Raw genomic sequence first — 115,343 nt, forward strand, 5'->3', positions numbered from 1 at the left:
GCCTTCTGCAGCATGGGGCTCTCGCCGGGTGTGCTGCGCTTCACCTCGGCTATCGACGAAACGATTGTCTATGGCCTGCAGGCACACGAAACCGAGAACATTTTCGTTTCCTCAGCTTATTTTTCCTCCTTGCGCTCCCGCAACAACGGCGCCTTTCTCGAGCGCTATCACACCACTTACGGTGACAATCCACCTCCGGCCAATGCCTTCGGCCAGTCCTGCTATGAAGGCATTTATTCTCTCGCAGCCATGGTGGAAGAGGCTGGAAGTTTCGACGCTCGTCTCCTCAAACGTGTTTTTGGACGAACACTTCTGCAAAAGACCGCGCGCGGCAATGAAGCGAAACCGATTGTCGGCAGCCGCCATCCCGTGCACCTGGCGCGCATCGACGGTTATGATTTCTCAATTTTGACATAGTCATAAAAATTACTTGATTTTGCAAATATTGCATATTTAAGTATCCCCATTGCGATCGAACCAAGGGGAACCAAAACCATGATCCTGTCCCGCCGCCGCTTTCTGCACCAGTCCGTGCTGGCCTCCGCAAGCCTGCTCGCCGCTCCCGCCGTGCTGCGCCAGGGTGCGTTTGCGGCAGATGATCCAGTCCTCGTCGGGAGCTTGCATGACCAGTCGGGCGCGCTCGCCGCATCCGGCGTGCCCATGGTTTACGCGCTCAATCTGGCGATCGACGAGATCAACGCTGCGGGCGGCCTGCTTGGTCGACCGCTCAAGGTCATTCATTATGACACGCAGTCGAACATCCAGATGTATTCGCAGTATGCCCAGCAGCTGGCGCTGAAGGATAAGGTCGCCGTGGTCCATGGTGGCATCACCTCGGCCTCGCGAGAGGCGGTTCGCCCGACCTTCGACCGGTTCAAGGTTCTCTATTTCTACAACGTGCTCTACGAGGGCGGCGTCTGCGACCGGAACACGTTCTGCACCGGCACAACGCCGGCGCAGACCGTCGAGAAGCTGGTGCCTTTTGCGATGGGCAAGTCGGGCAAAAAGGCCTACATCATCGCCGCCGACTACAATTACGGCCAGATCACCGCCAAATGGATGACGAAATATGTCAAGGACAATGGCGGCGATGTCCTGTCGATCGATTTCTTCCCGCTCGACGTCACCAATTTTGGCCCGACCATCTCCAAGATTCAGGCGGCCAAGCCCGATCTGGTGCTGTCGGCGCTCGTGGGAGGCAACCACACTGCCTTTTATCGCCAGTGGACTTCGGCGGGCATGAAGGGCCAGATCCCAATCGCCTCGACCACATTCGGCCTCGTCAACGAACCATCGACCCTTGATGCCGCCGAAAGCGAGAACATCCTCGGCGCCTATGGCTACTTCGAGGAGCTCGACACGCCGGCGAGCAAGAGCTTCGTGGAGAAGATCAAAAAAGCGCATCCCGACACGCCCTATATCAGCGAGCTCGCGGCAGCGACGTATGAGGGCGTCTATCTCTGGGCCGAAGGCGTGAAGAAGGCTGGCAGCCTCGATCGCATGGCAGTGATCGAGGCGCTTGAATCCGGTCTTTCCTATGAGGGTCCCAGCGGCAAGGTCACGCTCGACAAGGCGACCCATCACACGACGCGCAATGCTTTCCTTGCCGAGGTCAAGAGCACTAAATGGTCGGTGCTGGAGAGCTACCCCGATGTACTGCCGGCCGATACGGCCAGCGTCTGCGATCTCGTGAAGAATCCGAGGGACGTCAAGCAATACGTCATCAATCTCTAACGGTCCCGCCGCGGCGACGCGCGACAGCGCTCCGCCGTATCCCCGCTTACGCGCAGGAGAAGAAAAAGGATCGAAATGGACATCTACGTTATATTGCTGCTCGACGTCATCAATGGTGCGTCGTCGCTTTTTCTGATTTGCCTCGGGCTGGCGATCATTTTCGGCATGATGAAGATCATCAACCTCGCCCATGGCGAGTTCATCATGCTCGGCGCCTACGCGACCGTGATCTCGGCCAATAACGGCGTCAATATCTGGATCGCCATGCTGGTCGTCGCGCCGCTTTTCGTCGGCCTTGTCGGATTGGTCATCGAGCGATGCCTGATCCGCTTCCTCTACGGACGGCTCGTCGATTCGATGCTGGCGACCTGGGGACTGAGTTTGCTGATCATTGGCATCGTCACGACCATTTTCGGCAACACGATCCAGGGCGTTCCTACGCCACTCGGCGGCTTTTCCATCGGCGCCTACCGGTCGAGCTATTATACGCTCTTCCTCCTCCTCATGGCCGTTCTGATGATGGCGGCGATCTATGTCGTCATGCGCTATACGCGGCTCGGCCTGATCGCGCGGGCGACGATGCAGAATCCCGGCATGGCGAACACGCTCGGCGTCAACCCCTCCACGGTCTATATGGGCACGTTCGCGGCAGGTGCGGCGGTTACCGGCCTGGCCGGCGGCCTGCTCGCCCCGGTCTCGGGCATTACGCCGGTCATGGGCGGCGCTTATGTCGCGAAAGCCTTCATCACCGTCGTGGGCGGCGGGGCCGCCATTCTTTCGGGCACGCTTTCGTCAGCCAGCCTGTTCGGTGCGCTCAATCAGGTCGGCGCCTACCTGACCACACCCGTCTTCGGCGAGGTGATCGTCTTCACCGCCGCCATCATTCTCATTCGCCTCCTGCCGCAAGGCATTTCCGGGCGGTTTTTCAAGGGGAACCTCTAATGACCCAGCGGCTAGCCCTTTTCACCCAGGCGCTTGCGGTCGTCGTTGCCGCCGTGGCAATCGCCATCGCACCGGGGATGATCGAAATCTTCACGCTGATGCAAATCACGCTGTTTGCCTCGATGGCGGTGCTGTCGCTCAGCCTCGCCTTCATCTGGGGGTTTGGCGGAATCCTGTCCTTCGGACAGACTGCATTCTTTGGCCTTGGTGGCTACGCCTATGCGGTGGCCGCTATCAATTTCCAGGATTCGACCCAGGCGATCATGCTGGCTGTCATCGTGCCGGCACTGTTTTCGGCAATCCTCGGCTACTTCGCCTTCTATGGCCGCATCTCGGATGTGTATCTCGGCGTCATTACGCTGACAGTGACGCTCATCCTCTTCAACGTCATCAACTCCACGTCCGGCGACGAATACCGGATCGGCGAGGCGATGCTCGGCGGCTTCAACGGTATTCCGGCCGTACCGACCTTCAATATGCCGTTCGATCCGGAGAGCCCGCTTTCGCCCGAACAATCCTGGTGGGCGACGGCGGGAACCCTGCTCCTCGTCTATCTCGGCCTGCGCGCACTGCTCGCCAGCCCGTTCGGCCGGGTGATCGTCGCCGTGCGCGAAAACGAGGTCCGCGCCTCGCTGCTCGGCTATGATCCGCGCGTCGTCAAACTCATGACCTTCATTCTCGGTGGGGCGATCGCCGGGTTGGCAGGAGCGCTGTACGTCAACTGGGGCGCCTTCGTCGGGCCGACGATATTCAGCCTGTCGCTGTCGGCGGAAATCATCATCTGGATCACCGTCGGCGGTCTTGGGACGCTGCTCGGCCCGATCATCGGCTGCATCCTGATCGAATATATCGTCGCCGGTATCGGTTCACAGCAGACCTTGAATTCCAACCTCGTCCTCGGCTCCGTTCTCGTCTTCTTCGTACTGCTCATCCCGAAGGGCATCGTTCCGACGATCCGCGACATCGCGACCGGTCTTCTGGCTCGCATCGGCCGCGGGCATGGCGATGCTACGCCGGCCACCATGCCGCAAACCGCAGGAGTGAAATGACATGGCCGAACTCACGCCCCTGCTCAGGACGGAACATCTGACGATGCGCTTCGGCGGCGTCGTCGCCAATGACGACATCAACTTCACCCTGCAGGAAATGGAGCTTCGTTGCCTGATCGGCCCGAACGGGGCCGGCAAGAGCACGTTCTTCAAGTCGCTCACTGGTCAGCAGACTCCAACCTCCGGCACGATCGCGTTTCGCGGTCTGCCGATCACCGGCCGCCTGCCGCATGAGATCGCCCGCATGGGGATCGGCATCAAAACGCAGGTTCCCAATGTCTTCAACGGCCTTACGGTCAGGGAGAACATCTGGCTCTCCGCCCGCCGCAAGACGACGTCGCAGAGCCTGTCCGCCGCCGTCCGCGGCGTGCTCGACCTCATCCGGTTGACGCCGCAGGCCGACCGCACCGTAGCGACGCTGTCGCACGGGCAGCGGCAGTGGGTGGAGATCGGCATGGTGCTGGCCGCCGAGCCGCACCTCATCCTGCTCGACGAACCGGCGGCCGGCATGACCGATGAGGAAACGCTGCTGACTGCCGACATCATCCGCGACATCAACCTGTCGCGTGCGATCGTCGTCGTCGAGCACGACATGGCCTTCATCCGCCTGATCGCCAAGACGGTAACCGTGTTCCACCAAGGCCGGGTGCTGATCGAGGACACGGTCGACAAGGTGCTGGCCGACCAGCGGGTACGCGACGTCTATCTCGGAAAGAAGGTGGCGGCATGACCAGGCTTCTGGGCGTCAGCGGCCTGCGCTCCGGCTACGGGCGGATTCCGATCCTCACCGGCATCGACATGGCGATGGAAGCGGGCGAATATCTTGGCATTCTGGGCCATAACGGCATGGGCAAGACGACGCTCATGAAAACGATGATGGGCCATTTGCCAGCGACCGCCGGAAGCATCCTGTTCGAAGGGCGGGACATCACCGCGATGAAGCCCTACGAGCGTTCACGGCTCGGCATGGGGCTCGTGCCGCAGGGCCGGGAGATATTCCCCGAACTCAGCGTGCATGAAAACCTACGCATGGGCCTGGCGGCAGCGGCGAACGAAGACCGCGGCGTCATCGATGCAGTGCTCGAGGACTTTCCGCGACTGGTACGGCTTCTCGATCGGCGGGGTGGGGCGCTTTCCGGCGGGGAGCAACAGCTCCTGGCGCTGGCGCGCTGCCTCTGCACAAAGCCCCGCCTGATCCTACTCGATGAACCGACGGAGGGTATCCAGCCCTCGATCATCGAAGAAATCATCGACACGCTCCTGGCGCTGAAGACGCGTTGGAAGCTTTCGCTGATCGTCGTCGAGCAGAATCTCGAATTCATTACATCACTTTCCGATCGCATCCTCCACATCCAGAAGGGCCGCATGACCGGCGAACTGGATCGGGATGCAGTCCTCGCCGGAGAAGTCGGAATGATGGCCTGACCTAGCACCGCACGGCCGGCGCCCCGGCGCCCGCCACTCCCTGACATCCCTGTTTCAACTGCGCTTGTCTCAACAAGAAAGGATGACCTATGTCCATTACACGCCCAACAGCCGCCGACGTTGCCGACCTGGCCGCCGACCTGCATATGAACATGTCGCTCGACGAGGCCGCCGAATATCTCGGCCTCATGGGCGGCATGTTCGATGCCTACGACATTATCGACGAATTGCCGAACCCGCTGCCGCCGGTGAAATATCCGCGCACGCCCGGCGCCAAGCCGGCAACGGTCGACAACAAATACGGCGCATGGGCCATCAAGACCGAGGTGAAGGGCGCCGCGGAGGGGAAGCTCGCCGGCAAAACGATCGCGCTCAAGGATAATGTGGCGCTCGCCGGCGTACCGATGATGAACGGCTCGACCACGCTCGAAGGTTTCGTGCCGGCGGCCGATGCGACCATCGTCACCCGCATCCTCGATGCCGGCGGCACGATCGTCGGCAAGGCGGTCTGTGAGCATTTTTGCCTTTCGGGCGGCAGCCACACCTCCAACCCCGCGCCGGTGCACAATCCGAACCGGCTCGGCTATTCGGCCGGCGGCTCGTCCTCGGGCAGCGCGGCGCTGGTGGCTGCCGGCGAGGTCGACATGGCGATCGGCGGCGATCAGGGCGGCTCGATCCGTATTCCCGCCTCCTATTGCGGCATTTACGGCATGAAGGCGACGCACGGCCTCGTTCCCTATACCGGCGTCATGCCAATCGAATCGACCATCGACCATACCGGCCCGATGACGGCAAGCGTCGCCGACAATGCGCTGCTGCTGGAAGTGCTTGCCGGCGCCGATGGTCTTGATCCCCGCCAATATGCGCCGAAGGTCGCCGCTTATACCGAGGCGCTCGGCAAGGGCGTGAAGGGCATGAAGATTGGCATTCTCAAGGAAGGCTTCTCCTATGCGAACATGCAGCCGGGCGTGGCCGAAAAGGTGCGCGCCGGCGCCGAGCGCCTCGCTGCCCTCGGCGCCAATGTCTCGGAGGTCTCGATCCCCGAACACCTGACGGCGCTTGCGGCGTGGAACCCGATCACGCTCGAAGGTTTCGTGGTGCAGATGATGCATGGCAACGGCATGGGCTTCAACTGGAAGGGCCTCTACGATGTCGGCCTGCTCGACGCACATTCGAACTGGCGGCAGAAAGCCGATGATCTCTCGAAGACGCTGAAGCTGACCATGCTGGTTGGCCAATGGGGCCTCAGCCACTATCGCGGCCGCTACTACGCCAAGGCACGCAATATCGCGATCGCGGCAAAGGCTGCCTATGATGCCGTGTTCGGCGAGTACGATCTCCTGTTGATGCCGACACTGCCCTGCGTCGCCACGCCGATCCCCGGCAAGGACGCGCCGCTTGAGGAAATCATCACTCGCGCCTTCGAAATGACTGCATCGACCAGCCCGTTCGACGTCACCGGCCATCCGGCCATGTCGATCCCTTGCGGACTTTCCGAAGGTCTTCCTGTCGGTCTGATGCTGATCGGCAAGGATTACGACGAGGCGACCATCTACCGCGCCGCCAGTGCCTTCGAGGCGGAAGGTGACTGGAGAGGTTTCTGATGCAGACGATCAGCGCAATTATCCGCGTCAAGCCAGGCGAGGAAGAGGTGATGCTCGACGGCCTCCTGGCAGTCGCCGAACATGTCCGACTGAATGAGCCGCAGACGATCGGCTTCTACATCGCCCAGGGCGACGATGACCCATGCCTCTTCACCACCTACGAGCGCTTTACCGACAAGGCGGCGATGGACCTCCACAATGGTTCGGAAGCTGTGGCGAAGTTTTTCGCCATCGCCAAGCCCATTCTCGACGGACCGGTGACGCTGGTGACGGCGCTGGAGCAGTCGAGCAACACCTGAAGAGACAGCCGGCGACCGCAAGGCCGCCGGCCACCATTTGAAGACCCCCGCTGCAATAGGAGAAAGCCATGACCATCGCACCGGAAATCCGGAGTTGGCGCGACAGGGCCGAGGGGCTGAAGCTGGAGGGCCGCTTGTTTATCGACGGCGATTTCGTGCCAGCGCAATCCGGAGCCGTGTTCGAAAGCATCAACCCTGCAAACGGCGACGTTCTGGTAGAGGTGGCGCGGGGCGATGCCGCAGACGTGGATCTCGCGGTTGCCGTTGCGCTCAAAGCCTTTAAAGGGGGCGCCTGGTCGCGGATCGCGCCGCGCAAGCGGATGGCGACGCTCTATCGTTTCGCCGACCTCATCGAGGCGCATACTGAGGAATTCGCGCTCATAGATACGATGGACATGGGCAAGCCGATTTCCGAAATGCTCAACGTCGACGTTCCGCTGGCGCTCACCTGCCTGCGGTTCACCACCGAATGCATCGACAAACTGCAGGGTACGGTCGGCACGACTTCGCCCGACACCCTGTCCTATGTGCTGCGCCAGCCGCTCGGCGTCGTCGGCTGCATCGTCCGATGAACCCTGACGAAAATGAGCGGCGTAGCAAATGTCAAGCCTCCGGTTGATGACAGCGGTGCGCTCCTGCAACGATATAGTCGATCATTGCTGCTACACTTGGAGAACACTACAGGAATGAACTTGGAACATCATTTCCATAGGCAGGCGGAAATGGGTATGAGACGTATCCCCTTCTGAACCGCACGCCTCCGCCAACGACGGCTTCTTCTGCCGAACAGTTCTTTCAGCCAGGCATAACGCAGAAGAGATGCCGCGGCACACCTGGCCCTTCGGTTTTACGTAGCGCCGAGCAGCTGCTTCATGACCTTTCTCCCGAGAGTCGTCATGAGGGGCAACAAGCATATCAACACGACAGCGGTATAGGCGCCGATCGATATTCCGCTCGACACGAAGGCTCCGAAATCCCCGCTCGACATGGTCAGTGTTCGTCGGAAATGCTCCTCCAACATCGGGCCCAACACAAAGCCGAGCAGCATCGGGCCCAGTGGGAAGTTATATCGGCGTGCGACAATACCCAGAATGCCCGTTAGCACGACCAGAAGCAGGTCGGACTTGCTGAGGTCAACAGCATAGGTGCCGATGCATATGAAAAGGAGGATAACGGGGTATAGATAACTGACCGGGATTCGCAGAAGGCGCACCCAGATCCCGATGAGCGGAATGTTTAGAAGCACGAGAAGAATGTTGCCGACCCAGAAGCTCATGACCAAACCCCAGCCCACCTCGGGATGATCCATCATCAATCTGGGGCCCGGCGTGATGCCATGGGCAATCAGAAGGCTCAGGATCAGCGCCATCGAAGCGGAGCCTGGAATTCCGAGGGTCAAAGTGGGAATGAACGATGTTATGTTCGAGCAGTTTGATGCCGCCTCGGGCCCTGCCAATCCCTCCACCGCGCCCTTGCCGAAACGCGACTTGTCCTTAGCGACATTCCGCTCCACGCCGTAAGCGACCATCGTCGAAATGGTCGATCCGCTGCCCGGCAGCGGACCGAAGAAGGCGCCGATGCTCGCGCCGCGTAGGATGGGCATGATCGTCTGCTTCAATTGCGCGGTCGAGGGCAGCATGTCGCGGACGGCAAGGCGCTGCAGTGCGAACGGCTTGGCGTTGTAACTCGTGACGATTTCGGAGATGCCGAACGCCCCCATCGCCACGACCACCAAGCTTATTCCGTCTCTCAGGGAGTTGAAGCCGAAGGTGAAACGTTCGACACCCTCGTTGAGATCGATCCCCACGAGGCCGAGCAGGATGCCGATCGCAGCCATCGCGAGGCTATGGGACACCGGGCTGTCCGACATGGTCGTCGCCGCGAACATTCCCAGCACGAACAAGGCAACATATTCGGGTGAGCCTATGGCGAGGGCAGCTTCGGATATGTGCGGAGCAAGAGCGATCGTAAGGATAATGCCGATCGCCCCGCCGGCGAAAGCAGCCACGGTGGTCAGGAAAAGCGCTATTCCCGCCTGCCCTTTCTGCGCCATCGGAAAACCGTCCATGCAAATGACGGCGGCATCTGTTTCGCCGGGAACGTTCAGCAGAATGGCGGTGATCTTCCCGCCATAGGTCGTACCGTAATAAATCCCCGCGAGAAGGATCAGGGAATGTGCGGGGTCGAGGTGGAAGGTGAGCGGGAACAGAATCGATATGGCGGCAAGCGCCCCGATGCCGGGCAGGACGCCGACGACCATGCCCATCAAAACGCCAAGGGCGCAGTAGAGCACGCCTTTCAAGGATAACGCGACCGCAAGGCCCGCCAGGATATTATCGGCCATTGGTCAAACTTCCTAAAAGAAGGTGAGAATCGGAACGGACACCGACAGTGCGATGGGGAAGAGCAGGCATGTCAGCACGGCACCGAACACCGAGAGGCCAATGCTTTTTGCCCAAGACAGGCCGGAAGCACTGCGCGATGCGATGAGGACCTGGATGAATGCCGCGGGGAAAAACCCTGCCCACTCGATAAGAGCAGCGAAGGCACAAACCGATGCGACGACCAGGGTGAAGGTCTTCAGACTGATGTGCTCGGCGGACGGTGCATCCTGCCCTTCCAACGCGAGGGCAGACAGGACGCCACGCCACAGCTTCTCGCCTGTGGTCACAATCCCGAGGCCGGTCAAAAAAAGACCGACCAGCAAAGGCAGCCCCCCCGGACCGGGATTGTCGAAGCTGCCGGTCGGGAGCTTCAGCCACGTATATCCTGTGGTCAGCACGCCAATGGCCAGAATTGCGCCCGGAGGTCCGAGTGAGGACACCTGCGATGTGTTGCTCATCATCTAAAGCTTTCGATATGCGATGGAACTGTCGTGCAAAGCGACGCCGATAAAAGCGGGCCGAGTGGCCCGCTCGGCGCCGGTATTGGCAGCGCTTACTTTTTCAGGCCGATCTCGGTCGCAGTGGTCTCGAAACCCTGGATAATGGAGGCGATTTCCGTCCTGAATTCCTCGCGATCGCCGGTTTCGACAAGATAGGATGTCTCGGTCACCAGGATCTTGTTTACGTCCTCGGAGGCGAGGACGTCCGCGATGGCCGCACTCAGCACATCAACGGTCTGCGCAGGCGCTCCGGCACGCGTGATGACGCCGTAGAACTGGGTGAGATCGAAACCGGGCAGTGTTTCGGAAACAGCCGGGATGTCGGGATATCGAGGGTGCCTCTTTGCAGAGGATACAGAAAGCATATGCGCCTTGCCGTCTTCGACATATTGCTTGACCTCGTACGGGAATGCCAGGAATAGGGGCACACGACCGGAGATGAAGTCTGCATACATGTCCCCACCCCCTTTATAGTTCACCTTGATCATTTCGATGCCGGCCTGACGGTTCAGCTTTGCATACAGAAATGACTGAAGCGAAGCGGGGCCCGAGGTCGAGAACTTGATGGAGTTCGGGGCATCCTTCGCCTTGACGATCAGCTCAGGAAGCGACTTGACGCCAAGGCTGTCCCAGGCCGTTATGAAATAGGGGGTCGAGACAAGCTTGGCGACCGGCTCGGCATCCTTCACAAGATCGAAACCGAAGCTCTCCGCGCCGCGCACCGCCTGCGCTCCCAATTGGGAGTTGCTGATCGACATCACCGTGCAGCCGTCGGCCGGCGCCGACTTGAGAGCCTCGGCTGCGACCGAACCATCCGCACCTCCACGGTTTTCGACCAGTATGGTGACATCAGGGAGCTTCTTGGCAAGCCGGTCCGTTATCAGCCGGCTGACCCAGTCCTGACCGCCGCCCGCCGATGCCGGAACGATCCAGCGAAGGTTCTTGCAGGCGAGGTCCGCCGCGATAGCAGGCATGGCTGCGGTCAAGCCGATCAGCATTGGCAAAGCGTATTTAAGCGTGGTTTTCATTTTTTTATCCTTTCAAGTGAAGATTTGCGCGGGTTTCAACATCCATGGGGCCGCCAAGATTTTCACAGGACCTCGCGACCGAGCTGAAGGCTCGACCTCGGGTGTGATTGGCGATCCCGCGCAGTCAAACGGTGCGTCAACGAGGATAGAGGACCAACGATGGCACGGATGGAGGCTATGGGAGGTTCGAAGCAGCCAATGGGTTGGGCGCAAGTCGGCATAATTTATCGGCGCACGGAGACCCCATGTCCTGCGAGACGGGTAGACACCACGAAACGCAAAGGTTTTTCCGCCACATCATGCACATGCCATTTCTCTGCAAAAACCTATATTTTTATAAAGTCTATGTATTTGATATAATAAAAACGAACGAGGATTGTTCTTCTTCCGAGATCCAAGATATTGGAAACTTTTACCAATATTCCCGCTGTATCGGCAATTGAACAGCCGGTAACGACCGAACTCCCGGTTCTGATCGGAGCTCTAGCAGGAGTGGACAGATCAGCATGTCGAAGCTTCACCAAGCAAAATCGCGCAGCAGGGTGATTTACCGTCGAAACGGCGTCGACTTCCAAAAAAAACGCTGCACAAATTTCCCTCTTCGTCCACGGGTTCGCACGCCACATGATCCGGTTGCCAATCGGCGCGCGGCAGGCAAGCGATCATCATGCTCGACAACCCGGTTGATCAGGACAAGTTCACGCGTGCGTTCGCACAAAAAGTGTTGCCGGTCAGCAGAAGTTCGAGCGCGCGCCTGCGCCCCGCCAAACGCGGCAGACGCTGCTTGCCGCCAAAGGTTTGAAGACATCCCAGCCAGGACTTCAGCCTGCCATAGGTGGATTGAGCCGAGCAAAGCCTTCTTGCCGGCGATAGGGAAAGTGAGGATATGGCGCAGTCACAAGGCTGACTTGGTCCAGCAGCGCAACCTGTTCGCGTGTCAGGCTCCAGCCGACCGCGCCGAGATTCTGGCGGAGCTGCTCCTCATTGCGGGCACCGACGATGACAGAGGAGACGGTCGGGCGTTGTGTAAGCCAGTTGAGCGCGATTTGCGGGATTGTCTTGCCGGTTTCCTCCACGAGGATATCGAGCGCATCAATCACGCGATAGAGGTATTCGTCCTCGACCGGTGGGCCGAAGCTGGCGGTCTCGTGCAGGCGGCTTCCTTCGGGCAGCGGGCAACCGCGGCGGATTTTTCCGGTAAGCCGACCCCAGCCCAGTGGACTCCAGACCATGGCCCCAAGACCCTGGTCTTTGCCCAGCGGCATGAGATCCCATTCATAATCCCGCCCCACCAGCGAGTAGTAGACCTGATTTACGACATAGCGCGGCCAGCCATAACGATCGGCGACAGCAAGTGACTTCATGATCTGCCAACCGGCAACGTTCGAGACGCCAACGTGGCAGATCTTGCCGCCTCTGACGAGCATGTCGAGCGTGGACAACACCTCCTCCACCGGCGTGAACGCGTCGAAGGCGTGCAGCTGATAAATGTCGATATGATCCGTGCCGAGGCGACGTAGTGCATCCTCGACGCTGCGGATCAGGCGTGACCGCGAGGAGCCCGCATCGTTCGGCCCATCACCCATCGGCAACGCGCTCTTGGTCGAAATCAGCACCTGCTCGCGACGGCCCCTGATAGCTTCGCCGAGGACCTCTTCCGACGCACCGTCGGAATAGACGTCGGCGGTATCGAATAGGTTGACACCGGCATCGAGGCAGATGTCGACGAGGCGACGCGCCTCGGTGGGATCCGAATGACCCCAGTTGCTGAACAGTGGGCCGGAGCCGCCGAAAGTACCCGCGCCGAAGCTGAGGACCGGCACCTTCAGGCCGGATTTGCCGAGGTAGCGATATTCCATGGCTTGGTCCTTCGTCATGAGAGGATGGGTTAGCGTCCGAGAAGTTCGTCGAGGTCGACCGCCTCGGCCATCGCTCGATTGCCCGCGTCGCCGGGATGAAGGTGATCGCCGGAATCGAAGGCAGGATTGATCCGTGACTGGTCGGTCGGATCCCTCAAGACAGTGTCAAAGTCGACAACGGCGTCGAAAGCGCCGCTCGTCCTGATCCAGCGGTTTATCTCCTGCCGCAGCGTATCCTTTTCAGGTTTGTAATAATCGTCAAGCGGCGTTCCCGAGAGTGCGCCCTTGAACGGCGGCAAGGTCGCCCCGACCAGACGAATATTGTTTCCTCGTACCAGTGCTATGATCTGCTGGTAGCCGGCGATCATCTCATCGGCAGTTGGGCGCATCTGACCCGGCGCAAAGGCGGTTCCCGGCCAGGATATATCGTTGATACCAATCAGGAGGATGGCGGCTCTCACCTTCGGCTGTGCGAACACGTCCCGTTCCAGGCGCGCGGCGACATTCACGCCCATCTTGTCCCGAAGCAGCCGCCCGCCGGAGATACCCGCATTCAGAACCGCGATCCGCTGTGGCGCAAGCCGCTCGGCCAGGAAATCCGGCCAGCGGGCATCTGCGTCCAACGTGGCACCGTTTCCATCGGTGATCGAATCCCCGATGACGACGACCGCGCCGTCGTTCGGTGTATCGACCATAAGCTCGCTGAGAAAGACGCGCGCATCCGTTGTCTGCGTTGCGGTAAAGCTCTCCGCTTGTGTCTGGTTTCCTTCGCCGAACCAAGCCGTCTGGCGGCCGTCCCAATGGAACGTGGTCAGCGGCGTTTCATCGGGCAGGTACATCGAGACGGTGAGCTTTGCCAGCGCATCGACAGAGAAGAGCAGCGGATCGCTAATGGCCGGTGCGCCAGGGGTTACGACGATTTCGTCCTTGCCGCCGAAGGTAAGCTTGTGAAGCGTACCAGCTGCGACCGCATCTTTGTCGCCTTCGATTCCGACGCTGGCGCCACCGATACGCAACGGCCGGTCGCCATAGGCATTCGAGAAGACAAGCCGCATGCGCGAGCCACCGATACTGACCCGCACGACTTGCCGGAAGGTCTGATCTGTCACCGATGCGGGGATTTTCGCCGGGAGCGGAAAATCTGCGTCCCAGATCGGCTGGGGACTGGCCATCCAGGTGCTGACCCAACTCCGGTCCCCGGCAAAGGTCGCCGACGACGAGAAGGTGGTTGCGAGCGCGAAGGCGGCGGCGAGAATAGACGACCGGATTTGTCTTAGTCCGCCAGAGACATATGGAGAATGAAGGGACATTGTAAGTTCGATCCTCGCGATGTTTCGACACATCGACGATAGACCCACTGGAGACGATGACGTAGAGTGCAGCAGGGAACATAATTTATGAATTTAATTCATTATTACGATGCAGGCTGCTCGCTTGAATGAGGCGCAGAGTGTGTAAGTAAGGACCAATATTCGCCGCCCAAAGGGATATCAGCCGGAAATCCCCGCTGAAGGAACCCAGGAAACCAACGGAATACTTGACGACTTGCTCGAAAGGACCTTGTGACGTGGCAGGCCTTCACCAGAACAGATCCGGCGAAATGGAGGTATTCGTTCGCGTGGTCGAATTAGGTGGCTTCTCGCCGGCAGCGCGCGCCGAGAAAATGACACCCTCGGCGGTAAGCAAACTGATCTCCCGGCTCGAGACCCGGCTCGGAGCGCGATTGCTCAACCGCTCCACGCGACAGTTGCTGCTTACGCCGGAAGGGTGTGCCTTCTACGAGCGCGCAACTCGCATCCTTGCCGACATCGAGGACGCCGAGCATGCAGCCGGCGCCGGCGAACAGGCGATGGGCCGCGTGCGGATTAACACGAGCGCTTCCTATTTCAATCATATCCTCGCGCCCGTCCTGCCGGAATTTCTCGCGCTGCATCCGGGGGTGACGCTAGACATTACCCAGACCGACGTTGTGGTCGACCTGCTGGCCGAGCGCACCGACGTCGCGATCCGCGCCGGGCCGCTCAAAAGCTCAAGCCTCATCGCCCGCAAGCTCGGCGAGACGGCCCTCACCATCGTCGCCGCTCCGGCCTATCTGGAACGCTACGGCGAACCACGCTCCATCGCCGAGCTCGAATCCCACACGCGCCTTGGTTTCGGCTATGTGCGCGCTATCGATGGCTGGCCACTCGTTGAGAATGGAGAGACGAACGTCGTGCCGACGACCAGTCGTGTGCAGGCAAGCGACGGAGAAGCGCTGCGCCGTCTCGCCCTAGCGGGCGTCGGTCTTGCACGCCTCGCCTCTTTCACCGTGCGCGAGGACATCGCCGCAGGGCGGCTATCATCGGTTCTTGAACCGCTCAACTCCGGCGATACGGAAGCCTTCCATGCCGTCTATATCGGCCAGGGCGGCCCCCTGCCGTCGCGCGTGCGGGTCCTGATGGATTTTCTTACCGCACGCGCTCGCGTGAACTAGAGGCTCACACGAACTGGAGACACCGCCCAGACAAGGTGGTCATGTTGCTCACGACGCATTTCAGTGCTTCCGAACCGGAAGAAAGCCCGCTTGCCTCATAATATCCACATGTCGGCTGGCCGCGCGCTGCGCTGCCAGCGCACCAGTGATCAGTGTGCCTCAAGGCGGTGATGCCGCAATGGAACTGGGCAACTGGAAAGGTCCATCAGCCTTGCGGATCGGCAAACATACCCTCCCGGCCCTCACTATCGCTGACGCGTGTTGCCAAGATTGGGTTTGACTGCCGCACTCGCCGCTGAAACTTTAGCGCGGCCAGCTTCGGACGTCCGGAACAAAGGCCGCGAAGCGAGGTTCTCGCAACTACCAGCGCATGCACCTCAGATGCTTGAGGAGCTTCCGACCGCAGGATATGCCATGAATGCGACTCGCGCGGCCTATGTGAAAATACAACGCCGGTATCCGATCGGCGCCGAAATCGTCGGCGGCTGCGTATCGTTCCGGGTTTGGGCGCCGGCGCAGGAGCGCATGTCGCTCCTGCTGGAAAACGGGCGCGAGCATGCGATGCACGAGGAGCTGGATGGCTATTTCCGCCTCGATATCGACGGTCTTGCAGCTGGCAGCCTTTATCGATTCAAGTTTGATGGCAACGCCGATCCCGCCGCCGATCCCGCATCGCGTTTCCAGCCGGACGGACCTAGCGGCAATTCGATGGTGATCGATCCAAGCAGCTTTTCATGGTGCGATGACAAATGGCCGGGCATTTCCCCCCAAGGCCAGGTCCTATACGAGATCCATATCGGGACTTTCACACTGGAAGGAAGCTACGCGGCCGCGGCGGAGAAGCTCCCCTTGCTGAAAGAGAGCGGCATCACATGCTTGGAACTCATGCCGCTAAACGAATTCTGCGGTGTATTTGGATGGGGTTACGACGGGGTCTTGCCCTATGCGCCAACGCGGCTCTACGGCAAGCCGGATGACCTGCGCTCGTTCATCGATACCGCACACGGCCTAGGGATGGGCGTTATCCTCGATGTTGTCTACAACCACTTCGGGTTCGGAGACCGCTTTCAGGATTTCACGCCGGACTATTTTACCAAGCGCTATTGGAACGATTGGGGCAACGCGATCAACTTCGACGGCGACAACAGCGCCGGCGTGCGTGAATATTTCGCGAAGAATGCCGCCTACTGGATCGACGAATATCATTTCGACGGCCTGCGCCTCGATGCAACGCAAGCGCTCTACGATTCCAGCGACGAGCACATCATCGAAGTGATCGGCCGCGAGGCACGTGCAGCGGCCGGCAAAAAGTCAATCTATCTCATCGCCGAAAACGAGCCGCAGGATACGCGCCTTGTTCGCGGAGCGCAAAACCATGGCTACGGTCTCGACGCGCTTTGGAACGACGATTTCCATCATTCAGCCATGGTGGCGCTGACCGGGCGAAACGAGGCCTATTACCACGATCACCTCGGCCGGGCGCAGGAGTTCGTCTCGGCGGCCAAATACGGCTATCTTTTTCAGGGTCAGCGCTATGACTGGCAGGACGCCCCACGCGGTCAACCGGGCTTCGATCTTGCGCCAACCAATTTCGTTCACTTCCTTCAAAACCATGACCAGATCGCCAATTCGGGGTCGGGCGCACGTCTCGACAGGCTTGCGTCGCCCGCGCGCGTTCGCGCACTAACAGCCTTACTCCTTCTGGGGCCGCAAACACCGATGCTATTTCAGGGGCAGGAATTCGGCGCATCCAGCCCGTTTTATTACTTTGCAGATCAGTCCGGCACGCTGGTTGATGTTGTCCGCGAAGGTCGAGTTGAGTTCCTGAAGCAATTTCCGAGTTTGCGGGATGAGGCCTTCGGTGCGTCGATGCCCGTTCCTGCAGACGCTTCGACATTCGAATGTTGCAAGCTCAACTGGTCGGAGCGGGATACCAACGACCCTGTCGTGGCATTGCACAGGGATCTGCTCGCTCTGCGCCGCCGGACCAGCGTATTGTCGACCGGCGGGAGAGGCCCGCGTGCTGCGTTTGATGGCAGCGTACTGGACGGGTCGGCATTTCTTCTAAGGTTCTTCTCCTCCGAACCGCAGGACGAACGACTGCTTCTGATCAACCTTGGTGGAGACCTTTCAGTGGCAAGTCTGGCCGAACCGTTGTTTTCGCCACCAGCCGGCCATCAATGGTCAGTCGAATGGTCGAGCGATGAAATCATCTACGGCGGTGGTGGCCGGCGGCCACTCGATTTCCAGAGGCGATGGACGCTTGGCGCCGATAGCGCTCTGCTTCTGCGTCCCCTGCCCGCGCAACGCCGCGGCATCCCCGACCGAGAAGAACTGTCTGCCTGGCAGGGCATGATTTCAAACATGAGCCCATGAGAAAAAGCGCCGCCGACCTTCCCGTGCTCGTTTGCATTTTCGCTTGGGATCGATTGATGCCATCGGATCGCATATCGGTATGCTATATCACATTGCGGGAGCGTCCGGCTTGACGTGTTTAGCGAGACCGCATGAGTTACTGCCGCTTGCTGGCCAGCAAAACGGTGCTAAAAGAATTTTCGGAAAGTTTGACGCCGTTGTGAGCGTCCGGAAATCGGCGAGTAGAAAAGGCCCATGATGCCGGTAAGTGAAAATGCCAGAGCGGGAGACAGCCAGTCGATTTCGAAGGCGGTTGCGGTTCTCAAGGCGGTGGCTGACCGACCGGGATGCAGCCTCGGCGAAATTGCGAAGCAGACGGGAATGCCTCGTTCCACCGTGCAACGGCTCGTCAATTCGCTCAACAATGAAGGTTTGCTGACCAAGAATTTCGGGCATCAGGGCATCTATCTCGGCATGGAACTGGCGCGACTTGGCGCCCGTGTTCATCTCGACGCGCGCACGCTTCTGCGCCCCTTCATGGAAAAACTCCATGAGGAGACCGGTGACAATATCGATCTTACTGCTCTCGAACACGGCAAGGTCGTCGTCATCGATCAGATTGCGTCTAACGAGCAGATACGGGTCATTTCATTTGTCGGCAAGCAGCACCCCATCCACTGCACGGCTAATGGTAAAGCCCATCTCAGCCTGTTGAACCCTGAGGACGCCGAAAAGCTCCTTAAGGAAGGTATGACGCAATTGACCAGGAATACGATTGTGGACAGCAAGGTTCTTATGGCGCAGGTCGCGGCGTTCAGGGAGATTGGCCTCTTCATTGATCGCGAGGAATTCGGCGAGGATGCCTGCGCGATGGCGACCACTCTTCCATCGATCGGCGGACGGCAGCTAACGATTTCGATTGCTGCGCCCCGCGCCCGGTTCAATCGCAAGGAAGAACACATAAAGACAGCCCTGCTCGCGTTCCGACGCGACGTCCAGCAAACCTTCGGCACATCTATCTAGTTTCTAAGGCATTGCCGCCGTCAGGAAGGCTTGCGATCGGCCTGTCCGTTCTGCAGGTATGAAGGGCCCACAATTTTTCATCAGGGTCACAATCGACCTCATGGCGTGTCACAAGACCATCGGCTTTGGTCGACTCGCCTGCCCTCTTCAATCTCCGATCCGTGACGCTGCATTAAATCAACCGTCAAACACGAACTCTCCGCTGACGAGATCACGGAAGGCGAACGTGCAACGCGCGCTTGACAGACCGTCAACGCTCTGTTCATCTATAAGTACAGTGTATCAAATAATGATACACATGGGAGGCGCCGGGGAGGCTCCCGGTCCAGTATCTTAAAGGGAGGAACCTCATGCTACTCACGGCCAAAATTCTGCTGACCATCGCCACGCTCGGCTACAGCGCCATTCCGTCACTCTTCGATTCCAATTCCACACACGTGACCAATCCATCCTATCCTGGCCACGCGCGCTTTCACGTCGTCTGGCAGGTATCGTCGTACGTCTATATCGCAGCCCTCTCGCTCTACCTGATCTGGACCGCCGGCACGGAAACCGCACCGCTGTGGATCGCGTCGATACTGGCAGGCGCGGCATATCTCGGTTTTTGGACGGCGGTGATTTTCCGTCCCGTTTACGGCGGCAAACTTGTGAGTGAGGTCAATCCTGTGCCGCCATTTGCCTGGAATGTTTTTGGCTGGAAGTTCCAGACGGATGCCAATGTCACCCTGTTCACACCGGCATTTCTTCTCGTCATCGCCGGCATGCTCGCCATTGCCTGTGTCTGAGGTGCCGCAGCAGAGGATTTTCCCAAGACTGTGCCCCTTTGCAATCATGTGAGATCTCAGAATGTTATCGGAACACCAACGCCAAGCCGCAGCCGAAAGTCTCCTGGACGCCGAGAAGACGCGGATCGTCATCCCGCAACTTTCGAAGACTTATCCGCAGATGCAGATAGAAGACGCCTATGATGTCCAGCGGCGCTGGGCAGAAGGCCGCGTGGCCCAAGGCGCTCGCATTGTCGGCCGCAAGATCGGCCTGACCAGCAGAGCTATGCAACTCGCGTCCAAAATGACCGAACCGGACTACGGCGTCATCCTGGACGACGCCCTGTTCAAGGATGGCGCCCGCATCTCAGCCGGCGCCTTCATCAAGCCTCGTCTCGAAACCGAACTGGCTTTCGTCATGGGCGAGGATCTGGCGGGGGCGGGATGCCAGATGCATGATGTGATGCGCGCCACGGAATTCGTTTCGCCCGCACTTGAGATCATAGATTATCGCACAGCAGTGCCACGCGCGATCGTCGACACGATTGCCGACAATGCAGCTTTTGGCGCGATCGTGATGGGAGGACGCATCTTCCGGCCTTTCGACATCGATGTACGGTGGGTGGCAGCCACGCTATCCAAAAACGGCGTAATCGAGGAGTCGGGCGTCTCGGCGGCCATCATGGGCCATCCTGCCGCGGGCATTGCCTGGCTCGTCAACAAACTCGCCCCGCTCGGCGAAGGCTTGAAAAAGGGAGACATCGTGCTCGGAGGCTCCTTTACAAGGCCGGTCGATATCGAGTCCGGAGATGTCGTTTCCGCCGACTACGGCCCACTTGGGTCGATCGGCGTATCATTTGAGTGAGGGTACCAATGCCTGGGAATATCTTCAAAAGCAGACTTTATGAGGGAAGGCCCCAGTTTGGACTTTGGTGCACGCTCTCCAATTCCTTCGCCGCCGAGGTCGTGGCAGGCGCCGGATATGACTGGTTGCTGCTCGACACAGAACATTCGCCGGGCGATCCGCTGACGGTGCTGCCACAGCTCCAGGTTATCGCCGGTTACCCATCGGTGTCGTCGCTGGTGCGGCCTGCGGCCAATGACCCGGTACTCATCAAGCGTTTTCTCGATGCGGGTGCGCAGACCCTTCTCATACCCTATGTGCAGACGGCAGACGAGGCGAGAGCGGCCGTCGCCGCGACCCGTTATCCGCCGCACGGTATCCGGGGCGTGTCTGCATTGACCAGGGCGACCCGCTTTGGCCGTGAAAAAGCATACTTCGAAAACGCGCAAGTCGACATCTGCGTCATTGTTCAAATTGAAACACAGCTCGCGCTCGACAACCTCGAGAGTATCGCTGCCGTTGAGGGTGTCGACGCCTTGTTCGTCGGGCCAGCCGATCTTGCAGCTAGTCTTGGCTTTGGCGCAAACCAGATGCACCCGGACATGCGAAGCGAGGTCGTCAAAACGATCAGCCGCATCAAGGCAACTGGCAAACCGGCGGGCCTCTTGACCAGCGATGCAGTGCTTCAGAAAGCGGCATTGTCATCCGGCATAAATTTTCTCGCCGTGGGCGTCGACGCGGGTCTTCTTGCCAGATCCTCAGAAGCACTGCTCGTACAGGTGAACTCGCTCTAGAATGGGCGGCTGACAGAGCCCTGTACAGGGTCAGGACATACATTTCCGTGGTTTGCAGCCGCGAGAATTTTCGTTTCTTTTCAAAAGGAAACAGGAAATATTTCTGTAATTTAAAAGCGCCTTGAAATGGAAAAATCGTTGATGTTCCGCAATTTTCATGTTGACGCAATGATGAAAAATAATAGACTTAATTACAGATCAACACACATTAACAAGCCCACGCATTCATGTCGCGGAAGATGAATTAAACGTCCGCACTATGCGGTGACGTGCGGTTTCGCGCTGCCTGAAGAACGATTGATCACCGATACCAGTCACCCGGGGTCGCCTTCGGGGGATGGTGACTTGCTGCCAAAAAAGGGGAACACTATTATGGCCGGCACTATCAGCATGAAGAGAATTCTCGCAAGCACCTGTCTGCTTTCCGCGCTGAGCGCTGGTCATGCGCTGGCGGCCGAATGTAGCATCAGCATCGGCCGTGTCGTGCCGATAACTGGCCCACTCGCCGATGTCACAAAAGACACGCCATGGGTCGATGAAAACAAAATAAAGCCGATTAATGATGCCGGCGGCCTGAAGGTCGGCGATGAACTGTGCAAGATCAACTACAAGATCTACGACAGTAAGAGTACCGTCGCCGGCTCCGCGGATGCCGCCACGCAGGCCATCCTTCAGGACAAGGTGGATTTCCTGATTGCCCAGGGCACGCCCGATACGACGAACGCGCCATCCGATCTCTGCGAACGCAACAAAATCCCCTGTGTCGTCACCGGCGTGCCGATTGAAGCCTGGCTTCTCGGCCCGGACGGAAAGCCCAAGGAATACAAATACACGTTTGCGTTCTACTTCTCTGTTGGCGATCTGGTGAAAAACCATCTCGGGATGATCAAGGCCCTACCTGGCGGATTCAATGGCAAGATCGGCTATCTTTATCCGAACGACGCCGACGGCACGGTCTTCGCCAAGATATTCGACCCGGTCTTCAAACAGGAAGGGTGGACGCCCGTCGACCCCGGCCGCTTCCAGCAGGGACTGCCTGACTTCTCGTCGCTGATCAACCAGTTCAAACGCAATCATGTCGAGGTCGTCACCGGCGTGCTTGCCCCGCCCGACATGCAGAATTATCTGCAACAGGCTGCGCAGGCCGGCTTCAAGCCGAAAATGTACATCATCGACAAGGGAACGGGTTATCCCGAGCCGATGGCAGCACTTGGTGAAGCCGGCTATGGCCTGCTGTCGGTGAATTTCTGGTCTCCTGCCTATCCGGGCAACTCGACATATGGCGGCTATGATGGCCAGACGCTTGTTGACCGTTATGAGGAGGCCACCGGCAAGCCTTACGTCCCTCCGCTGGGCTATGATGATGCGTCCTACGACGTGCTGCTGAGTGCGATCCAGCGCGCCGGGACGAAGGACCGGGACGCCGTGCTGGCGGCACTCAAGACAACGAAGCTTGATACGGTCGATGGTCCGATTGCATTCAACAGCCAAAACTATTCGGTCCAGCCGCTTGCCGGCGCGCAATGGCGCTTCGACGAAGCAACGGGCAAGATCGTCAAGGAGACCGTCTTCAACGAGGTCTATCCTTCGGTCAAGAAAACCGGCGAGATGAAGCTCTACGAATAGGACGTCTTCGATCTGCGAAATTCCAGAGCGGAGACGCATCTATGACGAGAATTCTCGAAGTCACCAACCTGACGAAGTCCTTCGGCGCGCTCACCGTGGCGAAGGACGTCAGCTTCGATGTCGCGGAAGGTGAAGTGCTCGGCGTGATCGGTCCGAACGGAGCCGGAAAGACAACTCTTTTCGGCATGCTGTCCGGTCATATCACACCTTCGTCGGGGACGGTTCGGTTTGGCGGCAAGGACATTACCACCACACCGCCGCATCGCCGGGCTCAGTTGGGCATCGGAAGAACCTACCAGGTGCCGAAGCCTTTCGGGCAGATGACCGTGGAGCAGAACCTCCGGGTTGCCGCGACATTTGCCGGTCAGATGGACCAGCGTACCGCCGATCAATGGATCGGCGAGACGCTGGCCCTCACAGGGCTTTCCGCGCACGCCGGAGCGCTCGCTGGCGGCCTGCCGCTTCTGGTGCGCAAGCGCCACGAACTGGCCCGGGCGCTCGCCATGCGCCCGCGCCTGCTGCTGATCGACGAAGTGGCTGCGGGTCTGACCGAGGAGGAGGTCAGCGCCTTCATCACCATGGTCAAAAGCGTGCGTTCACTGGGCATCGCCGTCGTGTGGATCGAACACGTGATCCGGACCATGCTGACGGCGACCGACCGGCTGATGGTTCTGGCGGACGGCCAGATCGTCGCCGTCGGCAGTCCCGAGCAGGTCATGGCGCTGCCCGAAACCCGCCGCATCTATCTGGGAGCCTGACGATGGGCAAGCCACTATCCATTCTCTCACTTCAGGGAATCTGCGCCTACTACGGCGAGCTACAGGCTCTCTTCGACATCGATCTCGATCTGACTCAGGGCGATATCCTGGCACTTATCGGAGCAAACGGCGCTGGAAAGTCGACGCTGCTGCGCACGCTCACCGGATTGACCACGGTCGGGGGCAAGACACGGCTGACTGGACGAATGGCCTTCGAAGGCCAGCCAATCGAAAGTCTGCCACCCGAGCGGATTGTTGAAATGGGCATCGCTCTCGTGCCGGAAGGCCGAAGGCTATTTTCCCGCATGAGCGTCGAGGACAACCTTCTGTGTGGCGCCTACCTGCCGATCTGGCGGCAAGGTGCGCGCCGCAAACTGGACGAAATCTACGCATTGTTCCCCCGGCTTGCCGAAAGGCGCCGACAGATCGTGACGCAGATGTCCGGCGGCGAGCAGCAGATGGTTGCCATCGGCCGCGCGCTGATGACCTCTCCACGTCTGCTGCTGCTCGACGAAGTCTCGCTCGGTCTGTCGCCTGCCGCTGTCGAAGAGCTTTACGGCAATCTTCAACGGTTGCGCAACGAGCTCACCATCATCGTGGTCGAGCAGGATTTGCAACGGGCCATGGGCTTCGCCGGCCGTGCGGCCGTCATGTTGGAAGGCCGTGTCGTCCTTGCCAACGACATCTCAAAGCTAAGCCGTGAAGAGATCACAACCGCCTATTTCGGCGGTTCTGGCCATGCCAGCCCACAAACCAAGATGCCTGTCCAGGGAGTCCATTGACCATGACGACGGAGGATTTCTACTGGGCCTTGATCGATCTCGCCAACGGGCTGATGACCGGCGCCACGCTCGGCGGCTATTATGCGCTGATCAGCGTCGGCCTCGCGCTGACATTCGGCGTTATGAAGCTGGTGAACTTGTCGCATGGCGACTGGCTGATCGTGGCGGCCTATCTGGCGGTCGTCATTCTCGGCCTTTATCCGGTCTCACCCTTCTGGGTATTGCTCCCGCTCGTGCCAATGATGTTTGTCATCGGCTACGTCTTGCAGCGCGGTCTTCTCAACCGGGTATCAACATTCGCGGTGGAGCGGCGCGGCCTCTCGCCGATTATGGCGATGATGCTGCCGCTTCTGATCACCTTCGGCATTTCGACGGTCCTGTCGCAGGCGCTGCAGCTTGTATTCAGCACCAATGCCCAGACGATCCGCAACGACTATTCCTTCTCCGCGATCGCGCTGAGCCAAGACCTCAGCATTTCGACGCTGCGCCTGGGTTTTCTTGTTCTTGCCGCCGTGCTGATCGGGGCACTCGCCCTGTTCATCCAGCGCACACACATTGGCCGTGCGATCCGCGCGACGTCCGACGACGCCGAAATCGCAGCACTGATGGGGATGCGCACGGCGCATGTCTATGGCGTCGCCTCCGGCTTGTCCCTGATGTTTGCGGCCTTCGCCGGGTTCATGATCGGAATGTCGCGTTCGTTCCAGCCGTTTGATGGCCCTCCCTATCTGCTTACGGCCTTCGGCGTCGTCGTCATCGGGGGTCTCGGCTCGCTCGGCGGCTGCTTTCTCGGCGGTATCGTGTTGGGCATCACACAGGTCCTGGCCGGCACCTATTTTGGACCAGCCGCCCAACAGCTTGCCGGCTATCTCCTCATTCTTCTCGTACTCGCAGCGCGCCCGCAGGGGCTCTTCAAGCGATAGGAACGGTATCCATGGATCTCTCTAACCTATCCGCGATTGGCGCACCCCCTGTCACCACCAACGCCTCGAAATCCGCCCCCTGGAGAATCGGAGCACTCGTGCTGCTCGCCGCCTTGGTGATCGTTCCTTTGGTGGTGGGAACCGACAGCTATATCGTGCATCTGCTGATGACGGCCTTCATATTCGCCACTCTCGGTCACGCCTGGAACCTAATGGCCGGATATGGTGGCATGCTGTCTGTCGGGCAGCAGGTGTTTATCGGGATAGCCGGCTTCTCCGAAGCCATCCTGATTTATTATGCCGCCGCACCGCTCGTTGCTGTCTGGATTTTTGCTGGTCTCGTGCCCCTCGCCTTCGCGGCTCTTCTTGTCGCACCCATGGGTATCAGATGGCCGCTACGGCGATCGTGGGCGCTTGTCGTTTTCTTCTGTCTTGTCGCAGGATACGAGATCGCCGTGACAGTGAAGCCAGAACTCGACATTTTCGGCGATAATTTCACCCGTCGTGCATTTCTGCTGCTGTTCCTGTTCCTCGGAGGCCTGCCGCTGCTGAGGCTGCGCGGCGCCCATTTCGCGATCGCCACATGGCTGATCGCCGAGTCCGTCGCAACGATCTTCAGCGGCTGGCCGCTTGCGGGCGCTGGCGGTGGCATGCAAGTCAATGCGGATGTCGACCTGTTGACCCTCTATTATCTGGCGCTTGGCCTTGTAGCCGTCGTCACACTCGGCATTTTCCTCTGGATGCGATCCACGTTCGGACTGGCTCTGATGGCGGTGCGCGATGACGAGGACGCGGCTGCGAGCAGCGGTATCGACGTCATGCGGATCAAGATGTCGATCTTCCTGATCAGCGCTTTCGTTACTGGGCTGGCGGCCGGGCTCTATTTCATGGATGCAATGATCATAACGCCGGCATCCGGCTTCTCGATCTCGTGGTCGTCCTATGTGGTGTTCGTGGTCGTTGCCGGAGGTATGGGGACGGTCTCAGGGCCACTTATCGGCGCAATCGTCTTTGTCGTCGTCGACCGCATCCTTGGCCAGATGTCGGGCCAGGGCCAGCTCGTGCTCGGGCTCATGTCGATTGCCCTGATGCTGCTCCTGCCGCAGGGGCTCGCAGGGCTTTTCGGTCGATCCATGCGCCGACGCACCCATCTCATCCCGTTCCTACGCTCACCATCCATTTCAGGAGAAGGTCAATGACAAAACTGTTTGCCGGCTATGAAAGTCAGGCCGCGCTTGACGCCGCCTATGATGTTGAATCATCGGTGCCCGACTTCAGCGTCTATGCCCGGCAGTTCATGGCAGACAGCGCCGCCGCCGAAGCCGCCATCGCGGACAAGCAATTGGGCATTTCCTATGGCGCCACGCTGATGGAGAACCTTGATCTCTACAGGCCGTCACCCGCTCCCACGAAGGCACCCATCTTCATCTTTGTCCATGGTGGCGCCTGGAAATCGCTGACGTCGCGTGTGTTCTCAATGGTTGCACCTGGGCCGGTCGCAGCCGGCGCCTGCGTCGTCAACGTTACCTACGACCTCTGCCCGACCGTCGAAATGAGCGAGATCGTTCGCCAGGTGCGTGCCGCCGTCGCCTGGACCTACAGGAATGCCGAGTCTTTCGGAGGTGATCCGGATCGGATCGTCTTGGGCGGACACTCGGCAGGTGGTCATCTGACCGCGACCACGCTCCTGACGGACTGGTCACGCTATGGGCTGCCCGACGACATCGTGAAAGCCGGCTTTGCGATCAGCGGGCTGTTCGATTTGACCCCCCTTGCCGAAAGCTTCCTGCAGCCGGACCTCAGGCTGACCCCGATGGCGGTCCAGGAATACAGCCCGGTCTTCAATGTCCGGAGCGACCTCGCGCCTCTCGCATTGACGTGGGGCGATGCCGACCCGGAAGCCTTTGCCGGACATTCGCAGCGGCTTGAGGCGGCCTGGAAGGCCGCCGGAAACCGCGCCAGCAGCTTCATTCTACCCCAGGCCAATCACTTCGAGGTGCTGGAGGGGTTCAAGACGCCAGACGGACGAATGACGCAGGTGGTCATGGATCTGTTCGAGGGCAAGCTCCCCGATTGAGCGATCATCAGCATAGCTGGAATTCCATCAGGGACGACAAGCCGTTCAGCCGGTCGGCAATATGCCGGCCGGCCGGACCTCCTGACAGAGAGGATGCTGAACGTCATTTCTGTCCCACCTCAACCATTCGCCTTTGGGAGAACGACAATGACACAATTGTTTGCAGGCTATGAGAGTCAGGCAGCGCTTGACGCCGCCTATGACGTCGAGTCGTCGGTGCCCGACTTCACTGTCTATGCCCGGCAGTTCATGGCAGACAGCGCCGCCGCCGAAGCCGCCATCGCCGACAAGCAATTGGGCGTTTCCTACGGCCCGACGCTGATGGAGACCCTTGATCTCTACCGACCGTCACCCGCTCCCACGAAGGCGCCGATCTTCATATTTGTCCATGGCGGCTATTGGAAATCGTTGACGTCGCGCGTGTTCTCGATGGTTGCGCCTGGGCCGGTCGCAGCCGGCGCCTGCGTCGTCAACGTCACCTATGACCTCTGCCCGACCGTCGAGATCGGCGAGATCATTCGCCAGGTGCGCGCTGCCGTTGCCTGGACCTACAGAAACGCCGAATCCTTCGGAGGCGACCCGGATCGGATCGTCATCGGCGGCCATTCCGCCGGCGGTCATCTGACGGCGACCACGCTCTTGACGGACTGGTCACGCTACGGTCTGCCTGACGATACCGTTAAAGCGGGATTTTCGATCAGCGGGCTCTTCGATTTGACCCCCCTTGCCGAAAGCTTCCTGCAGCCGGACCTGAGGCTCACGTCACTATCGGTTCAGGACCATAGCCCGATGTTCAACGTTCGGAAATGCTTTGCGCCTCTCGCATTGACCTGGGGCGATGCCGACCCGGAAGCCTTCGCCGGGCAATCGCTACGCTTTGAAGCGGCGTGGAAGGCGGTTGGAAATGGCGCGAGCAGTTTCGTTTTGCCCAACGCCAATCACTTCGAGGTGCTTGAGGGGTTCAAGACCAGCGACGGGCGCATGACGCGCGTTGTAATGGATCTCTTCGAGGGGAAGCTGCCGGGATAGGGAAAACTGGACTGCTCCTCCAGCCCATGCCGACTGCGTTCGGCACGACCGGCGGCTGGCAGGGTTCCAGACCTTCGAGCGCGAGTTACATGATCAGGCAGAGGCGCCACACAATTTCGCTGTGGTCCGTCTGTCTGAAACGCCTTGCGAAGAAGCAGCGTCGGGTTGATGGCTCTCACCGGCGGCCCGGCAAGCCGCTTTCCGCAAGAAAGCGGGCAATTGCCTTGCCGATTATATGGTTGTCCAGCGGCTGGTTGAGAGACCGCTTGCCCTTCCGGACCACGTCGTCGGTGGCGATACCCTGCCGCATCTCACAGAGAGCGTACGAATAATCCCGCTCAAACTCCGGATGTGCCTGAAGTGTGAAGGTCGAACCGTTGTCGTAGAGAAGACCCGCACACGGCGTGAAAGCCGAGGACAGGACTGTGATCGCGTCGGATGGCGGAACCAACACCTGATCCTGATGGGAGCAAGCGATTGCGACCTCGGACGCATCGATCAGACCATTGTCAGGACGGACCTGATAGACATGACGCCCGAGTCCCCAGCCCTTGTCCGTTCTCTGGACAACCCCGCCAAGCGCCTGAGCGATGATCTGATGACCAAAACACACGCCGACCATAGGCAGGTTTCGGGCGTGTGCGGCACGGATCAGGTCTTCAAGAGCTTTTTTCCAGGGAATTTCGTCATAGGTTCCGAACATTGAACCCGTGATCAGCAATGCCTCGACGTCATCGATATCAGGAAGATCTTGCCCCTCAACGACGCTGATGACGGCGAATTCGATGTCCGCCCGATGGGATGCAATCATCGTCTTGAACATGTCGGGCAACGATCCGAAACGGCCGCGGAGGTTGGGCGGTACCATGCCGACTTCCAGGATCGTGAGTTTCGCCATTTTGTTTTCCTCTATTGGTGTGCCGGCATGAATATCACCGCCCGTCGAAGCAAGGTTACCGCCTCCGCATGCGAGTGCTCTTCCACATGAAAAAGCAACCCTCACGGGTTGCTTCCATGGCGAATGCATCACCCCCGCATCATCTGTAGAACCGACTTGGAGACCTCACTGGCGGGATCGTTTAGCGCCTCCACAACCTCGAAATGGTTTACTGGAAGTTCGAACCTTGCCCTGAGGCTGCCCATCCCTTCCAGTGCGTTTGCGAATTCATTGGATTGACGCTTGAACTCGGGGCTTTCGTTGGCGCCGTGAATCACGATAATATTGGATGCGACTTTATCGAGATGCCTCATCGGACTAAGCGCGGCCAACTCCGGGTCGGAAATCGTGAGGTATTTCCGTCGCGATGACAGCATGACGGGATACAGATCGTACATCCCGCTCATCGCAACACCACCCTTGATGACGTCCGCGGGCACGTCCCATGAAGACCAGTCCGTGGTCAGCAAGACGCCAGCCAGATGCCCGCCGGAGGAATGGCCCGACACGAAGATCTTGTTCGGGTCGCCCCCGAATTTTGCAATGTTCTTCGCGACCCAGGCCACAGCACGGCGACATTGATCGGCCATCTCCGGCAGGCGCACGGCCGGGATATTGTCGAAATTCAGCGCAATGTAGATACAGCCGTTTTCAACGAATGTCGGAGCGGGATGCGATGCGTCAGATCGGCTCAGCAGCCGCCAGGTCCCGCCGTGTACGAAGATCATGACCGGCAACTTTTCTGCACCGGCAGGCGCGAAGATATCGAGCATCTCTGCCTCGCGCGGGCCATATTGCTCCGTTTTTGGCACGTATCTCTCACGCACCTTGGCACTGTCCGAACTGTAACGGCCGATGACTTCCTTCGCATTCGGTGCCCAGAAGCTCTGGTCATAGGCCTTGTCAAGAGCTTCCTGAGTGTAGTCCAGGAATACCGTGTCGTTGCTGCGAGCGGCGGCGGCTGAACAGAGGAGCCCAAGTATAGATGCATTAAATGTACGGCGCTTCAATTTTATTCCCCTTTTTTTTGTTTAAGCAGGTTCATTTCTCCTTGGTCACAACCATGAAACGATTGTTGGCACCAAGCCACCAGCCCCTGCTTGCCGGCTAGGTTCTGTCCTAAAGCGAAACGGCGGTCGTCTTGACGCACGGGTGCGTTCGACGACCGAACGCCGCTGGATTTTTCACCCATTGATCGGAAAATTTATTCAGAATCAGATATTTACAAAAATAATCGACATCCGATGCATTCCGCAGGGTGCGCTGACCTAGAGGTCCAGCACAAGTTTGCGGGTTCTCGAACGCCCGACGCAGATCATCATCGTCCGGTTTGCCTCTCGCTCCTCGTCGGTGAGCACCGTATCGCGATGATCAGGAAGCCCGGCAAGCACACCCGTCTCGCAGGTGCCGCAATAGCCATCCGAGCAGGAGAAGGACAGTCCTTGGCGAACGGTGCGGGCGCACTCCAGGATGGTCTGCCCCTTCCCTACGGTGACCGTCGCCCCGGTCTTTCGGAGCTCGACTTCAAAGGCACCATCGACATCACACGCCTGTTGTGTCGCATCGTCGTCGCTCGGCGCAATATCCGCCGAAATCGAGATCTCCGCGCGGCCGAAGCGCTCCATATGCAGATGGATCGACGGGCGGCGCGCCACCTGCGCTGCCAGTGCGTCCATGAGTCCATTCGGACCGCAGGTATAGACAGCGGTTCCGTCAGGAAGGCCATCGATGAGGGCGGCAAGATCGAGGCTCGTGCCTTCGTCATCGATATGAATTCGGGCCAGATCAGGATCGGTGGGCGCGAGGCTGGCGACGGTCTCCATATAAGCCATCCGGCCGCGAGAGCGGCCAAGATAGTAGAGCTTCCACGGCTTGCCCTCCTGCTTCAACCGGGCGATCATCGGGAGAATGGGGGTAATGCCGATCCCTCCGGCGACGAAGACGTGTTGCACGGCAGGTTCCAGAGCGAAGGAGTTCTTCGGCTCGGTGGTAAGGATCGTATCGCCAGGCAGCAGTCTATCGTGAACATACTCGGAGCCGCCACGGCTCTGTGGTTCACGCAGGATCGCCAGTTCGTAGCTGCGGCCAGGATCGCCTGAGACGATCGAATAGGCGCGCGCCAATCCACCAGGAAGCGCAAGCTCGATATGCGCTCCCGGTTCCCAATCAGGAAGATCCGTCCCGGCAAGGCTCAGCTTCACGACGCCATCGGCCGCAGCCTCCTTGCTTTGCACGGTCAACCGCAGCCGGAATTTCGGCGCAACCGCGGTTTCTGGGGGCATTCTGGAAGCTGCAGCAGAGGCACTCATCATCTTATCTCACAGCAGGAACGTCATGTTGTGGTGGCTACGTGGGGCATCGAGCAGACATACGACCTTGCGGTCGATCTTGGTGATCCCGTCTTCTTCGACGAAGACATGTCCCATCCAACCGCTGAAAGTCTGGATCTCGTGACCCGCGCGCATCTCCTGAATCAGGAATTGCGAGCGGACCTTCACCTCCGATTTGTTCTCCGACGGCATCCGCACGAAGGCCGTGCTGATATGCGACGTGTAGGAGGGCGGAAGCTGCGAATAGGCAACGCCGGTACGCAGCCAGACGATGCGGTCACCCAAGCGCCGGCGATCATCAAAGGCGATCGTCACCTGACGCTGCGGATCGGACCTTACCGGATCGGGCAGATCACCGACAGCCGGAACCCAATAGACGCACTTGCGGCTGTAGAGTTGATACCATCGCTCGAAGGCACGGCGGTCGAGCAGCCAGTTTTCCTCGATGATCAGCGCCTCGTAGACATGCCGTTCCGCTTCGCTGAGCAGCGTACCCTTCCCTTCCCATTCGACCATGTCATTACGCAGCTTGGCGTAATAGGCATCGTCGATATAGGTCGAATCCAGCGTATCGCGCAGAATGTCCTCAAGCGTGAATCCGCCCTGCATCGGGTCTGTCGTGATGTTCATTTCGCCACCCATGCGTTGCCGTATTCCATTCTTTTCAGCCATTCCTGCCAGAAGACGCGCAACGGCAGCTCGTCGGAAACCGGACCGGTCAACATGCCCTTGGCGCCGATATACTCCCTGCCGGTATCGAGATGACGGCCGGTCTGGACCCAGGCGACTTCCTCAATTTCAAGGCCGGCCTGGCATTCTTCAAAGTTCGCCAGATCATCCGGCTCACCAAAGGACGGGAAATCCTCCTGCAGGCGCATGCGCAAAGAATTGACCTCATCCGGCAGGTCGTCGGCCACGAGCGCCGTTGCATACCAGTTGATATGGGTCTGGTTGACGCTCTGCGGCTCCAGCACCTGTATCTGGTTGCCAATAATCAAAAGGTTCGGGAAGATATTGAGGTTCATGCCCGAGCCCATGACGACGTCGAGCGCGGCTTCTCCCTTTTCACCCAGTCGCTCGCGAATGACGCGGGCATAGGTATCTTCACCGGGCATCGGCGCCGATTGATCCCAGTAGCGCGTGATTTCGGCACGCTGGTCGATGAATGTGCCGCCGTTTCCGGAATCGGAAACCGTCTGAAGACCATCGTCAACATTGCCGAGGGCCCATTGCATGTCGACGCCACCGCCGTAGCGATCCTTGCGCATGCGCAGCAGCGATGCGTGCGAGAAACCGGGATGATAACCGTCCGCCGCATTGTCGTAGATCAGTTTCCAGTTGCCGGCACACATGAGTTTGTGCTGTCCGCGGCGCAGTTGAAGCTCCGCACCCGGCCAGCGGTCGAGCCATTCGTCGAGCAGCGCTGCCGCCGGGCCGAGATGGATCTTCAGGTCGGGTAAGTCGTTATTGAACGTGCCGAAAATGAATCCGCGATAGCTTTCGACGCGCAGCTTACCCAGGCCGAGTTCGCTCTTGTCGAAGGAAGGCCCGTAGCCGTCCTCCATCGGCACCGCTGCAAGCTCGCCCGTATTGGTGAAGGACCAGTTATGATAGGGACAGGTGAAACGGCGGGCATTGCCCTCGTCCTGTCGACAGATCGTGGCTCCGCGGTGGGTGCAGCGGTTGAGCAGTCCGTGGAACTTGCCCTCGCGGTCCCGGGTCACGATGATGGGGCGCAGGCCGAGGCGCTTGCGCACGAAGTCGTTCGGGTTCGGCAGTTCGCTGGCATGCGCCAGGAAGGTCCAGGTACCGCCGAAGATGCGGCTCATCTCAAGATTAAAGATGCTGTGATCTGTGTAAAGGGTACGGTGAACCCGCCGGTCTTCGATCAAATGACCGAAGCCCCCTGTTGTAGTGTGAACGTTCACGTCAGTTTTCCTTTGTTGCTGCCGTATCAGTAGCGTGTGAAATACTCACGGTGCTCCCATTGGGTGACGGCGTCGGGGTCCTTCTCCCAGTCGGGTTCAGCGGCGAGGAAGCGGTTGATTTCGCTCTTCTTCATGCCGACGAGCCAATTGATGAACTGATCGCCCATCGCCGCCCTGAAGAACTGGCTGTTGTCGAGGGCGGCCGTCGCTTCCATCAGATTGGTCGGTAGCTTTGGCCGGTGCATGGCCTCATAGGGGCTGGCCTCGACTGGACCGGGATCGAGCTGCCGTTCCAAGCCATCGCAGCCGCTGAGGATTTGCGAGGCGATGTAGAGATAGGGGTTCGCACCCGGCTCGCCGATGCGGTTTTCAATATGCGAAGAACGGTGACCGGGACGGCCCTGGACGCGCACCATGGCGGCACGGTTGTCGTAGCCCCAGGTCGAACGATCCGGCGCCAGCGAATTCGGCTTGCGGCGACGGTAACCGTTGACCGTCGGCGTCGTGAATACAGACGCCTCTACGGCATGTTCGAGAAGGCCAGCGACGTAGGCCTTGCCGGTTGGGGAAAGCAGCTCGCTTGTGCCTGGAGTGGCGACGAAGGCGTTGCGAATGCCCGGCGAGGACAAGCTCTGATGCAGATGCCAACCAGACCCGACGAAGCTTGGGAAGATCGGCCGCGTCATGAAGGTGGCATGCAGGCCCATGCGGGCCATCGTCTGCTTCACCATCGAGCGGAACAGTATCATGGAATCGGCGGCCTTCAGAGGGTCCTGGACGTCAAAAGTGAATTCCAGCTGCCCCGGCCCCATCTCGTCTTCCATGGTGCGAAGCGGCAGGCCGAGCCCCAGACAGTTTTCGGCAAGGGAATCGGTGATGTCGCTGATCCGATCCTGTTGGTCTTCTGACATATAGGCAAACCCGCGCCACAGTGCCTCGACCGTCGGAGGCGTCGGCGGCACGCCGAGCCCGCCCATATGCTCTTCGCCGAGATTGTGGTCTAGGACGCGGGTAACATAGAATTCGACTTCCAGACCGGTGACGAGTTCGAAGCCGAGCGCCTTCAGCCGCGAGATCGACGACTTCAGCTGATTGCGCGCGTCAAAGGGCACAGGCTTGCCGTTGCGCAGATAGATGTCGCAAAGCACCCAGCCAACAGTCGGCGCCCAGGGCAGGACACGGAAGGTGAGCGGATCAGGCACGAGGATAGCATTCGAGAAGCCATGCATCTCATCAAGGCCGATGCCGCCGGTCTTGCCAAAGGGATTATAGGCGACGCCTTCGGCGGAATCGAAGCTGAAATAGGCACTGGTGAACTCCACGCCGTCACGCAGCGCCGACTTGAAGGCGTCGGGCAGCAGCGTCTTGGAGCGTAGCTTGGATTGCGCATCCGGCACCGAGACGCGGAAAGTCTTCAGCTTGCCGCTATCGACCAGCGCTGCAATGTCGCGCGCTGCTTCGTGCTGCTCGTCCGTCCAGAGTCCAAATTCTTCGATAAAGCCGGATAATACCGGTGCATTGTCCATAACTAAGTTCCCTCTTTTTTAAAGTTATGGAGGCATGTTCGATATTTTACATATTTCTGTCAATATGAAAAATTGCAAACGTCAAAGTTTATAACTTCCCAAGCCGGGCTGCCGAGATGCGCAGGGTTGGCCATCGACGAAACAGTTAAACCGTGATGTCAGATCATGCTGCTCTGGAGAGCCGCGTGCCGGGCTTGGACAAGCTTGATAGTGGCTGCCGTGTAACGTACCGAATCCTGCAACTTGGGTCTTCCAAACGCCTTTTTACGTGCAAAAAGGAGCGCCGCAGAGAAAAGTCCGTCGCGCGATATTCGCCGAGCTGGGCTTGTCGCAGGGCGGGCGGTCGCATACAACCAAGGCGGATAGGAGTGCGAGACAGGGTGGAATGACGGCAAAAGAAGGAGTCGGCGGAACTGTTTCACAGCGCATCAGGGTGCTTAGGGACCGCCTGCCGCCGGCTGAACTCGCCGTAGCCAATTCAATTTCAGACAACTATCCAATGGGCGGCCTGATGCCTGTCGTCCAGTTGGCAGCAAATGCAGGGACCAGCCCGCCGACAGTGGTGCGCTTCGTCAGGAAGCTCGGCTTTGAAGGCTATCCGGAGTTTCAGGAAGCCCTGCGCCAAGAAGCGCAGAACCGGCTGTTTTCGCCAGTCGGCAGCTATCCCGACAATCGCGACTTTTCGGGTGAACTTTCTGCTGTCGGGCAGGCGCAACATGTCTATCTAGAAAGCATCCGCAATACCTTCGCGTCGCTTAGTGACGCCGAAATCGCGAACGCCGTGCGGCTGCTTTGCGCTCCCGAACACGACATCGTCGTGATCGGCGGCCGATTCAGCCAAGTTCTGGCGCAGCAACTTTATCGGTACTTGTCGATCCTGCGGTCGGAAGTCCGGCTCTCGGTGCCGGATATCCATAGCCTCGTTGATCTCAGGCCCTCTACCGTCGCGGTCGTCTTCGACTTCCGCCGCTACCAGCAGACAACGATCAACTGGGGCATCGAGGCAATCAACAAGGGTACAAAGATAATTTTGGTGACGGATCAATACCTGTCCCCGCTCGCCTCGAAGGCCACGGCCTTGCTGACGGCTAGCAACAAGGGACCGGAGCCCTTCGATTCCATGACGGCCGCCTTCGCTCTAACAGAACTATTGATTTCCGAGACGGCCCGTATGCTCGGCGAGCCCGCTCGCAACCGGCTCTCCGAATTCGTCCAACGCCAAGACGACGAAGATCGTCTGATCCTCAAGTTCGAGCCTCCGGCGCGCGACTCCTAAAACGTTCTGAACAGACAGTTAAAGCGGACACGAGCGCCACCGCAGGCCTCAACGTTTCGGGCACGCCGCCACGAATGACAGCGGCCCGTTTGTTCAAGACAGCCTGGGCGAATGGAGCGCTTTCAGAGCGAACCGTTGTTCGACCGATATCGCGCGAGCCAGTGAGCATAAGGCGCCGGTAGCGTCCATGCGGGATTCTCCTTTCCAAGCGCCATTGCGAGCTGGTAGGGATAGTGCGGATTGGCCAGCATGGCGCGGGCCATCATGACCACGTCGAGCTGGTTATCCGCTATCGCCTTTTCGGCGTCGCTGGGGGCGTCGAGAAGCCACGCGGAGGCCACGGCAATACCTGTTTCCGACCGGATACGCGAAGCGAACGGAAGCAGGAACGCCGGACCCCACGGGACATTACCGACGGGAGCAGAGAAACCCATGCTCGTGCTGATAAGATCGAGGCCACCGGCCTTCAGCTGCTTTATCACTGCGATGGACTGCCCGAGCGCCTCTTCGTCCCGGCCATCGAATTCGACGATGCCGAAGCGAACGGTCAAGGGCAGGCTCTCCGGCCATACTTCGCGAATGGCAGCCAAGGTCTCGATCATAAAGCGGTTCCTGCCAGCCTGATCACCACCATAGGCATCGGTCCTCTGGTTGGAATAGGCCGAGAAGAAGCTGGAGGCCAGGAAACCATGCGCGAAGTGGAGTTCAAGCCATTCGAATCCGGCGTCCTTCGCCCGTCGTGCAGCGGATACAAAATCCGCTTTTACACGGGCAATATCTGAAACCGACATCTCTCTCGGTACTTTCGAAAGAGCGCCGCCGAAGGGTATCGCCGAAGGCGCTATAGTCTCCCAGCCGCGGGGATCGTCTGCCGGTATATGATCATCGCCTTCCCAGGGAAGGTTCACACTTGCCTTGCGGCCTGCATGTCCGATCTGGATACCCGCAACAGCACCCGCAGCTTTGATCGACGCCGCAATCTTGGCCATGCCTTCAGTCTGTTCGTCCTTCCAAAGGCCCGTGCAACCCGGCGTAATGCGCCCTTCGGGCGATACGGCAGTCGCCTCGACGATGACAAGACCGGCACCGCCGCGGGCAAGACTGGGATAGTGCGTGAAATGCCAATCGTTCACGAAACCGTCCTGCGCCTGATACTGGCACATGGGAGCGACAGCGATGCGGTTACGAAGGGTGACATCTTTCAATCTGTAGGATGAAAATAAAGCTGACATTTTGAACTTGCTCTTCTTGATAGGCCTGTGAACGGGTTTTGTGAGAGGAGAAATAGTGGCGCTGATTTGAGCGTGAAAGTGGATCAATCCCTAAATTACTGTTACTGAATTGGATAACAGTGATAATTGAGGTTGTGCTTATGGATTTCGTCCAAAAGCTTAGAGTGTTCGTGACCGTCGTTGAACATGGCAGTTTCACGAGAGCGGCAGATGCTCTCGCGATGAGCCGACCGAGCGTCACCAACAGCATCGCGGACCTCGAGCAGGAGGTAGGAGCGCGCCTCCTCCACCGTACGACCCGGCGCTCCGCCTTGACGACCGAAGGCGCACTTTTCTACGATCGCGCTACCGAAGTGCTTTCAACCGTCGGCGAGGCCCGCAATTTTTTTGGTGGAGGAAATGCACTGCCTCGTGGCCGGCTGCGTATCGATATGCCCAACTCGATTGCCAAACCTGTCATTATCCCACGTCTTCACGAGTTCTTTCAAAAGTATCCCGAAATAGAGCTTGCCTTGGGTGTCAGCGACCGACCGGTCGACTTGATCGCCGATGGCATTGATTGCGTCCTGCGCATCGGCGAAACCACGGACAGCAGCCTCATCAGCAGTGTGATCTGTCATCTTCCGGTGGTTACGGTAGCTTCTCCAGATTACATTGAAAAATACGGCACGCCGAAATCCATTCAAGGCCTCGATGGGCATCGCGGTGTGAACTACTTCGTCGGCCGGTCGCGTCGCGTACTTGACTGGCACTTCGTCGTAAATGGCGAGGACGTCGCAGTCCGGATGAAGCAGGCTATCCTCGTGAACGACGGCTACGCCTACACCACTTGTGCCCTCAACGGGATAGGTTTGGCACAGGCCCCTCGATTGATGTTTCACGAGGACTTGGTCGCCGGAAGGCTTGTGGAGGTTTTACCAGAGTTAAGTGGCAGGCCGCGTCCTGTCTACGTGATGTATCCCGCGCGACAATACCTCGCCCCGCAGGTGCGCGTCTTCGTCGACTGGGTAAAGTCGATCTTCGTAATTCCGGACACAAGATGGACAAGGGTGGGTTGAGGTGCCTGAAGCTCTTGAGGGGATTGTTTGATCCAACGGTTTGATGGTGCGATCCTTTCCTTGGAATGGAAGATCCCCTATGAGACAAGTTCGTCACGGAAGCGCCCACGGCCACGCACGCTGTCCGAGCAGCAATACAGCGATCGCAAGCTTCGCTCGCGCAAATAAGCTAGGAGTTGGGCATCAACCCCAAGACCATTGCGAAGTGGCGCAAGCGCGCAACGGTGGAGGATATGAAGACCGGTCCATCGGAACCGCGCTCGACGGTTCTCTCGGAGGCTGCGATCGTGGCTTTCAGACGCTATACGCTCCTGCAGCCATCCATCCCTCACCTGACGCGATCTGCGCTGCATCGGTGCCTGCAGCGACATGGCATATCGCGTCTGCCTGATGTGGAGGGTGACGAGCCTAAGCGGTCGAAGTTCAAGCGCAACCCCATAGGGTTCTTCCATATCGACATCGCCGAGGTTCAGACCGCTTAAGGCAAACTATATTTGTTCGCCAGTATCGACCGCACAAGCAAGTTCGCCGTGACCGAGTTCGTCGACAAGGCCGACAGGAAGAGCGCTTGGGAATTCCTTCAGCATATGCTCGAGGCCGTGCCCTACCAGGTCCATACCATTCTCACCGATAACGGCCTCCAGTTCGCAGAGCAGCCTCCCTCCAAGCGCAGATGTCCTCTCCGCTCCTCACCGTCGTTGTGAGCGATACAGGTCTTACCTTGCCAACTTGGCGAACCCCTTGGCGAGAATGGGGCCGGTCGGACGTTGGATTGGCGAACCACCTTCATCTTCGAGGGTTATCTCGTAGAGCTGTGCATCCTCGGGCGTGGGAAGTGACCACCCCTGCAACTTCGCCGAACGTGCCTGGTCAAGTACTCCGAGAGACATTGGCCCCATCTCCGCCGAAGGTAACGTCCAGACCTGCATTGTCTTATGGGCTGGCACAGCGAAATCTGTCAGTAGCCTGACATTCGCAGTGTCGTTTCCGTAATCCTCCACCACCGCCTGCACCTCACCCGCCTCGTTCATGAGCACCGCTATAACGAGTGGGTCGAGCGACCGTGTCATGCTCCACGTCAGGCCAATAGCCAGAACGACCGAGGCAGCCATTGCCGAAATGGCGGCCGCTCGCCAGCCGGAACCCTGATTGTTATTGGCTGCGGAGACAGGATTAGCCGCAACTGGAAGCGAAGGCTTCGGCCGGTCGGGCAGTCGAGAAGAAACGGCATCCCACAGGCTTGGCGATACATCCACTGGGGCGAGGCCCGTATCGAGCGGCAGGAATCGTTCGCGCGCCTCATCAACGGCCCGCCTCAAAGCCACATTGCGCTCGATCTCCGCCTCGACATATGCCCGTTCGGCTTCTTCGAGCAAGCCGAGCACATATTCGTCAGCGACTGCGGGGATATCGTTGGGCTCCAATTTCATGCCATACACTCCCGCAGTGAGGAAAGGCCCCGCCTTATCCAGGACTTGGCGGTGCCGAGCGGCAGCCGCAGCCTTCCGGCAATCTCGCCATGGGTGTATCCCCCGACATAGGCCATCAGGATGCCGCGTCGGCGTATCTCTTCAAGCCCGTTGAGGCACTCGTGCAAACGGCTGTTCCGGTCCAGCGTATGCCAAGCCGCCATGATCTCGTTCAGCTGATCGGAATCTTGCAACGCTTCCACCTGATCGTCGCCGACCAGGTCCTCGCGACGCCCGTCACGTAACAGATTGAGTGCGCGGTTTCGGACAATCGAATAAATCCAGCCCCGCGCCGAGCCGCGCCCCGGCGAATATTGATGCGAATGGGTCCAGATGCGGATAAAGCTTTCCTGCACGACTTCTTCCGCAAGCTCACGTCTTCGCAGTATCCGTTGTGCGACCGCCACCAGACGTCCGGCTTCCTGGTCGAATATCCGCTTCAGCCCGTCTCGGTCTCCGTTTGCACAATCGGCAAGCGCTGCTTCGAGGTCTGTCGACTGATCCGTCACCGAGGCCAAGCGCCTTCTCCTGATGTCTATCTTGGGCAGAGCGTTCGTCTCTGCTGTTGCCACGCCGGCATGTTCTCGTCCAGTCCAGACGCTCCGCCGGCGCGAAATTCACCTTATTGTGACAACACCTAAGATGGCGATCGGGATGCAGCATCGAAAATATTCTTCGTGGCTGCATCCGCAGGCGGTTTCTCATGTGTCTCCTGATGGAGAGCCTGCACACGGCGTACGCCGCAAGCTCTCACCCACATGAAACGCAACTGGAGAACAACATGACCCTCGCTCGCACCGCTTTTGCCGCCTCGACTGTCCTGGTCGTATCCATAACCGTCGCGCACGCCGCCCCGGTCCTCGGACTGACGGGAGAAAAGACATTGATCATGTTCGACACAGCGCAACCTGCTGTCACGAAGACAATGGAGGTCAACGGCGTCAACAAGCTCGTCGGCATCGATTTCCGCCCCGGCACAAAGACCGTAATTGGCGTGACACCGGAACATGCAATCGTATCCATCGATCTTGAGACCGGCGCGGCAACAGAAGTTGCAAAGATGGACAAGATGCTTCCCCTGACCGAAGCACCGGTGGTTGTTGATTTCAACCCCATGGCCGATCGTCTGCGCTTCATGACGGGCACCACAAATCACCGTGTTCATCCCGATACAGGCGCCGTAACCGTTGACGGTACGCTGGCTTTCGAAGACGGGGACATGCACAAGGGCGAAACCCCGAACATCGTCGCTGCCGCTTACACGAACTCCATTGGAAAGCCGGAGAAGACGGCGATGTACAATATCGACGCCACCATCGGCGCGCTTGTCCAGCAGACCAAGCCGAATGATGGCACCCTAAAAGCAATAGGAAAGCTCGACCTGAAAGAAAAGCCTGCGACCTACGCGTTCGATATCCAGGGTGAGGAAGGCGGAAAAAACACTGCCTACCTGGTAGCGAGCAAGATCCTCTATACCGTCGATCTGGAGACGGGTGCAGCAACTGAAGTCGGCGCTATCAATGGCCTCGATAACGAGGTACGCGACATCGCCGTTCTGCCTGCCATGTGATCAATCGGTGCAGTGCCTCTTTTCAAGAGCCGCTTGGTTGAACCTTAGGAATGAATCGATCGGCCGCCCATTGAGGCGGCCGATCTCATTTTACCCAAGAGTGAAGAGCCTACATCTTAGGAAGCAGAACCTTGTCGATCACGTGAATGACGCCGTTTGACTGCTTGACGTCAGCAATCGTGACATGGGCGACATTTCCATTTTCATCCGTCAGGGTTATTTTGCCCATGTCCTCCTTGGCCTTGAGAATGCAGCCGCCGACCGTTTTGACGTCGTGTGTGCCGTTGTCATCTTTGATCATCTTCTCGATGGTCGACGCCATCGCATCGGCAGCGACGACGTGGCAGGTAAGCACCTTCGTGAGTTTCTCCTTGTTCTCAGGCTTCAGCAGCGTATCGACAGTCCCCTTCGGCAAGGCTTCGAACGCCTCGTTGGTCGGTGCGAAGACGGTGAACGGGCCCTTGCCTTGAAGCGTTTCGACCAGGCCAGCGGCCTTGACGGCAGCGACAAGTGTCGTGTGGTCTTTCGAATTCATGGCATTCTCGACGATGTTCTTGTCTTCGAACATCGCGGCGCCGCCAACCTTCGGGTTCTTTGCGTACGCGCTGCCAGTTGCAATGACGAGAATGGTTACGCATGCAGCAAGACGAGTGACAAACTTGGGCATAATCTGCTCCTTTGTGCCGATGACCCAGACGCGGACCGCGTCTCCCAAGGTTCGGCTCCCGACTAAGGGACAGAACTGGTACGAGGCGGCCACAACAGAAGTTTCAAGAAATCGGCACTGCGCGTCGAAAAGTCGTCACTGCTTTCGATGCATCGACAGTCCCGTCAAGACCAGAGGGTTCTGCACGACAACCAGCAGCAAAGCGCGGTCAGAGGCTTCGAGCAGTCCCGCTAGCAACGATCGGACCCGTCGCACGACCCGTCGGTGATCCGCCAAATGGTTCCAGCGTGACGGCAAGCGTTGCTCCCTCACCAATTCGGTCGCGAAGATCAGCTGGGATGACTAGATCGCCTCCAGTATCTGCAGGGAGTATCCCAAGCGACAGCGGATCTCCCTCGCCAGGCACGAGCCAGAGCTCCAAAGATTTTTCTTCACGCGGGCCGGCTGCAACGGGCATGATTCTCATCCGACCGCTCCCCGAATCATAGGTAGCCAGCATGTTCACGGCATTGGCCGGCGCCGATAGTTCAGCAACATATTCACGATCATGAACACGCAAAAAGGCACTTCCTGACGCATAGATCAATGCGCTTGCGGCTACAACTGATGTCCCAAATGACAACCAACGCCAGAAAGGCACCGAGTTCCAAAGACCAGTCCGGACTTTTGCGACTTGCTGCTCGCCGAAAAGTCGATCTTTAATTCGGCCGAGAACGGCGTCGCTCGGCGAGACCTCGTCATAGGCGTCATTGAATGTCGACAGGTCAATTTCCCAGTGCCGGACGAGCTCGGCGAACGAACGATCCTCCGCCATGCGACGTTCGAGGGCTCGCCGCGCGTCGAGCGAGAGGAGCCCAAGAACATATTCGCCCGCGAGAATATCGTCTTTGGGGGTGGTGGCATCTTGGCTCATCGCTGCATGCACTCCCTAAGCTTCAAGAGGCTGCGGCGCAACCAAGTGCGCACCGTGTTCAAAGGCACCTTCATCTGCTCTGAGAGTTCAAGGTAGCTTAGCCCCTCAACATAGGCGCGGCGCACCGCACCAGCATGGATCGGATCGAGCTCGGCCATACACTTATCGATCCGGCGCCCCTCATCGTTAATGCCAGCCTGTGCTTCAGGACTGGGCATTGTCTCGTCCGCAAGGTCATAGGCGGCCTCGAGATCTTCTGAGACCGGTTTGCGGGCACGAATAAGGTCGATTGCGTGATTGCGAGCTATGGTGGCGAGCCACGCAGTGGGGTTGCTGGGGCCGGCCGCGAAGGTTTGCGCACGCTGCCAGATCTTGACGTAGACCTCCTGGACCGCGTCTTCAGCGTCGCCACGATTGTTCAGAATGCGCAGGCATATGCCCATCAACTTCGGGCTGGTTATTTTATAGAGCGAGAGGAACGCCGCCCGATCGCCTATCGCGACACGATTGATCAGGCCTTCGATATCGTTGCTCTGCATTGAGAATGATCCTGCCACCCGCTTCATATAGAGAGCGATCCTCGCAGAAAACAAGCACAGCTTTGACACGAACAGCTGCACAAGGCTCGATTCCTTAAATATATGGGCCGCCGGATGACGATCTGCGTAGGACATGGTTGTTTATGCCACCAAGAGTTCGGAGAAAAATGAGCCAAACCGGATATTGTCTGCACTTTACATAATGAAACCGCGTCGGCGGAACAGCAGCCTCGAAACCGCTCCACCACAGATCGACTGGTTCTTCCTAGCCCAAAGCCCAGAAACTCCTTTCCCAAAAACTGCAATCTTCAACTGACGGTCGGCGCAGGCCGACAGATAAGATGTCATAAATTCCTCGCCGCTCACTCGATTGTTAGCAAAAGACCTACGTTTGGGATTACGGGAGGTGGCGCGCGTTAGTTTCAGCAAGACCGCGCATGCTTCGATTTTTTAATGCGCGCTCGACCCGGATGAGGTTGGCCTTTTGCCGGACGGTTCGCCTCTGTCGCTGATCAAAAAGCCGCTCTGTGCGGTCTGGCGTTATCAACTCTCTCTCATTCGCGCATGCGGACCTTGCGATACATCACGGCGGGACGATTTCGCGGCATTTGGGAATGAAACAGACTTATGGAACGCACACGCGAGCCACTTGGCAACTGTATCGTGCTTTTGACGAAGCCTGGTAATCGCCAGACGTCGTACGCCCTGCAAGCTCAACCACCAGCGGAGTTTCCGCAGACATGTTGCCTGTCATCGTTCCTGTCCAAGCCGACGCCATGGCGTCCGTTGCTCATCTGACCTTCCCAACGTTCGTCGGGGCATTCTCGAAAGAGGCTTGGGCAGACGCGCCAGCTGTCCCGCTTCGGGTTGTTGCCTATCGTAGGGGCACGCCGGTCGGCCTCGCATTGGCGCTCCACCGCAAGGACTATGGGCAGGGAGAATTGTTGTCGCTGGCGGTGGACAGGGCTTTTCGCAGACAGGGAATTGGAGTGGCGATCCTGCGAGAGGTCGAAGGTCATTTGCGCGCTGCTCATATCGCTCAGATTTCTGCTCGGTTTTCAGATCGCCTGCCTGAAAGCTCGGCATTCGGCGCCACGGTAGCCAGTGCGGGTTGGAACGGGCCCGTGCCAGAACGAATCCGTATTATGGGACGAGTGGGGAATACGCTCGAGGTTTTCCGCGACAGGGAAAAACTGCTTAAGCGCGCCTTGCGAGATGGGCTTATGCTCGTCCCGTGGCGTAACTTCCCCCACGACGCCAAGTCACATATTCTCCGGACAATTGCGGAAGGGCGTGCCCCTGGATGGAGCAGTGCGGGACTTTTCTCCGATAATTTCGACCCAGATTTCTCAATGGTTCTCACCACAGGTGCCGATACGATCGTCGGTTGGGTTATCTGCCATTTCCATGCCGGCGTGCGACGATGGAGTTTTCCGGTGGGCTGGATCGCCAAGGAGTACCAGCGGCGGGGTTGGCTGCTCGTTGCCTATGCAGAGGGCGCGCGGCGCCTAGGCGAGCAGTTCGGTTCTGACTCAATCGCGGTTCTTGAAAGCACAATGGGGTTGCCAATGATGTGGCGCGTTCTCGAAGATCGGTTCGCCCCTTATGCGCAAGTGGCAGACCGTATCCTGAGCGTCGACAAAAAGCTGTAAACGTACGAGTGGGACGAAACATCAACATCGCGGGACAGAATGGTATCGGCACCATCTGGCGCTAAGTCAATGTATTACATAACAATTCAGCAACCTCAGAAAAGCGGCCAATACGGGGCAAACGCTTTTCGTTCGAAAGGGGCCAAGTTACCAACGCCAGAACCGAAAGGACTATCGAAATTGGCCAATACGATGACGGCTATTCGCAACCACATCACGGCGCAGATAACTGAACGCGCAGTATCTGACACAGCGTTCCGCGCTCTCTTGAAATCCGATCCTCACGCAGCTCTGAGAGAGATGGTGGGCGCCGATCCTGTTCCTGGCTTCAAGATCAACGTGATCGAGGAACGGGCCGGTGAAATAAATATCGTCCTACCTGCAAATATCGAGAAGGACGAACTACCGGATGAGCTGCTCGATCTTGCTTCGGGAGGGATCGGATTTAGTGCATTCGTCCTGTATGGCCCCAACGACGCTCCGCCAAAACCGCGTCGTTAACGCCAACTGAGGCGGCCTGCATCAAGGCGGGCCGCCGTGGATGTTAAACGGTCAGATTAAAGGCCTATCGCGCCGCCTCGTCGTTTCATCCCATATGCCCTCGCGCTCAAGCATGAACCGGGCTTGGCAGTAGTAAACAAAGATTGTTGTCAGAATACTCAGCAGATCTGGCCTGGCATGCGCTGCCTTGTCGAGCATGCGAATGAGCGCATATTCTGGCCTGCCACTTCGGGCCAGCCGACGCGCCAGCGCCGCGTTCATGCCTGAGAAGAATGGCATGCGCTCCTGCGGTCTATGCTCTCCACAAATGTCTACGAAAGCTGCGACACGCTCAGCAAACAGCTCGGCGGAAAAAACACGGTTCAGAAGCCAGATCATCCCGTTACGCAGAGTCTCGTCGCTCATCAAAAGCGGGCGTATGTTCGTACCGACGACCGAGGCTGCAGATTGTCTGCCATCGATCAGCCGACCGGCGGCCGCCAGTCGGGCATGAAGTGGCGTGGCATCCGGCGCCACAAGCAAACCGGGACTGACAAGTGGCAGCGGCATGGCCTGAATGAAGGCGGCCTGTCGCTCGAAGATATCCGGGCCGTCTTGGTCGAAACCGACGACAATGCCGCCAAAGGCGAGGATCCCGTGCTCGGCGATGGTCCTGATACGGCCGATCATGTCCGCATTCAGGTTTTGCCGTTTACCCGCCAGGGAAAGGCTCTCCTCGTTCGGCGTCTCGATACCGATGAAGGTCATTGCGAAGCCGCTCTCGCGCAGGAGGTTGAGGATATCTGCATCGCGCGCAATGTCGATCGAGACCTGGGTTGAAAAGGCCATGCGGTCGCCTGCGGGCCTATCGTTCCAGCACGCAAGCGCCTCCAAAAGCGATCGCGTGCGCCGGCGCATCACGGTGAGGTTGTCATCGGCGAAAAACACGGACCTGTAGCCATAGCCATGCAACAAATTAAGCTCTTCGATGACGCGCTCCGGCTCCTTCCAGCGCTGCTTGCGTCCCAGATACTGTATAACGTCGCAGAACTCGCATTCGAAGGGACAGCCGCGAGAAGTCTGAACCTGCGCCGTCATTGCGTGGCCGGGCGGATAGAGATCCCAGCGCGGCAGGGGGCCGGCCCCGATATCGGGTTTCGTTCCTCGATATTCAGGCTTGTAGCGACCGGAAGAAAGGTCGGCGAAGAGCTCTGCCGCTATCTCTTCTATCTCACCGATGACGAGGATATCCGCATAGGTCCGGACCTCTTCGGGTGAGAGCGAAGCATAGGAGCCGCCGATGATGATCTTGCGGCCACGCCTTTGAAACTCGGTGGCAAGCTCACGGAGACGCTCTCGCTGGGTGATCTTGCCGGTCAGACCGATGAATTCGGCGGATGCATCGAAATCGACAGGTTCAACACGTTCGTCACAGAGGCGGACGGCCCAGTCTGCCGGCGCAAAGGCGGCGACAGTGGGCATGGCAAGGTCAGCCATCCCCACTGCCCGTATGCCGGCCCACGCCTCAAGCACCTCAAGTCCAAAGTAGCCGGGAACGCTTTCGGCCGGGTTGATGAGATAGAGGCTAGGCATCGGAAGCGCGTGTCAACTGAACCGCGCGCCTTTCACCGAATCCTTCATTCGCGGTGGTGATACGATCCCACCGGCGACCAGGTCGAGGTCCGCATCGGACAGCTCGCCGGACGACGCCGTGTGTTGTGCAAGCGCGATTATCAATTCGTCTTCCGAGAAATCGAATCCTTCCCGCGCTGCGAGTTCCACAACAGCGGATGCCCCTTCTGCGAGCGCTGTGGCAGCCTCGCTTTCGAGGTTGGCGTCCGAACGGACCTTGTCGTAAAATTGTTCAAGCGCTGCAATGCTCATGGGTGCTTCCTTTCCTGTTGAACGACGTGGAGGATGACTGGGCGGGCGCAGTCCGCACCGCCAGAATTGTTTCGACGCGGTCGGCGACCTGCGCGAAGCGCCGGCGCGTTAGAGCGACCATGCGCGGGCGGGTAGGATCCGTGTAGTATGTCGCCACGGAGTCGCGCCCCAACAGCATGGCCTGCCGCGTGTAGCAGTGGTGATAGGCCCCGATGGTTATACCGCTGTGCCAATAGACAGGGTCGAGAAAGGCCTCGTCATAGTGAATGGAACGCTCCGCCGGTTGGGATGCGACAACCCAACCCACGACTGTGCCCTCTCGGCGGATAAGTGTACTGAAGGCTGGCGCCATGCGGTCCGTCAGAGCGAGAGGGCCAAGCATTCCGTTAGCCTCCGGCCGCAAGAGACAGGTGGACACCGCAGTCCGGTCCGCATCAGACAAGTTCATCGTGGCGTAGTCGTAGAGGTGCGGCTGCGCGAGGCGGCCAGAGATGGCACGCCATGCGCCAACCGCCTCAGCCATTGCCCCTGCCCGCCCCGTGACCAAGAGGCCGTCTTCCGCGGGTGCGCTCCAGCCGGCTCGCGCCGCGAGGGGCTCGAAGGCGGCGCGGCCGGCATTCGTTTCGCTGTAACGGGCGATCATGCTGAACGCGCCACGGCGGGCGGCTTCCTCGCTCCATGCCTGAACAAGCGCAAGGGCGATGCCGCGCCGACGCTCGGCCGGCGCAACAGCGATCGACAAAAGTTCCGCCTCTTGGGTGCCATTACAGATGCCGAGCGCAAGCCCGACCGGCCGGCCGCCGGCGATGGCGCCTACGGCGATGACGGACGGCTCCAGCGAAATGAGCAGGCGATGGTAGCGGTTAAAGGTCAAGCCGGAGAACAGGCGTGCATCGCCGGTCAGCAGAACGGTGCGGCAGACATGCATTCTCATGATCCCGCTCATCCCTTCAGCTCCGCACAACTGCCACATGCAAGCCCTTTACGCTCCAGTTTCAATTCCAGCGCCCGATAGGCGATTGCCGCAATTGGCCTGAAGCGTGTTTGTCTTCAGTCTTTACCAAAAGAAAGGGAGAGGCTTGCGAATGGGACGATATGCTCGAAGATTGGGATGCAACATGACCTGAAGCGTGTGGGCTACGCCGTGGCGCGCAACCTGTCGAGCCAGGCCTGCATCCAGTTGTCGTCGCCTGCGCCAATATCGCTCTTGAGACGGATGCCCGCCTCCGCATTGCGGATCGCCTCACTTGGCCGTAGGCCGAAGCGTTGATGGAAGGCACGGGAGAAAGCGTTCTCGCTGGCAAAACCTGTCGCATATGCAAGCTTGGCGACGGAGCCGCGCGATAAACCGACGGATGTGAGCTTGAGATAGGCGAGCTTCAGCCGGCGCTCGCGGATGTACTCGGCAATGCCGCCGATTGGCTCGAAGAGACGGTATAGCGCCGAGCGCGACAGGGCGAACTGGCGCATGAGCATATCAGCGGATAGCGCTGGATTGGTAACGTTGCGCTCGATAAAGATCTGGATCGTCTGAACGTTGATATCCATTAGCGTCGCACGCTCAGCCGCCACTGCGGCTGAAAATCCGCTGGACACGATGGCTGAAGCAACCTCTGCTGCCAGCTTACCATCGGGACCGGCGAGTTGCGGCGCCACCTTCGCCATCGTGCGCATATGCTCGCCGAGCAGCACGCCGAGGGTGGAGGAGCCATTGACGCGGGCGCCGTGCAGATCATCGATCACGCGAGGGGTCAGGCGGATCATCGAGCGTGGCAGAATGAGGCTTATAATATCCATATCCGTCGCTTGGCTTTTCATCGGACGGCTGAGATCGAAGCAAACGATATCGCCCTTAACGCCAGTGGCCACCCCGCCATCCGCGTTGTAGGCACACTCTCCCTTCAAATACAGCTGGATAAGCAAATGATCGACGCCCGTGGCGGCGACCCGTTCGCGCGAGCGCACAAAACCTTGGGCAGTCGCGGAGGACATGCCTATGAGAAAATGGCCGATATTGTAACTCGTCAGGTCAGCCCGGAAGCCTTCCAGGTTGCCTGTCGGCGGAACCGCATCAAACAGGCTCGCGACGCCTGTACGCCAGTACTCGTAATTCTCCTCACGGCTCAGCTGCGAGGACAGGATACGTTGATGTTCGATAGTCTCCGTGGTCAAGCCGCGCCTCCCCGTTCAACGCGCCACCGATGTATACCCTGTCATGCTCAATTTTTCGTATCTTGCAAGGGCAGGATTTCGCGGGAAAGCCGCTTTGCAAGCCTCACACAATTGCTGACACCACCAGCCACGCCCAGACGATCTTACAGGCGATGTGCAACGCCTGATCGGTGTGGATGGACGTAATGCCATGATTCTTCATGCTGTCGATGATGAAATGCATCATCATTTCAAGCAGGCCGATGAGAAGCGATCCGGTTGCAACTCCCGCCAGCCCGCCGTGGATGATCGCATGCGCACCGAGAAGGTGGTACCAAGGGACGCCGGAGGCCGGCGTGTTCCAGTTCTTGCCGCGCGCCATGAAGTCGTTCTGAAGCGGATAGTCTCCAAGAGCATGTCCAAAGATCAGAAGCGCGAGAAGTGTGGCGTAAGCCTCGATCATGCACCGCGCTCCGCCACGCCTGACAGCCGCGCCAAAAGATGCTCGAAGCGGGCGCCGGCAAGCGACAGCGTATCGAGAATGCCCTCGTCAAGTTCATCCTCCATCACAACGCCGGCCGAAAGGCCCGTGCGCGCATTCATGCGTTGCGTTGTGTTGCGCAAACGATCTGCCAGGAAGATGGCGAGAGCCTTGTAGAAGCGCGCGCCAAAACCTGGATTCTCGGTGAGTCGCACTTGGATGTCGCGCTTGTCGACGCCGAGGATGAGCGCGCCCGCCACCGCTTCAACCGTCGCAGAAGGCGGCGCGGAGTCGATCAGAGACATTTCTCCAACGACTTCGCCACGCCCCAGACGCGCCACCTCGCCAACACCGGAAACGCGAACGACGACCTCGCCCGCCAACACGAAGAACAACTCGCTGACCGGGATCCCCTCACAGATGAGCACAGTATCCGGTTCCGGCTGGAAGCGGCGGCCCTTTCGCACCAGCCACTCGATGTCCTCGTCGTCTAGCTGGCCAAGAATGTAGAGTACCTTTCGCATCAGTTTTCCTTCTCAAGCAGCTGTCGGCAAGCAAGTGCATGGAATACCCCACGTGCCGCCATCAAGTCATCATAGGTACCGCTTTCCACCAGTCGCCCCTTGTCCATGACAAAGATGCGGTCGACATTCATGATGGTGCTGAGCCGGTGTGCAATGACAATTCGGGTTACTGAAAGCCGCGCCAATGTATCGGTCACGACGCGCTGGGTACGGTTGTCGAGCGCGCTCGTCGCCTCATCGAGCAACAGGATATTCGGTTCGCTGACCAGCGCGCGCGCCAGAAGGATTCGCTGGCGCTGGCCGCCCGAGAGGGCGTTACCGCCATCGTTGAGCACGGTGTGCATTCCCATGGGCATAGCCTCGATGTCGGCAGCGAGTGCCACGAGCCGCGCGGCTGCCCACGCTGCTTCCAGCCCGTGACCGGACGCGCCGGCGATATTGTGATAGACAGAGCCAGGGCTGATGCGTCCGTTTTGCAACACGACGCCGATCTCTGCCCGCAACGCCGCGGGGTCGAGCCGGTCAGCGGGTCTTCCGTCGAAGAAGACAGCCCCGTCCTCCGGCATGTCAAAGCCCAGCAGCAACCGCATGATGGTGGATTTACCGCTCCCGGATTCTCCGACGATGGCAACATATTCGCCCGGTCGGATGGTAAAATTCACGTCGCGCAACACGAGTGGCGCGCCCTTGTGGTAACGGAAGTGCACGCGACTGAAGGCGATCTCGCCGGAGAGCCGACCCGGCGCCTCCCGCAGGCTGGTGGCTTCGGGCTGCGCTTTGAGCAGCGGCACCGTGCGCGAAACCAAGGGGCCGATGGCAAGCAGTTCCGAAATTGCGGTTACCGCAGCCACGAAGGCACCTGAAGCCTGTCCGAATGCAGCAGCGAAGGCGACAAACATGCCGGCCGACAGCGTTCCTGCCCCATCCGGACCACCAGTCCCATCCACCAACGCCGCGATCGCAGCCTGCGCCGTCTCGTATCGGAAGACGAGCAACAGGCAACCGAACAGGAAAAGAAGCGACATGGGCGGGAGCACTGAAAGTGCGACAGTCTGCCAACCGCTGTAGAAGCGCGCCCGCTCGAAGGCGTGCCGCTCGGGCATCGACCGCCAAACCCATTCGGCGAAAGCGCGCATCTCCGCCGCCGCTGCCCGTAACTTTGGCAGGCCGACCAGAACCTGCAGAAGAAACCCCTCGATCTTACCGTTCAGGTGCGCGCGCTCCCGCTCGTAGCGCAACTGCCGACGAGAAATCCAGCCGCATACGAGCGCCATGACTGCGAAGGGCAAGAGCGCGAATAGCGCTAGGCGCCAGTTGATGAACAGCATTGTCAAAAGGCCAGTAATCGTACCCACGAAGCCAAAAAGGCCACTGAGAGTGGAGGCCGTGAGTATCTGCCGTACCTCCTGAAGCCCAAGAGCACGCTGACCGAGATCGCCCACTGAAAATCCTTGGAAGAACCGGACGGGAAGACGCAGGAGACGCAACATGATCGCCGCTTGCAACTTCGCATCCAGCGCCGCTTCCATGCGGGCTACACTCATGGAACGCGTCAATTCGAAAAGCGACTGGCCAAGCGCGGCTGCGGTCAGCAACAACGCCACCTGCAGCAATCCCGCCCGATCGTTCATCGGTACGACGCTGTCAAAAAGGACCCCAGTGGCAACCGGAACGGCGGCCATGGCTGCAGCCGCAAGCACCGCCGTCAGAGCGATCCGCCACATATCCCTGCCGAGCCCCCGCCCCGCAAAAGTTAGCAAATCGCTAATACCGAGGCTGCGGTCCTCGAGCATCGGGTAAACCTGCAGAGCGCTGGCCTTAACTGTCATGGCGAACGCCGCGTCGACCTTGCGGTCGACCGACGTGCCGACAGCACGAAAACCACTGCCTCGCGTTGGCAGGAGCGCTAATGGGTCGCCGGCCACTGTCTGCGCCAGCATAGGAAGCCCGTCGCGCGTCCACCAGCCGTCGCCCAGCACAATGGGGCGGCCAGCAAGATTCAGTTCGGCGAGAATCGGTTCAAAGGCATTCAACTCCTTCGCTCGCCCGCGTCCAGCGTCCGGTATGCGTTCCAACTGCTCGCCGAAGGCCTCCATCACGTTTTCAACGGCAAAGAGCCACGGATTTTGTGAAGCTTGCCTGCCGCTGGCGCGCGCGTCTGCGAGTGCCTTCAATGCCTCCGAGAAACGCCGCACGGATACCTGGTCCCGGCCCTCCTGGCGATCTCCGGCCATCCGCCGCTCAGTTGCTAAAGCGTTTGTAGCCCATATGATCACAGCATGCGCAAGCAGTTCGAGCCCTCTGGCAATATCCTGAGAACGCGGCTCGCGCACGGGGCGAAGCACAGTCGTCTCTGCCGCAACCACTGCGGATGGTGCAGCGAGTGGGAAACATGCACCCTGTGGAAGATGAAAACCGCCCCACGTCAGGCCATCTGTCTCGGCCACGACGTAAGAGACCTGCCCCGCCGCTGAAGAGCAGGTCTCACCCTCTGCAAGATGAAGGCTTTCACCTTCGATCATCCTGCCCGGCCACGACCGCGCGGGGGTGACAGCAGCACTCAAATTCCGGACCCAGTCACCGGCGTGCACACTCGCCTCATCGAAACCAAGGGAACGAAAACGCGAACCAAGTCCGCCCACGGCAACGAGCATTCCCGAAGCAACAGGTGGCGTGGAGACGATCACCACGCCCGCATCCAACCGAAATAGGTGACGGCGGGCCTCTCCTTGCCGGTCGACCACAAAGATATCGGCATAACCTTCGACCAACTGATAGCCGGCAAATCCCGTATCCAATGCCAATGGGCGATTGCCGCCACCCTCTATCAGCACATCCCGGGCGAACGCCTGTGACATCAAATGGTCCCCCGCACGAGGGCGGCATATTCGCCGTCAAGCGCCATCAGTGTGTCATGATCGCCGCGCTCGACGATGCGTCCCCGATCGAGCACGATAATCTCCTCACAATCGCGGATGGTGCTCAGCCGGTGCGCGATAATCAGGCAACCGCAGCCCCGGCGGCGCAAGTTGTCATCGATCTGCTTTTCTGTGACGGGATCGAGCGCCGCGGTGGCCTCGTCGAGAACGATCAGTGAGGGGCTCGCAGCAAGCACGCGCGCCAGTTCAAGCCTCTGGCGCTGGCCGCCGGAGAAATTCAATCCCCCCTCGGCCACAGGTGCATCGAGCTGGCCGGTGCGCATGAGGACATCATCGAGTATGGCTGCGTCCGAAAGCGCTGCGACCAGAGCCGCCTCAGGAAGCGAGGCGTCCCAGAGTGTGAGATTGTCACGCACGGAGCCTTCGAAAAGGAAGATCTCCTGATCGACGTACCCGATGATACGGGACCGGGTCGCTTGAGTGAGCATCCCCGCATCAACGCCGCCGATGCGGATTTGACCTGACCAGGGCGATTGAAGACCGGCGATCATGCGCCCGATAGTCGTCTTGCCGCTGCCGGAGCCGCCGACGAGCGCGATACGCGCGCCGGGTTTCAGGGTCAACGAGAAATCTGCGATCAATGGAGGATCAAGCGGTGAATAACCGAAGCTAACGCGGTCAAGTTCGATGCGGCTGGAGGCCGGTTCCGTGGCCGTATCACCGACGGCTACAGTCTGCGCGCGCGAGATATCGGCGATCTTCACCAGATCGGCACGAATCGTCTGGATCTGGCCGGCAAGACCAATGAGGTCGAGTACGGGTGCGTTGAAGCTCTGAGCGAGCCCCTGAAAGGCGACAAGCGCGCCGATGGACAGATCACCCCGCATGACGCTCACCGCGCCGACGACAAGAACGAGAACGGCCGTTAGCGACTGGATGGAAGCGGGAATGGCATTGACCAACGTCTGGGTAAGCGCCAAGTCAGCGCGCGTGCGCAAAACACCGCTGTGGTGCCCGGCCCACTGCAGGTAGGCATGTGCCTCCATGTTTGAGGCTTTAAGCGTCTCGATGGCGCGGATTGGGCCGAACGTAGCGGCAAGAAGATTGCCAAGGCCGGAGGATAGCTTGAGGCTTTGCCTGCGTTGCACCTTTCCACCCTGATAAACGACGAGGACGTAGAGAAGTTGGGTCGCCAGGATAAAGACGGCCAGCAGCGGGCTGATCAGCCAAAGGACGACGGCGTAGGCGAGAAGGCTCGTCAGGTTGAACACCGTCGAGGCAAGCCGTCCGGACAGGAGGTCCGCAATGCGCTCGTTGGCATTGAGGCGACTGGCCATCTCGCCGGGGTGGCGTTGCGCGTAGAACTCTGCGGGCAGGCGCAACATATGCCAGAGCAGCTTGCTCGCCGGCACACTTACCTGCTTCAGTTCCAGTCGCCGGAGCCCTGCCTGTTGCAGCGCTGTCGCAAAGCCGCGCAAGACAAGTACGGCCAGCATCGCGACCGTGAAGGCCAGTAGCCAGTCGTGCTGTCGGTCGATGAGGATATTATCGATGAAGACACGTGTGAAGACCGGGACGGCGATGCCGGGGATCACCAGCGCCATCGATGTGAGGAGAACGAAGAAAACCCCCTTCCTGGAGCCCCTCAGGCGTTCCAGCATCATCGGCAGCGCGAGCGGCGGTGCGCCAGCGCTTTCGAACGTCTCAGCCGGCTCAAAGGCGAGGACAACCCCCGTGAAGGCCTCGGCGAGCTCACGAACTGTAATCGTACGGCGACCCGTGGCGGGGTCGTTGACGAAAACGCGATCGCCCCGAATGCCCTCGAGGACGATGAAATGGTTGAAGTTCCAGTGCAGGATCGCCGGCCATGGAATATCCCCAAGCCCATCCGCTTCCTTGCGAAAACCCTTGGCGACAAGCCCGAAATGACGCGCAGCCTTGAGAAGATTGCTCGCCTTCGTCCCGTCGCGCGAGACGCCGCAGGCAATACGCATGTCCTCCAGCGTCACCCAGCGGCCGTAATGAGCAAGCACGATAGCAAGACTTGCCGCGCCGCATTCCACCGCTTCGATCTGCAGGATCTGCGGCGTCGCGCGCGGACGCTTGCGCCTGGACAGAACGCCATGGGAGCGAGCGAGGCCGCTCATGCGCCGAACGCCTTGTGCAAGAGCGGCAACAAGAAAGAGGCAGGCGTGCGTCTGTCGATGGTAATCCGTGCTTTCCCTGTTGTGCCTGCGCTTAGCGCAGCCGCCGCGCCGGTGCCGCCTGACCAGCGGTAACCGCTCACTGTCGCCGCGTCACGCTCGAGGTCCACGACCACCGAAAATGGGGCACCTTCCTTGGAGAAGCGTGCCACCAAAACGTCGTTCTGCAAGGTGGCCTGCATACCTTCGCGTGTGGCCGGGAATTCGGAGACGGAAAGCACACGCCCGACCAGGGTTCCCCATTGTTCCTTCTCGAGGCCACCGAGTTCGACATTGACGAGCATGCCCGCCGCGATACGCTTGCCCTCGGCCGGCGGCACATACAGAACGAACTGCAGGCTACCCTCGCCTGAGGCTATGCTGGCGATGCGCGAGCCGGCCGGCGCATAGGCCCCGAATGGCGCCTTCCATTCGACCAGCGTCCCATCAGCCGGACTTGTAACCTTGCCAAAGAGTGAAAGCTGTAGATCGAGCTGCTTGACCTCTGCTTCGGCCAGCAGCACCTTCTGGTTTTGCTCGAACAAGCGGCGCTGGTCTTCCGACTGAGCGGCAAACTCCTCGGCGGAGATCGCCAGAAGACCCGTGCGCGCCGTCGCGATGTCGAGTGTAGCGCTCGCGAACTGTTCACGAGTTTGCTGCACGGCAAGTGCTGTCATCGCCCCGCCAGCGGCCAGCTTTTCCTGGTTGCCGACCAGCTTTTCATAAGCCGCGCGACGCTGCTCGGCAGCGCGCATCTGCGCGTCCAGCGAAGCCTTGCGCGCCTCTGCATTCGCCTGCCTCGCCTCGGCCACAGCGGCCTGCTCGCGGCGCAATGCCTCGAGCGCACCATATGCCGCTTGCGCCTGGGTCCGAGCAATTTCCAGTCGCGCCGCCGCATCGGGCTGATCAATCTTGGCGAGGACATCACCCTTGCGAACCTTCGTTCCAACGGGTGAGCCAGCCGAAGACAGCGTGCCCGATGCCATGGAAATGGCGTCCACCATCTGACCGCCGCCAGAAAACAGGATGCCCTGCCCTTCGATGCGTGTTGGAATGCGGGCCGTGAACGCCCAGATAATTGCTGTGGCGATGAGGATAAGGAGACCAGCAAGCGCCGCCCAGTAACCGGAGCCTGTTATCACGATCGCCTCATCGAGCTGCTCGGGCGAGGACAGGCGGTCGAGCGCTTCCTTACGATAGAGGCTGGATTTCTTTTCGCTCATCGCTCGTCCCTATTTCCCCTGCGCCACGAAGACGCCATCCCACCCGGCTTCCGGCGGATTGGCGGCCAACTCGGCGAGCCGCTCGGCGTACAGCGCATAAAGTCCTGAAAGTTCAGCAATTTCCATGGCACGGAGTGTTGCAAGGGCCTCGCCGGCGGCACGGAAATCCCCGGCGCGGTAGAGGTCGAGAAAGGCATCGTGCCGGCGCTTTACAGCGACGAAGTCCTCACTTTGGGCCATCACCTCATCCCCGAGGAGGGTATAGAGCCGCACGGGTGCGGCCCGTCCCTTCACCCGCACGAAATCAGCTTCGAGAAAGGCGAGGTCTGCCACCGCCTGCCGGGTAAATTCGCTGACCGCGATCGTCACGCCATAGAACTTGGTCAGGCTTTCGATCCGCGACGCCAGATTGACGCTGTCGCCAAGGGCTGAATAGCTAAAGCGATGGGCCGAGCCGAGATTGCCGACACAGGCTGCACCGCTGTTGAGACCGATACCAACACGGATCGGCACGCTGCGGGCCAGGTTCAGACGCTCTACGGCGCGTACCATGTCGAGTGCTGCTCGACATGCCTTGGATTCGTGATCAACGATGTCGAGCGGTGCATTCCAGAACGCCATGATTGCATCGCCGATATATTTGTCGATGGTCGCCTCATGGGTGAGCAGCACATCCGTAAGCGGGGTCAGCACATCGTTGATGAGACCAGTCAGCGCCTGCGGGTCCATGCCCTCTGAAAGGCTCGTGAAGCCTCGGATATCAGAGAAGAGTACGGTCAGTCGGCGCGTCTCGCCGCCGAGCTCAAGCGCCTCCGGCTCCTGCGCAAGCCGCTCTACCAAGGCGGGCGCGAGGTATCGGCCGAAGGCATTCTTGACGAACCGTTTCTCGCGATTTTCCAGCGCGAGCCTCAAAGGAGTCAGCGCGAGAAAGATGACCAGCATCGTCATAACGGTTCCGGTTGGATCGAGTAGAGTCCGCGCACGAGCGAAAGAAAGCCACGATGCAGCGAAGCACAGGCTGACGAGGCCGGCAAACAGCAGCGCGCTCGTCTGCGCCGCGCAACGACTGGCGACCCAAACGAGCACGCCGCCCATAAGAAGCGTTGCGATCAGAATCGCGCCCGGTGCCCAGTCTGGCTCCTTTAGAAAGATGCCTGCGACGATCTGATCAACAATCTCCGCGTGAATGTTGACGCCCGGCATCGAGAGGGAGACGGGAGTTGCAACTATATCGCGCAGGCCGACCGCACTGGTTCCAATGAGAACGATGCGCCCCTCCAGCATGGACAGATCTGAGTTGGCCTCCAGCAGGGTGGCGGCGCCGACAACCGGCATCCTGGCAAGCCCGGAAAAGTAGACGCGCATGCTGCCATCCGGCGCCGTTGGCACGGTGAGCTCGCCTACACGCATCGCGCTCATCCCAGGCGATCCGCCTCCTCCATCGCCGCTGGCATCATTGCTGCGAATCTGGAAGCCGGGCGCACCGAGCGCCAGCCTCAGAGTCTCCATGGCGAGCGCGGGATAGAGCCGATCACCCGAAACGGCCGCAAGCGGCATCGTGCGAATAATGTGGTCGCGGCTGTTCTCAAATGAGAAGAAGCCCGCTCCCGGTGCGACCGCGTGCAGACCGTCGAGATTTCGCACCGCACCGCGAAAATGAGGCAAATACGTCCTGGGATCGTGGCCACCGTAAGCGAAACCGGCCTTGGCCTGCGGCGGGAGCTCTCCATTTTCGTTGGTGAGCGCAAGACCCACAGCAGCTGGCGCCCGGGAGAGAGATTCGGCGAGAGCCGCATCGCTGTCGAGAGATGCGGCATCCAATGGCAGATCAACGCGAGCCCCTCGTTTTCGCAAATTCTCCGCCGCCGCTTCCAGCGATAGGCGATCCGGCTCGGAGAACACGATATCGAAACCGATAGCGGCGACGCCCGCTGCCGTTAGACGATCCACCATGCGGGCAATGACGTCGCGCGACCACGGCCACTGCCCGAGACTGGCAATGGAAGCCTCATCGATATCGACGACCGCCACGGGCGGTTGTTCCGTGTCCGGGCGCGGCTGGATGCGCTGGTAAGCATCGAACAGTGAGTCTGAGACGATGTCCGTAGCAGCCGGAAAACTCCGCAATGTCGCAAGGCATAGCAACAGCGCGGCGCCCCCCACCGACGCCGTCACCAAGTGCGATTTTCGCCGCCCTGCCCGCACGCCACCCATTCCAGCTATCGGCTACCGGCAAAGACGCCGGACGCCGACCAACTCCCGTCCTGGGAAGAGAAGGAACCGAGAATGCCATTGGCCTTGTCGGCTCCGTCATTGGCGAAAGATCCGGCTATGCTCGTCGCACCGTTGGTTCCGGAGAATGTTGAACTGGGGAAAGTGACGTTTGTATTGAAGTTGCGTCCATCGAAATTGCCGATCGCAACCTGGCCTGTCCGCGCACCGAAATTCATGGTGGCATTCATCGTTCCCGTGGCAATATACTGGTTGCCATTGTTCAAAACGGTTCCAACCGCGTTTCCGGCATAGGTCGCCGTGCCGCTCATCGGCAATTCAGCCGGGCTCGTCAGGTCACCGATAACCCAGTTACCCATGTGGCCAACCCCGGGGCCTTCACCTCCGGCCGTGTTGCCCCACCAACCCCAGCTCAGAAACGAACAGGTGCATAGCTCCGCTGACGTTCCGCCGTTGAAAATCTTGACGGGCGCAACTTTCGAGTTGACGACGTAGGACCTGTTGTTGCTGCCCGACGACGCGAAGTTGTTGTCATCCAGATAGACCGCGCCGCCGTAGTCGTCCGTGAAGCCAATTTCCTGGTTCCCTGGCGCCGTGAATGCCGCATCAAAAGTCGCATTCGCCGCGTCGAATTCCATATGAACCGTTCCGGTTCGCGCCTCGAATCCAGTAAACATGTCCATGGCGATGGACGAATATCCGTTGCGCGTTTCACCGGCATAGTCTTGATGCAGGGTTGTATCAGTCGAGACTAGATTTCCGACATGCCCGGTGGAAAATCTGACGTCTCCCACAGGGCCGCTGACCGGACGATCACGGAAGTAAGAATAGGAATCATCCGGGTCGTTACTGAGAACTAGATAGTTGCCGCCTGATCCGAAAATCGAAGAGCCATCACTGGCGCCCGCGATGCTGACCACCTGTCCCCTGTGTCTCAGCATCCCATCTTCAGGGTTGAGCATGCTGCTTCCACCCCTGTCGCCTTCAAATCCATAGGAGGTGCCCTCCTGGAGCTTGACTGCACCGGTCATCACGCCCAGTCCGCTTTTCTGCGTCGGTCCGGTCCCGTCTATTACGATCCAGGCCTGCAGTCCTCGCGCCACTACATCGGGTTCGCTCCCCCCGGATGTGCCAGAAACCATAAAATCGCTAGAGGCAGCCTTCGAAAGGTCGACACCGGCAAAACCCGGCGCGTAGACGAAGGGAATGACCCCGCCGAGGCTCGTAGTGAGGGGGTTTGCTGCATCGGGGGTGAGCGAGTAGTGGCGGATTCCAGGCGTCGAAAACACGCCGGGCACATCTGCTGTGGGCTTTCCGGCAATGGCGTAGAGTGGATTGGTACCGTGCGTCAGCATATAGGCGCGGAAACCGTCAAGGCCGACATAGACATTGCCGGCATAGGTGGCGCCCCCATAGCTAACACCAGAGACGGCATGGGCAGTAAAGGCGCTGTCTGCGTGCACAGGCAATGTCAAGCCACTGCCCCCCTCCAGCTTAACGACGCCGCTCTTGTCATTCAACGTTCCGCGTCGATCGGTGCCCGGCGAACCGCCGATAATGCCGTTTCCGCCACCATCATCGTCATGGCGGGCCGTCAGAACACGCAGCGGAACCGACGTGCCGCCATTATCTGTTTCCCCATTGTCTGTTCCTCCCGGCTTCTCTGATATCTCCTGCTCGACGATCGCTGCCCTCGCTTCGCTTGCGGCCGTTTGCTGCGGCGTATCACCGGGGCGCGGTTCGGGAATGGGAATATTCGTTGGCAGGCGCGTGCTGGAATTGTGTTTGGCGAGGCCACTGCCTCGCACTGTGGTGTCCTGCGGTGAGCGCGCCGCACCGCCTTGCGTGCCGGGCCGCCCGGCGAGATGCGCCTGCATCGCGGCAAGGAACGAGGGCGGCGTTCGTGTCACCGTGCGCCTGTTGCCATCGATGATGATGGAGTAACCTGCCTGAAACAGTCTGTTCGACACGCCGTTTGTGGTAAGGACCACCTCATTGCCAAAGATCAGCGAGACATGTGGAGGATTGCTGCCCGAGGCGGTATTTCTGTCCTTGCGCGAGCGCACCTTGCCCAGCCGCTGACCGATCGCGCCGAGATCGATATCGACGACCGCGCCTCGAATGCCGGCAGTGCCAATCGGCGTCTTAATCGTCGCGCCGCCGGCGGTCTTGGATGTACGTCCGCCAATAAATCGCATGAAACCCTTGGCAAGACTTGCCGAGACTTTGGCCGTTCCGGCAGCGGGGTCGTAGACAAAGCTGTCGATGGTCAGGGTCGAATTCGGTCCGACCGTGAATGCCGTGCCGTCGGCCAGGAGGATCTGGACCAGACCCGCATCGTCGGTGTCGATGACTTGATTATGGACCACCTCATCACCGAGGATGATCGTTTTCGTACCCTTGCCCGGCGCGGTCTTCTTTGCATCCTGGTTGACAGCCGTGGTCACACCGACCCGCGCCTCGGCTGTGTAATCGAAACCGGTGAAGAGCAGTATCAGGGCAGTGGCCGCGATGAGCGCACTTCTTGAGCTTTCCATGTCAGAACACCTTTCTAAGGCTTATGCCAAAGGTGGCATTGTCGAAGTCGCTCGTGTCGTAGCTCGACCACGATTTCTGGTAACCGGCCTGCAATTGAGCCGCCCAGTCAGAAGCGAGCGGGATGGTCTGTGTTACGCCTAACGTCCACTTCGTCGTCCGCTGCACAGCGGAACTGATCATCGGATCGGGCGCATCGTGATTGCGGCGGGAAAGCTGGCTGTTGACCGAAAGACTCCACGGCGCCACGAGCGCCTCGATCGGCGAATCATACTGGATTGTAAGGCCTGCAAGCACGCCGTATTGCCGATAGCTGTTTCTCTCGGTCTGCGCGTCGAAACGATCGACCATGGCAGCCGCGTCGAAGCTCAACCGCTCGGAGAGCCTCCATGAAGAGACGTACTGCCCCTGGAGCCGATCTCCGCTTTTCTCACTCATCCGGGCATATGCATCGGAATTGTAGAAGCGCTCGTGACGAAACTCCGCACGCACGCCGTGGAACCAATCCGTTGTCGGCCGTTGCCCCAGAAAGACACCCGCTCCGAGGCTGGATGTCAGCGGATCGCCAGCAAGGATGCCCCCTGCTGCAATTCCGTAAACGTCCAGGGTGGAGCCAGTGAGCCCAAAGCGGTTGAGGTCGAAGGACGGACCGGCCGCCAACTCGGCATATCCGAGGTTCAGCTCCTGATGATCCAGATATCCCTCGGCATAGCCGCGCAGGCTGACCTTGAACTCCACCCCCTGCGCCGGAAGGTCGAGCACGCCCAGCACGTCCGCCGAAAGGAACCCGTTTGCATCCCCGGACTTGCGCGCGTCTTCCGAAAGCACGAAATCCAGACCATTGAGGTTCACGATCGTTGACGACGGGCCGCTGTTGGCATTCGTTTGATAGCGCACGCCTATACCCAGAGAGCCGGAAAATGAAGAGGGATCGTTCCGACTTGCAATGGCCGCCTGATATTCCGACACCTTGCTGCGGACTTCCGGGGGAACATCGTCACCTGTCACCGCGGCATCGAAGTAGGTGCCCGCCGTTCCATACGCGCCGAGGCGGAAATAGAGCACGCCGAGCTCCAATTGCAGCCGGGGCATGCCCGGCGCAAAAATCAGCATGCGTTCGAGTGTGGCGATCGCGCCTTCGAGATCGCCGACCTGCGAAGACAGCGCAGCATACTCGAAGGCAGCGTCCAGATTGCCAGGGTCGTGCAGCATCGCTTGAAAAAGTGCCTTGCGCCGCGTTTCGATACGCTCGACCTCGCCACCGGCCGCACGGGGCGGACGATTGAAATCACGCGGGGCTGCTTCGGTGGCTGATGCGAGAATTGTAAGGGTGAAAAGCGCAAGGCCCAGCTTTCGCGCCATGGCAGCCGCGGGAACCGTCCGCAAACACGAGCGCTTTTTAACAATAGACATGCAGTGATCGAAGTCCCATCCCATCGTGGCGCTCAATTAACACGGGGAGCAAAGACGTGACGAGAAATCAATAGGTTATGATGGGTGCCAATCCGTCCCAAACTAGTCGCTTTTTGTCCCAAGCCTCGTTTTCAGCCTCCAAGGCGCGTCTGCTTCCGCTATCGATCGCATGGCGGACGAGACGGTTTACGAATGTGGGCAATGGTTTTTTTAGCAAGAGTGGGCAGACTTGCGGTAACCGGTCGGAAACATCCGAAAACACCGGAAGTAAGGCAGGGCGAGCATGCCGAATGCGGTCTCGCGGCGCTTGCCATCATGCTCGGCCACCACGGTGTGCACATACCCCTGTCGCAACTGCGCCAACGAGCTGGATCCACTTTGTTCGGCTCCACCTTACGGCAGTTGCGTCACATAGCGGAAAGTTACGGCTTTAAGGCGAACGCGCATCGCATCGAGCCCTCCGGCATGGCCATGCTGGGTTTTCCGCTGATCGCGCATATGCGTTTCATCCACTTCGTAGTGGTCGAGAAAATAGGCCCGTCCGTCGTGCATTTAAATGACCCCGGCTGCGGCCCCGTCATTCTGGAGAGGGCGGAATTCGACCGCGATTTCACCGGCATCACCCTATCGCTGACGCCAGTTACGGCATTGCCGCGCGGCACTGCCTTTTCATTTGTCCACGCCCTCCTGCATGCCTGGAAAGGAGAATGGGTGCGTCTCAGTTTTGCGGGCGCGGTCTCGATGATGGCGGGTAGTCTTGCGGCCGCGGGCATTTGGCGTTTGGTGGCGCACCCGACCGACGGCGTCGTGCTTCTGGCGACCTCCTTGTGTGCCGCAGGACTGGTGGTCCTCCTTGCGGAACATGCAAACAAGGGCACTCGCCGACGTTGGACCGGTTCGGTTTTTGAGGCGCTCGGTGGTGCTGACAACGAGCATTTCCTCTTCACCCGTCCAGAGCAGATGCTAGCGCGCTTCACAGCCCTTGACGATCTTCAGAATACGGCACTTGGTCGCGCCGTGCTCATCGCTCTCTTCCTGCTAGCCGCACTCGCCACCGGATGCGGGCTCGCACCTGAGCCCGTTTTGCCCATTGCCCTCCTCAGCGCGGTTCAGCTTGCCCTCATCGCCGGTGCCGTCACACGGCGCGGCGGGCATATCGCGCGGTACGGCGATGAATTGCCGCCGGCGCAGGGGATTGGAGCGGAATATCTCGCGGACGCCGACTGGTACAGGATCGGCACATCAGGCGACGGCCTTTTCTCGCATCTCGCGGGCATGCACGCGCGAACAAGCCGCGAATATTTCCGCGCGGCAGGTGAGCAGCGCTTTCTTCATACGGCGCTCTTTGCCCTCGACATGGCGAAAATCGCTCTTCCTCTCCATACCTACGCCGGTGCCGACCTTCTTCTTGCTCTGTGCCTTGCCGCCGGTAGTGGCGTCCTGATCAGGTCCGTCGGAAGGTACCTGCGCAGTCGACTGCTGAAGGATGCGCTGCACAAGCTGGGCGATTTACCGACGCCTCTTGCAACACAGGAACCGCCGCGTATGGAGCCGTCTGCGGATGGGATCCTTCGCTTGGAGGGCGCAGGCTGGAGTGCAGACGGCCGTCACAGCATCATCGGGGAGTTATGCTGTTCTCTATCACCCGGGCATATCCTGTTTGTTCACGGCCCGTCCGGCAGCGGCGCAACGACCTTTGCAAGGCTTACTTCCGGAATGCTGCGACCAACGATCGGGACAGTGCAGTTGGATGGCCGGCCACTCTACTCTCACCCGTCCGGAACGGCGATCCTCGTCGATCACTCTGCCCCTATCGTTTCGGGCACATTACGAAACAATCTGAACCTTGGCGCGGAAGGAATCGGCGACGCTACGATGTGGAATGCACTCGGCTTGGTTGGCCTCGACGAGATCATGGCCAAGCGTGGTGGTCTTTCCTACGTCATCAAGCCGGAGCAACCGCGGCTCAGCGGCGGCCAGTTAAGGCGCATCGCGATTGCGCGTGCGCTCTGTCGAGCGCCGCGCCTGCTCGTGCTCGACGAAGCACTCGACAATGTTGAAACTTTGCTCGCGAGGGTGCTTCTCGCTCGTCTGCGAGCGAGCGGCCTATTGCTTGTTGTCACAACGAAGAACATCGCTCTTGTCGAAACCGGCGAAACAGTAGTGAACCTTGGGGCAGAACATGTGGCGTGAAGCGGACCTGTTATTGCGCCGGGTTCGCTTCGCAGCAGGTCCGAAGCCGTGGGAGGACGCTGGCCCGCTGCTGCTTCGACACAAAGACGGTGCGGTACGTCTCGTACACCGAGGCTTCGAGGCGTCGCCCGAAGACGGTTGGTGCTTTGAGATGCCCTATCCCATTGCCCCACCCCAGGGGCTGGCAGTACGTCGCTGGACGGCGCTATGGCCGTTTTCACGCTCCCATGGCGCAACCTTGGTAGACATGGCGCTCGCCGGAGTACCTACCCTTGCTCTGCTTCTCCCCTTTCTGCTGTTCACAGCACCGAGCGCGTTAACGTGTGTCGGGCTCATTGTAAGCGCGACCTGCCTGTTTTCTGCATCTTGCGTCGCCCGTCAACGACTGGAGCGGGACGAGTCCATACGCGTCCATGCCCGCCTTTGGGATCGGATAATCAGGACACCCCTTCCCACCGCCGACGCAACGGACCTCGACGACAATGCGATGAGGCGGGCATTTCTGCTGGAGCGGGGTCTGGAGGGGGCGCTCACAATCGCTGCCGAACGCCGAAATTGCATCGCCTCCGCGGCTGTGATCACCACTGCCGCTGTTTTCCTCCCTGATCACACGTTCCACCTGCTCCTCTTGACGCATATCCCCACCGCGCTCGGCATCGCCTTCCTAGTCGAAAGCGGCCGCCTCGCTCTTGGCCAGCGCGCCGCGGTTGCACGGCGCGACCTCTCAACCCTGGAAAGACGTCTCGCGCACGCCATGCCCATGCTGCGACAACACGGTGCGTCAAAACAAAAAATCAGGGAACTGGAGGCCGGGCATCTGGAGTTCGCCGCGAGTAAACATACAGAGCGCCTGGTTCAGTTAGCCGTCAACGCCATACCCATTCTGCTTGCAACCATTGGCCTCGTGACGACGCTCTCCACACCTGCCGCCCTGACTGCTGGTATCTTCCCTGGCCTGCTTTTGCTCCTTCCGGCAATATGGTGTGCCGCCGATGGAGGCGTTCGCCTAGCGCGCCTTCGTGATGCTGGACGGCGCGTCGAGGCGCTCAAGCCGCTCGGACTTCACCAGTCTTCAAACGCGGCAGATCATTTTCCGCTTGACCAGATCGAAAGCGTCCAACTGAAGGCAGTCGGCTTTCGCTATGAACCAGACACACCCCCTATCCTTTCCGATTTCTCCATTAATGTATCCCGCGGGCAGATCATTGCGCTCACCGGCTCGTCTGGCAGCGGCAAGTCAACGCTGCTCAATATTTTGATGGGTCTGACCGCTCCGCAGGTGGGCACCATCATTGTCAATGGCATGCTGCGCGATTGGCACACGCTTTCCAATTATCGCGCCAGGATTGCGGGCATCCTACAGGACACACCGATCGGACTTTCGAGCATCCGCGCGTTTATTGGGCAAAATGCGCTAATGGCACCCGAGGCGGTCATTCTCCAAGCAGCAGCCGATGCGGGACTCGCCAATGCTATCGCTGACTTTCCGATGGGGATGCAGTCACTCGTCGCCGAAGGCGGCTTTCCGCGGAGCCTCGGCCAACAACTTCTCATTGCCCGTGCGCTCGCACAACAGCCGGATCTTCTTTTTATCGACGAAACCTTCTCGACCCTCGACCAAAACGTCGTCGAAACTGTCATTGCTGCCATTCGCAGACGCCGCATCGCACTCGTGTTCGTTACGCACCGATCTGACCTCGCTGTCCTGGCCGATCATTCGATATCTCTAGATCCACTTCCCGCTTCTTCCGCCCCCTCCAAGATCCAAAACGACGCATGCGCTTTATGATCCACCCATCGCTCCGGGCCACCATGTTCGGGCTGATTGCCGGGATTGATGGTCTCGGCACCAGCGTTGCCTTCGCGGCATTGATCTTCTCTGGGACGCTTGCGGAGGGGTTTGCTGCCGGGGTTAGCGTCATGCTGCTCAGTTCCGTGCTGCTCGGTGCTTATATCTCCCTCCGCAGCCGCTTTCCGACGAGCGTCGCCCAAGTTCAGGAAACGACCATCGCCATCCTCGCTTCCGCCATCGTTGCTGCCACAGCCACGATGAGCACAGCGGACGGCGGGCAAAAGGTTGCGACGGCCTTCGCCATCCTTGCCACCAGCACGTTTGCTACGGGTGCCTTTTTCTATTTTTCCGGTCGGTTTGGCTTGGGCGCGATGGTGAGGTTTCTTCCCTTTTCCGTCGTTGCGGGCTTCCTCGCTGGATCCGGCTGGCTCCTCATCGAGGGTGCGCTGATGATGGTCAGCCATACGGATGGGGCAATCGGAATGCTGCAGTCCCTTGGCCAGTTCTCCGTCCTGGCAATACTACTGCCGGCCCTGCTTTTCGCGCTTATACTAACGGCAGGCCTACGCCTGATGTCGAATCCGCTTGTCATGCCCGCCATCATGATAGCAGCAATTGCGCTCTTTCATCTCTCCCTGTGGGCGGCCGGTCTGCCAATAGAGGATGCGCGCGCAAGGGGATGGCTGCCGGAACTCTCAGGCGCTAGCGGTCTCCAACTCCACTCGCCCCTGGCAATTCTCCGAGAGGCGGATTGGGGCGTGGTCCTCTCCGTACTTCCAATGCTGGTGTCGGTTCCCCTCATAGCCATGGCTGGCCTTCTGCTGAACACGAGCGGACTTGAGCTGGCGGCTGGAAAGGACATTGATGCCGACGCCGAACTGAAAACGACCGGCCAAGCGAACATCTTCGTGAGTCTCATTGGCGGCGCCTCTGGATTCACCGGCATCGGCATGACGTTGCTCGCCCGCCGGCTCGGCGTCATCGGTCGAGCGGCCGGCCTTGCCAGTGCTGCCGCCATGACGCTTGCTCTGCCTTTTGCAACGGAACTCGCGGGCGCTGTGCCTCTCTTCCTAGCCGCCGGCCTGATGATGATGCTGGGTGGCGAACTGCTATATGACTGGGCCGTCGCGACGCGCAGGACCCTACCGCACCTCGAATGGGCAGCGGTTCTCACAATCGTTTTGACGATGATGGTTTTCGGCTTCATAACGGGTATCGCCATCGGCCTTGCCTTCTCCGTCATCACTTTCGTCTTCAATTACGCCCGCCTCCCTGCCATTCGGCTTGCGGCCAGTGGTCGCAACCGTCGCAGCAACACGGACCGCTCCGCATCCGCTCTTCGTGTTCTCGAGGAGAAGGGCGAAACCATTCATATCCTCGAACTTCAGAACTATCTCTTTTTCGGAACGATGGAGCAGGTAGTCTCAGCAGTGCGACGTCGGCTTGCCGAAGATCATCCCCCGCAATTCCTGATACTCGATTTCCGCTACGTCAGCGGCGTCGACTCGGCCGCGATTACCGGTCTTGCAAAAATCTTTAGAATGGCCACCGTTGAAAACGTTGCCATCACGCTCACGGCCCTTCCCGAAACAGTGGCGCGTTCGCTCGCTCATGCGATGCAAGAGGCGCAAGACCACGGGACCGTCACTGTCGCAGCCGATCTGGACCATGCGCTGGAAGCCTGCGAAGAACGCCTCATCTTGGAAGATGACAACGCAAAGGAGCCTGAAGGAATTGCCGAGCAGCTCGTTCGTGCGCTTGGTCCGCATAGGCGCCTCGCTGATCTCATTGCCGTCATGGAGCGGACGCAGCACGCGCGTGGCGCTATCCTTATACATTCCGGTGAGGAGGCCGACGATATTTATATCGTCGCCAAGGGGTCGGTAAAGGTGCAGATGCAGCTTGCCAGCGGACGCATGCTGCGCTTGCGAACAATGACAGCCGGCGCGGTACTCGGCGAAGTGGCATTCTATCTCCGCGGCCCCCGCACCGCGGATGTGGTTGTTGAGCAGGATGCCACCCTGTGCACGTTGACGCGCACGGTTCTGGAAGGACTTGAACGAAATGATCCGGAGCTTGCCGTCCTAGCCCATCGCCTATTCGCTCACGCCCTCGCCGAACGCGTAGCGATTGCAAATCGATTGGTCAGCCTGCTGAGCAATTAAACGAGAAGTCGTGCAAGGCAGGTCAAAAAGCCCTCTGATAAAGTAGACGGATTGTTTCCAACCTCCTCGAAAGGCCATCACACCCAATCGATGTAGGCTTGCGCGCTGCGTGCTAGGACAATACTCAAGCGGTGACGACGATGACGTACCATCGCCATGGCGTGACGTGTGCCTTTGGATCCAACCTCTCGATCGTATCATTATGACGTCACGGGCCTCCAGACGACACATGCTATCACAGCTGCGATTACGTGATCGCAAACGTTATTCATGGGACGCTGCCCGCAGATTGGCAATTAACCGGGAACGGTAGCCCCAGGACCCATCGGTTTGAAGTGCTGGCTATGATTCAGGCTGCTGTGCAGGAGCATGTCTGATGAGTCATTTGCTTTGGCTTACGGACGAGCAGATGGCCCGTCTCCAGCGCTATTTTTCCAAGAGCCATGGTCGCCAGCGCGTTGATGATCGGATGGAGACACATTGGTCAATATTCCAGACTCGACAGTTCAGAAATTAATTTCTATACCACGAAGTCTGAAAATTAGATTGAGGACAATATGCCGGACGCGATCGCTCTCATTTTGGAAAACCCCCTGACACTCATCGTCGCGAGGGTTCTGCTGACACTGCTCTTTTGGATGGCTGGCCTGTTCGGCGTCTTCAACTTTCCTTTGGTGCTGCGAGAAATGGAAGAGGCTGGCCTGCGCTTTCCAAGGACATGTGCCGTGGCGATGATCATCTGCCAATTGGTCGGCTCGGCACTAATCATTACCAACGTCTATGGTCTCGGATGGCTGGGTGCCGGTGCCTTGGGCGTCTTCACGCTTCTCTCAGTTCCACTGGGGCACCCTTTCTGGAAATTTGAAGAGCCCAGAAAGACACATGAATTCCAGATTGCACTTGAACATGTGACAGTCGTTGGTGGATTGCTGATGGCGGCCATACTATCGTACTGACAGGACGAAGGCGTTTCTGATGAAGCAACCCGAGGAAGGGCCAAAACGGTCAAGAGGTCGGCCAAAAGACCACGCCAAGATCACTGCATTGTTCGACGCTGCGCGAGACTTGTTTTTGACGAGAGGCATCGACGTAACGCTTGAGGAAATAGCCCGCCACGCCAACGTCGCGAAAGCGACGATCTATTCCCGCGTTGCAAGCAAGGAAGAACTGATCGAAGCGGTCATACGCCGTGAATCCGATCTGACGATTACCGATGACGAGTTCCACGCATCCGAAAACCTGCCGATCAAAGAAGCTCTGGTGGCTTTTGGTGCGCGCTACCTGAAGTTTATCAACGGTCGAGAACTTCACGGGTGGGACAGGTTGATGGCATCCGCGTCGGCGGCGCATCCCGATCTTCCGCGTAAGTTTTTTGATGCTGGACCAGGTAGGGCTCAAAAGATGCTCGTCGAGATCATCGGCAACGCTTGTGCCAGGAGTGAGCTACCAGCTCTCGATTCCGGAGTGGCTGCTGATGATCTCACTGGTTTATGGCTCGGCTTCGTGAACCTGGAAATCAAGCTGGGCGCGCGCGAGCCCCTGACGGACGCTGAAATTAGCCAAAAGGTATCGAGGGGCGTGGACCTCTTTCTCAAAATCTACGGCACATCGGATACTGTCGTCAAACTCAGCCGCAGGTGATCATCGCCGTGCTTGACCGGTCGGATCCTCTCACCTTTCAAGCGATGTCAAAACGTCTTCTCGAAAGAGATCCGCAGCCGGGTTTGCCGAGTGACCACCGCTGTGTTTGGCCCAGAACATGCCGAGTTCCCACATCGGAAATTCGTCATCTTCACGGTCAATATCCAAGGTGAGGATAGTCCGACCCTGGATCATTGCTTCGGGTATCATCGCCAAACCGAAGCCTCGCTCAACGAACTCGAGAAGCAGTCCAAGCTCGTCGACCTCGAACGAAGTCGTCCGATTAACACCATTCGACCGAAACACCTGGTCAACGAGTTTTCTGAGATCCCACCTCATTGAGACATCAACGAAAGGTTCTTCACCTAGCGCCTCGAATGGAACACGAATCCTCTTCGACAGCGAATGCCCCTTGCCGCAGGCGACAACCAATCTTGAAGAAAATATCGACGCTACCTCAAGCCCTATGCGGTTCATTCCGTACAAGGGCATGAAAGCGACGTCGACAGACCCACGACGCAGCTCTGTATTCAGGTCTCCTGGCCTTGTTTCGCGGACGCTGATTTCGACGTTTGGATGGTCGTCTTTGAAAGACTGAAGCATTTGGGGGATGTCGAGAAATGGAGCAAGGCTCTGGACGATAGAAACGACGAGCCTTCCCGAAGAGCCTGCCTTTACCGCTCCTATCGATTTCTGCGCAGCCGTCAGTGCAGCCAGAACCCGTCGTGCTTCCGGAAGGAATATCTGGCCGGCAGGGCTCAGTTCGACCCGTCGTGTTGTGCGGATGAAGAGTGATGTGCCTATCTCGTCTTCCAACCCTTTGATAGCCGCTGAAAGCCCGGATTGAACGATGTGGCAACGCTCTGCGGCTTTGGAAAAATGCTGCTCTTCTGCCGCCGCGACAAACATTTCGATCTGTCTGATTTCCATATCGGACTCCGATTAATCTCCAAACAGGATAATTGATATCCGATAAATTCGTTTGAGCGAAATGTCACGTCGAGGCATGGGGTTTGCTGACCAAAAAGGAGCGCTGCATGTCCACATCTGAAAACACTCTTGAACAACGGCCGCCATCTGACGAGGCGACAATGTTGCTTGAACCGTCCAACACCCGAAATGCTGTTCTCAGTATCCTGCTGGTCGTATTTATTTCGATGAACCTGCGGCCCTTGCTGACCAGTGTTGCGCCCGTCCTTCAGGACATCCAGCGCGACCTGTCGATATCAAATTTTTGGATAAGCATTCTCATGACCGTTCCCGTGATTTGCCTCGGTATCTTCGGTCCCTTTGCGTCTGTTCTTTCCCGCAGACTTGGATTGGAAGGCGTCATCGTGGCTGCACTCGCTTTTGCATTTATGGGAGCCACACTCCGCTCGTTTGGCATTGTCCCATTGTATCTCGGAACGGTTATGATTGGCGCAAGCATGTCCCTCCTGGGCATTCTTACGCCTGTGTTGATCAAACGCGACTTTCCACAAAAAGTTGGGCCCATGATGGGCCTGTTCGCCATGATTTTAGGTTTCGGCGCTGCGGTCTCCACGGCTTCAGCGGTACCAATCAAGGAAGCATTCGGTGGGAGTTGGCGAATTGGGCTGTCCGTGTGGATAATGCCCGTCGTCGTAGCGGCTGTGATCGCGATTGCTATGTTGCGCTCCGGGATCAATCACGGGCGAACGCATGCGGCGAAGAAATACACGATCATGCATGACCCCATTTCCTGGCAACTCACCGCGTTCTTTGCGCTGATCGCGTCATCGGCATATGCGGCCATCAGTTGGGGGCCTTCAATGCTCGCTGCACGGGGTCTCGATGCCCAAACATGCGGTTTTATCATGTCCGTGTTTTTTCTGGCGCAGATGCCAAGCGGCCTTATTGTGCCGATGATTGCCGGGAAAATGCGCGATCAGCGCTTGATAACGAGTGCAATGGTGATCCTAGCGTCACTTGGCATGATCGCGTTCCTGTTTGCGCCGACGTGGTCGCTCCTGGGTGTGGCTGTAATCGTTGGGATAGGCCAAGGGGGCGGGTTTGCTGTTGCTTTGACACTCATTGTGCTGCGTTCAGCAGACCAGCAAGTCGCAGCCAAATTATCCAGCGTCGTGCAAAGTATTGGGTATGTGGTCGGCGGTCTTGTCGGTCCGTTTGCGGTCGGACTTCTTCACGATTTCTCGGGCAACTGGTCGGTGGTTGCGATCTTCTATACGGTTGTCGGCGTGCTTTCGCTTGCCTTTGGGTATGGCGCCAGCCGGAACCACAAGGTGCAGAAGCGCTGCAAAGCCGACATCCACTTATAAGAAGAGGGACCGAAACAGCCCGGCCAAGTCCAACGCCAGCGATATGCACGGTCTAAGTTGGTGAACGACAGCTTCCGGAATACTAAAACAGACTGAATGAATGAAATGACGCCGCAAAAACGGTCACAGCGAGTGGACTACATCTGGTTGATCGGATGCCCGGCCAATAGGTTGGCCTGATATCAAGAAGACAATCATCCAAAACGTTTTGGCATTGACTCCCAAAACGTTTTGGATAATTTTAACTCCATCTCGGGAGGAGACATGGCCAATTTGAAGCAGCTTGCCCAGTCGTTGGGACTATCTATCACAACTGTCTCGCGCGCGCTGGACGGCTATGCCGACGTCTCCGCTGCGACCCGTGAACGGGTACAGCAGGCAGCAGATAAAGCGGGATATCGTCCTAATGCATCGGCGCGCCGACTTCGAAAACAGCGCGCCGAACTGGTGGCAGTGACGCTGCCGAGCGAACCTGGGCATATCGGTCCTGCCCATTTTCTAGAAATGTTGTCCGGCTGCGCCGAACATCTCGCTGTCGCTGGTCTGAACCTGGTAATCGCTCCGGTTCCAAGCGGCGAAAGTGAGCTCGATATGTGTCGTCGCTTCGTTGACGGGCAGCGGGTGGATGCCATGCTGCTGGTACGCACCAAACGCCGAGACGAACGCGTCGAATTCCTGCAGTCGCGCGGCATACCCTTCGTCACCAACGGCCGTACCGAATCGGCCGTCCAGCATCCGTTCATCGATGGCGATGGCTTTTCCGGCTTCCACCGCGCGACTTTGCGCTTTCATGACGCCGGCCATCGGCATATCGGCCATATTGCCGGGCCTCAGGACTATTTCTTTGCACATGAGCGCAAGAATGGATGGGAAGCGGCGATGCGTGAGCGTGGTCTACCGTCGGATCTTTGCGTCGAGCAGGCCCCAACCGAGCAAGGCGGCTATATGGCCGCCCTCGCACTGTTGGAACGGATCGATCGGCCGACGGCGCTGGTTTGTGCCACCGACGAAATGGCGATAGGTGCGATGCGGGCGCTGCGTGAGGTCGAAGGCGGCGAAGCGATCAGTCTGGTCGGTCATGACGACCTGCCGATCGGCGCCTATACCAGCCCGGCGCTCTCGACCATGCGCATGACCGGCGGGAACCTAGGTCGAAGCTTCGCTTCATTGTTGCTGCGCACTATCGCAGGCGAACCCGCAGAAGCCCTGCAGCAATTGCATGCGATTGAATTCGTTGACCGAGACAGCCATCGACTGCCGTCGATTGCGGCCTGAAGGTTCACAAAATTGATTACAACAACACCCGGAGGAAAACAATGAAACGCCTATTGCCTTTAGCCATTCTAACATCCTGCGCCATCGGCTTTGCCGGCCAGGCGCAATCCCAGACTGTCTTCCTGTCCACTCAGCTTCGCCCGATCGAGGAGGCAACGGCAGTGCGCGAGGAACTGTTGAGCGGTCTTGACAAACCGGTGGAATACGTAGTCGAGGAGCCGCCGCAGTTTGCCGTGCGCATGGAAGCCGAGCGCCAGGCTGGCAAGCACACGATCAGCCTTGTTGGTGCACTTCACGGCGAACTATCACCGCTCGCCGACAGGCAGATGCTTGAGCCTCTCGATGATCTTGCAAACAAGCTGGCCAGTGCCGGCATGCCGCAGTCGCTGATTGATCTCGGCAAGTTGGGCAAGGCCGAACAGCAATATATCCCTTGGATGCAAGCAACTTACGTGATGGCAGCCAGCAAGGATGCATTGCAATACCTCCCCGAAGGCGCCGACATCAACAAGCTCACCTACGACCAGTTTATCGAGTGGGGCAAAAAGATGAAGGACGAAACCGGAGCGCCGCAGATCGGTTTCCCGGCCGGACCGAAGGGTTTGATGCCTCGCTACTTCCAGGGCTATTTCTATCCGTCCTTCACCGGAGGCGTGGTGCGAACCTTCCAGAATGCCGATGCAGTCGCCGGTTGGGAAAAGCTCAGGGAATTGTGGAGTGTCGTCAGCCCTAACTCGACGAATTACGATTTCATGCAGGAGCCGCTCGCGTCCGGTGAAGTAATGGTCGTCTGGGATCACGTCGCTCGCCTGAAGAACGCCATTTCCGGCTCTCCGGACAACTACGTCGTCTTCCCCGCGCCCGCAGGTCCGAAGGGACGGGGTTACATGCCGGTCATTGCTGGTCTCGCCATCCCCAAGGGCTCCCCGGACAAAGACAGTGCCACAGCAATCATCGAGCATCTTGCCACCCAGGAGGTCCAACTGCAGACGGCGTCGCTGGTTGGATTCTTCCCGACGTTGAACGTGAAGCTGCCGGAAGACCTCGATCCAGGGGTGGCACTTCTCGCAGGTGCCGTTACCGCCACCCAGAGCGCACCTGATGCGGTCATTTCGCTCCTGCCGGTTGGCCTTGGCGACAAAGGGGGTGAGTTCAACAAGATATATATGGACGCCTTCCAACGGATCATCCTGCAGGACGAACCGATCGCCGACGTGCTGAAACTGCAGGGTGAGGCCCTTAACAAGCTGATGGCCGATACCAAGGCACCTTGTTGGGCCCCTGACGCTAAAAGCGATGGCGCCTGCCCGGTGGAGTAAGGTTCCCGGGCTTGCTCGAGCTTCGGCCGACGTGATCGTAGGCTGCCAATCCCTCTCTCCCGGCTTTTGGGGAGAGAGGCTGTCCTCTATCGCAGCGTTGAGCAGGTGGGTGTACCATCCGTCCTCCTCCCGCTGACGAAGAAACATTCGGCAGGCGGATAAAAGGCGGCAGCCCCCGCCAAAGACATTTCAACGAAACAAGGGGTGCCCCATGACCCAATCCAGACCCTGGATTCCCTACGCGTTAATACTTCCTTCCGTTGTCTTTCTAGGCCTGCTCTTCATCGTGCCGCTGCTGCAGACGTTGTGGCTGGCCGTATCTGATAACGGCATGCCATCGCTCGCCAACATGACGACGATGGTGAGTGACCTCAATTTTGGCCGTTCCGTCTTCAACACGTTCCTGCTGACACTCGCCGTCGTCCCCATCCAGATCGTCATGGCGCTGACCATGGGTTCAATGGTCGCCAAGATGAACGGCGGCCGCGAGACAATCCTATGGATATGGACCATCCCCCTCGGTATTTCCGATTTGGCCGCCGGCATGGTCTGGCTGTCGATTCTGCAGAATACCGGCTATCTCAACACCATCCTCTACAGCATGGGAGTGATCGAACGACAGACCGCCTGGCTCACCTATCAGACGCCGGTAGCGCTATTTGTCGGCATCGCTATTGCCGAAATCTGGCGCGGCACCGCGATCGTAATGATCATCATCGTTGCCGGCCTCAACCAGGTGCCGAAGGAGTTCAAAGAAGCGGCCGAAATCTTCGGTGCGAGCCCTTGGACCCGGTTCACACGCATCACCCTGCCGTTGATCCGCCCTGCCCTCCAATCAGCTCTGATCCTGCGCACGGTTCTGGCGTTTGAAGTCTTCGCGGTGGTCTACGCGCTCGGCGGGCGCAATTTTCCAGTCCTCGTCGGCGAGGCCTATAATTGGCAGAACCAGAACCAGAATTATGGCGTGGCTGCCGCCTATGCGGTTCTGATCATGGTCATCTCGCTTGCCGCCACTCTCGTCTATCTGAAAGTCGTCAAGGTCGATCCGGAGCGTCTGCCATGAATACAGTAAATCATACGAGCTTCGGTTCGGCACGTCGCCTTTTATTCTGGAGCGGCATCGTCGCACTGTGTGCCTGGGTCCTGGTACCAATCTATCTGGTGGCGCTTGGCGCACTGGGCGGTCGCACGGGCGCATATCAATGGCCAAAGACCTTTCTGCCTACCAATATATCACTGCAGCCTTTCATTCTGTTCCTAAAAACCGAAGGCGTTTTCCAATCGTTCCTCAATTCGCTCGGTGCGGCTGGCATCACGGTGGCGTTGTCGATTGCGCTCGGTGCACCGGCGGGTTATGCGCTGGCACGCTATAGTTTCAACGGGAAGGACAGCTACCGGCTTCTGGTGCTTCTAACCCGCGCCTTCCCGCTCGCCATCCTCGCCCTGCCGTTGACGGTTTCCTTTATCCGGCTTGGCCTTTACGACACAGTCCTCGGGGTTGGTCTCATCCACACTGTGCTCGCGCTTCCCTTTGCCGCACTGGTGACGCAAGGAATTTTTCTCGGTGTCCCGCGAGAGCTGGAGGAGGCGGCATGGGTGTTCGGGTGCACGCGTATTCAGGCGTTTTTCAAGGTGGTGGCGCCACTCGCCCTGCCGGGCCTTGTAGCAACAGCGGTGTTCGCCTTCGTTATTTCATGGAATGAGGTGTTTGCAGCATCGGTCCTTACCGTGCGCAACCGTACATTGACGGCCTATCTGCTCACCGTTCTGTCGGAAAGCCCGATGCACTACCGCTTCGCCGGTGGCCTCATACTCATCCTTCCCTCGGTTATCTTCATCTTCGCAGTCAGGCGCTACCTGTTTGCGATCTGGGGCGTCTCTTCAAAGTAACGGGTACACTTATGGCCAACATTGTCGTCGACAACATCAAGAAGAGTTTTGGTTCGTTCCAGGCGCTCAGAGGCGTCTCACTGAAGATCAATCACGGCGAGTTCGTCTCGCTGCTCGGCCCGTCGGGATGCGGAAAGACCACGCTTTTGCGCATCATCGCCGGCCTTGAAACCTCGAACTCCGGCGATATTTTTATCGGCGGGAAATCCGTCATCGGCCAGCTGCCAAAAGATCGCGGGCTCGCCATGGTCTTCCAGAACTACGCCGTTTTCCCTCATATGACTGTCTACGAAAACGTTGCATTCGGCCTCAGAATGCAGAAGGCGGACGACGCCCGCGTCAAAAAACAAGTCGAAAAAGCCGCTGGTCTTCTGCACATAGAACCCTACCTCGACCGCTATCCCAACAAGCTGTCCGGCGGTCAGCGACAGCGTGTTGCCGTTGCCCGCGCCCTGGCTGTCGAGCCGGGTGTGCTGTTGATGGACGAGCCGCTTTCGAACCTCGATGCGCTGCTGCGGCTTGAAATGCGCACGGAGCTTAAAACCGTACTTCAGGAAGCCGGCACCACCACCATTTACGTCACCCACGACCAGACAGAAGCAATGGGCCTGTCGGATCGTATCGCCGTCGTGCATGACGGTCGTATCGAACAGGTCGGAACACCAGTCGAGGTCTATAATCACCCCGCCACCCGTTTCGTCGGCGGTTTCATCGGCAATCCGCCAATGAATTTCATTACCATGCCAGTCAGCGGTGGCCATGTCGCTATTGGCTCTGAGCGTTTCGCCGTCCCGGCAGCTGGCGGCGAGATCGTGCTCGGCCTGCGCGGCGAAACCGTCGAACGGGCGCCCATTGGACAGGGACTGGACATGCAGGTCCGCGTTGCTGAGCCGATGGGATCCCACCTGCTCCTCACCGGCAGCATTCTTGGCCAGCCGGCCCGCGTAATTCTGCCCGCCACCGAAACAGTGAAGAACGGCGAGATAGTAGGGCTTACGCTCGACCCAAAGCGCCTGACATGGCTGTCATCTGAAAACGGCGTGTCCTATCCGGCTGCTGCTTAAAAGTTCTGGAGTACAAATATGACCAAGCATATCGACGAGGCCTACCGTATCCTCGCGGCCAATGATCGTGGCGGATACACTGTACCGACTGACCGGCTTTATCCCTTCCAGTGGAACTGGGATTCCGCCTTCGTCGCTATGGGTTTTGCAACTTATGACATCAGCCGCGCCTACCGCGAACTGGAACGGCTGATCGAAGGCCAGTGGGCCACTGGAATGATCCCTCATATCGTCTTCCACCAGCCGAGCGATACCTATTTCCCTGGCCCTGATGTCTGGCGCACCAACCACTCGATCCCGACCTCCGGCATCACCCAGCCACCTGTCTTCGGCATTGCGCTGCGCGTCGTGCATGAGGCAGCTCTCAAAGCCGGAACGGACAATGCGGCGGCCCGTACGCTCGCTCTCTTCCATGCCGGCTTGAGATGGCACCGCTGGTGGTATACCGCACGTGACCCGGACGGCACCGGTCTCGTTGCCCTTCTACACCCATGGGAAAGCGGCAGTGACAATTCTCCGGCATGGGACACTGCTCTGGCCCGCGTGCCGACGACAACAGATACGGCCGTGGTGCGCAAGGACACCGGCCATGTTGATGCCGCCATGCGCCCGCGCGACGAGGATTATCGTCGTTTCATCCATCTGGTCGATACCTACGCCGCCTGTGGTTGGGATCCGGTCAGGCAATGGGAAAAGACCCCGTTCAAGATTGCCGAGGTTCAAACGACCGGTATCCTTCTCAAGGCCGGCGAGGATCTAGAATACATTGCAAAATCGCTTGGCCTCACGGCCGAAGCGGAAGAACTGTCGCGTTACAACGACCTGACCCGCGGGGCGCTTCTTGCCCAGTGGCGCCCTGCCCTTTCGCGTTTCGTTTCGCGCGACCTTGTTTCTGGCGAAGACATCGATGCGCCTACCCAGGCCGGCTTCATCCCGCTTCTCGCTCTGGATCTCGACGGGGACTTGGCCAACGCCGCGGTGGCTGAGATGAAGCTCTGGTCCCGCGATATGAGGGTCGCCTTCCCAACCACAAAACCCTTCAGCGAAAGCTGGGAGCCAAAACGGTACTGGCGCGGCCCCGCTTGGGCAATCATCAACTGGCTTCTGATCGACGGTCTCAACCGCAACAACCAGCCGGATATGGCAGAGGCACTACGCGTTTCGACGATCAATGCGATAGAAGCCGAGGGCTTTGCCGAATATTTCGACCCCACCACCGGCGACGGCTGCGGCGGCCTCGGCTTTTCCTGGACGGCGGCAGCCTATCTGAACCTCTTACAAACTGGCCAAGCTTAGGGTCGCCTGTTTTTTGCAAGGGAACATTCGTGGAATAGGATGACGATATCGTCAGGTGTGTGCTGAGACAGGTGTTTTCAACTGCAAACGAAAGCGTGCCTCCCGTCCATACTATTCTCACCGATAACGGCATCCAGTTCACAGAGCAGCTTCGGAACCGGAATACCATCTATTCCGGGCCGATGCGCTTCGACATGATCTGCTGGGCCAGCGGGATCAAGCACAGGCTGACCAAACCCAACCATCCATGGACCAATGGCCAGATCGAACGGATGAACCGCACGATCAAGAAGGCCACCGTCAAGCGCTTCCATTACGACAGCCACGAGCAGCTGCGAACACCCTTCGCAGACCTGATGGCGGCCTACAACTTCGCACGAAGGCTCAAGATCCTCGGCGGTCTCACGCCATATGAACACATCTGCAAGGCCTGGACCTCAGAGCAAAATCGCCGCAGAGTGAGACAGTCCCATTATTCCGCACTGGAATGAAGTTATGTGACAGCGCCAATCTGCCAGGGCACAAATTCATTATCGCCGTAGTTGTAGTCCTCGCTCAGCGTGTGTTCCCCGGAAGCGACAGCGATGATGCGTTCGAAAATCCGCTCGCCGGCATCCTGGATACTGTCCGTACCGTCGATGATGCCGCCGCAATTGATATCCATGTCCTCGCTCATGCGGTGATACATTTCGCTATTGGTCGCGACTTTGATGCAGGGAGCCGGTTTGAATCCCGATACGGATCCCCGGCCGGTCGTAAAAACGATGAGATTGCAGCCGCCGGCAACCTGTCCGGTTACAGCCACGGGATCGTAGCCGGGCGTGTCCATGAAGACGAAGCCCGGTACGGTGATCAGTTCGCCATACTCGTAGACTTCCTGCAACGGCATGGAGCCGCCCTTGGCGACTGCACCAAGCGATTTTTCCAGAATGGTCGTCAGCCCGCCTTCCTTGTTTCCGTGGGAAGGGTTGTTATTGAGCTCCGCGCCGTTCTTTTCCGTATAGTTTCGCCACCAATCGATACGCGTCATCAGTTTTTCAGCGACATCCGGGGTCGCAGCGCGGCGGGTAAGGAGATGCTCCGCGCCATAAATTTCAGGGGTTTCGCTGAGCACGGCCGTTCCTCCGTTCTTCACGAGGAGGTCCGCTGCATATCCCAGAGCGGGGTTGGCGGTGATCCCGGAATAGCCATCGGATCCGCCGCATTGGAGGGCGAGCTTTAGTCCCGAAAGAGGGACTGAGGTGCGCTCGATATCGTTTATGTCAGGTGCCATTTCATCGATGATGCGGATGGCCTCCTCGATAGTCTTGCGCGTTCCGCCCATTTGCTGGATCGTCATGGTGCGCAGCCGGGTTCCCTCGTCCAGCTCGAAAGCCTCGACCAGATGACCGATCTGGTTCGTCTCACATCCCAGCCCGATGATCAGGATCGCACCGAAGTTGGGATTACGCGCATAGCCGTTCATGACGCGGCGCAGATAAACGAAACCTTCTGTATCCATGGGAATGGCGCAGCCCGTTCCATGGGTCAGCGCTACGACACCGTCGATATTCGGATAACCGCCAAAACCCTTTGTTTTGTAGTGCTCCGCGATAGCCCTGGCGACCGTGGCCGAACAGTTTACCGAAGTGATGATGCCGATGTAATTGCGCGTACCGACGAGACCGTTGGGCCTGACATAGCCGCGGAACGTGCGTCGCTCTTCGGAAGGCAGAAGTGGGGTCGGGCCGCCGTCCCTGGCAAACTCGTGCGAAACGTGGCTCTCCAGCATGGCTAGGTTCTTGAGATGAACGTGTTCGCCCGCCCGGATGTCGGTTTTGGCCGTGCCGATGACCTGACCGTATTTCAGCACCGGTTGGCCATTGGGAATTTCCCGTACGGCGATTTTGTGTCCGCTTGGGATGGCATCCAGCGTCGTCAGACCCGCCAGCGTCTCTCCAGCCTCGATCGGCCTGGTCGCGACGATCACATTGTCGGCTTCGTTGAGACGGATGATCGACAGGCCTGAATTGTGATCACGCCCAAATTCCGATTTGGTTGTTACAGCCATTTGTATCTCCAGAGAGGGCAGGTGTCGGCATCAGCCTGTGGCGGTGTCGGCATTCGTGGCCCTAGTGAGGGATCAGGCCGCGTCGTATTGGATAAGAAGACGCTCACAACCCCATGAAATCGGCCATGAGTTGAAGCTGGCAATTCAACATATGCTTTCCGAAATGGATGGTGCAGCCTGCGTTTCGCGCGGTTTTCAGGAGCGGCGTCACCTCGGGTTCCATAATCACCTCCGCCACCGTCATGCTGGATGTCAGTGTCCGCACATCCAAAGGAAGGGGGTCGCCGGATTTCATGCCGAGCGTGGTTCCGTTGATCACAATATCGTGGCCGGAAGCGTCGGGGGTTCCCAGCGCGACCTCGACATCAGGATAAATGGACAAAAGCCTCTCACGCAGGTCGACGATCTTATCGGTGCTGCGGTTCGACAGCGTGATACGCGACGCCCTCGCTTCCGCCATGGCAAAGGCAACGGCGCTTGCAGCACCACCCGCGCCGACAAGGTAGACCGACTTGCCCTCGATATTCGTTCCCTGGCTGCGAAGCCCTTCAACGAAACCGACCCCGTCGAGCTGACCGCCGACAAGTTGTCCGTCCGCTTCGCGGCGCAGGATATTGACGGCGCCCACGGCCCGTGCGTGGGGCGTCAACTCGTCGCAAAGCGCGAGGATAGCCTGCTTGTGGGGCACCGTAACGATCGCCCCATCAAAGCTGCGCAATTTCCGCAGTGACCGAACAAGTTCCGGCAGGTCGTCAGGGGTGACGTTCATGGGAACCATGACCGCATCCTTGCGGCGCTCCCGCGCGATCCGGTTGATGCCGGGCGGTGCTTTGACGTGCTCGATCGGGTGAGCCAGAATGCCCAGAACGCGCGTCCTCCCAGTTATTTCACTCGCATCCGCCGCATCAAGCGACACAGCAGCGACATTCGTTGACATATCGATACCTTTCAGCGGCCCCAGCGCAACGCGACGGGATTGACGGCACGCGCCAGCTCGAGAAGACCCTCACGGCTCGCCGGATGCAGCGGCTCCAGAGGATGACGAACATGATCCGAAGCGATCACGCCACCCTCCATCATCACGGCTTTCGCCGCACGCAGGCCACACTGCCTGTTCTCGTAATTGATCAGGGGCAATATCTTCTCATAGCCGGCCATTGCCGCATCCCGATCGCCTTTCGCATGGCTTTCGATGATCGGCTTTATCAGGTCCGGAATCATCGCACTCGCCATGACGCCGGTTGCCCCGGCATCGAGGTCAGCCAGCAGGGTGATGGCTTCCTCACCATCGAAAGGCCCCTCGATCGCATCGCCACCGACTTCGATGAGCTTGCGCAGCTTGGCGGCCGTGCCGGGAACCTCGATCTTGAAGTATCGCACAAGCGGATGCGCGCGGGCGATGCGGACCAGCAGATCGATCGAAAGATGAACCCCGCTCAACGGAGCGTCCTGGATCATGACGGGAATTCCGGCCGCGTCTGCGACACGAATAAAATGTTCGTAAATGGCGGTTTCATCTACCTTGATGACGCCCGCGCCGTGATAGGGCGGCATCATCATCAGAAGTTTCGCCCCATGGCTGGAAGCATGGGCCGCCCGCTCTGCGGCGATGCGCGTGCTGAAATGACTGCAGGTCACCATGACGGGAACCCTGTCGCCGACATGCTCCAGACACACTTCCGTCAGTTGCCTGCGCTCATCGTCGGAAAGTAGGAACTGTTCAGAATAATTTGCCAGGATGCATATTCCGTCGACGCCCTGATCGATCATGCAATCCAGGACGCGCCGCTGGCTATCCAGATCGATATCCCCATTGGCATGGAAAGGCGTCGGCGCGACGGGAAACAAGCCTGAATAGGGCTGAACAGTTGTCATAAGAATACTCCCGGTCTTGAGACGGGCGGAACCTACCCAGGTCTCGGTTCAGATGGCCCCACCGGTTCGGCGAGCCGAGTTTCGACCGATCCGCACACAGAGTTTCCAAAAGGAAATAGAACGGTTCGAGATAGATATCGTGGCAAGGTACCGCCACATGCTTGACGGCACAGGCGGACTCTTCGCCGGAACGCATGTTCCGGCGCTCAAAGCCAGCCAGTTTCGCTGGGTTTCCTAGCCGATCAAACCGATCGCACGCCCCATGCCGCCGGTGGCGCCCTTGAACTTGTGGGGAAGGAAAATGAACACGGCACCGCGGGTCGGCAGCTTGCCAAGATTCGTCAGATTTTCCGTTGCGTACATGCCACGTCCAAGCGCGGCCCAATGCGGCGTGTTGTCGTCCTGCATCGCGCCAATGCCGCGCCCGTCGACGCCGATATGGCGAACGCCGCGATCAAAGAGAAACTCAATTGCTTCGGCCGAGGGCGCCGGATGGGAACGGTCATACTCGAAGCCTTCCGGCAGCGGCTTGTAGTATTTGTCGGACCAGTCGGCGCGGAAAAGGACGATCTCGCCGGGCTGGAAACCACCGTTCCGCTCTTCCCATTCCTCGAGAAATTCACGGGAGATCCAAGGGCTCTCCGCCAGATGCGTATGGGTGCCCTTGGGCGCGGCCTCAACCAATGAGCGGACATCGACGACGACGGCGGGACCGATGAGCTGCTTAAGGTCGAGTTGCTCAATCGTAACCGTGCCGAATTCGGTTGCGTGTGGCAGGCCGCTCTCAAGGGACGGCGTAAAATGCGAGGGGGCGTCGATATGCGTGCCCGTATGGTCGTCATGAATCTGGACATATTCCAGAAAGACACCGCGCGGATCGGTGTAGGTGTTAAAAAGATATTGATTCATCCGCTGCCCTTCGGGCGGGGAGCAGGGCATGTCCGGACCCGTCGTAACCGACAGATCGACGATGGTGGCGTCCCGGAGAAGTTGCCACAGCTGGTTTGTCGAGTTCGTGCTCATCATTGTTTCCTAGATCGCCCGTTGCGGAGATGAGGAAACAATGCGGCCGAAGAAAAAAGTTGTCAACGGTTTCACAAAAGAAAATCTAAAAAACTTTCTGCCGTGAAACAAATCACGTGGATTTCGCCGTCAACCTCTGCTTCAGCAACTCGCGAAGGGTCTGCGCAAGGTTTGGCGTGGCACTCGAGCACATCACCAGCAACTGCGCGGGCTTCCCCTTGGCGGCGATATAAGCATGCCCCATGGTGCTATCGAAATAGACGCTGTCGCCGGCATCCAGCGATATTTCTTCGTAAAGCGACGTGTAGAGCGTGATGGTCCCGTCGAGAACATAGAGAAACTCTTCCCCAACATGGGTCCAGAGTCCGTCGACGCGCTGGAGGGAATCGGCCTTCACGTCGATTACCATCGGCACAATGCGCTTGTGCGCTATATCCGTGCAAAGATAGACATATTTGTAATTGTCGTCCTCCATAACCACGCCGTCGTGCTGGCGGCTAACGCTGCGGCGCCCCATCAGCTGCCGTGGCTCCTCGCCGGAAGAACCCGGCGCGAGAAGGTCGCCGATCTCGATGTCCAGGCCGTTACAGAGTTGTATAATCGTCTGATAAGACGGAGAGATAAGGTCGTTTTCGATTTTCGAAAGCGTGGACTTGGATAGTCCCGTTTTGTCTGCAACATCCGCAAGCGTCCAGCCGTGATGACCTCTCCTCTCGCGGAGAACCTGCCCGATCATCGCAGGCGGCTTGCGGGTGCTGTTCATTTCCATCATCGATCGTCCATGTCCGGTTGCTTGCCCTGCGCTGAGGCGCGTCAATCTGCAATTGCGATCCGTTACCATGACTCAAATATTTCATAAAGGAAATTGGAAAAACCGTACGGACGCGCAATGCCCCGCGCGTGGAGACATAAAACACTATGCGCAGACCTTGATCGCTCGCATCGAATGTTTGACTCACCAATCACTGCGGAAAGTTTCAGTACCATAAGCAACTGCGATAATTCAGCTTTTCAGATAAAGCACTTCAAAAGACCAAGTTCCGGCAGTTTGCGCGATTTTCTCGCCTTGACTAAATGTTTCCCTTATGAAACTTTATGAAAAAATGAAGGCCGTAAGGCAAGGGTGAACACAGCTAGCGACGCTTGCGCGGAAACGCGGGAAGCGGACGAAAGCCAAAGACAGCGCTGGGAGATTTCCGAAAGGAAACCTGTACGACGACGATCCTCTTGAGAAAGGGGAGCGCCGCGCGGTCGTGCTCGCCTTCAGAAGGACGATCCGGATACAAGGGACTATACGGATGCCGCAAGAATTGGAAAAGCCGTTACGGACGAAAGCGATCCCGCTACTTCGGATGCGCGGTATCAAGAAGCAGTTCGGGCCGGCCTTCGCCTTGAACGGGGTCGATCTCGATATTTATCCGGGCGAGGTTCACGCACTCATGGGCGAGAACGGTGCCGGCAAATCAACCTTGATGAAAATTCTTTCCGGCGCGCATTCCTGCACGGCGGGGACAATCGAGGTTAATGGCAGACCTGTCCTAATTTCCGGCCCCACCGACGCCAAGACGCTCGGCATATCCATCATCTATCAGGAACTGGCGCTCGCACCCAATCTGACGGTCGCGCAGAACATGGTGCTCGGGCAGGAAAAAGCCCGGTTCGGATTTGTCGATCGCAATGCAACGACAACCGCCTGCCGGAAGGCTCTGGACGAGCTGGACGTAGACTTTTCACCAACCGACAAGGTCGCCTCCCTGTCGCTAGCCCAGCGTCAGCAGGTCGAAATCGCACGCGCGCTTCTGTCCGACTGTCGCATCCTTGTCATGGATGAGCCGACGACGTCCCTTTCCTCCCGAGAATGCGAGCGTCTGTTTGCCATCGTGCGGAAGCTGCGCGCACAGGGTCTGGCGATCATTTACATCAGCCATCGAATGGATGAGGTCTACGACCTCGCCGACCGCGTGACGGTTTTGCGCGACGGACGTTACGTCGGCTCCGTCACGCGGGCGGACCTGTCAGAAGAACGACTGGTCCAGATGATGGTCGGCCGGGACCTTTCAAGTTTCTATCAGAAGGACAGGAATACCGGCTATGCGCCCGGCGCCACGCTTCTGTCTGTGCGCAACCTGCGGGACGGCGCGAAGGTCAAGGACGTCAGCTTCGATCTGAGGCGCGGGGAGGTTCTCGGTCTCGCCGGCATTGTCGGTGCGGGAAGAACGGAGTTCGCCCGCCTTGTCTACGGTGCATCACGTGTGACCGGTGGAACGATGTCGCTCGATGGAGAGTCAATCGAGATTCGAAGCCCGCTCGACGCGCTCCAGGCGGGCATCGCCTATCTCACGGAAGACAGAAAGCATGACGGCCTGTTTCTCGACATGAGCGTCTCCGCGAATGTCAATATCGCGGCCATTGGAGACGACAGCAAAGCCTTCGGATTTCTGGACAGCGCCAAGGAGAAAAGCCGCACAGCAGGCGCCGTAAGAGAAATGAAGATCGCCCTGTCCGGGCCCCAGATCAATGTCGGCGCGCTGTCGGGGGGCAACCAGCAGAAGGTGCTTTTGGCGCGACTGCTGCAAACCCGGCCGAAACTGATCATTCTCGACGAGCCGACGCGAGGCGTCGATATCGGTGCCAAGTCGGAAATCTACCGGATCATCGAGACACTCGCCCACAACGGAACCGGTGTGTTGGTCATTTCGAGCGACCTGCCGGAACTCGTCGGCATCACCGATCGCGTCGTCGTCATGCGTGACGGTCGCATCGAAGGCGAAGTCGGAGGCTCGACCGGAACGCCCATCACCTCGGAAAAAATCATCGCCATCGCAACCGGCACCGCGGGACGCGACGGCCATCCCCTTCGGGAGGCAAGACCATGACCACCACACTTTCCACGGAGCAACCGCTGATCCGGCGCAGGCGTGCAATTCGCACGTCCTTCCATGCGCTTGGCATGTTCCCGATCCTCGTCCTGATCAGCCTGGCTTTCCAGTTCATGAGCGGTTACACCGAAACCGGAAGCCTGCTCGATGCCTGGACATCGGGGCGCTTTCTCACGATGCAGAACCTCTCCATCGTGATGCAGCAGGCCTCCATCAACACCGTCCTGGCAGCCGGCATGACATTCGTCATCCTGACCGGCGGCATCGATTTGTCGGTGGGTTCGATCCTTGCGGCGTCCGCCATGGTTGCCGTCATGGTTTCGCTGGTGCCGGGATGGGGGATGTTCGGCATAGCCGCCGGCATTTTGCTCGGCCTGTTTCTGGGAGCCGTAAACGGCGGGCTGGTCGCTTTCGGAAAGCTGCCGCCATTCATCGTGACGCTCGGCTCGCTGACAGCCGTACGCGGCCTTGCGCGCGTGCTCGGTGACGACAAGACGGTCTTCAATGCCGATCTTCCGTTCGCCGCCATAAGCGGCAACGCCTTCCTGGGCATTTCGTGGCTAACGGTGATGGCGTTCGCCGTGATCGTGATCTCCTGGATCATCCTGCGTTTCACCACGCTCGGCGTGCGGATCTATGCGGTGGGTGGCAACGAGGCCGCGGCGAAACTCGCGGGAATCAAGGTCTGGCAAATCCTGATGTTCGTCTACTGCGCTTCCGGCCTTCTGGCGGGTCTGGGCGGGGTCATGTCGTCCACGCGCCTTCTCGCTGCAAATGGCCTTCAGCTCGGACAATCCTATGAATTGGACGCGATTGCGGCCGTCATCCTCGGTGGAACCAGCTTCGTGGGCGGCGTCGGAACGATCTGGGGCACGCTGATCGGCGCGCTGATTATTGCCGTCCTTTCCAACGGGCTCATCCTGACCGGCGTCTCGGACGTCTGGCAATTCATCATCAAAGGGCTCGTCATCATCTGCGCAGTTGCGCTCGACCGTTATCGCCTGATGGGTTCGGGAAGAACCTGACAGACGGAGGAAGCTTCCGGCTGGGGCTTACCAACAATCAATCCAGTCGTAAAAACAGGAGACTAACGATGAAAAGTGCATGGTTTGCTGCTCTATCGATGCTCGCAGTCACGGCTTCCACGGCCTCCGCCAAGGACCTGAATGCTATTGGCATCTCGCTTGCTTCCCTCGGAAATCCCTTCTTCGTGGCCCTGGCAAAGGGTGCGGAAAGCGAAGCCAAGAAGATCAACCCCAATGTCAAAGTCACGACCCTTGGCTTTGAACAGGATCTCAACAAGCAGATCGACCAGATCGACAATTTCATTGCCTCCGGCGTCGACATGATCCTTCTCAATCCGGGCGACCCAAAGGCTCTCGCTCCTGCCATCAAGAAGGCTCGTGACGCCGGCATCATCGTCGTCGCCGTCGATACCGCGGCTGACGGCGCCGATCTGACTGTGACGACGAACAATGTGCAGGCCGGCGAAATCGCCTGCCAGTTCATCGTCGACAAGCTTAGCGGCAAGGGCGACGTCATCATCCAGAACGGCCCGCAGAACTCGGCCATCATGGACCGTGTCGTTGGCTGCAAGAAGGTGTTCGCGGCCAACCCCGATATCAAAATCCTCTCCGATGACCAGAACGGCAAGAGCTCCCGTGATGGTGGGCTGGAAGTCATGCAGTCGCAACTGACGCGTTTTCCCAAGATCGATGCTGTCTTTGCCGTGGCGGATCCCCAGGCTATCGGCAGCAACCTCGCCATGAAACAGCTCAACCGATCCGGCATCATCATCACGTCCGTGGACGGCGCGCCGGATCTTGAAGCCGAACTCAAGAACGAGGCAAGCCAGGCCATCCAGGCCACGTCCGCTCAGGACCCCTACAAGATGGCCGCTACCGCCGTCGAACTTGGAAACAAGGTGCTCAATGGCGAAACGCCAGAGAACCCGGTCGTCCTTCTCGATGCGGAACTTGTCACCCGCGACAATGTGGCCGAACACAAGGGCTGGGAAGCAGCGCGCGATTAGTCGCCCCATACCCTGACCGGGCGTCATGACGGCGCCCGGCCGTATCTGCTCAGTCAGAATCTGGAGACGCGCATTGAGGGCTTGCCCTTGCACGAGAGACGCGCAGACAAGCACGAATTCTCCGAGCAGGGCCGCCCTTTTCATACCAGACCGCATTCAATGCGGCTGGTGGATGGATCGGTTCCGAGCCGGACGTCAAATCTGAACGCCGTCAACTTTAACATCAAGGGGAATGAGACTATGTCCAAGTACTACGCGGCATTGTTTGCCATGACGGTATCTGTGTTGGCGCTAAGCCCAGCGCATGCCGATACGTCATCCAAGAAAATCGCATTCTCGAACAATTACGCCGGAAACACATGGCGTCAGGCCATGCTGGCCAGCTGGAACGACGTCACGCCCAAGGCTGTCGCCGACGGTATCGTTGCGGCCGCTGACGTCTTCACAACGGCTGAAAACCAGGCAACCGAACAAGCGGCACAGATCCAGAACCTCGTCTTGCAGGGATATGACGCCATCGTCGTCAATGCGGCCTCCCCGACAGCTCTTAACGGAGCGATCAAGGAAGCCTGCGACGCAGGCGTCGTCGTCGTGACATTCGATGGTATTGCCACTGAACCCTGCGCATGGCGTGTCACTGTCGATTTCAAGGAGATCGGCTACCGCCAGGTTAAGTTCCTGAACGACCTCCACCCGGAGGGCGGAAACCTGCTCGAAGTCCGCGGCCTTCCCGGTACCTCGATCGACAGCCAGTACCATGATGGCATTCTTGCCGGCGTCAAGGATTTCCCCAAGTTCAAGGTGGTCAGCGAAGTCCAGGGCGATTGGTCTCCAACTGTCGCCCAGAAGGCAGTGGCCAGCGTGCTGCCGAGCCTGCCCGACATTGTAGGCGTCGTGACACAGGGAGAGGTCGGCTTCGGCACAGCGGAAGCCTTCAAGGCGGCAGGCCGGCCAATTCCGACCGTATTCTTCGGCAACAGCCAGGCGGAACTGGCCTGGTGGAAGGAAAATATCGACAAGAACGGTTACAAGTCCCTGTCGGGCTCCATTCCGCCGGGCATGAGCAGCATGGCTTTCTGGGTAGCCCAACAGATTCTTGACGGCAAGAAGGACATTCCGAAGGACCTCACCGTTCCGTTCCTTGCGATTGACGCTGCTGGACTGGACGCCGCCCTGGCATCCACGCCGGAAGGCGGCGTGGCGAACATCAACTACACGCAGGATATTGCGATCGAGGCAATCGCTGCAGCATCCAAGCAGTAATGACAGAAGGCCGGCCCCTTAAATGGGCCGGCCTTTTTTAAGCGGAGGATTCCAAATTGACCGTAACGGCAGAAGCGCCCTTCGTTCGACTCGAAAACATCATCAAGAACTACGGAGCGGTCCGCGCCCTTGGCGGCGTCGAACTGACCTTCAATTCAGGTGAATGCGTCGGCCTGGTGGGCCATAACGGGGCCGGAAAATCGACACTCATGCAGGTCCTTGCCGGGAATGTTCAGCCCGATGGCGGAGAGCTTTCGGTTCTGGGCCAGAATGAGAGCATGTCCTACGGGGTCCAGCGTGCGCTTGAGCTTGGCGTCCGATGCGTTTTTCAGGAACTATCGCTCTGCCCGAACCTGACGGTGGTGGAAAACACCCGTATACGACATCCTTCTATCACCGGTTTCGGATGGCGCAAACGTGCGTCACTTCTGATCAGAAGCTTTCTGGATGACATCTTTCCAGGCAACAGCATAGCCGTGGATGATCTTGTGGCCGATCTTACGCTGGGGCAGCGTCAGATGGTCGAAATCGCAACGGTCTTTGCGAAAACCACGTCTTCTCTTCGCCTCGTCATTCTGGACGAGCCGACCTCTTCGCTCGACCACGCCATCGCGGGCCAGCTCCTCGCTTATGTACGCCGTTTTGTCACCGAGGGCGGGTGCGTCATTCTCATCTCGCACATTCTTGGAGAGATTCTCTCGACCTGCGACCGGATCGTGGTCATGGGCGATGGGCGCGTCGTGGAGGAGCGCCCGGCCGCCCGATTCACCAAGCATTCACTGGTCGAGGCTATGGGGCATGTGAACCATGCACCACAGGCCCACCAACCCGAAACCGTTGTTAAAGCAAGGACGGCTCCGGTGGTCGCCGAGATACAGCCTCCCAGACGCGGCAGCATGACGCTTACGGCGCGCAAGGGCGAAATCATCGGGCTCGGCGGCCTCGCCGGTCAAGGTCAGACGACATTGCTCGTTCTGCTGCAAAGATCTGCCGGAAGACACATCTCTTTTGCCCGGTGCAGCGGACCGGTTGCCTTTGTGGCCGGCGATCGACAGACGGACGGCGTTTTTCCCCTTTGGTCCATCGGCCAGAATATCACGATCCGCTCGCTCGGCACGATGCGACGCTTCGGCCTGATAGATCCGAAGAAGGAGCGGGAGATGGAGCGGCGCTGGAAGGAAAGGATGGCGATCAGGACGCCGGACATGGCCAACAACATCTATACGCTTTCCGGTGGCAACCAGCAGAAGGCACTTTTTGCACGTGCACTCGCATCCGATGCCGAAATCATCCTGATGGACGACCCTATGCGGGGCGTCGATATCGGCACCAAACAGGAGGTGTACCACATCATCCGCAGCGAGGCGGCGAAGGGGCGCACCTTCATCTGGTACACGACGGAGTTCGAGGAACTGACCAGCTGTGACTATGTCTATGTTCTGCGTGACGGCGCGATCGTCTCTGAAATGCCTCGCTCGGAGATAACTGAGGCAAAAGTGCTTCAATCATCCTTCGAGGAGGTGGCGCAATGATGCCGAATCTTATGACACCCCGTGCTCTGCGTTCGCTTCTGCCGGCGATATCCTTCACCGTTCTTCTCATCGGAATCTTTTACGTTCAGCCGCGGGCAATGAGCTTCATGGGCCTGAACCTGATGCTCAATCTCGCTCTTCCCATCGCATTGGCGACCATCGCGCAGATGTTCATCATCACCATGAACGACATCGATCTGTCACTTGGCGGGTTCGTTTCCTTCACGGCCTGTATCGGGGCAACCCTACTCGGTGAAAGTCCGGTTCTGGGTGTTCTCGCCCTGCTGGCTTGCATCGGCGTGTACGCCCTGCTGGGCGCGCTCATTCACGTCCGAAATCTGCCTTCGATCGTTGTGACGCTGGGAATGAGCTTCGTGTGGCTGGGCGCGGCCATTCTCGTGCTGCCGACTCCGGGCGGCCAGGCACCGGACTGGCTGCGTGCGATCGTCTCCGTCAAAACGCCCTTCGTCCCCTTCGTGATCGTCGCAAGCGCCATCATTGCCGTGGGCGTCCATCTCTTCCTTATGCGCTCATCAACCGGCGTGATCCTGCGCGGCGCCGGGGGAAATCCGCAGGCCGTGGCACGCGCCGGCTGGTCGCTTTTTCGCGCCAAAGTTACCCTTTACGCCCTGGCTGGCTTCTTCGGCGTCCTTTCCGGCCTCACGCTCGTCGGACTGACAACATCGGCGGACGCGAATATCGCACTGCGCTACACGCTTCTGTCCATTGCAGGCGTGATCCTTGGCGGTGGCGAATTCGTCGGCGGTCGTGTGTCCCCCATCGGCGCTGTGTTAGGCGCCCTGACGCTGACGCTCGCCAGCTCGCTCCTTTCGTTCCTCAGGATTTCCGGGGACTGGCAGATCGGGGCGCAGGGCGCGATCCTCATTCTCGTCCTTGCGCTACGCACCCTTGTCAACCGAATGGAGAGACGCAAATGATCTCGACCGTCTCAAAACTCAGAACCTTCGCTGGGAAGGCACCATGGGGATTCTCCTTTTTTGGGGCTGCGGCAATCTTCCTGGCAACGATCGTTTTCACCGACGGCGTCGGCGCCGGGCAGATCATTACAACCGCCCTCACCTTCGGCACCATGTACGTCATCGTGGCCTTGGGGCAGATGTACGTCATCACCGCTGGACCTGGTAACGTGGATCTGTCGATACCATCGACCATCGCCTTGGCCGGAGCGGTTTCCATGAAGATCATGGACGGAAACGACGCTCTTATTCTTTGGGGCCTGCTGGCCGCTATCGGGGTCGGCATTGCGGTGGGATGTTTCAATTTCGCCCTGATAAGGCTGTTGTCGATCCCGCCCATCATCGCAACGTTGTCCGCGAGCTTTCTCGTGCAATCCGCTTCGATTGCCTATGGGCGCGGTCTTCGTATCCGCCCCCCTGAGGCATTCGCCGAATTCGCCACAGGACGAATCTGGGGCCTCCCGACGCTGGCGATCTTTGCGCTTCTTTTGACAGTCATTGGCAGCGTCGTCCTCCACAGAACGGTTTACGGCCGTTCGGTCACCGCCATCGGCCAGAACCAGAGGGCTGCAGGGTTGGCCGGCGTCAAGGTGGACCGTGTCCGGTGGACGACCTATGTCATCTGCGCGTCGCTCGCTGCGCTGTGCGGCGCTGTTCTTGCCGGTTTCTCCGGCGGCAGTTCGCTGAACATGGGCGAGGAATACCTTCTCGCATCCATCGCAGTCGTCGTTATTGGCGGGTCGTCCGTTGCCGGCGGGCAGTCGAATGTCGCGGGATTGTGGGGCGCGTCCCTCTTCATGTATCTGCTGGTGACCATGCTCAACACTTTCGGCGTCGGAGCGGGGATCCGAATGATCATGACCGGACTCATGATCGTCGCCATAATCACCATTGCGGGAGGCCCCAAACCTTCCCGAACCTGAACATTGATCGATGAGCGGGCTCCGAAGGAAAAACCGGTGACCCGCGCCTGAGATATTCTGCGAACATAAACATATGGCGAGTTCAAGGACGGAGAAACGGCTGCCGAATAGTTCGCACGATCTCGTAGGTTTTCAAAGTGGCAACAACTGTATGGGTTAAGAGGCAGGACTTCGGTAACGAGTCCGCCCCGCTCAAGCAAAAAGTGAAGGCCGCAGATGCGGCAAAGGCAGCGACGGCTCCAGCGTGATCATGCCTTGGACACTTCGGTCGTGACCGAAGCTTTTGCATGCGTGAGGCTGCGATAAGGGCCAATAACCATTGGAACCCTGTCATGACATCCAGAACCTCATCATTTTTCGGCTGGCATGTGGTCGCCGCAACTTTCCTCCTCGCCATGTTTGGCTGGGGTGTCGGGTTTTATGGACCGCCGATCTATCTGCAGATGGTGGTTCAGCGAACGGGATGGCCGGTCGCGCTCGTATCTGCCGCTGTCACGCTGCATTTTCTCATCGGAGCGGTTGTCGTTGCAAACCTGCCCCGGCTTTATCGGCATTGGGGCGTTCCGGTGACAACGCTCGCCGGAGCGGTTGTTCTTGCCATCGGGGTCGGCGGTTGGTCGCTGGCCAGCCAGCCGTGGCACCTGTTTGCGGCCGCTTTCTTGAGTGGAACTGGTTGGGTTGCCATGGGGGCTGCGGCGGTGAATGCAATTGTCGCTCCATGGTTTGTCCGCAGACGACCTGCGGCCCTGTCGATGGCCTACAATGGAGCGAGCGTGGGTGGCGTAGTTTTTTCGCCCCTGTGGGTTGTTCTCATCGCTTGGAGTGGATTTTCACAGGCTGCAATCATTGTCGGCATTTCCATGATCGCCACAGTCGCCGCCCTGTCTGTTCTGGTGTTTTCCAAGTCGCCTGAGGCCCTGGGGCAGTCTCCGGATGGAGCACGCTCGAACCATGTGGAAACGGTGGCAGCGTCGTCCCCGGCTCCATCTCTGCCACGCAGTTTGCTGTGGCGCGACCGGCGATTCATAACCCTCTCAGCGGGCATGGCCGCCGGATTGTTTGCGCAGATAGGACTGCTGGCGCATCTGTTTTCGATCGTGGTTCCGATCTTTGGCGCGGAGGGCGCGGGCGTGCTGATGGGGGGTGCAACCGTTGCTGCAATTACCGGGCGCACGGGCATGGGATGGTTTATGCCGGCTTCCGCGGACCGCCGTCTTATCGCTTCCGCAAGCTACGGCGTCCAGATCATCGGCTCCCTGACGCTTCTTGCGACGGGTGGAGAACACGCTGCCGCGATAATTGCCGGTGTCCTGCTTTTCGGCCTGGGTATTGGCAACGCCACGTCGCTCCCGCCTCTCATCGCGCAGGTGGAATTCGACAAGGCCGATGTCTCGCGCGTCGTGCCGCTGATCGTGGCGCTGAGCCAGGCGACGTATGCCCTTGCACCCGCGCTGTTCGGCATCGTCAGAACGCTCTCCGAACCTGCCGTTTTTATAGTGGCAGCGGCAATCCAGGTCTTCGCAGTGGCGGCCTTCCTGTACGGACGCAATAAATGATTGTTTCGGGCAGCCGAGGCAACTGGCGGGGTCGGCTTGCGCCAACAGCTGCCATGACGACCGCCCGCCCGGATACCGACCAGTCGTTATCCGGGTGACGTCACCGAACCGGGAAAGCTCCATCGACGGCCGGCATAAAGGGTGAATATGCGCGTGAAACGAAAGCCAATCACATCATTAATGCACTTGAGCAAAGTGACATGCTGGGTGGACAACGTCAAAGGGGATAGGCGATCGGGTGTGATGCGTTCGAGGCAGCGATGACATTCATCTCGATCCCATAAATGGCATGCAGGGTATCCGGGACGAGAATGTCATGCGGCAGCCCAGTGGCGACAACGCGTCCGCGTTTCAATGCGTGAATTCGATCACAGAAGCGCGCAGCCATGTTGATGTCGTGTAGAACGATGACCACACTCTTTCCGCTGTCGTGAGCCAGCTGGCGTATGAGTGACAGCACATCCATCTGATGTGCGATATCCAGCGCCGCCGTCGGCTCGTCGAGGAGCAGGCAGCTTGCGTCCTGGGCAACGAGCATTGCGATCCAGGCCCGCTGCCGTTCGCCTCCCGAGAGCGTTCCCACCAGACGATCAGCGTAGGCTTCGATACCGGTTGCGCGAATTGCGGCATCCACCCTCTCGCGATCTGCAGCGGAAAAGCGGCCAAGAGCGCCATGCCAAGGATAACGCCCGCAAGCAACGAGTTCGCGCACCGTCATATCCGAGCCCGTTCCCAGGTCCTGGGGAAGATAGGCCACTGACCGCGCAAACGACCTGTCATGATAGGTCGCGAGATGGTGCCCGGCATAGGTAGATATTCCCGCCGTCGGCACAAGCTGCCGAGCAAGTATTTTCAGGAGACTGGATTTTCCCGACCCGTTATGGCCTACGAGCGCGACGACTTCACCCGATGGAAAGTCGAGCGTAACATCAGATAGAATGTCCCTCCCATCGATCGTCAAGCCGATGTTGTTCATTGCGAAGGCGATGCCCGCGTCGCTCTCACTCAGGTTACCGATCGATTTCTTGATCTGATTTCGCAGGTCCAACACAGACATCTCCCCGACGTTCCTCGACACCGTTTACCGTTGGTAATCCTGCGAGATCAAGTCTGGAGCTCTGACCGCGCAGCATGATAAATCGGCGTAGACAACCACATTAGATTGCTAAAGCGCGGCCAAGTCTATAAGCGGAGTGGCGTAGTCCAGTTATATCAACGATGGCCGACCGTGACGACCAAGCAATCCGAATTTGAGGCTCTTTACGCATCGGAACGCTTCCGGCTCGAGAAGCTGGCCAGGCGCCGGATCGGCCGCTCGAATGCAGCCGATGTCGTACAGGACGTTTTTACCATCCTTTGGGCTCGCGCCAAGGAGCATGCCTCGCTTACGCCGGCATATCTCTCGCGCGCCACACAGTTTACGGCGATTAGCCATTTTCGGGCTGAGCAAAGGCGCCAAAAGCTCGCTCACGGCGTGACCGAAGAGCAATATGTCCAGGCCGTGATCCCGCCAGACCAGATCGTTGGCGCGCGCCAGGAACTCCGCCACCTTCAGGCTGCCATTTCCAACCTGCCGGAACGCACGCGGCAGGTTTTTATGCTGAACCGCTTTCACGCCTGCACCTATGACGAGATCGCGGTTGCGCTGGGTATCTCCTATAGCACCGTCGAGCGCGAGATCGCCAAAGCCCTTCTTGCCTGCCGGCAGTTGCGATAATCAGACGTGCGCCGTGAGGGCAATCGCTCCTGGCGCACGATATGTTTAGAGGAAGGCCCGTTCATGCGGGTCGCATTGCGAGCCGAGGCAATTTCATTCGATGGACGACAGACAGATCTCTCCGGATGAGGCACGGATCGAGCGAGAGGCAATTGCTTGGTTTACCCGCATGAACGGCAAACCTTCCCATCAGGACAATCTCGACTTTCACGACTGGATCGCCGCCTCCTCACTGCACAAGCAGGCCTTCGAGGATGTTGGCGGCCTTTGGTCTGAACTCGGCGCCTCCGGTCCGGAAAGAGGCACTTCGGACGGCGATCTTGCTCTTCCGCTGGAAAAAATCCGGCAACTGCGTGAGAAACGGGCCAGAGGCAGGGCCGGCGCTTTCGTCACCGGCTGTCTCGTGCTCCTGCTGGCCGGATCGTGGGCCTGGCTGGAGCATCCTCATCTCTTGCAGGACATGCAGGCCGACTTCGTCTCGCCGCGCGGCGACCGTCGCAAATTTGCGCTCAGCGATGGATCGCATGTGCTGCTCGATGCCGATAGCGCGCTCGACGTGGCAATTTCTGCCAGTGAGAGACGTGTGAAGCTGCTGCGAGGGAACGCCTTCTTCCGGATTTCTCATACCGGCGCGCCCTTCATTGTCGAAGCTGCGGGCGGGGAAGCGAAGGTTCTAGGAACCGAATTCGATGTCTCGCTGAAGGAGGATCGGCAGGTGACGGTGACCCTTGCCGAGGGCAGTTTGCAGGTCGGCATGATCGGGGCCGGACAGGATGTCATCCTCAAGCCGGGAGAAAGCGTCGATTACGGATCTGCGGGCCTGAGCCCCATCAAACAGGCTATTACCGAAGACGAGATGGCTTGGCATGATGGGCGCTACATTTTCACCAATGCCCGGCTCGCGGACGTGCTTGCCCAAGTTGAACGTTATCGGACCGGACGCATAGTGCTTCTGGGTTCGAGCATCGCCGAATTCAGGGTGAGCGGCAATATCGCGCTCCACGATACCGACAAGGCGCTTGCTGCCCTGCAGTCGTCGGTCGGTTTCCGCCTGAACAGTTTTGGTCGTGTGACCGTGGTCAGCCCCTGACATCTGCCATAGAGCCACCCAAGAATTTTTTTGAGAGAATGTGAGGGTGGTACGTCTGCTCGGACGACACCCCTTATGAGAGGCCAATGCCGAACACCGGCAGGCTACGCTCGTTTATTTGGCATGAGGGCGACTTATGAGGGGCAACGCATTGAAAAACAGGACCATGGTCCTGCTGGCTGCAACGATGATGGCAGGGTTTGCCGTTGGCGGCATCGGTGTCACACCAGCAGCGGCACAGGCGCTCGCGGGTCGACAGCACAGTTTCGACATTCCCGCCAAGCCTATCCGCCAGGCGATGAACGATATCGTTCGCGCCACCGGCATCAATGTCGTCTTCCCCGAAACGCCGGCCGCCTCGGCATCCGGCCGCAGTGTACGCGGCACGATGAGCACGTCGCAGGCGATCTCCACCCTGCTCTCCGGTTCTGGGCTTGAATTCAGCTTCACCAACGCCAACACTGTTACCATCATCAGCGCCGTGCAGGCAGGCAGTGCCGATGTAACGGGCGACGCAACCGCGCTGGCACCGATCATCCTGGCGGGTGAGGCGGGAGGCGTTGATGGCTATGTTGCAGGAACCAGCACGGCCGGCACCAAAACGGACACACCGATCCTTGAAGTGCCCCAGACGATCAACGTCGTGACACGCAAGGAAATGGACGATCGCGGCGTTACCGATTTCAATTCCGCCGTAGCTTATACACCCGGCGTGCGTATGATCGATTATCCTGGCGGCCAAGGAATGCCGGACATCTATTTGCGTGGCTTCAGGGCTATCGGCCAGTTTGCCAACTATCGCGATGGGCTGCGCAATGGCTTCAACAGCTATGACAGCGATATCGAGATGTATGCTTTCGACCGCCTCGACGTGTTGAAGGGCCCCTCCTCTGTCCTGTACGGCCAGGCAACACCAGGCGGCCTCGTCAATGCGACGACCAAGCGCCCGACCGAGACGCCCTTGCGGGAAGTTGAGGTCCAGTATGGCAGTTTCAACAGAAAGCAAACAGCGCTCGATTTCAGCGGGCCCGGGAACGAAGACGGCACCTTCCTTTATCGACTGACAGGTCTTTACCGCGATAGCGGAACGCAAATTGACCACTCCCCCGACGACAGCCTCTACGTCGCGCCGGCATTCACCTGGAAGCCGGACGATGCAACGAGCTTCACCCTGCTCACCAATTACCAGAAGACGTCGAAGGGTGGCGGCGAGCAGAGCCTGCCGATGGACAACACGATCTTCGACAATGGCGTGCGGATCCCATCCAGCACTTATCTCGGCGTACCTGGACTCACCGAATGGAAGGTCGAAAGCGCGTCGGTCGGCAACGAGTTCAAGCACGAATTCGATAATGGCTGGACTTATCGCCAGAATGCCCGCTACAGCCATTCCAAGGTGGATTATACCGCCGGGTTCATCTGGGATTGGCCGACAGCACTGGTCAATGGCCATTTCGCCAATATCGGCACCCAGAAGCGCCCCAAGACCACCAACAGCTTCCTCTTCGACAACAATGTCAGCGGCGAAGTCGATACCGGTCCCGTAACCCACACGATTACGCTCGGCGCCGATTACGGTTATTATTCCGGCAAGGAAAGCCGCGCCAACTCGTCCAATTTCATCACGATCGATGTTCTTGATCCGGTCTATAGCGGCCCTGCCTTGACCTATGATCCGATGTGGGCCGATGAAAAGGTCGTCACGTCGCAGTTCGGCATCTATGCTCAGGATCAGCTGAAGTTCGACAACTGGATCCTGTCTCTCGGCGGGCGTTACGACTGGGTGAACGGTAAGCTCTACGACAATCTCTCCAACAGCGTGACGAAAACAGACGATGCCGCCTTCAGCGGCCGGATCGGCCTTGGATACGTGTTCGACAACGGCGTCGTACCCTATGTCAGTTACGCGACCTCCTTCCAGCCGGACTCATCAATCGATTTCTCGGGCAACCCCTTCAAGCCGACAACGGGCCAACAGTACGAAGCAGGCGTGAAATACCAACCACTTGAGTGGAACGCGTTGTTCACCGCCTCGGTCTTCCAGATCACCCAGCAGAACGTCTCGACGGCAGACCCGCTGCATGTCGGTTATGCCGTGCAGCAAGGCGAGGTACGCTCGCGAGGCTTCGAACTCGAAGCCAAGGCAAGCCTGACCAACGCGCTCAGTCTGACGGCCGGCTATTCCTACACGGATGCGCGTGTCACTGAAGACAACCCGAACATGAGCGGCGTCAGTGCAATCGGGTCCCGCTCAGCGTCTGTGCCCTATCATACTGCATCGTTCTGGCTTGATTATGCTATTCAGGACGACACGTTCGACGGCCTGAGACTTGGCGCGGGTGCGCGCTACGTCGGCAGCTCGATGGCCGTGATGGACACGACAACAGGATCGCAGATCAAAGTTCCCGGCCATACCCTTCTCGACGCTTCGATCTCCTATGATTTTGGCGCGAAAAATCCCGACTTGAATGGCCTGACCCTTGCGATCAGCGGCACCAACCTTACAGACGAGAAGTATTTCACGCCCAGCTTCTACTCCAATACTGTTGTTTACGGCAACCGGCGCGCCGTCAACGCCACCCTCGCCTACAAATGGTAGGCGCTTGATCCAACGACGGACATCCCGCCACCTCATCCCCCGCCGGGCTTTTCTCGGCGGGCTGATGTCTTTTGCATTCCCATCGACATCGGGTGCCCGTAAGCCTCCGCCGTATCGAATTGCCGCCTTGGACTGGACCAGTGCACAAAACCTGCTGGCGCTCGGCGCAAACGTCATCACGCTGCCCGAGCGCACGCGTTACGGCGAGCGCGTGGTGGAGCCGGCAGCGCCGCCGGGCACCTACGATCTCGGTCTTCGTTCGGAGCCAAATCTTGAGCTGCTGAACAGCCTGGCGCCGGATCTGATCGTCATGCATCCGGAGCTCGACATGCTGCGACCGGTATTGGATATGATCGCCCCTTCCATTCTCTTCGATCCTGATGCCAATGACGATCCCCAAAACGCCAACAAACTTGCGAGTGCCCGCGTAAAGCTCGAAAGACTCGCCGACGAGATCGGAAAACTTGACGCATTTTCCTCCTACATGAATGTCTACGACGCGGGGCTATCCGAGGCCGCAGCGAGATTGCGGAGTTATGACGGGAGGGCGGTGTATATCGTGACGCTTCTCGACACCCGCCGCGCCTTGGTCTTTGGGAGGAACAGCTTGTTTCAAAGTCTGTTCAGCCAGTTTTCCATTGAGAACGCATGGGATGGCCCAACCTCTACCTATGGTCATGCCACCGTCACGATCGATGCCCTTGCCCGACGGCCCGATGCAAGGTTGTTGTCAGTCGGACGCGAAAGCAGATTGCTTTTGCAGGCGGCACTGCGATCGCCTGTCATCGCCAGCCTTCCCTTTGTCCGGGAAGAGCGAGCCGTCGCGATAGACGACGTGCTATTTTACGGCGGCCTTCCTTCGGCAGAGCGTTTTGCGCGAATGGCATCCTTCGGTTTGACGGGCACCGCTGCCCCATGAGGCCGGGCGATGTGCTCCGCCATCCGGCGGCCGTTCTGGGCATAATGGCGATATCCGCCGCAGCCGTCTGCCTGCAAAACATCCGTGCCATCCTACCTCCTGGGGCAGGCTTGAGCACGATCTTGTTTCCCAACCCATCCAGCACGGCGGAACTGATGCTTCACTACACGGTTCTGCCGCGCATCGTGATGGCCCTTATGGCTGGCGGAGCCCTCGGCCTCTCCGGCGCACTTCTCCAGCGAATTCTGAAAAACCCTCTGGCAGAACCCGCAACGCTTGGCGTTTCGGCGGGCGCCTACCTGACACTTGCGATTGCCGGCGTTTTCGCACCTTCCATCCTGCTTGTCGCCCAGACGTGGATCGCGATTGCTGGGGCAGCACTCGCGCTTCTTGCCGTTCTGGGTCTATCGTGGAGAGGCGGTCTTTCACCGGAGACCGTGACCTTATCCGGCCTGATCGTCAGCCTTTATTGCGGAGCAGCCAGCGCCGTGCTGACGCTGTTCAATCATGAACTGCTGCTCGGACTGTTCATCTGGGGCGCGGGGTATCTGGACCAGCAGGACTGGACGGGCGTGCTTTTTCTGGCCCCCCGTGTTGGATGTCTGGCAATCGCCGTGGCGCTCATTCTCCGCCCGCTGACAATCCTTTCCCTCGACGACCGCAGTGCCCGCAGCCTGGGTCTGCCCACCACGACATTCCGTGTTATCGCCCTGGTTCTGGCGACCGCGCTCACCGGGCTGGTAACAGCACAGGTGGGTATAATCAGTTTCATCGGCCTTGCGGCGCCGGCCATCGCGGGCGGTCTCGGCATGCGACGCACCGGCAAGGGGATTGTGTGGGCGAGCCTGATCGGCGCGCTGCTCCTGCTGCTGACGGACCAGATCGTGCTTGCCTTTCCCGTCACCTATCGCCTCTTCCCTGTTGGAACAATCACAGGTCTGCTCGCGGCACCTTTGCTGATCGTGATGATCCGCCGACTGAGACCGACCACTGTGCCGGAACAAAGGGCGCGGCCAAGGCTGGCTCAAATGCGACGCCCTGCCCTACTGTTGGTAACGTTGATCGTTGTCAGCGCACCACTTTTCTGGTTTGCGGTCGCCTTCGGTCGCGGGCTGGGCGGCTGGGAACTCTCCAGCGGTGACGCGCTGATGAGCCTTTCGACCTGGCGATTGCCGCGTGCGGCCTGCGCATTTACCGGAGGTGCGATGCTGGCGCTGGCCGGCGCCATCCTGCAGCGCATGACATCCAATCCGCTGGCCTCTCCGGAAATTCTCGGCGTCTCCTCGGGCGCAATGGTCGGCACTATCCTGTTCATCATGACAGTCGCGCTGCCAACACGATGGGGGCAGATCGGCGCTGGTGCGGCAGGTGCACTGATCGTGCTCGTGGCCATGCTGATCCTGTCGCGCCGCCCCGCCTATGGCGGAAGCCGGCTTCTCCTTCTTGGCGTATCGCTGAGTTCGATCTCGAGCTTTATCATCGCGCTGCTGATGACAAGCCAGGATCCCCGGTTGGGGCAAGTGCTAAGCTGGCTCTCCGGATCGACCTATGCCGTGACGCTCTCCGATGCCATCTCTTCCACCACCGTCCTGTTTCTGGGCTGCCTCACCATTCCGCTGATCGCGCGCTGGCTTGAACTTCTGTCGCTGGGCGAAGCGGCGGCATCCTCGCTGGGCACGCCTCTGATCGGAAGCAGATCGATCCTGTTTTCAATCGCAGCCGTCATGACCGCCACGGCAACAACGCTGGTTGGCCCACTCAGTTTTTCGGGCTTGATGGGACCACATCTCGCTCGCCTCGTCGGCTTTCGGCGTGTGGCGAGCCATCTTTTTTCATCTGCCCTGATGGGTGGGCTTATCCTCCTGATTGCCGACTGGGCCGGGAGAAACCTGATCTTTCCTTACCAGATCCCGGCAGGCCTTCTGGCGACGCTCATCGGTGGGCCTTTCCTACTGTTCCTGATCGGAAGAAGAACATGAGGCGCAACAGCAGTTTCCGAGCGATGCATGTGCTCTCCGAGAGGGGATATTGCATGGCGGGCCCGGTAACAGTGGAAGTTCGAAGGAAATGAGCGCGTGTTGCCGGATTGGGTGTTCAGCGGTGCCCTTCTCGCACGATCTCTCAGGTGCATACCTGGATGCTGTGTCGTGGTGACTGACCGGCCCGCAGCCTAGACATTTCCGAATGACAAGCCGATCCAACGTTAAACTGATTTACTCTGGACCAGCAGCCACAGGAGATAGAAACCGCCCAGGAAGCCTGTGGTTAGACCGATGGGCATGTGGATTTCGAGCGGAAGGTGCTGGCTGAATAGGTCTGCAGCCATAAGGAGGACCATGCCCATCAGCGCACTCAAGAGAACCGGCACGTCCGGCGATCCGCCAAGCCGGCGGGCGAGCTGCGGTGCAGCGAGCGCGACGAAGGCGATCGGGCCGGCGGCGGCGGTGGCGATCGATGTCAATCCGACGGCAGCCATGATCATCAGTAGTCGCGTACGCTCGGCATCCACGCCGAGTTGACGTGCAGCATCATCGCCCATCTCAAGAAGATTGAGGCTGCGTGCATGCGCGATCGCCACCGGCAGGACGAGGATGAAGCCTATCGCCGCCGGCACCACGTGCGCCCAGGTCCGTGTGTTGAGCGAGCCAGCAAGCCAAAGCTGGGCGGAGGCTGCTTGATCGAGGTCGCCGCGCACCAACAGGATCGTGTTGATGCCCGAGAGCGTCGCGCCAACGCCGATGCCAATCAACACGAGGTGGTAGCCGCCGATGGAGCGTCCCTTGCGTGCCAAAAGGAAAACCATAACGGCGGTCAGGACGCCCGACACCACCGCCGCTGCGGATGTTTCGAGCGGGCCGGCATCAAGCAGCATGATCTGAACGATCGCGCCCGTGGCTGCGCCTGTCGTGAAGCCGATAATATCGGGGGAGCCGAGCGCGTTGCGCGAGATAGACTGGAAGATCGCCCCCGACATGCCGAGCGCGCCGCCGACGAGAATGGCCGTCAAGACGCGCGGAAGCCGGATACGCAAGATGATGCGCTCTACTTTCGCGTCATCGCTCTGCCCGATGAGCGTTGCGACAACATCTTTTAGACTAAGCGACAGAGAGCCACTGGACAGCAGCAGAACGGTAAGGACAGCGAGCACCAGGATCAGGAGGCCGCAAAACACGGCGACGCGCGGATGCCACCGCACAGACAGTTGCCCCAGCCGGCACACGGATGCAGGCGCTGTTTTCATAGCGGCCTCAGGCGAAACCTGCGGACAATGAAGATAAAGAACGGCCCACCGACCAGCGCGGTGACGATACCGGCGGCAATCTCGTCCGGTGAGGCGATCATACGACCGAGTAAATCTGCTCCAAGCAGGAGGAGGGCCGCAAACAGAGCAGAATAGGGAAGGATCCAGCGATAATCCGGGCCTGTGACAGCACGCGCAAGATGCGGCGCCACCAGCCCGACGAAGCCTACGGGTCCGGCCGCCGCCGTCGATCCGCCCGCCAGCAGCATGACGGCTAGACATGCAAGGAAGAGTGTGCGGCCCGTATGCAGGCCGAGCACCTTGCCGAGGTCGCTCCCTAGCGAAATCGCGTTGAGGTTTGCGGCAATGGAAAATGCCAGAACGAGCCCTATACACGATCGTCGATATCCGAGCGAGCTACAAACTGCATGACAACATGGAAGCCTACGGTTACGTGAAGAACGTCTTCGACGAGCGCTCGCCCACCTACATGCAGCAGAACCGCGGCATCGGCGGCATCGAAGCCAGCATGACCGCTCCACGCATGTTCGGTATCGGCGTCAAAGGTACGTTCTAATCGATGGCAGGAATCGTTTTCGCATAACGATCGCGTTCGATCCCGGCCGGCTCAACAGGAGCCGGCCGCAGGTGGTCGAGATCACCGCTCGAACGTTTCGGCTTAGACGGATATCGCCAAAGCCCTATGTCGCGACATCAGGCTTTTTTGGAATGCCGCCGGGCAAGTTTCGATAGCCTCTCCTTGTCCATGTCCATGTTGAGAGCGGCCTGGGCCCGGTCGAAAGCCAGTCCAGCCTGTTTCAGTGCCGCAGCCTTAAAGCCATCGTCCCCCATAAGAGCAAGGGCGGCCAAAGTCTTCTGGATGCGCAATTGTACCTCGATCAAGCCGGCGCCGTCCCGCGCCATCAGCATGAAGGCATCCTCGAAAAGATCATCCGAATTGAGCGGTGGCACATGGACACGCGGATAGTCCGGCTCATAGTCACTATCGTCGCGTTTGCTCGCGCTCCAAAGACTTAGCAAGCGTGTGTTGCGACCGATGACGTCGATCGCCGTTCCTGGATCGTTGGTGGCGGGCGAAAGTGCACGTGAACCGATCTCGCTCATCACCGCCAATCCGAAACGGGGATCCTGATCGAAGGACCGCTCGTCTCCGACGGTGAAAGCAGCTCTTACCCGCTCCACAGCCGCATCTGCATTCTCGATTTCCCCATCTGCGATCCAGGCGAGGGGCGTATGCGGATAGACGAAGGTGCCGGGAACCGCGTTGACATACAGATCTTTGTCGTACTCTTCAGCGAACCGGGCAAGTGCGGGCATGTCCACATGCTGGATATACCCGATCGTGTCGGTCGTCACTCCAAAGGAGGCTGGCGGATCCTGCGCATCCGCATTCCGCAAAGGTACACCACCGAGATAAGGCTGGCGCAAACGGCCCTCAAGAGCTTCGCGTGTCGCCTCCTCTACCCTGTCGGTCGTTTCCCCGACGCGGCCAAGCCGAGTCAAATGATCGATCCATCGCAATAGAGAGATGACAACAAGCGCGATGACGGCGATCGTCACGATGAAGAGAACAACCCGCCCACGTTCGCCATAGGCACCCGTTCTGAGGACGATCAGACCGACGATACCAAACAGGAAAGAGCCGATGAACGTCGACAGAACCGTTTGTGTCAGCCGGTCCTCGATAAACAGCTTGGTCGCGCGCGGCGTGACATTGTTCGTTGCCGAACCGTATGCAGAAACCATGATGCTCAACGAAAACGTCGTCACGGCGAGCATGCTGGAAGCAATTATCGAAAGAATACTGTCGACGGCATCCGCTCCGATGCTACCCGGCATATCCCAGGGAATATACTTTTCCGCGACAGCAGCGAGAATGGCTGCGAATATCCCTAGAGCCCCGATCAATGTCGCCCGAACCCACAGCCGGCGCGCCATTTGCGCCATCAACCATTGCCATCTCGGCATCTGTTAGCCTTTCATAACGCAGCATGAGCAAACAATGTAGCGCGGCGACACGGCTTGTGAACAATCGTCTTACGCAACCGGTGTTTTCGACGGTTTGGGAAGCTCGCGTCAATCAGACGCTGGTGCTGCATGCAACGGTTCGCGAGCCCACACCATCGGTCTTGATGATGCCGATCACTTGCATTGTCTCGCCGGCTACATCCATCCTCAGCCTCCGGTCGCATCAGTCTGAAGGAACTATGCCCGTTCTTCCAAGCATGGAGACGATACCTGCTGCGGCTGCGGCCGCGATAATTATGGACAGGCCCTCGACGGTGACTGTTCTAAGATCCGTGGCGGCAAGAACCGACCCTTGGCCAAGCAGCAGAAAAATCATGTTTGCATCGAGTGCAGCGCCAGCGGTGGGCGAAAATGAGCGGGCCACACCCCCGAGGCAAGGAAGGGCAAGAGGCTCAAGATCGCGATGGGTTGGGACGGTAGGAATGGCAGGATACCGACACGATAGACCATGGCCAGACCGACCCCGATAACGACGCCCGAAAAAAGAAACGGCGCGACTTTGCCCGGATGCTGCAGTCCGCCCAGGATCAGCGCAAAGATGGCGAACCCAAGAGCGCTAAGTTCGGCGGGTCTGTAGGCTTCAAGGATGCCCATCAGGCCAAACGCGAATGTCCCCAACCCCGCGGTCGATCCGGCGAGCAGCGCTCGCACACCAGAATCTGAGTTTACAACGAGCCTTGGCTGTGACGGCGTTTTCACTGGATCTGCGCGCCGCGCCAGCACCTCAGGCGATGGCGGCGTCGTAACCCCAATAACCACAACGGCGGTGACAACACCGACGAGCACCGCAAGCACACGCTCGAGCCCGACGACCACGTCCAGCGTAGGAGAAAGCAGGCCCGGCAACACAACCACGGCTGCGGTCATGCCGGTCATCAATGCCAGATAGCGGCCCCGCCCATGCCAGAGGTTTTGCGCCCCTCCCCAGACCGCGATCCACAGGCACGTCAGCATCAATCGGATTCCAGGGTCTGGGCACGCCCAAATCATCAGCACCCCGAAGCCTGCGCCGAGGATCGTGCCAATCAAGCGGAATGCGCCGCGCTCCAGAACATGGTCACGATAAGGCTGGGCCACGACCCAAACCGACATGGGCGCCCAATAAGCGTGAGAGAGCCCCAGGGCATTGGCAATTATCAATGCGGAAAAGGCTGCCAGCGTCAGCGCCGCAGCGGCCTTCAGGTCGATCAATCTTGTCGCTACGATCACTGTACTTTCTCTCAAACACATTCGCGTCGCGCATTCTTGGGCAATGGCGCAGCCATCGTCAAACGCCTGCATCGTCTCCGCCGCTTTCCGAGCGAAAAAGAGCCGTCATCGCCAACGGCGAAATCAAAACAGACCGGCAGCGGCGCACACAGAGATTGCTACGCCCGAGGGATGCAGGGGATCAAATAGCTGGCAACTCTAGGCTATCAGTGCGATCAACCAAAGGGTCATTGACCGGGGGAGCCCCCCCGGCACGTGCACTCAGAAAGGATAATGCTGATGCGGGTCCTCAATGGTGATCCAACGGAGATCTGTGAACTCCGCGATCGCTGCTTTGCCGCCGAAGCGACCGTAACCCGAATTCTTGACGCCGCCGAAAGGCATCTGGGCCTCGTCGTGGACCGTCGGACCATTGATGTGGCAAATGCCGGTCTGGATCTGTGCCGCGACAGCCATCGCGCGTTGGACATCGCGGCTGTAGACTGACGAGGACAGTCCATACTCCGTTTCGTTCGCGATGCAGACGGCCTCGGCCTCGTTCTTTACGCGCACGATCGGCTTTACCGGTCCGAACGACTCTTCTTCGAAGGTGCGCATGCCAGAGGTCACGTGATCGAGCAGTGTCGCATCGACAACCGAACCATTGCGGTTGCCACCAGCGATAAGCTTTGCTCCCTTTCCAACGGCATCGGCAATGAACTCTTCCATCTTGGTCGCAGCTTCCGGTGTGACCAGCGAACCAAGCACGACGTGCCCGCGCGGATCGCCTGCCGGCAGTTTGCTTGCGCGCGCGGCGAGCTTCGCGACGAATTCGTCGGCGATCTTCTCATCGACGATGATGCGTTCGGTGGACATGCAGATCTGACCCATATTGGCAAAGGCGCCAAAGATCGCACCGTTTACAGCTGCATCGATGTCCGCGTCATCCAGCACGATCATCGGCGCCTTGCCACCCAGTTCCAGTAGCGCCGGCTTCAGGTGACGGCCACAGAGCTCGCCGATGATGCGACCGATCTTGGTCGAACCGGTGAAATTGACGCGACGGACCTCGGGCGCGGCAACGAGTGCCTCGACGATCCTAGCTGCATCCTCAGGCGCGTTGGTGATGACGTTGATAACGCCATCCGGCAGGCCCGCCTCAACGAGAGCTTGGCCGATAAGCAGGTGGAGACCTGGGCAGGCTTCGGAAGCCTTGAGGATGACGGTGTTACCGCACGCCAAAGCCATGGCAATTGCGCGCGTTCCGAGAATGATGGGGGCGTTCCAAGGCGCAATCCCCAAGCAGACGCCTGCAGCCTGACGAATCGCCATCGACATGGTGCCGGGCTTATCGGAGGGAATGATCTCGCCCTGGATCTGCGTCGTCATGCTCGCTGCCTCGCGAAGAATGCCTGCCGCGAGCATAGTGTTGAAGCCGGCCCATGGCGCGGTTCCGCCCGTCTCCTCAATCATGATCCGGGCAAACTCATCCGCCTTGGAAGCAAGAATGTCCGCCGCTTTCAGGAGCAATGCACGGCGCTGTCCCGGGCCAGTCTTCGACCAAGCCGGAAACGCGGCAGCTGCGGCGGCCACGACGGAGTTCACATCATCCAGATCGGATGCCGGGGCGCGGCTTGCCACTTTGCCGGTGAACGGGTCCATGCGATCGAAGGTCTTGCCAGAAATGGCCGGCACGAACTTGCCGCCGATAATCTGCTTAAGTTCCAACATGGTCTTTTTCCTTTTTCTTAGAAGCCGAGGATGTCTGCATTGATGGAGGCTTCGAGGACACCATCATTGGCAACGCTGATCCACCACACGGCGACTTTCAATGTCGATCTCCCGGTAGCCAAGCGCCAGCGTCAGCTCTTCTCGGGACGCTGTTTCCCCTCCCGCCTGAGCCAGCCGATCCACGAACGCCGCTTCCCTGCCCGAGAGTTTGATTGACACAGCTCGGGGCCAACGTGAAGCGTGAAAGGTCGGGCCGTCATGAGATCAAGTTAGGGAAGCACCCTACGATGCTCAACAAAGGGTGCTCAGTTCAAGACAAGCGTGTTCATCGTTCCGTTTCGACACTACGTAAAGTTACTGGCCGGCAATATTCTCACCGGCAGCAACCTCTGGCTTAAGCTGATTAAAAAGAACAACGCCCGTGAAGGGTTCAAAGCCCGGCGTCGTCGTGAAGAAGCTCCCCACTGAAACCGCATGAGGCGCCGTGATAGCCGATGCAGCCGCTTCGCTCCTCCAACAGCAACTTCCGCCCTTCTGTAAAGGTTAAGCCGATTTCGCAGTACCGCTCCTTGAGGCCGGGAATCGAAGAATCCGGATCATAGGATTCGTTTTCGACAAAAAAGTTTCCGCCTGTCTTGTCGAGCTTAACCTCTCCGCCGACTCCTCCGCCACACCCCGGAAGATCGCCTTCCATGGCGACTGTTGTCTCGATCGAAATCTTGTAAATGTCGTCTTGTAGGTGCTTCAGATCGACGGTGAGATCTCCTTCTCCTTGGCCGGACCATATCCCCTGGACGCCAGCTGGATCCTGTGCATGGGCGGGCACAACCGCGAGATTGAGCGAGGCGGTGAGAAGAAGGTATTTGAACATATGCTCTCCGAAGGCAATCAGCGCTGACAACTACAATATGGTGCTTAAACCTTCCATGGAAATGCATGACCAATCAAGTCGGACTTTGGGATTTACGCTTCGGATTCCCACGCCGGTTCCCAATGGACGTAGCGCTTCAACGGCGGCGGAACCTTCGCCGCCGGGAAACCATCCATAACGGCGGTTCGGGTGCTCGATCGCCGGCCTCTTCGATCAGGACTTCATGGTTGAGTGCGATGTGCGATCGTCCCATTGCCCGTCGTGAACATTCGTGATGTCGATTGCGACGCTTCGAACCGCGGCTTTTTGAAGCTCTGCAAGAGCTTGCCGGTGACGATTGCGGTTTTCCATATGATGATTGGCTGAAACCCCCAAGGAAACGCAAAATCGGCATCCTCTCATGATGATCAGGACAATCGCCTGCGCCGATGAACGTATATCGGTCGCCACGAATTTGCCATAGTGAAAAATTCGTGAAATAGTGCGCGCTTAAACACCCCTTGCTGGAGGAAATGTGCCCGGATCGGCCTCCGGGTTCAAATTGAAAGGACTGTTCGTGACTGTTGAGAGAGAGATCGACTATGAAGTCGGTCAGGACGACGTCGACTTTATGGGGCTGGACATACATATTCCGGTCTTCTTCATATCAGGCGGCATAGTTGTTCTTTTCGTATTCTTCGCCGCAACACTCCAGGCTCCGATGGCCGATTTTTTCGTGTGGCTCCGACCGACCGTCACGGGTCCGTTTGATTGGCTTTTCGCCGTTACCGCCGACATGGGTATCGGGGTCACGTTTTACGGCGTCTCCGAGCCGGTTTCGCATTTCCCCGCATCATTGTCATCGCATGCCGGAACATCTGAAGGTTGGGCTCCGCTCGGCGGTGCTGCGGGAATCCCCTTCGCAATAGTGCTGCTCGGCGCGTGCCCAGTTCTCTGGAGAGGTCTGGCTCCCGAGCGCAACAGGCAGCAAACCGCCTAACCCCTACACCTGTGATCCAACCTGTTCGCCAAGCATAAGCATGGCGAACACCTCTCGTTGTTCGATCAACAATCCAGAAAAATGGAGACTGAAGATGTTTACTGAAGACCTTGAATTGCATGCCGAGGACACACTCGGGGGCCGCATCTCACTTGCCCGCGCGACAAGTGGCCTTTCTGTGGAAGAGGCTGCCGAGCGCCTCGGGGTTCTTCCCGAAAGCTGGAAAGCATGGGAATGCGACCGGGACGTCCCGCGCGCAAATCGCTTGACGATGATGGCCGGCATTCTTGGGGCGAGCCCATCGTGGTTTCTGACCGGACAAGGGTATGGGCCGCTGGCCGCCCCTGAAACTGAGAGGCAAGTGCTTCGCGATGCGTTGCGCCAGGCGACGGCGGACGCAGAGACACTAAACAGACGACTGCGGTCGATCGCATCGCGCATCGAAGCTTCGTAAGACGCCGGGGACGTTCCGCGCGCCGGTTTTTTCGGCGCGCGTCGACCCTACGCACGACATCTCCAGGACACGACATTGATCTCCACCTTCCCAGAACTACACCCGGTCCTTACAACCGGAATTGCCCTTTTCGTTCTCGCGGTTGCCGCGCTGTTTGCGAACTACGTGGTGAAGGCGCTCCTTGTGCGGATGCTCAATCGCGTCTTGAGCTTCACCGCCTATGGCCGAGATGAGGAGTTACGCCGGCACGGTTTTATCGAGAGGCTTTCGAACATCATGCCGGCGCTCGTCATCTCGACCGGCATTGCAATCGTGCCGAACCTCCCGGCATTTGTCGTCGTGGTTGTGCGCAATGTTTCCAGCGCATTCATGATCCTGACTGTCGCCATGGCTATCGGCGCTGCCCTCAACATCATCGACACCGTGTATCATCGCCGACCCGACGCACGGTTGAAGCCGATCAAGGGCTATGTGCAGGTCGTCAAGATCGCGATATATGTGATCGCGGCGCTCCTGATGATTGCGACGCTGATCGATCGCTCACCGTTGATCCTGCTGTCCGGTCTCGGCGCCATGGCTGCCGTATTGATACTGGTCTTTCAGGACACTTTGCTGTCGTTGGTCGCAGGCATCCAAATTTCCTCCACGGACATGGTCCGCGTCGGCGACTGGATCGAAATGCCCGGCCAGAATGCAGACGGCGACGTCATCGAGATTGCTCTTCATACCGTCAAGGTCCAGAATTTCGACAAGACGATCACGACGGTCCCCATCCGCAAGCTGGTGACCGACCCCGTCAAGAACTGGCGCGGCATGCAGGAGTCCGGAGGACGTCGCATCAAGCGTTCGATCCATCTCGACCAGAACAGCATCCGGTTCCTCAGTCCGGAAGATCAGGAGAAGCTTAGGCAGTTCGGCCATCTGGAGACATATCTCAAACGAAAAGAAGCTGAACTTGCGGCATGGAATAGCAAGCTCGGCGCACGGGCAGATGTCCCCGCCAACAGGCGGCGTTCGACGAATATCGGGACGTTCCGCGCTTACGTGGAAAACTATCTGCGCAACCATCCCGGTATTCATCAAGGCATGACGATTATGGTGCGGCAGCTACCACCGCAAGCAGAAGGTCTGCCGCTTGAAGTTTACTGCTTCACCAACACGACTGCCTGGGCTGCATATGAAGGCATCCAGTCGGATATCTTCGACCACCTTCTCGCGATCTTGCCGGAGTTTGAACTGCACGTCTTCCAGATTCCGAGCGGTCGCGATTTTCAGGCCTATCGTCAAGAGACTAAGCACACATCCTCCAATCTATCGGATTCGCGCACTGGTAGTCTGGCATCATCTTCGCAATAGAGTCGATGGGGCGCGGATATGAAACCCGCGCCAACGGCCTCGCACTGCAGCCGTTATCATCTCTAGTAATGTCGCGCCTGGATTTTCTGGTGGCGAACACGACTTGGAATCGATGTCGGTCGCGCCGATGCGCATACGATAGGCCCTAAAGCCTGTAGCCCTCGCGCGCGAGGCCATCGGACAACAACGGTGCAATTTCGTACGCTTCCGCCTCGTCGAGTCGATGGGTGACCACCAGTTCTGCAAGGAAGGCAGAGTCCGCGCGTCGGCTGACGTCGTGGCGTGCTGGGATCGAACACAATGCGCGTGTATCGTCGTTGAATCCTACCGTGTTCCTAAACCCGGCCGTTTCTGTCGCCAGTTCGCGGAAGCGACGGATACCTTCGAAACTGTCGTGAAACCACCAGGGCGGCCCAAGTCGCAGCGACGGGTAGGCTCCAGCGAGCGGCGCAAGTTCACGGGAGTATGTGGTTTCATCCAGCGTGAACAGGACCAGCCGAAGACGCGTATCCATTCCCACCGCATCGAGAAGCGGCTTCAACGCGACCGTGAAGCTGACCGGCACAGGAATATCAAAGCCTCGATCGCGCCCATAGCGCGAATAGACTGCTGCATTGTGGCTGCGGAAGGATCCGGCATGAAGCTGCATCACCAGCCCGTCCTCGACTGACATGCGCGCCATTTCCGTCAACATCTGCGCACGAAAAAGTTCAGCATCGCCGCTGTCGATCTTGCCGGACCTCACACGTGCGA

The 115,343-nt window shown here is 59.0% G+C and carries 98 protein-coding genes and 5 pseudogenes (2 of these 103 cut by a window edge); 60 read left to right on the top strand and 43 right to left on the bottom strand.

Going from position 1 to position 115,343, the window contains the following annotated elements; all coding sequences use genetic code 11:
* The 9 genes from MNR02_RS19435 to MNR02_RS19475 all read left to right on the top strand — a co-directional run.
* Nucleotides 1-417: the end of a substrate-binding domain-containing protein gene (locus MNR02_RS19435; protein WP_241949554.1), read on the top strand. The gene continues 627 nt to the left of window position 1, outside the view; only the last 417 of its 1,044 coding nucleotides appear in the window; the start codon falls outside the window, past its left edge; the stop codon is at nucleotides 415-417.
* A 78-nt stretch (nucleotides 418-495) separates the two neighbouring features.
* Nucleotides 496-1,734, top strand: a complete 1,239-nt coding sequence (locus MNR02_RS19440) for an ABC transporter substrate-binding protein (RefSeq protein WP_241948969.1) — start codon at nucleotides 496-498, stop codon at nucleotides 1,732-1,734.
* Between the two features lie 75 nt (nucleotides 1,735-1,809).
* Nucleotides 1,810-2,676 carry a branched-chain amino acid ABC transporter permease gene (locus tag MNR02_RS19445; RefSeq protein ID WP_241948970.1) on the top strand — a complete coding sequence of 289 codons (867 nt, stop codon included), beginning with the start codon at nucleotides 1,810-1,812 and terminating at the stop codon, nucleotides 2,674-2,676.
* The gene (locus MNR02_RS19450) at nucleotides 2,676-3,725 is read left to right on the top strand and encodes a branched-chain amino acid ABC transporter permease (RefSeq protein WP_241948971.1); all 1,050 of its coding nucleotides are present in this window, start codon (nucleotides 2,676-2,678) and stop codon (nucleotides 3,723-3,725) included. The genes MNR02_RS19445 and MNR02_RS19450 overlap by 1 nt, the downstream gene beginning before the upstream one ends.
* Before the next feature lies 1 nt (nucleotide 3,726).
* Complete coding sequence (locus MNR02_RS19455) at nucleotides 3,727-4,455, top strand: ATP-binding cassette domain-containing protein (protein WP_241948972.1); 729 nt, start codon at nucleotides 3,727-3,729, stop codon at nucleotides 4,453-4,455.
* Nucleotides 4,452-5,150, top strand: coding sequence for an ABC transporter ATP-binding protein (locus tag MNR02_RS19460; RefSeq protein ID WP_241948973.1), 699 nt, complete (start codon nucleotides 4,452-4,454; stop codon nucleotides 5,148-5,150). Before MNR02_RS19455 ends, MNR02_RS19460 begins: the two co-directional genes overlap by 4 nt.
* An 89-nt stretch (nucleotides 5,151-5,239) precedes the next feature.
* Nucleotides 5,240-6,754: an amidase gene (locus MNR02_RS19465; RefSeq protein WP_241948974.1), complete on the top strand. Its 1,515-nt coding sequence runs from the start codon at nucleotides 5,240-5,242 to the stop codon at nucleotides 6,752-6,754.
* Nucleotides 6,754-7,053, top strand: a complete 300-nt coding sequence (locus MNR02_RS19470) for a putative quinol monooxygenase (protein ID WP_241948975.1) — start codon at nucleotides 6,754-6,756, stop codon at nucleotides 7,051-7,053. The genes MNR02_RS19465 and MNR02_RS19470 overlap by 1 nt, the downstream gene beginning before the upstream one ends.
* Before the next feature lie 68 nt (nucleotides 7,054-7,121).
* A complete protein-coding gene (locus MNR02_RS19475; protein ID WP_241948976.1) occupies nucleotides 7,122-7,625 on the top strand; it encodes an aldehyde dehydrogenase family protein in 504 nt (167 codons plus the stop codon).
* Nucleotides 7,626-7,900: 275 nt separating this feature from the next.
* Here MNR02_RS19475 and MNR02_RS19480 read toward each other — a convergent pair whose 3' ends face one another.
* From MNR02_RS19480 to MNR02_RS19505, 5 genes are all read right to left on the bottom strand, one after another.
* Nucleotides 7,901-9,397 (bottom strand): tripartite tricarboxylate transporter permease, encoded by a 1,497-nt coding sequence (locus MNR02_RS19480; protein WP_241948977.1) that lies wholly within the window; start codon nucleotides 9,395-9,397, stop codon nucleotides 7,901-7,903.
* 12 nt (nucleotides 9,398-9,409) lie between these two features.
* On the bottom strand, nucleotides 9,410-9,898 hold the full coding sequence (locus MNR02_RS19485) for a tripartite tricarboxylate transporter TctB family protein (protein ID WP_241948978.1): 489 nt from the start codon (nucleotides 9,896-9,898) through the stop codon (nucleotides 9,410-9,412).
* 92 nt (nucleotides 9,899-9,990) lie between these two features.
* Nucleotides 9,991-10,965, bottom strand: coding sequence for a tripartite tricarboxylate transporter substrate binding protein (locus MNR02_RS19490; RefSeq protein WP_241948979.1), 975 nt, complete (start codon nucleotides 10,963-10,965; stop codon nucleotides 9,991-9,993).
* Between the two features lie 821 nt (nucleotides 10,966-11,786).
* Nucleotides 11,787-12,824, bottom strand: a complete 1,038-nt coding sequence (locus tag MNR02_RS19500; RefSeq protein WP_241948980.1) for an aldo/keto reductase — start codon at nucleotides 12,822-12,824, stop codon at nucleotides 11,787-11,789.
* Between the two features lie 29 nt (nucleotides 12,825-12,853).
* Nucleotides 12,854-14,134, bottom strand: a complete 1,281-nt coding sequence (locus tag MNR02_RS19505) for an SGNH/GDSL hydrolase family protein (RefSeq protein WP_371746762.1) — start codon at nucleotides 14,132-14,134, stop codon at nucleotides 12,854-12,856.
* A 257-nt stretch (nucleotides 14,135-14,391) separates the two neighbouring features.
* Here MNR02_RS19505 and MNR02_RS19510 point away from each other — a divergent pair, with 257 nt between their 5' ends.
* The 13 genes from MNR02_RS19510 to MNR02_RS19570 all read left to right on the top strand — a co-directional run bounded on the left by MNR02_RS19510 (nucleotide 14,392) and on the right by MNR02_RS19570 (nucleotide 28,272).
* Nucleotides 14,392-15,297 carry a LysR family transcriptional regulator gene (locus MNR02_RS19510; RefSeq protein ID WP_241948982.1) on the top strand — a complete coding sequence of 302 codons (906 nt, stop codon included), beginning with the start codon at nucleotides 14,392-14,394 and terminating at the stop codon, nucleotides 15,295-15,297.
* 414 nt (nucleotides 15,298-15,711) lie between these two features.
* Nucleotides 15,712-17,673 (top strand): malto-oligosyltrehalose trehalohydrolase, encoded by a 1,962-nt coding sequence (gene treZ / locus MNR02_RS19515; protein ID WP_241948983.1) that lies wholly within the window; start codon nucleotides 15,712-15,714, stop codon nucleotides 17,671-17,673.
* 234 nt (nucleotides 17,674-17,907) lie between these two features.
* Entirely contained in the window at nucleotides 17,908-18,675 is a 768-nt protein-coding gene (locus MNR02_RS19520; protein ID WP_241948984.1) for an IclR family transcriptional regulator, read from the top strand.
* A 350-nt stretch (nucleotides 18,676-19,025) separates the two neighbouring features.
* Nucleotides 19,026-19,460 carry a hypothetical protein gene (locus MNR02_RS19525; protein ID WP_241948985.1) on the top strand — a complete coding sequence of 145 codons (435 nt, stop codon included), beginning with the start codon at nucleotides 19,026-19,028 and terminating at the stop codon, nucleotides 19,458-19,460.
* Nucleotides 19,461-19,521: 61 nt separating this feature from the next.
* Nucleotides 19,522-20,304: a 2-oxo-hept-4-ene-1,7-dioate hydratase gene (gene hpaH, locus MNR02_RS19530; protein ID WP_241948986.1), complete on the top strand. Its 783-nt coding sequence runs from the start codon at nucleotides 19,522-19,524 to the stop codon at nucleotides 20,302-20,304.
* An 8-nt stretch (nucleotides 20,305-20,312) separates the two neighbouring features.
* Entirely contained in the window at nucleotides 20,313-21,077 is a 765-nt protein-coding gene (locus MNR02_RS19535; protein ID WP_241948987.1) for an aldolase/citrate lyase family protein, read from the top strand.
* Nucleotides 21,078-21,374: 297 nt separating this feature from the next.
* Complete coding sequence (locus MNR02_RS19540) at nucleotides 21,375-22,703, top strand: ABC transporter substrate-binding protein (RefSeq protein WP_241948988.1); 1,329 nt, start codon at nucleotides 21,375-21,377, stop codon at nucleotides 22,701-22,703.
* Between the two features lie 41 nt (nucleotides 22,704-22,744).
* Nucleotides 22,745-23,461 (top strand): ABC transporter ATP-binding protein, encoded by a 717-nt coding sequence (locus MNR02_RS19545; protein ID WP_241948989.1) that lies wholly within the window; start codon nucleotides 22,745-22,747, stop codon nucleotides 23,459-23,461.
* Between the two features lie 2 nt (nucleotides 23,462-23,463).
* A complete protein-coding gene (locus MNR02_RS19550) occupies nucleotides 23,464-24,243 on the top strand; it encodes an ABC transporter ATP-binding protein (RefSeq protein ID WP_241948990.1) in 780 nt (259 codons plus the stop codon).
* Nucleotides 24,244-24,245: 2 nt separating this feature from the next.
* Nucleotides 24,246-25,166, top strand: coding sequence for a branched-chain amino acid ABC transporter permease (locus MNR02_RS19555; RefSeq protein WP_241948991.1), 921 nt, complete (start codon nucleotides 24,246-24,248; stop codon nucleotides 25,164-25,166).
* A gap of 11 nt (nucleotides 25,167-25,177) precedes the next feature.
* A complete protein-coding gene (locus tag MNR02_RS19560) occupies nucleotides 25,178-26,365 on the top strand; it encodes a branched-chain amino acid ABC transporter permease (RefSeq protein WP_241948992.1) in 1,188 nt (395 codons plus the stop codon).
* Nucleotides 26,362-27,243: an alpha/beta hydrolase gene (locus MNR02_RS19565; RefSeq protein ID WP_241948993.1), complete on the top strand. Its 882-nt coding sequence runs from the start codon at nucleotides 26,362-26,364 to the stop codon at nucleotides 27,241-27,243. Before MNR02_RS19560 ends, MNR02_RS19565 begins: the two co-directional genes overlap by 4 nt.
* Nucleotides 27,244-27,390: 147 nt before the next feature.
* A complete protein-coding gene (locus MNR02_RS19570) occupies nucleotides 27,391-28,272 on the top strand; it encodes an alpha/beta hydrolase (RefSeq protein ID WP_241948994.1) in 882 nt (293 codons plus the stop codon).
* Nucleotides 28,273-28,447: 175 nt separating this feature from the next.
* Here MNR02_RS19570 and MNR02_RS19575 read toward each other — a convergent pair whose 3' ends face one another.
* The 6 genes from MNR02_RS19575 to MNR02_RS19600 form a co-directional block, all read right to left on the bottom strand.
* Complete coding sequence (locus MNR02_RS19575; protein WP_241948995.1) at nucleotides 28,448-29,170, bottom strand: gamma-glutamyl-gamma-aminobutyrate hydrolase family protein; 723 nt, start codon at nucleotides 29,168-29,170, stop codon at nucleotides 28,448-28,450.
* Between the two features lie 128 nt (nucleotides 29,171-29,298).
* Complete coding sequence (locus MNR02_RS19580; RefSeq protein WP_241948996.1) at nucleotides 29,299-30,219, bottom strand: alpha/beta hydrolase; 921 nt, start codon at nucleotides 30,217-30,219, stop codon at nucleotides 29,299-29,301.
* A gap of 258 nt (nucleotides 30,220-30,477) precedes the next feature.
* Nucleotides 30,478-31,491 (bottom strand): PDR/VanB family oxidoreductase, encoded by a 1,014-nt coding sequence (locus tag MNR02_RS19585; protein ID WP_241948997.1) that lies wholly within the window; start codon nucleotides 31,489-31,491, stop codon nucleotides 30,478-30,480.
* A gap of 36 nt (nucleotides 31,492-31,527) precedes the next feature.
* Nucleotides 31,528-32,169 (bottom strand): aromatic-ring-hydroxylating dioxygenase subunit beta, encoded by a 642-nt coding sequence (locus MNR02_RS19590; protein ID WP_241948998.1) that lies wholly within the window; start codon nucleotides 32,167-32,169, stop codon nucleotides 31,528-31,530.
* Nucleotides 32,166-33,368, bottom strand: coding sequence for an aromatic ring-hydroxylating dioxygenase subunit alpha (locus MNR02_RS19595; protein WP_241948999.1), 1,203 nt, complete (start codon nucleotides 33,366-33,368; stop codon nucleotides 32,166-32,168). Before MNR02_RS19595 ends, MNR02_RS19590 begins: the two co-directional genes overlap by 4 nt.
* 125 nt (nucleotides 33,369-33,493) lie before the next feature.
* Entirely contained in the window at nucleotides 33,494-34,993 is a 1,500-nt protein-coding gene (locus MNR02_RS19600; protein WP_241949000.1) for a glutamine synthetase family protein, read from the bottom strand.
* A 385-nt stretch (nucleotides 34,994-35,378) separates the two neighbouring features.
* On the opposite strand from MNR02_RS19600, the gene MNR02_RS19605 reads away from it, so the two are divergent.
* The gene (locus MNR02_RS19605; RefSeq protein ID WP_241949001.1) at nucleotides 35,379-36,269 is read left to right on the top strand and encodes a MurR/RpiR family transcriptional regulator; all 891 of its coding nucleotides are present in this window, start codon (nucleotides 35,379-35,381) and stop codon (nucleotides 36,267-36,269) included.
* A gap of 122 nt (nucleotides 36,270-36,391) precedes the next feature.
* Here the strand turns inward: MNR02_RS19605 and MNR02_RS19610 are convergent, their stop codons facing one another.
* Nucleotides 36,392-37,501 (bottom strand): NADH:flavin oxidoreductase/NADH oxidase, encoded by a 1,110-nt coding sequence (locus tag MNR02_RS19610; RefSeq protein ID WP_241949555.1) that lies wholly within the window; start codon nucleotides 37,499-37,501, stop codon nucleotides 36,392-36,394.
* Nucleotides 37,502-37,641: 140 nt separating this feature from the next.
* Here MNR02_RS19610 and MNR02_RS19615 point away from each other — a divergent pair, with 140 nt between their 5' ends.
* Nucleotides 37,642-38,559, top strand: a complete 918-nt coding sequence (locus MNR02_RS19615) for a LysR family transcriptional regulator (protein WP_241949002.1) — start codon at nucleotides 37,642-37,644, stop codon at nucleotides 38,557-38,559.
* Nucleotides 38,560-38,638: 79 nt separating this feature from the next.
* Nucleotides 38,639-39,215: pseudogene (locus MNR02_RS19620) on the top strand (DDE-type integrase/transposase/recombinase); the annotation flags it as partial.
* Between the two features lie 60 nt (nucleotides 39,216-39,275).
* Here MNR02_RS19620 and MNR02_RS19625 read toward each other — a convergent pair.
* The gene (locus tag MNR02_RS19625; protein WP_241949003.1) at nucleotides 39,276-39,989 is read right to left on the bottom strand and encodes an anti-sigma factor domain-containing protein; all 714 of its coding nucleotides are present in this window, start codon (nucleotides 39,987-39,989) and stop codon (nucleotides 39,276-39,278) included.
* Nucleotides 39,986-40,537: a sigma-70 family RNA polymerase sigma factor gene (locus MNR02_RS19630; RefSeq protein WP_241949556.1), complete on the bottom strand. Its 552-nt coding sequence runs from the start codon at nucleotides 40,535-40,537 to the stop codon at nucleotides 39,986-39,988. Before MNR02_RS19630 ends, MNR02_RS19625 begins: the two co-directional genes overlap by 4 nt.
* A 272-nt stretch (nucleotides 40,538-40,809) precedes the next feature.
* Here MNR02_RS19630 and MNR02_RS19635 point away from each other — a divergent pair, with 272 nt between their 5' ends.
* Complete coding sequence (locus MNR02_RS19635; protein WP_241949004.1) at nucleotides 40,810-41,598, top strand: DUF4394 domain-containing protein; 789 nt, start codon at nucleotides 40,810-40,812, stop codon at nucleotides 41,596-41,598.
* A gap of 109 nt (nucleotides 41,599-41,707) precedes the next feature.
* Here MNR02_RS19635 and MNR02_RS19640 read toward each other — a convergent pair whose 3' ends face one another.
* From MNR02_RS19640 to MNR02_RS19650, 3 genes are all read right to left on the bottom strand, one after another.
* Nucleotides 41,708-42,265 carry a fasciclin domain-containing protein gene (locus MNR02_RS19640; RefSeq protein ID WP_241949557.1) on the bottom strand — a complete coding sequence of 186 codons (558 nt, stop codon included), beginning with the start codon at nucleotides 42,263-42,265 and terminating at the stop codon, nucleotides 41,708-41,710.
* Between the two features lie 208 nt (nucleotides 42,266-42,473).
* Nucleotides 42,474-43,178, bottom strand: a complete 705-nt coding sequence (locus MNR02_RS19645; protein WP_241949005.1) for an anti-sigma factor domain-containing protein — start codon at nucleotides 43,176-43,178, stop codon at nucleotides 42,474-42,476.
* Nucleotides 43,175-43,717: a sigma-70 family RNA polymerase sigma factor gene (locus MNR02_RS19650; RefSeq protein ID WP_241949558.1), complete on the bottom strand. Its 543-nt coding sequence runs from the start codon at nucleotides 43,715-43,717 to the stop codon at nucleotides 43,175-43,177. Before MNR02_RS19650 ends, MNR02_RS19645 begins: the two co-directional genes overlap by 4 nt.
* Before the next feature lie 740 nt (nucleotides 43,718-44,457).
* Here MNR02_RS19650 and MNR02_RS19655 point away from each other — a divergent pair.
* The gene (locus MNR02_RS19655; RefSeq protein ID WP_241949006.1) at nucleotides 44,458-45,369 is read left to right on the top strand and encodes a GNAT family N-acetyltransferase; all 912 of its coding nucleotides are present in this window, start codon (nucleotides 44,458-44,460) and stop codon (nucleotides 45,367-45,369) included.
* A 180-nt stretch (nucleotides 45,370-45,549) separates the two neighbouring features.
* On the top strand, nucleotides 45,550-45,870 hold the full coding sequence (locus MNR02_RS19660) for an NHLP leader peptide family natural product precursor (RefSeq protein ID WP_241949007.1): 321 nt from the start codon (nucleotides 45,550-45,552) through the stop codon (nucleotides 45,868-45,870).
* A gap of 51 nt (nucleotides 45,871-45,921) precedes the next feature.
* Here the strand turns inward: MNR02_RS19660 and MNR02_RS19665 are convergent, their stop codons facing one another.
* From MNR02_RS19665 to MNR02_RS19720, 12 genes are all read right to left on the bottom strand, one after another.
* On the bottom strand, nucleotides 45,922-47,382 hold the full coding sequence (locus MNR02_RS19665; RefSeq protein ID WP_241949008.1) for a radical SAM protein: 1,461 nt from the start codon (nucleotides 47,380-47,382) through the stop codon (nucleotides 45,922-45,924).
* Between the two features lie 72 nt (nucleotides 47,383-47,454).
* Nucleotides 47,455-47,733 carry a Nif11-like leader peptide family natural product precursor gene (locus MNR02_RS19670; RefSeq protein WP_241949009.1) on the bottom strand — a complete coding sequence of 93 codons (279 nt, stop codon included), beginning with the start codon at nucleotides 47,731-47,733 and terminating at the stop codon, nucleotides 47,455-47,457.
* On the bottom strand, nucleotides 47,714-48,667 hold the full coding sequence (locus MNR02_RS19675) for a GNAT family N-acetyltransferase (protein WP_241949010.1): 954 nt from the start codon (nucleotides 48,665-48,667) through the stop codon (nucleotides 47,714-47,716). Before MNR02_RS19675 ends, MNR02_RS19670 begins: the two co-directional genes overlap by 20 nt.
* 203 nt (nucleotides 48,668-48,870) lie before the next feature.
* Nucleotides 48,871-49,905: a helix-turn-helix domain-containing protein gene (locus MNR02_RS19680; protein WP_241949011.1), complete on the bottom strand. Its 1,035-nt coding sequence runs from the start codon at nucleotides 49,903-49,905 to the stop codon at nucleotides 48,871-48,873.
* Nucleotides 49,906-50,008: 103 nt separating this feature from the next.
* Nucleotides 50,009-50,347 (bottom strand): DUF3307 domain-containing protein, encoded by a 339-nt coding sequence (locus MNR02_RS19685; protein WP_241949012.1) that lies wholly within the window; start codon nucleotides 50,345-50,347, stop codon nucleotides 50,009-50,011.
* Nucleotides 50,344-50,889 carry a cyclic nucleotide-binding domain-containing protein gene (locus tag MNR02_RS19690; RefSeq protein WP_241949013.1) on the bottom strand — a complete coding sequence of 182 codons (546 nt, stop codon included), beginning with the start codon at nucleotides 50,887-50,889 and terminating at the stop codon, nucleotides 50,344-50,346. The genes MNR02_RS19685 and MNR02_RS19690 overlap by 4 nt, the downstream gene beginning before the upstream one ends.
* Nucleotides 50,889-53,747: an NHLP bacteriocin export ABC transporter permease/ATPase subunit gene (locus MNR02_RS19695; RefSeq protein ID WP_241949014.1), complete on the bottom strand. Its 2,859-nt coding sequence runs from the start codon at nucleotides 53,745-53,747 to the stop codon at nucleotides 50,889-50,891. The genes MNR02_RS19690 and MNR02_RS19695 overlap by 1 nt, the downstream gene beginning before the upstream one ends.
* A complete protein-coding gene (locus MNR02_RS19700; RefSeq protein WP_241949015.1) occupies nucleotides 53,747-55,915 on the bottom strand; it encodes an NHLP family bacteriocin export ABC transporter peptidase/permease/ATPase subunit in 2,169 nt (722 codons plus the stop codon). Before MNR02_RS19700 ends, MNR02_RS19695 begins: the two co-directional genes overlap by 1 nt.
* Nucleotides 55,912-57,174 carry an NHLP bacteriocin system secretion protein gene (locus MNR02_RS19705; protein ID WP_241949016.1) on the bottom strand — a complete coding sequence of 421 codons (1,263 nt, stop codon included), beginning with the start codon at nucleotides 57,172-57,174 and terminating at the stop codon, nucleotides 55,912-55,914. Before MNR02_RS19705 ends, MNR02_RS19700 begins: the two co-directional genes overlap by 4 nt.
* A gap of 9 nt (nucleotides 57,175-57,183) precedes the next feature.
* Nucleotides 57,184-59,349, bottom strand: coding sequence for a CHASE2 domain-containing protein (locus tag MNR02_RS19710; RefSeq protein WP_241949559.1), 2,166 nt, complete (start codon nucleotides 59,347-59,349; stop codon nucleotides 57,184-57,186).
* Nucleotides 59,350-59,393: 44 nt separating this feature from the next.
* The gene (locus MNR02_RS19715; protein WP_241949017.1) at nucleotides 59,394-61,943 is read right to left on the bottom strand and encodes a FecR domain-containing protein; all 2,550 of its coding nucleotides are present in this window, start codon (nucleotides 61,941-61,943) and stop codon (nucleotides 59,394-59,396) included.
* Nucleotide 61,944: 1 nt separating this feature from the next.
* On the bottom strand, nucleotides 61,945-63,354 hold the full coding sequence (locus MNR02_RS19720; RefSeq protein WP_241949018.1) for a hypothetical protein: 1,410 nt from the start codon (nucleotides 63,352-63,354) through the stop codon (nucleotides 61,945-61,947).
* Between the two features lie 192 nt (nucleotides 63,355-63,546).
* On the opposite strand from MNR02_RS19720, the gene MNR02_RS19725 reads away from it, so the two are divergent.
* From MNR02_RS19725 to MNR02_RS19750, 6 genes and pseudogenes are all read left to right on the top strand, one after another.
* Entirely contained in the window at nucleotides 63,547-65,547 is a 2,001-nt protein-coding gene (locus tag MNR02_RS19725) for a cysteine peptidase family C39 domain-containing protein (protein ID WP_241949019.1), read from the top strand.
* Between the two features lie 151 nt (nucleotides 65,548-65,698).
* On the top strand, nucleotides 65,699-67,336 hold the full coding sequence (locus tag MNR02_RS19730) for an ATP-binding cassette domain-containing protein (protein WP_241949020.1): 1,638 nt from the start codon (nucleotides 65,699-65,701) through the stop codon (nucleotides 67,334-67,336).
* On the top strand, nucleotides 67,324-69,504 hold the full coding sequence (locus MNR02_RS19735; protein ID WP_241949021.1) for a SulP family inorganic anion transporter: 2,181 nt from the start codon (nucleotides 67,324-67,326) through the stop codon (nucleotides 69,502-69,504). Before MNR02_RS19730 ends, MNR02_RS19735 begins: the two co-directional genes overlap by 13 nt.
* 376 nt (nucleotides 69,505-69,880) lie before the next feature.
* Nucleotides 69,881-70,006 (top strand): annotated as a pseudogene (locus MNR02_RS19740) (IS5/IS1182 family transposase); the annotation flags it as partial.
* Nucleotides 70,007-70,061: 55 nt separating this feature from the next.
* Nucleotides 70,062-70,460: a DoxX family protein gene (locus tag MNR02_RS19745; protein WP_241949022.1), complete on the top strand. Its 399-nt coding sequence runs from the start codon at nucleotides 70,062-70,064 to the stop codon at nucleotides 70,458-70,460.
* Nucleotides 70,461-70,479: 19 nt separating this feature from the next.
* Nucleotides 70,480-71,145, top strand: coding sequence for a TetR/AcrR family transcriptional regulator (locus MNR02_RS19750; RefSeq protein WP_241949023.1), 666 nt, complete (start codon nucleotides 70,480-70,482; stop codon nucleotides 71,143-71,145).
* Between the two features lie 30 nt (nucleotides 71,146-71,175).
* Here MNR02_RS19750 and MNR02_RS19755 read toward each other — a convergent pair whose 3' ends face one another.
* On the bottom strand, nucleotides 71,176-72,075 hold the full coding sequence (locus MNR02_RS19755; protein WP_241949024.1) for a LysR family transcriptional regulator: 900 nt from the start codon (nucleotides 72,073-72,075) through the stop codon (nucleotides 71,176-71,178).
* 107 nt (nucleotides 72,076-72,182) lie between these two features.
* Here MNR02_RS19755 and MNR02_RS19760 point away from each other — a divergent pair, with 107 nt between their 5' ends.
* From MNR02_RS19760 to MNR02_RS19795, 8 genes and pseudogenes are all read left to right on the top strand, one after another.
* A complete protein-coding gene (locus tag MNR02_RS19760) occupies nucleotides 72,183-73,442 on the top strand; it encodes an MFS transporter (protein WP_241949025.1) in 1,260 nt (419 codons plus the stop codon).
* A gap of 264 nt (nucleotides 73,443-73,706) precedes the next feature.
* Nucleotides 73,707-74,717 carry a LacI family DNA-binding transcriptional regulator gene (locus MNR02_RS19765; protein ID WP_241949026.1) on the top strand — a complete coding sequence of 337 codons (1,011 nt, stop codon included), beginning with the start codon at nucleotides 73,707-73,709 and terminating at the stop codon, nucleotides 74,715-74,717.
* Between the two features lie 41 nt (nucleotides 74,718-74,758).
* Nucleotides 74,759-76,036, top strand: coding sequence for an ABC transporter substrate-binding protein (locus tag MNR02_RS19770; protein WP_241949027.1), 1,278 nt, complete (start codon nucleotides 74,759-74,761; stop codon nucleotides 76,034-76,036).
* Nucleotides 76,037-76,247: 211 nt separating this feature from the next.
* Complete coding sequence (locus MNR02_RS19775) at nucleotides 76,248-77,099, top strand: carbohydrate ABC transporter permease (protein WP_241949028.1); 852 nt, start codon at nucleotides 76,248-76,250, stop codon at nucleotides 77,097-77,099.
* Nucleotides 77,096-77,926 carry a carbohydrate ABC transporter permease gene (locus MNR02_RS19780; RefSeq protein WP_241949029.1) on the top strand — a complete coding sequence of 277 codons (831 nt, stop codon included), beginning with the start codon at nucleotides 77,096-77,098 and terminating at the stop codon, nucleotides 77,924-77,926. Before MNR02_RS19775 ends, MNR02_RS19780 begins: the two co-directional genes overlap by 4 nt.
* Nucleotides 77,927-77,937: 11 nt before the next feature.
* Nucleotides 77,938-78,990: an ABC transporter ATP-binding protein gene (locus MNR02_RS19785; protein ID WP_241949030.1), complete on the top strand. Its 1,053-nt coding sequence runs from the start codon at nucleotides 77,938-77,940 to the stop codon at nucleotides 78,988-78,990.
* A gap of 18 nt (nucleotides 78,991-79,008) precedes the next feature.
* Entirely contained in the window at nucleotides 79,009-80,286 is a 1,278-nt protein-coding gene (locus MNR02_RS19790) for a neutral trehalase (RefSeq protein ID WP_241949031.1), read from the top strand.
* Between the two features lie 215 nt (nucleotides 80,287-80,501).
* Nucleotides 80,502-80,777 (top strand): annotated as a pseudogene (locus MNR02_RS19795) (integrase core domain-containing protein); the annotation flags it as partial.
* Between the two features lie 2 nt (nucleotides 80,778-80,779).
* Here the strand turns inward: MNR02_RS19795 and MNR02_RS19800 are convergent.
* The 5 genes from MNR02_RS19800 to MNR02_RS19820 form a co-directional block, all read right to left on the bottom strand.
* Nucleotides 80,780-82,336 (bottom strand): UxaA family hydrolase, encoded by a 1,557-nt coding sequence (locus tag MNR02_RS19800; protein ID WP_241949032.1) that lies wholly within the window; start codon nucleotides 82,334-82,336, stop codon nucleotides 80,780-80,782.
* Between the two features lie 103 nt (nucleotides 82,337-82,439).
* A complete protein-coding gene (locus MNR02_RS19805; RefSeq protein ID WP_241949033.1) occupies nucleotides 82,440-83,252 on the bottom strand; it encodes a shikimate dehydrogenase in 813 nt (270 codons plus the stop codon).
* Between the two features lie 32 nt (nucleotides 83,253-83,284).
* Nucleotides 83,285-84,211: a dihydrodipicolinate synthase family protein gene (locus MNR02_RS19810; protein WP_241949034.1), complete on the bottom strand. Its 927-nt coding sequence runs from the start codon at nucleotides 84,209-84,211 to the stop codon at nucleotides 83,285-83,287.
* Nucleotides 84,212-84,445: 234 nt separating this feature from the next.
* A complete protein-coding gene (locus MNR02_RS19815; RefSeq protein ID WP_241949035.1) occupies nucleotides 84,446-85,234 on the bottom strand; it encodes a cyclase family protein in 789 nt (262 codons plus the stop codon).
* A gap of 112 nt (nucleotides 85,235-85,346) precedes the next feature.
* Nucleotides 85,347-86,006, bottom strand: a complete 660-nt coding sequence (locus tag MNR02_RS19820; RefSeq protein ID WP_241949036.1) for a helix-turn-helix domain-containing protein — start codon at nucleotides 86,004-86,006, stop codon at nucleotides 85,347-85,349.
* Nucleotides 86,007-86,586: 580 nt separating this feature from the next.
* Here MNR02_RS19820 and MNR02_RS19825 point away from each other — a divergent pair.
* The 8 genes from MNR02_RS19825 (at nucleotide 86,587) to MNR02_RS19860 (ending at nucleotide 96,396) form a co-directional block, all read left to right on the top strand.
* Entirely contained in the window at nucleotides 86,587-88,110 is a 1,524-nt protein-coding gene (locus MNR02_RS19825) for a sugar ABC transporter ATP-binding protein (RefSeq protein WP_241949037.1), read from the top strand.
* Complete coding sequence (locus tag MNR02_RS19830; RefSeq protein ID WP_241949038.1) at nucleotides 88,107-89,138, top strand: ribose ABC transporter permease; 1,032 nt, start codon at nucleotides 88,107-88,109, stop codon at nucleotides 89,136-89,138. The genes MNR02_RS19825 and MNR02_RS19830 overlap by 4 nt, the downstream gene beginning before the upstream one ends.
* 68 nt (nucleotides 89,139-89,206) lie before the next feature.
* Nucleotides 89,207-90,145: an ABC transporter substrate-binding protein gene (locus MNR02_RS19835; protein ID WP_241949039.1), complete on the top strand. Its 939-nt coding sequence runs from the start codon at nucleotides 89,207-89,209 to the stop codon at nucleotides 90,143-90,145.
* Nucleotides 90,146-90,385: 240 nt separating this feature from the next.
* On the top strand, nucleotides 90,386-91,408 hold the full coding sequence (locus MNR02_RS19840; protein ID WP_241949040.1) for an ABC transporter substrate-binding protein: 1,023 nt from the start codon (nucleotides 90,386-90,388) through the stop codon (nucleotides 91,406-91,408).
* Nucleotides 91,409-91,464: 56 nt separating this feature from the next.
* Nucleotides 91,465-92,940 (top strand): ATP-binding cassette domain-containing protein, encoded by a 1,476-nt coding sequence (locus tag MNR02_RS19845; protein ID WP_241949041.1) that lies wholly within the window; start codon nucleotides 91,465-91,467, stop codon nucleotides 92,938-92,940.
* Nucleotides 92,940-93,878 (top strand): ABC transporter permease, encoded by a 939-nt coding sequence (locus MNR02_RS19850; RefSeq protein ID WP_371746775.1) that lies wholly within the window; start codon nucleotides 92,940-92,942, stop codon nucleotides 93,876-93,878. Before MNR02_RS19845 ends, MNR02_RS19850 begins: the two co-directional genes overlap by 1 nt.
* Nucleotides 93,875-94,840: an ABC transporter permease gene (locus MNR02_RS19855; RefSeq protein ID WP_241949042.1), complete on the top strand. Its 966-nt coding sequence runs from the start codon at nucleotides 93,875-93,877 to the stop codon at nucleotides 94,838-94,840. The genes MNR02_RS19850 and MNR02_RS19855 overlap by 4 nt, the downstream gene beginning before the upstream one ends.
* 332 nt (nucleotides 94,841-95,172) lie before the next feature.
* The gene (locus tag MNR02_RS19860; protein WP_241949043.1) at nucleotides 95,173-96,396 is read left to right on the top strand and encodes an MFS transporter; all 1,224 of its coding nucleotides are present in this window, start codon (nucleotides 95,173-95,175) and stop codon (nucleotides 96,394-96,396) included.
* Between the two features lie 217 nt (nucleotides 96,397-96,613).
* On the opposite strand, the gene MNR02_RS19865 is transcribed toward MNR02_RS19860, so the two are convergent.
* Nucleotides 96,614-97,372, bottom strand: coding sequence for an ABC transporter ATP-binding protein (locus tag MNR02_RS19865; protein WP_241949561.1), 759 nt, complete (start codon nucleotides 97,370-97,372; stop codon nucleotides 96,614-96,616).
* Nucleotides 97,373-97,624: 252 nt separating this feature from the next.
* On the opposite strand from MNR02_RS19865, the gene MNR02_RS19870 reads away from it, so the two are divergent.
* The 5 genes from MNR02_RS19870 to fhuB all read left to right on the top strand — a co-directional run bounded on the left by MNR02_RS19870 (nucleotide 97,625) and on the right by fhuB (nucleotide 104,700).
* Nucleotides 97,625-98,113: an RNA polymerase sigma factor gene (locus MNR02_RS19870; protein ID WP_241949044.1), complete on the top strand. Its 489-nt coding sequence runs from the start codon at nucleotides 97,625-97,627 to the stop codon at nucleotides 98,111-98,113.
* Nucleotides 98,114-98,213: 100 nt separating this feature from the next.
* Nucleotides 98,214-99,203, top strand: a complete 990-nt coding sequence (locus MNR02_RS19875; RefSeq protein WP_241949045.1) for a FecR family protein — start codon at nucleotides 98,214-98,216, stop codon at nucleotides 99,201-99,203.
* A 151-nt stretch (nucleotides 99,204-99,354) separates the two neighbouring features.
* Nucleotides 99,355-101,802, top strand: a complete 2,448-nt coding sequence (locus tag MNR02_RS19880) for a TonB-dependent siderophore receptor (RefSeq protein WP_241949046.1) — start codon at nucleotides 99,355-99,357, stop codon at nucleotides 101,800-101,802.
* A gap of 127 nt (nucleotides 101,803-101,929) precedes the next feature.
* Complete coding sequence (locus MNR02_RS19885; RefSeq protein WP_241602600.1) at nucleotides 101,930-102,721, top strand: ABC transporter substrate-binding protein; 792 nt, start codon at nucleotides 101,930-101,932, stop codon at nucleotides 102,719-102,721.
* Nucleotides 102,722-102,765: 44 nt separating this feature from the next.
* A complete protein-coding gene (fhuB, locus tag MNR02_RS19890) occupies nucleotides 102,766-104,700 on the top strand; it encodes a Fe(3+)-hydroxamate ABC transporter permease FhuB (RefSeq protein ID WP_241949562.1) in 1,935 nt (644 codons plus the stop codon).
* A gap of 224 nt (nucleotides 104,701-104,924) precedes the next feature.
* Here the strand turns inward: fhuB and MNR02_RS19895 are convergent, their stop codons facing one another.
* Complete coding sequence (locus tag MNR02_RS19895) at nucleotides 104,925-105,962, bottom strand: iron chelate uptake ABC transporter family permease subunit (RefSeq protein WP_241949047.1); 1,038 nt, start codon at nucleotides 105,960-105,962, stop codon at nucleotides 104,925-104,927.
* Nucleotides 105,959-106,351: pseudogene (locus MNR02_RS19900) on the bottom strand (iron chelate uptake ABC transporter family permease subunit); the annotation flags it as partial. The pseudogene MNR02_RS19900 and the gene MNR02_RS19895, both read right to left, overlap by 4 nt.
* Nucleotides 106,352-106,353: 2 nt before the next feature.
* Here MNR02_RS19900 and MNR02_RS19905 point away from each other — a divergent pair.
* Nucleotides 106,354-106,539: pseudogene (locus tag MNR02_RS19905) on the top strand (hypothetical protein); the annotation flags it as partial.
* Between the two features lie 137 nt (nucleotides 106,540-106,676).
* Here MNR02_RS19905 and MNR02_RS19910 read toward each other — a convergent pair.
* From MNR02_RS19910 to MNR02_RS19920, 3 genes are all read right to left on the bottom strand, one after another.
* On the bottom strand, nucleotides 106,677-107,930 hold the full coding sequence (locus MNR02_RS19910; RefSeq protein ID WP_241949048.1) for a DUF2254 domain-containing protein: 1,254 nt from the start codon (nucleotides 107,928-107,930) through the stop codon (nucleotides 106,677-106,679).
* A 393-nt stretch (nucleotides 107,931-108,323) separates the two neighbouring features.
* The gene (locus MNR02_RS19915) at nucleotides 108,324-109,292 is read right to left on the bottom strand and encodes an FUSC family protein (protein ID WP_241949049.1); all 969 of its coding nucleotides are present in this window, start codon (nucleotides 109,290-109,292) and stop codon (nucleotides 108,324-108,326) included.
* A 189-nt stretch (nucleotides 109,293-109,481) separates the two neighbouring features.
* Entirely contained in the window at nucleotides 109,482-110,930 is a 1,449-nt protein-coding gene (locus MNR02_RS19920) for an aldehyde dehydrogenase (protein WP_241949050.1), read from the bottom strand.
* A gap of 66 nt (nucleotides 110,931-110,996) precedes the next feature.
* Here MNR02_RS19920 and MNR02_RS19925 point away from each other — a divergent pair, with 66 nt between their 5' ends.
* Entirely contained in the window at nucleotides 110,997-111,146 is a 150-nt protein-coding gene (locus MNR02_RS19925; RefSeq protein ID WP_241949051.1) for a hypothetical protein, read from the top strand.
* 214 nt (nucleotides 111,147-111,360) lie between these two features.
* Here MNR02_RS19925 and MNR02_RS19930 read toward each other — a convergent pair whose 3' ends face one another.
* Nucleotides 111,361-111,801, bottom strand: a complete 441-nt coding sequence (locus tag MNR02_RS19930; RefSeq protein WP_241602680.1) for a hypothetical protein — start codon at nucleotides 111,799-111,801, stop codon at nucleotides 111,361-111,363.
* A gap of 514 nt (nucleotides 111,802-112,315) precedes the next feature.
* On the opposite strand from MNR02_RS19930, the gene MNR02_RS19935 reads away from it, so the two are divergent.
* From MNR02_RS19935 to MNR02_RS19945, 3 genes are all read left to right on the top strand, one after another.
* Nucleotides 112,316-112,780: a hypothetical protein gene (locus MNR02_RS19935; RefSeq protein ID WP_241949052.1), complete on the top strand. Its 465-nt coding sequence runs from the start codon at nucleotides 112,316-112,318 to the stop codon at nucleotides 112,778-112,780.
* Nucleotides 112,781-112,820: 40 nt separating this feature from the next.
* Nucleotides 112,821-113,234: a helix-turn-helix domain-containing protein gene (locus MNR02_RS19940; protein WP_241949053.1), complete on the top strand. Its 414-nt coding sequence runs from the start codon at nucleotides 112,821-112,823 to the stop codon at nucleotides 113,232-113,234.
* 78 nt (nucleotides 113,235-113,312) lie between these two features.
* The gene (locus MNR02_RS19945) at nucleotides 113,313-114,590 is read left to right on the top strand and encodes a mechanosensitive ion channel family protein (protein ID WP_241949563.1); all 1,278 of its coding nucleotides are present in this window, start codon (nucleotides 113,313-113,315) and stop codon (nucleotides 114,588-114,590) included.
* Between the two features lie 145 nt (nucleotides 114,591-114,735).
* Here MNR02_RS19945 and uxaC read toward each other — a convergent pair whose 3' ends face one another.
* Nucleotides 114,736-115,343 carry the 3' end of a glucuronate isomerase gene (uxaC, locus tag MNR02_RS19950; RefSeq protein WP_241949054.1) on the bottom strand. The gene runs 784 nt beyond the window's last position, so the window shows 608 of its 1,392 coding nt (coding positions 785-1,392); its start codon lies off the right edge, out of view; its stop codon occupies nucleotides 114,736-114,738.

Origin of the sequence: Shinella sp. H4-D48 (assembly GCF_022637395.1) — a bacterium.
Classification (GTDB): Bacteria; Pseudomonadota; Alphaproteobacteria; order Rhizobiales; family Rhizobiaceae; genus Shinella; species Shinella sedimenti.

Bases quoted from the DNA above. Each gene is read 5' to 3' on its own strand.
- MNR02_RS19635 (WP_241949004.1), top strand. From the start codon at position 40,810: ATGACCCTCGCTCGCACCGCTTTTGCCGCCTCGACTGTCCTGGTCGTA.
- MNR02_RS19505 (WP_371746762.1), bottom strand. From the start codon at position 14,134: ATGTCCCTTCATTCTCCATATGTCTCTGGCGGACTAAGACAAATCCGG.
- MNR02_RS19455 (WP_241948972.1), top strand. From the start codon at position 3,727: ATGGCCGAACTCACGCCCCTGCTCAGGACGGAACATCTGACGATGCGC.
- MNR02_RS19500 (WP_241948980.1), bottom strand. From the start codon at position 12,824: ATGGAATATCGCTACCTCGGCAAATCCGGCCTGAAGGTGCCGGTCCTC.
- MNR02_RS19570 (WP_241948994.1), top strand. From the start codon at position 27,391: ATGACACAATTGTTTGCAGGCTATGAGAGTCAGGCAGCGCTTGACGCC.
- MNR02_RS19470 (WP_241948975.1), top strand. From the start codon at position 6,754: ATGCAGACGATCAGCGCAATTATCCGCGTCAAGCCAGGCGAGGAAGAG.
- MNR02_RS19545 (WP_241948989.1), top strand. From the start codon at position 22,745: ATGACGAGAATTCTCGAAGTCACCAACCTGACGAAGTCCTTCGGCGCG.
- MNR02_RS19755 (WP_241949024.1), bottom strand. From the start codon at position 72,075: ATGGAAATCAGACAGATCGAAATGTTTGTCGCGGCGGCAGAAGAGCAG.
- MNR02_RS19750 (WP_241949023.1), top strand. From the start codon at position 70,480: ATGAAGCAACCCGAGGAAGGGCCAAAACGGTCAAGAGGTCGGCCAAAA.
- MNR02_RS19940 (WP_241949053.1), top strand. From the start codon at position 112,821: ATGGCGAACACCTCTCGTTGTTCGATCAACAATCCAGAAAAATGGAGA.
- hpaH (WP_241948986.1), top strand. From the start codon at position 19,522: ATGTTATCGGAACACCAACGCCAAGCCGCAGCCGAAAGTCTCCTGGAC.
- MNR02_RS19625 (WP_241949003.1), bottom strand. From the start codon at position 39,989: ATGAAATTGGAGCCCAACGATATCCCCGCAGTCGCTGACGAATATGTG.
- MNR02_RS19490 (WP_241948979.1), bottom strand. From the start codon at position 10,965: ATGAAAACCACGCTTAAATACGCTTTGCCAATGCTGATCGGCTTGACC.
- MNR02_RS19485 (WP_241948978.1), bottom strand. From the start codon at position 9,898: ATGATGAGCAACACATCGCAGGTGTCCTCACTCGGACCTCCGGGCGCA.
- MNR02_RS19815 (WP_241949035.1), bottom strand. From the start codon at position 85,234: ATGAGCACGAACTCGACAAACCAGCTGTGGCAACTTCTCCGGGACGCC.
- MNR02_RS19915 (WP_241949049.1), bottom strand. From the start codon at position 109,292: ATGCAGGCGTTTGACGATGGCTGCGCCATTGCCCAAGAATGCGCGACG.
- MNR02_RS19860 (WP_241949043.1), top strand. From the start codon at position 95,173: ATGACATCCAGAACCTCATCATTTTTCGGCTGGCATGTGGTCGCCGCA.
- MNR02_RS19450 (WP_241948971.1), top strand. From the start codon at position 2,676: ATGACCCAGCGGCTAGCCCTTTTCACCCAGGCGCTTGCGGTCGTCGTT.
- MNR02_RS19850 (WP_371746775.1), top strand. From the start codon at position 92,940: ATGCCGAATCTTATGACACCCCGTGCTCTGCGTTCGCTTCTGCCGGCG.
- MNR02_RS19730 (WP_241949020.1), top strand. From the start codon at position 65,699: ATGCCCTATCCCATTGCCCCACCCCAGGGGCTGGCAGTACGTCGCTGG.
- MNR02_RS19585 (WP_241948997.1), bottom strand. From the start codon at position 31,491: ATGCCCCCAGAAACCGCGGTTGCGCCGAAATTCCGGCTGCGGTTGACC.
- MNR02_RS19615 (WP_241949002.1), top strand. From the start codon at position 37,642: ATGGATTTCGTCCAAAAGCTTAGAGTGTTCGTGACCGTCGTTGAACAT.
- MNR02_RS19525 (WP_241948985.1), top strand. From the start codon at position 19,026: ATGCTACTCACGGCCAAAATTCTGCTGACCATCGCCACGCTCGGCTAC.
- MNR02_RS19575 (WP_241948995.1), bottom strand. From the start codon at position 29,170: ATGGCGAAACTCACGATCCTGGAAGTCGGCATGGTACCGCCCAACCTC.
- MNR02_RS19780 (WP_241949029.1), top strand. From the start codon at position 77,096: ATGAATACAGTAAATCATACGAGCTTCGGTTCGGCACGTCGCCTTTTA.
- MNR02_RS19560 (WP_241948992.1), top strand. From the start codon at position 25,178: ATGGATCTCTCTAACCTATCCGCGATTGGCGCACCCCCTGTCACCACC.
- MNR02_RS19820 (WP_241949036.1), bottom strand. From the start codon at position 86,006: ATGATGGAAATGAACAGCACCCGCAAGCCGCCTGCGATGATCGGGCAG.
- MNR02_RS19825 (WP_241949037.1), top strand. From the start codon at position 86,587: ATGCGCGGTATCAAGAAGCAGTTCGGGCCGGCCTTCGCCTTGAACGGG.
- MNR02_RS19650 (WP_241949558.1), bottom strand. From the start codon at position 43,717: ATGCAGAGCAACGATATCGAAGGCCTGATCAATCGTGTCGCGATAGGC.
- MNR02_RS19865 (WP_241949561.1), bottom strand. From the start codon at position 97,372: ATGAACAACATCGGCTTGACGATCGATGGGAGGGACATTCTATCTGAT.
- MNR02_RS19555 (WP_241948991.1), top strand. From the start codon at position 24,246: ATGACGACGGAGGATTTCTACTGGGCCTTGATCGATCTCGCCAACGGG.
- MNR02_RS19480 (WP_241948977.1), bottom strand. From the start codon at position 9,397: ATGGCCGATAATATCCTGGCGGGCCTTGCGGTCGCGTTATCCTTGAAA.
- treZ (WP_241948983.1), top strand. From the start codon at position 15,712: ATGAATGCGACTCGCGCGGCCTATGTGAAAATACAACGCCGGTATCCG.
- MNR02_RS19460 (WP_241948973.1), top strand. From the start codon at position 4,452: ATGACCAGGCTTCTGGGCGTCAGCGGCCTGCGCTCCGGCTACGGGCGG.
- MNR02_RS19770 (WP_241949027.1), top strand. From the start codon at position 74,759: ATGAAACGCCTATTGCCTTTAGCCATTCTAACATCCTGCGCCATCGGC.
- fhuB (WP_241949562.1), top strand. From the start codon at position 102,766: ATGGCGATATCCGCCGCAGCCGTCTGCCTGCAAAACATCCGTGCCATC.
- MNR02_RS19715 (WP_241949017.1), bottom strand. From the start codon at position 61,943: ATGGAAAGCTCAAGAAGTGCGCTCATCGCGGCCACTGCCCTGATACTG.
- MNR02_RS19645 (WP_241949005.1), bottom strand. From the start codon at position 43,178: ATGAGCCAAGATGCCACCACCCCCAAAGACGATATTCTCGCGGGCGAA.
- MNR02_RS19705 (WP_241949016.1), bottom strand. From the start codon at position 57,174: ATGAGCGAAAAGAAATCCAGCCTCTATCGTAAGGAAGCGCTCGACCGC.
- MNR02_RS19565 (WP_241948993.1), top strand. From the start codon at position 26,362: ATGACAAAACTGTTTGCCGGCTATGAAAGTCAGGCCGCGCTTGACGCC.
- MNR02_RS19590 (WP_241948998.1), bottom strand. From the start codon at position 32,169: ATGAACATCACGACAGACCCGATGCAGGGCGGATTCACGCTTGAGGAC.
- MNR02_RS19640 (WP_241949557.1), bottom strand. From the start codon at position 42,265: ATGCCCAAGTTTGTCACTCGTCTTGCTGCATGCGTAACCATTCTCGTC.
- MNR02_RS19810 (WP_241949034.1), bottom strand. From the start codon at position 84,211: ATGACAACTGTTCAGCCCTATTCAGGCTTGTTTCCCGTCGCGCCGACG.
- MNR02_RS19855 (WP_241949042.1), top strand. From the start codon at position 93,875: ATGATCTCGACCGTCTCAAAACTCAGAACCTTCGCTGGGAAGGCACCA.
- MNR02_RS19830 (WP_241949038.1), top strand. From the start codon at position 88,107: ATGACCACCACACTTTCCACGGAGCAACCGCTGATCCGGCGCAGGCGT.
- MNR02_RS19720 (WP_241949018.1), bottom strand. From the start codon at position 63,354: ATGTCTATTGTTAAAAAGCGCTCGTGTTTGCGGACGGTTCCCGCGGCT.
- MNR02_RS19685 (WP_241949012.1), bottom strand. From the start codon at position 50,347: ATGATCGAGGCTTACGCCACACTTCTCGCGCTTCTGATCTTTGGACAT.
- MNR02_RS19475 (WP_241948976.1), top strand. From the start codon at position 7,122: ATGACCATCGCACCGGAAATCCGGAGTTGGCGCGACAGGGCCGAGGGG.
- MNR02_RS19675 (WP_241949010.1), bottom strand. From the start codon at position 48,667: ATGAGAATGCATGTCTGCCGCACCGTTCTGCTGACCGGCGATGCACGC.
- MNR02_RS19520 (WP_241948984.1), top strand. From the start codon at position 17,908: ATGATGCCGGTAAGTGAAAATGCCAGAGCGGGAGACAGCCAGTCGATT.
- MNR02_RS19800 (WP_241949032.1), bottom strand. From the start codon at position 82,336: ATGGCTGTAACAACCAAATCGGAATTTGGGCGTGATCACAATTCAGGC.
- MNR02_RS19920 (WP_241949050.1), bottom strand. From the start codon at position 110,930: ATGTTGGAACTTAAGCAGATTATCGGCGGCAAGTTCGTGCCGGCCATT.
- MNR02_RS19655 (WP_241949006.1), top strand. From the start codon at position 44,458: ATGTTGCCTGTCATCGTTCCTGTCCAAGCCGACGCCATGGCGTCCGTT.
- MNR02_RS19695 (WP_241949014.1), bottom strand. From the start codon at position 53,747: ATGTCACAGGCGTTCGCCCGGGATGTGCTGATAGAGGGTGGCGGCAAT.
- MNR02_RS19775 (WP_241949028.1), top strand. From the start codon at position 76,248: ATGACCCAATCCAGACCCTGGATTCCCTACGCGTTAATACTTCCTTCC.
- MNR02_RS19440 (WP_241948969.1), top strand. From the start codon at position 496: ATGATCCTGTCCCGCCGCCGCTTTCTGCACCAGTCCGTGCTGGCCTCC.
- MNR02_RS19835 (WP_241949039.1), top strand. From the start codon at position 89,207: ATGAAAAGTGCATGGTTTGCTGCTCTATCGATGCTCGCAGTCACGGCT.
- MNR02_RS19670 (WP_241949009.1), bottom strand. From the start codon at position 47,733: ATGAGCATTGCAGCGCTTGAACAATTTTACGACAAGGTCCGTTCGGAC.
- MNR02_RS19745 (WP_241949022.1), top strand. From the start codon at position 70,062: ATGCCGGACGCGATCGCTCTCATTTTGGAAAACCCCCTGACACTCATC.
- MNR02_RS19725 (WP_241949019.1), top strand. From the start codon at position 63,547: ATGTGGGCAATGGTTTTTTTAGCAAGAGTGGGCAGACTTGCGGTAACC.
- MNR02_RS19875 (WP_241949045.1), top strand. From the start codon at position 98,214: ATGGACGACAGACAGATCTCTCCGGATGAGGCACGGATCGAGCGAGAG.
- MNR02_RS19605 (WP_241949001.1), top strand. From the start codon at position 35,379: ATGACGGCAAAAGAAGGAGTCGGCGGAACTGTTTCACAGCGCATCAGG.
- MNR02_RS19910 (WP_241949048.1), bottom strand. From the start codon at position 107,930: ATGGCGCAAATGGCGCGCCGGCTGTGGGTTCGGGCGACATTGATCGGG.
- MNR02_RS19610 (WP_241949555.1), bottom strand. From the start codon at position 37,501: ATGTCAGCTTTATTTTCATCCTACAGATTGAAAGATGTCACCCTTCGT.
- MNR02_RS19785 (WP_241949030.1), top strand. From the start codon at position 77,938: ATGGCCAACATTGTCGTCGACAACATCAAGAAGAGTTTTGGTTCGTTC.
- MNR02_RS19700 (WP_241949015.1), bottom strand. From the start codon at position 55,915: ATGAGCGGCCTCGCTCGCTCCCATGGCGTTCTGTCCAGGCGCAAGCGT.
- MNR02_RS19735 (WP_241949021.1), top strand. From the start codon at position 67,324: ATGCGCTTTATGATCCACCCATCGCTCCGGGCCACCATGTTCGGGCTG.
- MNR02_RS19445 (WP_241948970.1), top strand. From the start codon at position 1,810: ATGGACATCTACGTTATATTGCTGCTCGACGTCATCAATGGTGCGTCG.
- MNR02_RS19535 (WP_241948987.1), top strand. From the start codon at position 20,313: ATGCCTGGGAATATCTTCAAAAGCAGACTTTATGAGGGAAGGCCCCAG.
- MNR02_RS19765 (WP_241949026.1), top strand. From the start codon at position 73,707: ATGGCCAATTTGAAGCAGCTTGCCCAGTCGTTGGGACTATCTATCACA.
- MNR02_RS19790 (WP_241949031.1), top strand. From the start codon at position 79,009: ATGACCAAGCATATCGACGAGGCCTACCGTATCCTCGCGGCCAATGAT.
- MNR02_RS19690 (WP_241949013.1), bottom strand. From the start codon at position 50,889: ATGCGAAAGGTACTCTACATTCTTGGCCAGCTAGACGACGAGGACATC.
- MNR02_RS19550 (WP_241948990.1), top strand. From the start codon at position 23,464: ATGGGCAAGCCACTATCCATTCTCTCACTTCAGGGAATCTGCGCCTAC.
- MNR02_RS19930 (WP_241602680.1), bottom strand. From the start codon at position 111,801: ATGTTCAAATACCTTCTTCTCACCGCCTCGCTCAATCTCGCGGTTGTG.
- MNR02_RS19465 (WP_241948974.1), top strand. From the start codon at position 5,240: ATGTCCATTACACGCCCAACAGCCGCCGACGTTGCCGACCTGGCCGCC.
- MNR02_RS19760 (WP_241949025.1), top strand. From the start codon at position 72,183: ATGTCCACATCTGAAAACACTCTTGAACAACGGCCGCCATCTGACGAG.
- MNR02_RS19840 (WP_241949040.1), top strand. From the start codon at position 90,386: ATGTCCAAGTACTACGCGGCATTGTTTGCCATGACGGTATCTGTGTTG.
- MNR02_RS19600 (WP_241949000.1), bottom strand. From the start codon at position 34,993: ATGGACAATGCACCGGTATTATCCGGCTTTATCGAAGAATTTGGACTC.
- MNR02_RS19895 (WP_241949047.1), bottom strand. From the start codon at position 105,962: ATGAAAACAGCGCCTGCATCCGTGTGCCGGCTGGGGCAACTGTCTGTG.
- MNR02_RS19595 (WP_241948999.1), bottom strand. From the start codon at position 33,368: ATGAGCCGCATCTTCGGCGGTACCTGGACCTTCCTGGCGCATGCCAGC.